This window comes from Tropicibacter sp. S64 (assembly GCF_049803835.1).
Classification (GTDB): Bacteria; Pseudomonadota; Alphaproteobacteria; order Rhodobacterales; family Rhodobacteraceae; genus Pacificoceanicola.
This window is the reverse complement of record NZ_JBNAGK010000010.1, coordinates 113,667-225,068: the sequence shown is the minus strand read 5'-3', so window position 1 is coordinate 225,068 and position 111,402 is coordinate 113,667. Positions and strand designations below refer to the sequence as shown.

General features: G+C 66.4%; 115 protein-coding genes (1 of these 115 cut by a window edge). 48 read left to right on the top strand and 67 right to left on the bottom strand.

The features are described from left to right. The 7 genes from ACP159_RS17030 to ACP159_RS17000 all read left to right on the top strand — a co-directional run. Positions 1-754, top strand: the 3' portion of a protein-coding gene (locus ACP159_RS17030; protein ID WP_425100935.1) for a DUF6502 family protein. 26 nt of this gene lie to the left of the window's left edge; 754 of the gene's 780 nt are visible here — the last part of the coding sequence; its start codon lies off the left edge, out of view; it ends in the stop codon at positions 752-754. After that, on the top strand, positions 751-924 hold the full coding sequence (locus ACP159_RS17025) for a hypothetical protein (RefSeq protein WP_425100934.1): 174 nt from the start codon (positions 751-753) through the stop codon (positions 922-924). Before ACP159_RS17030 ends, ACP159_RS17025 begins: the two co-directional genes overlap by 4 nt. Positions 925-1,057: 133 nt before the next feature. Continuing rightward, positions 1,058-1,528, top strand: a complete 471-nt coding sequence (gene greA, locus ACP159_RS17020) for a transcription elongation factor GreA (protein WP_425100933.1) — start codon at positions 1,058-1,060, stop codon at positions 1,526-1,528. A gap of 10 nt (positions 1,529-1,538) precedes the next feature. Then, the gene (locus ACP159_RS17015) at positions 1,539-2,540 is read left to right on the top strand and encodes a hypothetical protein (RefSeq protein ID WP_425100932.1); all 1,002 of its coding nucleotides are present in this window, start codon (positions 1,539-1,541) and stop codon (positions 2,538-2,540) included. Positions 2,541-2,549: 9 nt separating this feature from the next. Next, on the top strand, positions 2,550-2,999 hold the full coding sequence (locus tag ACP159_RS17010) for a DUF6173 family protein (RefSeq protein WP_425100931.1): 450 nt from the start codon (positions 2,550-2,552) through the stop codon (positions 2,997-2,999). Positions 3,000-3,087: 88 nt separating this feature from the next. Further along, on the top strand, positions 3,088-3,222 hold the full coding sequence (locus tag ACP159_RS17005; RefSeq protein ID WP_425100930.1) for an aa3-type cytochrome c oxidase subunit IV: 135 nt from the start codon (positions 3,088-3,090) through the stop codon (positions 3,220-3,222). A gap of 61 nt (positions 3,223-3,283) precedes the next feature. Then, positions 3,284-3,931: a hypothetical protein gene (locus ACP159_RS17000; protein WP_425100929.1), complete on the top strand. Its 648-nt coding sequence runs from the start codon at positions 3,284-3,286 to the stop codon at positions 3,929-3,931. On the opposite strand, the gene ACP159_RS16995 is transcribed toward ACP159_RS17000, so the two are convergent. Beyond that, entirely contained in the window at positions 3,916-4,242 is a 327-nt protein-coding gene (locus ACP159_RS16995) for an AzlD domain-containing protein (RefSeq protein WP_425100928.1), read from the bottom strand. The two genes, ACP159_RS17000 and ACP159_RS16995, sit on opposite strands and share 16 nt — an antisense overlap. Continuing rightward, positions 4,239-4,940, bottom strand: a complete 702-nt coding sequence (locus tag ACP159_RS16990) for an AzlC family ABC transporter permease (protein WP_425100927.1) — start codon at positions 4,938-4,940, stop codon at positions 4,239-4,241. Before ACP159_RS16990 ends, ACP159_RS16995 begins: the two co-directional genes overlap by 4 nt. Before the next feature lie 51 nt (positions 4,941-4,991). On the opposite strand from ACP159_RS16990, the gene ACP159_RS16985 reads away from it, so the two are divergent. The 5 genes from ACP159_RS16985 (at position 4,992) to glp (ending at position 9,552) form a co-directional block, all read left to right on the top strand. Next, positions 4,992-5,864 (top strand): formate dehydrogenase accessory sulfurtransferase FdhD, encoded by an 873-nt coding sequence (locus ACP159_RS16985; protein ID WP_425100926.1) that lies wholly within the window; start codon positions 4,992-4,994, stop codon positions 5,862-5,864. Positions 5,865-5,940: 76 nt separating this feature from the next. Continuing rightward, positions 5,941-6,357 (top strand): hypothetical protein, encoded by a 417-nt coding sequence (locus ACP159_RS16980; RefSeq protein ID WP_425100925.1) that lies wholly within the window; start codon positions 5,941-5,943, stop codon positions 6,355-6,357. Further along, on the top strand, positions 6,354-6,980 hold the full coding sequence (gene mobA / locus ACP159_RS16975) for a molybdenum cofactor guanylyltransferase MobA (RefSeq protein WP_425100924.1): 627 nt from the start codon (positions 6,354-6,356) through the stop codon (positions 6,978-6,980). Before ACP159_RS16980 ends, mobA begins: the two co-directional genes overlap by 4 nt. Next, positions 6,977-7,468 (top strand): molybdopterin-guanine dinucleotide biosynthesis protein B, encoded by a 492-nt coding sequence (gene mobB, locus ACP159_RS16970; protein ID WP_425100923.1) that lies wholly within the window; start codon positions 6,977-6,979, stop codon positions 7,466-7,468. Before mobA ends, mobB begins: the two co-directional genes overlap by 4 nt. Beyond that, positions 7,465-9,552, top strand: a complete 2,088-nt coding sequence (glp, locus tag ACP159_RS16965) for a gephyrin-like molybdotransferase Glp (protein WP_425100922.1) — start codon at positions 7,465-7,467, stop codon at positions 9,550-9,552. The genes mobB and glp overlap by 4 nt, the downstream gene beginning before the upstream one ends. Here the strand turns inward: glp and xylB are convergent. Further along, positions 9,549-11,000 (bottom strand): xylulokinase, encoded by a 1,452-nt coding sequence (xylB, locus tag ACP159_RS16960; protein ID WP_425100921.1) that lies wholly within the window; start codon positions 10,998-11,000, stop codon positions 9,549-9,551. The two genes, glp and xylB, sit on opposite strands and share 4 nt — an antisense overlap. 131 nt (positions 11,001-11,131) lie before the next feature. Beyond that, complete coding sequence (locus ACP159_RS16955) at positions 11,132-11,371, bottom strand: accessory factor UbiK family protein (protein ID WP_425100920.1); 240 nt, start codon at positions 11,369-11,371, stop codon at positions 11,132-11,134. Between the two features lie 94 nt (positions 11,372-11,465). On the opposite strand from ACP159_RS16955, the gene lgt reads away from it, so the two are divergent. The 5 genes from lgt (at position 11,466) to ACP159_RS16930 (ending at position 15,461) form a co-directional block, all read left to right on the top strand. Continuing rightward, complete coding sequence (gene lgt / locus ACP159_RS16950) at positions 11,466-12,365, top strand: prolipoprotein diacylglyceryl transferase (protein WP_425100919.1); 900 nt, start codon at positions 11,466-11,468, stop codon at positions 12,363-12,365. Then, positions 12,362-13,426 carry a class I SAM-dependent methyltransferase gene (locus ACP159_RS16945; RefSeq protein WP_425100918.1) on the top strand — a complete coding sequence of 355 codons (1,065 nt, stop codon included), beginning with the start codon at positions 12,362-12,364 and terminating at the stop codon, positions 13,424-13,426. The genes lgt and ACP159_RS16945 overlap by 4 nt, the downstream gene beginning before the upstream one ends. Beyond that, positions 13,423-14,178, top strand: a complete 756-nt coding sequence (gene pgeF, locus ACP159_RS16940; protein WP_425100917.1) for a peptidoglycan editing factor PgeF — start codon at positions 13,423-13,425, stop codon at positions 14,176-14,178. Before ACP159_RS16945 ends, pgeF begins: the two co-directional genes overlap by 4 nt. 123 nt (positions 14,179-14,301) lie before the next feature. Continuing rightward, positions 14,302-14,445: a hypothetical protein gene (locus tag ACP159_RS16935; RefSeq protein ID WP_425100916.1), complete on the top strand. Its 144-nt coding sequence runs from the start codon at positions 14,302-14,304 to the stop codon at positions 14,443-14,445. A 248-nt stretch (positions 14,446-14,693) separates the two neighbouring features. Continuing rightward, a complete protein-coding gene (locus tag ACP159_RS16930) occupies positions 14,694-15,461 on the top strand; it encodes a Hint domain-containing protein (RefSeq protein ID WP_425100915.1) in 768 nt (255 codons plus the stop codon). A gap of 101 nt (positions 15,462-15,562) precedes the next feature. Here ACP159_RS16930 and ACP159_RS16925 read toward each other — a convergent pair whose 3' ends face one another. Next, positions 15,563-16,063, bottom strand: a complete 501-nt coding sequence (locus ACP159_RS16925) for an Lrp/AsnC family transcriptional regulator (RefSeq protein WP_425100914.1) — start codon at positions 16,061-16,063, stop codon at positions 15,563-15,565. Beyond that, a complete protein-coding gene (locus ACP159_RS16920; protein ID WP_425100968.1) occupies positions 15,994-16,230 on the bottom strand; it encodes a hypothetical protein in 237 nt (78 codons plus the stop codon). Before ACP159_RS16920 ends, ACP159_RS16925 begins: the two co-directional genes overlap by 70 nt. Between ACP159_RS16920 and ACP159_RS16915 the strand changes: the two genes are divergently transcribed. Then, entirely contained in the window at positions 16,229-16,516 is a 288-nt protein-coding gene (locus ACP159_RS16915; protein ID WP_425100913.1) for a hypothetical protein, read from the top strand. The genes ACP159_RS16920 and ACP159_RS16915 overlap by 2 nt on opposite strands. A 91-nt stretch (positions 16,517-16,607) precedes the next feature. Next, positions 16,608-17,597, top strand: coding sequence for a thioredoxin-disulfide reductase (gene trxB / locus ACP159_RS16910; protein WP_425100912.1), 990 nt, complete (start codon positions 16,608-16,610; stop codon positions 17,595-17,597). Between the two features lie 33 nt (positions 17,598-17,630). Here the strand turns inward: trxB and ACP159_RS16905 are convergent, their stop codons facing one another. Further along, complete coding sequence (locus ACP159_RS16905; protein WP_425100911.1) at positions 17,631-18,197, bottom strand: hypothetical protein; 567 nt, start codon at positions 18,195-18,197, stop codon at positions 17,631-17,633. 199 nt (positions 18,198-18,396) lie between these two features. Here ACP159_RS16905 and ACP159_RS16900 point away from each other — a divergent pair, with 199 nt between their 5' ends. Next, a complete protein-coding gene (locus ACP159_RS16900) occupies positions 18,397-20,475 on the top strand; it encodes a bifunctional sulfate adenylyltransferase/adenylylsulfate kinase (protein WP_425100910.1) in 2,079 nt (692 codons plus the stop codon). A gap of 232 nt (positions 20,476-20,707) precedes the next feature. Next, a complete protein-coding gene (locus tag ACP159_RS16895) occupies positions 20,708-21,475 on the top strand; it encodes a class I SAM-dependent methyltransferase (protein WP_425100909.1) in 768 nt (255 codons plus the stop codon). 169 nt (positions 21,476-21,644) lie between these two features. On the opposite strand, the gene ACP159_RS16890 is transcribed toward ACP159_RS16895, so the two are convergent. The 11 genes from ACP159_RS16890 to ACP159_RS16840 form a co-directional block, all read right to left on the bottom strand. Continuing rightward, positions 21,645-22,124, bottom strand: coding sequence for a VOC family protein (locus tag ACP159_RS16890; RefSeq protein WP_425100908.1), 480 nt, complete (start codon positions 22,122-22,124; stop codon positions 21,645-21,647). A gap of 27 nt (positions 22,125-22,151) precedes the next feature. Then, positions 22,152-22,574: a VOC family protein gene (locus ACP159_RS16885; RefSeq protein WP_425100907.1), complete on the bottom strand. Its 423-nt coding sequence runs from the start codon at positions 22,572-22,574 to the stop codon at positions 22,152-22,154. A gap of 30 nt (positions 22,575-22,604) precedes the next feature. Beyond that, positions 22,605-23,027 carry a DoxX family protein gene (locus tag ACP159_RS16880; protein WP_425100906.1) on the bottom strand — a complete coding sequence of 141 codons (423 nt, stop codon included), beginning with the start codon at positions 23,025-23,027 and terminating at the stop codon, positions 22,605-22,607. 5 nt (positions 23,028-23,032) lie between these two features. Further along, on the bottom strand, positions 23,033-23,476 hold the full coding sequence (locus ACP159_RS16875) for an SRPBCC family protein (protein WP_425100905.1): 444 nt from the start codon (positions 23,474-23,476) through the stop codon (positions 23,033-23,035). Positions 23,477-23,500: 24 nt separating this feature from the next. Continuing rightward, positions 23,501-23,845, bottom strand: a complete 345-nt coding sequence (locus ACP159_RS16870) for a YciI family protein (RefSeq protein ID WP_425100904.1) — start codon at positions 23,843-23,845, stop codon at positions 23,501-23,503. Positions 23,846-23,955: 110 nt separating this feature from the next. Further along, complete coding sequence (locus tag ACP159_RS16865; RefSeq protein ID WP_425100903.1) at positions 23,956-25,188, bottom strand: RNA polymerase sigma factor; 1,233 nt, start codon at positions 25,186-25,188, stop codon at positions 23,956-23,958. A gap of 77 nt (positions 25,189-25,265) precedes the next feature. Then, complete coding sequence (locus tag ACP159_RS16860) at positions 25,266-26,327, bottom strand: Ldh family oxidoreductase (protein ID WP_425100902.1); 1,062 nt, start codon at positions 26,325-26,327, stop codon at positions 25,266-25,268. A 3-nt stretch (positions 26,328-26,330) separates the two neighbouring features. Further along, positions 26,331-27,608: a TRAP transporter large permease gene (locus ACP159_RS16855; protein WP_425100901.1), complete on the bottom strand. Its 1,278-nt coding sequence runs from the start codon at positions 27,606-27,608 to the stop codon at positions 26,331-26,333. Between the two features lie 3 nt (positions 27,609-27,611). Continuing rightward, positions 27,612-28,115 carry a TRAP transporter small permease gene (locus ACP159_RS16850; protein WP_425100900.1) on the bottom strand — a complete coding sequence of 168 codons (504 nt, stop codon included), beginning with the start codon at positions 28,113-28,115 and terminating at the stop codon, positions 27,612-27,614. 66 nt (positions 28,116-28,181) lie between these two features. Then, the gene (locus ACP159_RS16845) at positions 28,182-29,150 is read right to left on the bottom strand and encodes a TRAP transporter substrate-binding protein (RefSeq protein ID WP_425100899.1); all 969 of its coding nucleotides are present in this window, start codon (positions 29,148-29,150) and stop codon (positions 28,182-28,184) included. Between the two features lie 45 nt (positions 29,151-29,195). After that, positions 29,196-29,927 (bottom strand): GntR family transcriptional regulator, encoded by a 732-nt coding sequence (locus ACP159_RS16840; protein ID WP_425100898.1) that lies wholly within the window; start codon positions 29,925-29,927, stop codon positions 29,196-29,198. Positions 29,928-30,025: 98 nt separating this feature from the next. Between ACP159_RS16840 and uxuA the strand changes: the two genes are divergently transcribed. After that, on the top strand, positions 30,026-31,252 hold the full coding sequence (gene uxuA, locus ACP159_RS16835) for a mannonate dehydratase (RefSeq protein WP_425100897.1): 1,227 nt from the start codon (positions 30,026-30,028) through the stop codon (positions 31,250-31,252). Then, positions 31,249-32,739, top strand: a complete 1,491-nt coding sequence (locus ACP159_RS16830) for a mannitol dehydrogenase family protein (RefSeq protein ID WP_425100896.1) — start codon at positions 31,249-31,251, stop codon at positions 32,737-32,739. The genes uxuA and ACP159_RS16830 overlap by 4 nt, the downstream gene beginning before the upstream one ends. Here ACP159_RS16830 and ACP159_RS16825 read toward each other — a convergent pair. The 7 genes from ACP159_RS16825 to ACP159_RS16795 all read right to left on the bottom strand — a co-directional run bounded on the left by ACP159_RS16825 (position 32,709) and on the right by ACP159_RS16795 (position 43,293). Further along, entirely contained in the window at positions 32,709-33,698 is a 990-nt protein-coding gene (locus ACP159_RS16825; protein WP_425100895.1) for a C45 family autoproteolytic acyltransferase/hydolase, read from the bottom strand. The genes ACP159_RS16830 and ACP159_RS16825 overlap by 31 nt on opposite strands. A 6-nt stretch (positions 33,699-33,704) precedes the next feature. After that, entirely contained in the window at positions 33,705-35,156 is a 1,452-nt protein-coding gene (locus ACP159_RS16820; protein WP_425100893.1) for a biotin carboxylase, read from the bottom strand. 15 nt (positions 35,157-35,171) lie between these two features. Continuing rightward, positions 35,172-37,928, bottom strand: a complete 2,757-nt coding sequence (locus ACP159_RS16815; RefSeq protein ID WP_425100892.1) for an aminotransferase class I/II-fold pyridoxal phosphate-dependent enzyme — start codon at positions 37,926-37,928, stop codon at positions 35,172-35,174. A gap of 68 nt (positions 37,929-37,996) precedes the next feature. After that, a complete protein-coding gene (locus ACP159_RS16810; RefSeq protein WP_425100891.1) occupies positions 37,997-38,965 on the bottom strand; it encodes a carbon-nitrogen hydrolase family protein in 969 nt (322 codons plus the stop codon). A gap of 83 nt (positions 38,966-39,048) precedes the next feature. Further along, positions 39,049-39,477, bottom strand: coding sequence for a universal stress protein (locus ACP159_RS16805; RefSeq protein WP_425100890.1), 429 nt, complete (start codon positions 39,475-39,477; stop codon positions 39,049-39,051). A gap of 12 nt (positions 39,478-39,489) precedes the next feature. After that, positions 39,490-42,231: a TRAP transporter permease gene (locus ACP159_RS16800; RefSeq protein WP_425100889.1), complete on the bottom strand. Its 2,742-nt coding sequence runs from the start codon at positions 42,229-42,231 to the stop codon at positions 39,490-39,492. 108 nt (positions 42,232-42,339) lie between these two features. Next, entirely contained in the window at positions 42,340-43,293 is a 954-nt protein-coding gene (locus tag ACP159_RS16795; protein ID WP_425100888.1) for a TAXI family TRAP transporter solute-binding subunit, read from the bottom strand. Positions 43,294-43,711: 418 nt separating this feature from the next. Between ACP159_RS16795 and ACP159_RS16790 the strand changes: the two genes are divergently transcribed. The 6 genes from ACP159_RS16790 (at position 43,712) to ACP159_RS16765 (ending at position 49,570) form a co-directional block, all read left to right on the top strand. Next, complete coding sequence (locus tag ACP159_RS16790; RefSeq protein ID WP_425100887.1) at positions 43,712-45,031, top strand: aspartate aminotransferase family protein; 1,320 nt, start codon at positions 43,712-43,714, stop codon at positions 45,029-45,031. A gap of 121 nt (positions 45,032-45,152) precedes the next feature. Further along, positions 45,153-46,070 (top strand): acetyl-CoA carboxylase, carboxyltransferase subunit beta, encoded by a 918-nt coding sequence (gene accD / locus ACP159_RS16785; RefSeq protein ID WP_425100886.1) that lies wholly within the window; start codon positions 45,153-45,155, stop codon positions 46,068-46,070. A 37-nt stretch (positions 46,071-46,107) separates the two neighbouring features. Then, positions 46,108-47,385 (top strand): bifunctional folylpolyglutamate synthase/dihydrofolate synthase, encoded by a 1,278-nt coding sequence (locus tag ACP159_RS16780; protein ID WP_425100885.1) that lies wholly within the window; start codon positions 46,108-46,110, stop codon positions 47,383-47,385. Positions 47,386-47,519: 134 nt separating this feature from the next. Further along, a complete protein-coding gene (locus ACP159_RS16775) occupies positions 47,520-48,092 on the top strand; it encodes a rhodanese-like domain-containing protein (RefSeq protein WP_425100884.1) in 573 nt (190 codons plus the stop codon). Between the two features lie 15 nt (positions 48,093-48,107). Beyond that, positions 48,108-48,707, top strand: a complete 600-nt coding sequence (locus ACP159_RS16770) for a LysM peptidoglycan-binding domain-containing protein (protein WP_425100883.1) — start codon at positions 48,108-48,110, stop codon at positions 48,705-48,707. 206 nt (positions 48,708-48,913) lie between these two features. Continuing rightward, a complete protein-coding gene (locus ACP159_RS16765; protein WP_425100882.1) occupies positions 48,914-49,570 on the top strand; it encodes a LysM peptidoglycan-binding domain-containing protein in 657 nt (218 codons plus the stop codon). A 64-nt stretch (positions 49,571-49,634) separates the two neighbouring features. Here the strand turns inward: ACP159_RS16765 and zapE are convergent, their stop codons facing one another. Further along, on the bottom strand, positions 49,635-50,702 hold the full coding sequence (gene zapE, locus ACP159_RS16760; protein ID WP_425100881.1) for a cell division protein ZapE: 1,068 nt from the start codon (positions 50,700-50,702) through the stop codon (positions 49,635-49,637). A 140-nt stretch (positions 50,703-50,842) separates the two neighbouring features. Here zapE and ACP159_RS16755 point away from each other — a divergent pair, with 140 nt between their 5' ends. Continuing rightward, entirely contained in the window at positions 50,843-52,096 is a 1,254-nt protein-coding gene (locus ACP159_RS16755) for an MFS transporter (protein WP_425100880.1), read from the top strand. Positions 52,097-52,302: 206 nt separating this feature from the next. Here the strand turns inward: ACP159_RS16755 and ACP159_RS16750 are convergent, their stop codons facing one another. Genes ACP159_RS16750 through ACP159_RS16730 form a run of 5 tightly spaced genes read right to left on the bottom strand, consistent with a single transcriptional unit; the run spans position 52,303 to position 55,075 of the window. Then, the gene (locus tag ACP159_RS16750; RefSeq protein WP_425100879.1) at positions 52,303-52,923 is read right to left on the bottom strand and encodes an HAD family hydrolase; all 621 of its coding nucleotides are present in this window, start codon (positions 52,921-52,923) and stop codon (positions 52,303-52,305) included. Then, positions 52,924-53,376 carry a YaiI/YqxD family protein gene (locus ACP159_RS16745; RefSeq protein ID WP_425100878.1) on the bottom strand — a complete coding sequence of 151 codons (453 nt, stop codon included), beginning with the start codon at positions 53,374-53,376 and terminating at the stop codon, positions 52,924-52,926. After that, on the bottom strand, positions 53,373-54,203 hold the full coding sequence (fghA, locus tag ACP159_RS16740; RefSeq protein ID WP_425100877.1) for an S-formylglutathione hydrolase: 831 nt from the start codon (positions 54,201-54,203) through the stop codon (positions 53,373-53,375). The genes ACP159_RS16745 and fghA overlap by 4 nt, the downstream gene beginning before the upstream one ends. Before the next feature lie 36 nt (positions 54,204-54,239). Next, entirely contained in the window at positions 54,240-54,854 is a 615-nt protein-coding gene (locus ACP159_RS16735) for a TetR/AcrR family transcriptional regulator (RefSeq protein WP_425100876.1), read from the bottom strand. Between the two features lie 59 nt (positions 54,855-54,913). Continuing rightward, positions 54,914-55,075, bottom strand: coding sequence for a hypothetical protein (locus tag ACP159_RS16730; RefSeq protein WP_425100875.1), 162 nt, complete (start codon positions 55,073-55,075; stop codon positions 54,914-54,916). Between the two features lie 152 nt (positions 55,076-55,227). On the opposite strand from ACP159_RS16730, the gene mbfA reads away from it, so the two are divergent. The 3 genes from mbfA to aroE all read left to right on the top strand — a co-directional run bounded on the left by mbfA (position 55,228) and on the right by aroE (position 58,384). Then, positions 55,228-56,202: an iron exporter MbfA gene (mbfA, locus tag ACP159_RS16725; RefSeq protein WP_425100874.1), complete on the top strand. Its 975-nt coding sequence runs from the start codon at positions 55,228-55,230 to the stop codon at positions 56,200-56,202. Between the two features lie 408 nt (positions 56,203-56,610). Beyond that, positions 56,611-57,480 (top strand): phosphoserine phosphatase SerB, encoded by an 870-nt coding sequence (gene serB / locus ACP159_RS16720; protein WP_425100873.1) that lies wholly within the window; start codon positions 56,611-56,613, stop codon positions 57,478-57,480. Between the two features lie 88 nt (positions 57,481-57,568). After that, positions 57,569-58,384, top strand: coding sequence for a shikimate dehydrogenase (gene aroE, locus ACP159_RS16715; protein WP_425100872.1), 816 nt, complete (start codon positions 57,569-57,571; stop codon positions 58,382-58,384). A gap of 12 nt (positions 58,385-58,396) precedes the next feature. On the opposite strand, the gene ACP159_RS16710 is transcribed toward aroE, so the two are convergent. From ACP159_RS16710 to ACP159_RS16620, 19 genes are all read right to left on the bottom strand, one after another. Next, the gene (locus ACP159_RS16710) at positions 58,397-59,776 is read right to left on the bottom strand and encodes a TolC family outer membrane protein (RefSeq protein ID WP_425100871.1); all 1,380 of its coding nucleotides are present in this window, start codon (positions 59,774-59,776) and stop codon (positions 58,397-58,399) included. Between the two features lie 294 nt (positions 59,777-60,070). Then, on the bottom strand, positions 60,071-62,311 hold the full coding sequence (locus ACP159_RS16705; protein WP_425100870.1) for a malate synthase G: 2,241 nt from the start codon (positions 62,309-62,311) through the stop codon (positions 60,071-60,073). 194 nt (positions 62,312-62,505) lie between these two features. Beyond that, positions 62,506-63,069, bottom strand: coding sequence for a YybH family protein (locus ACP159_RS16700; RefSeq protein WP_425100869.1), 564 nt, complete (start codon positions 63,067-63,069; stop codon positions 62,506-62,508). Positions 63,070-63,260: 191 nt separating this feature from the next. Next, the gene (locus ACP159_RS16695) at positions 63,261-64,565 is read right to left on the bottom strand and encodes a M16 family metallopeptidase (protein ID WP_425100868.1); all 1,305 of its coding nucleotides are present in this window, start codon (positions 64,563-64,565) and stop codon (positions 63,261-63,263) included. After that, positions 64,562-65,917 carry a M16 family metallopeptidase gene (locus ACP159_RS16690; protein WP_425100867.1) on the bottom strand — a complete coding sequence of 452 codons (1,356 nt, stop codon included), beginning with the start codon at positions 65,915-65,917 and terminating at the stop codon, positions 64,562-64,564. The genes ACP159_RS16695 and ACP159_RS16690 overlap by 4 nt, the downstream gene beginning before the upstream one ends. Positions 65,918-65,920: 3 nt before the next feature. Then, positions 65,921-66,559 carry a glutathione S-transferase family protein gene (locus ACP159_RS16685; protein ID WP_425100866.1) on the bottom strand — a complete coding sequence of 213 codons (639 nt, stop codon included), beginning with the start codon at positions 66,557-66,559 and terminating at the stop codon, positions 65,921-65,923. Between the two features lie 22 nt (positions 66,560-66,581). Next, positions 66,582-68,423 (bottom strand): di-heme oxidoredictase family protein, encoded by a 1,842-nt coding sequence (locus ACP159_RS16680; RefSeq protein ID WP_425100865.1) that lies wholly within the window; start codon positions 68,421-68,423, stop codon positions 66,582-66,584. Further along, a complete protein-coding gene (locus ACP159_RS16675) occupies positions 68,420-70,297 on the bottom strand; it encodes a di-heme oxidoredictase family protein (RefSeq protein WP_425100864.1) in 1,878 nt (625 codons plus the stop codon). Before ACP159_RS16675 ends, ACP159_RS16680 begins: the two co-directional genes overlap by 4 nt. Beyond that, positions 70,294-71,115 carry an outer membrane lipoprotein-sorting protein gene (locus ACP159_RS16670; RefSeq protein WP_425100863.1) on the bottom strand — a complete coding sequence of 274 codons (822 nt, stop codon included), beginning with the start codon at positions 71,113-71,115 and terminating at the stop codon, positions 70,294-70,296. The genes ACP159_RS16675 and ACP159_RS16670 overlap by 4 nt, the downstream gene beginning before the upstream one ends. Continuing rightward, entirely contained in the window at positions 71,112-73,412 is a 2,301-nt protein-coding gene (locus tag ACP159_RS16665; RefSeq protein WP_425100862.1) for an efflux RND transporter permease subunit, read from the bottom strand. The genes ACP159_RS16670 and ACP159_RS16665 overlap by 4 nt, the downstream gene beginning before the upstream one ends. Positions 73,413-73,473: 61 nt before the next feature. Then, entirely contained in the window at positions 73,474-74,367 is an 894-nt protein-coding gene (locus tag ACP159_RS16660; protein ID WP_425100861.1) for a DUF6073 family protein, read from the bottom strand. Positions 74,368-74,434: 67 nt separating this feature from the next. Next, positions 74,435-74,977: a YybH family protein gene (locus ACP159_RS16655; RefSeq protein ID WP_425100860.1), complete on the bottom strand. Its 543-nt coding sequence runs from the start codon at positions 74,975-74,977 to the stop codon at positions 74,435-74,437. A 180-nt stretch (positions 74,978-75,157) separates the two neighbouring features. Further along, positions 75,158-75,964: a helix-turn-helix domain-containing protein gene (locus ACP159_RS16650; protein WP_425100859.1), complete on the bottom strand. Its 807-nt coding sequence runs from the start codon at positions 75,962-75,964 to the stop codon at positions 75,158-75,160. Continuing rightward, complete coding sequence (locus ACP159_RS16645) at positions 75,961-76,428, bottom strand: acyl-CoA thioesterase (protein WP_425100858.1); 468 nt, start codon at positions 76,426-76,428, stop codon at positions 75,961-75,963. The genes ACP159_RS16650 and ACP159_RS16645 overlap by 4 nt, the downstream gene beginning before the upstream one ends. Further along, the gene (locus ACP159_RS16640; RefSeq protein WP_425100857.1) at positions 76,425-81,941 is read right to left on the bottom strand and encodes an SDR family NAD(P)-dependent oxidoreductase; all 5,517 of its coding nucleotides are present in this window, start codon (positions 81,939-81,941) and stop codon (positions 76,425-76,427) included. Before ACP159_RS16640 ends, ACP159_RS16645 begins: the two co-directional genes overlap by 4 nt. A 4-nt stretch (positions 81,942-81,945) precedes the next feature. Then, positions 81,946-82,929, bottom strand: a complete 984-nt coding sequence (locus ACP159_RS16635) for an enediyne biosynthesis protein UnbU (RefSeq protein ID WP_425100856.1) — start codon at positions 82,927-82,929, stop codon at positions 81,946-81,948. Continuing rightward, positions 82,926-84,836, bottom strand: a complete 1,911-nt coding sequence (locus tag ACP159_RS16630) for an FG-GAP repeat domain-containing protein (RefSeq protein ID WP_425100855.1) — start codon at positions 84,834-84,836, stop codon at positions 82,926-82,928. The genes ACP159_RS16635 and ACP159_RS16630 overlap by 4 nt, the downstream gene beginning before the upstream one ends. Beyond that, entirely contained in the window at positions 84,837-85,847 is a 1,011-nt protein-coding gene (locus tag ACP159_RS16625; protein ID WP_425100854.1) for a DUF1702 family protein, read from the bottom strand. Positions 85,848-86,341: 494 nt separating this feature from the next. Continuing rightward, complete coding sequence (locus tag ACP159_RS16620) at positions 86,342-87,256, bottom strand: sulfite exporter TauE/SafE family protein (RefSeq protein ID WP_425100853.1); 915 nt, start codon at positions 87,254-87,256, stop codon at positions 86,342-86,344. Positions 87,257-87,493: 237 nt separating this feature from the next. Here ACP159_RS16620 and ACP159_RS16615 point away from each other — a divergent pair, with 237 nt between their 5' ends. Then, on the top strand, positions 87,494-88,327 hold the full coding sequence (locus ACP159_RS16615) for a M23 family metallopeptidase (protein WP_425100852.1): 834 nt from the start codon (positions 87,494-87,496) through the stop codon (positions 88,325-88,327). A gap of 8 nt (positions 88,328-88,335) precedes the next feature. Here ACP159_RS16615 and ACP159_RS16610 read toward each other — a convergent pair whose 3' ends face one another. From ACP159_RS16610 to ACP159_RS16600, 3 genes are all read right to left on the bottom strand, one after another. Beyond that, complete coding sequence (locus ACP159_RS16610) at positions 88,336-88,821, bottom strand: cytochrome b (protein ID WP_425100851.1); 486 nt, start codon at positions 88,819-88,821, stop codon at positions 88,336-88,338. A 111-nt stretch (positions 88,822-88,932) separates the two neighbouring features. Further along, complete coding sequence (locus ACP159_RS16605; RefSeq protein WP_425100850.1) at positions 88,933-89,160, bottom strand: DUF1150 family protein; 228 nt, start codon at positions 89,158-89,160, stop codon at positions 88,933-88,935. Between the two features lie 4 nt (positions 89,161-89,164). Beyond that, positions 89,165-89,575 (bottom strand): Hsp20 family protein, encoded by a 411-nt coding sequence (locus ACP159_RS16600; RefSeq protein ID WP_425100849.1) that lies wholly within the window; start codon positions 89,573-89,575, stop codon positions 89,165-89,167. 162 nt (positions 89,576-89,737) lie between these two features. Here ACP159_RS16600 and ACP159_RS16595 point away from each other — a divergent pair, with 162 nt between their 5' ends. The 3 genes from ACP159_RS16595 to ACP159_RS16585 all read left to right on the top strand — a co-directional run bounded on the left by ACP159_RS16595 (position 89,738) and on the right by ACP159_RS16585 (position 91,780). Further along, positions 89,738-89,962 carry a YdcH family protein gene (locus ACP159_RS16595; protein WP_425100848.1) on the top strand — a complete coding sequence of 75 codons (225 nt, stop codon included), beginning with the start codon at positions 89,738-89,740 and terminating at the stop codon, positions 89,960-89,962. Between the two features lie 108 nt (positions 89,963-90,070). Further along, positions 90,071-90,565, top strand: a complete 495-nt coding sequence (purE, locus tag ACP159_RS16590) for a 5-(carboxyamino)imidazole ribonucleotide mutase (RefSeq protein WP_425100846.1) — start codon at positions 90,071-90,073, stop codon at positions 90,563-90,565. A gap of 144 nt (positions 90,566-90,709) precedes the next feature. Then, entirely contained in the window at positions 90,710-91,780 is a 1,071-nt protein-coding gene (locus ACP159_RS16585) for a 5-(carboxyamino)imidazole ribonucleotide synthase (RefSeq protein WP_425100845.1), read from the top strand. Positions 91,781-91,818: 38 nt separating this feature from the next. On the opposite strand, the gene ACP159_RS16580 is transcribed toward ACP159_RS16585, so the two are convergent. Continuing rightward, positions 91,819-92,964 carry an alpha-D-ribose 1-methylphosphonate 5-triphosphate diphosphatase gene (locus ACP159_RS16580; RefSeq protein ID WP_425100843.1) on the bottom strand — a complete coding sequence of 382 codons (1,146 nt, stop codon included), beginning with the start codon at positions 92,962-92,964 and terminating at the stop codon, positions 91,819-91,821. Further along, entirely contained in the window at positions 92,954-93,709 is a 756-nt protein-coding gene (locus ACP159_RS16575) for an esterase/lipase family protein (RefSeq protein ID WP_425100842.1), read from the bottom strand. The genes ACP159_RS16580 and ACP159_RS16575 overlap by 11 nt, the downstream gene beginning before the upstream one ends. A gap of 54 nt (positions 93,710-93,763) precedes the next feature. Between ACP159_RS16575 and ACP159_RS16570 the strand changes: the two genes are divergently transcribed. Then, complete coding sequence (locus ACP159_RS16570) at positions 93,764-94,207, top strand: NUDIX domain-containing protein (RefSeq protein WP_425100841.1); 444 nt, start codon at positions 93,764-93,766, stop codon at positions 94,205-94,207. Here the strand turns inward: ACP159_RS16570 and ACP159_RS16565 are convergent. The 9 genes from ACP159_RS16565 to ACP159_RS16525 form a co-directional block, all read right to left on the bottom strand. After that, the gene (locus ACP159_RS16565; RefSeq protein WP_425100840.1) at positions 94,177-95,049 is read right to left on the bottom strand and encodes a DMT family transporter; all 873 of its coding nucleotides are present in this window, start codon (positions 95,047-95,049) and stop codon (positions 94,177-94,179) included. The genes ACP159_RS16570 and ACP159_RS16565 overlap by 31 nt on opposite strands. Before the next feature lie 109 nt (positions 95,050-95,158). Then, a complete protein-coding gene (smc, locus tag ACP159_RS16560) occupies positions 95,159-98,614 on the bottom strand; it encodes a chromosome segregation protein SMC (protein ID WP_425100838.1) in 3,456 nt (1,151 codons plus the stop codon). Positions 98,615-98,752: 138 nt separating this feature from the next. Further along, a complete protein-coding gene (locus ACP159_RS16555) occupies positions 98,753-99,151 on the bottom strand; it encodes a hypothetical protein (RefSeq protein ID WP_425100837.1) in 399 nt (132 codons plus the stop codon). A gap of 66 nt (positions 99,152-99,217) precedes the next feature. Continuing rightward, on the bottom strand, positions 99,218-100,027 hold the full coding sequence (locus ACP159_RS16550) for a division plane positioning ATPase MipZ (RefSeq protein WP_425100836.1): 810 nt from the start codon (positions 100,025-100,027) through the stop codon (positions 99,218-99,220). Positions 100,028-100,206: 179 nt separating this feature from the next. Then, positions 100,207-100,770 (bottom strand): F0F1 ATP synthase subunit B, encoded by a 564-nt coding sequence (locus ACP159_RS16545; RefSeq protein ID WP_425100835.1) that lies wholly within the window; start codon positions 100,768-100,770, stop codon positions 100,207-100,209. Positions 100,771-100,775: 5 nt separating this feature from the next. After that, the gene (locus ACP159_RS16540) at positions 100,776-101,339 is read right to left on the bottom strand and encodes a F0F1 ATP synthase subunit B' (protein WP_425100834.1); all 564 of its coding nucleotides are present in this window, start codon (positions 101,337-101,339) and stop codon (positions 100,776-100,778) included. 87 nt (positions 101,340-101,426) lie between these two features. Then, complete coding sequence (locus ACP159_RS16535; protein ID WP_011048925.1) at positions 101,427-101,651, bottom strand: F0F1 ATP synthase subunit C; 225 nt, start codon at positions 101,649-101,651, stop codon at positions 101,427-101,429. Between the two features lie 77 nt (positions 101,652-101,728). Continuing rightward, positions 101,729-102,511, bottom strand: a complete 783-nt coding sequence (locus tag ACP159_RS16530; protein ID WP_425100833.1) for a F0F1 ATP synthase subunit A — start codon at positions 102,509-102,511, stop codon at positions 101,729-101,731. Next, complete coding sequence (locus ACP159_RS16525; RefSeq protein WP_425100832.1) at positions 102,501-102,872, bottom strand: AtpZ/AtpI family protein; 372 nt, start codon at positions 102,870-102,872, stop codon at positions 102,501-102,503. The genes ACP159_RS16530 and ACP159_RS16525 overlap by 11 nt, the downstream gene beginning before the upstream one ends. A gap of 252 nt (positions 102,873-103,124) precedes the next feature. Here ACP159_RS16525 and ACP159_RS16520 point away from each other — a divergent pair, with 252 nt between their 5' ends. Continuing rightward, entirely contained in the window at positions 103,125-103,463 is a 339-nt protein-coding gene (locus tag ACP159_RS16520) for an ArsR/SmtB family transcription factor (RefSeq protein WP_425100831.1), read from the top strand. Between the two features lie 17 nt (positions 103,464-103,480). Here the strand turns inward: ACP159_RS16520 and ACP159_RS16515 are convergent, their stop codons facing one another. From ACP159_RS16515 to ACP159_RS16505, 3 genes are all read right to left on the bottom strand, one after another. Further along, the gene (locus ACP159_RS16515) at positions 103,481-104,356 is read right to left on the bottom strand and encodes a DMT family transporter (protein WP_425100830.1); all 876 of its coding nucleotides are present in this window, start codon (positions 104,354-104,356) and stop codon (positions 103,481-103,483) included. Next, on the bottom strand, positions 104,353-105,234 hold the full coding sequence (locus ACP159_RS16510) for a LysR family transcriptional regulator (RefSeq protein WP_425100829.1): 882 nt from the start codon (positions 105,232-105,234) through the stop codon (positions 104,353-104,355). Before ACP159_RS16510 ends, ACP159_RS16515 begins: the two co-directional genes overlap by 4 nt. A 200-nt stretch (positions 105,235-105,434) precedes the next feature. Then, the gene (locus ACP159_RS16505; RefSeq protein WP_425100828.1) at positions 105,435-105,686 is read right to left on the bottom strand and encodes a hypothetical protein; all 252 of its coding nucleotides are present in this window, start codon (positions 105,684-105,686) and stop codon (positions 105,435-105,437) included. A 438-nt stretch (positions 105,687-106,124) separates the two neighbouring features. On the opposite strand from ACP159_RS16505, the gene ffh reads away from it, so the two are divergent. The 9 genes from ffh to rimM all read left to right on the top strand — a co-directional run bounded on the left by ffh (position 106,125) and on the right by rimM (position 111,381). Next, a complete protein-coding gene (ffh, locus tag ACP159_RS16500) occupies positions 106,125-107,636 on the top strand; it encodes a signal recognition particle protein (protein ID WP_425100827.1) in 1,512 nt (503 codons plus the stop codon). Then, entirely contained in the window at positions 107,637-108,170 is a 534-nt protein-coding gene (locus tag ACP159_RS16495) for a GNAT family N-acetyltransferase (RefSeq protein ID WP_425100825.1), read from the top strand. Between the two features lie 23 nt (positions 108,171-108,193). Next, positions 108,194-108,754, top strand: a complete 561-nt coding sequence (locus ACP159_RS16490; protein WP_425100967.1) for a GNAT family N-acetyltransferase — start codon at positions 108,194-108,196, stop codon at positions 108,752-108,754. Continuing rightward, positions 108,751-109,332, top strand: coding sequence for a GNAT family N-acetyltransferase (locus ACP159_RS16485; RefSeq protein ID WP_425100824.1), 582 nt, complete (start codon positions 108,751-108,753; stop codon positions 109,330-109,332). The genes ACP159_RS16490 and ACP159_RS16485 overlap by 4 nt, the downstream gene beginning before the upstream one ends. After that, entirely contained in the window at positions 109,332-109,934 is a 603-nt protein-coding gene (locus ACP159_RS16480; RefSeq protein WP_425100823.1) for a GNAT family N-acetyltransferase, read from the top strand. The genes ACP159_RS16485 and ACP159_RS16480 overlap by 1 nt, the downstream gene beginning before the upstream one ends. Then, positions 109,927-110,226, top strand: a complete 300-nt coding sequence (locus ACP159_RS16475) for a chorismate mutase (protein ID WP_425100822.1) — start codon at positions 109,927-109,929, stop codon at positions 110,224-110,226. The genes ACP159_RS16480 and ACP159_RS16475 overlap by 8 nt, the downstream gene beginning before the upstream one ends. 44 nt (positions 110,227-110,270) lie before the next feature. Then, positions 110,271-110,636, top strand: a complete 366-nt coding sequence (gene rpsP / locus ACP159_RS16470) for a 30S ribosomal protein S16 (protein ID WP_425100821.1) — start codon at positions 110,271-110,273, stop codon at positions 110,634-110,636. A 76-nt stretch (positions 110,637-110,712) separates the two neighbouring features. Continuing rightward, the gene (locus ACP159_RS16465; RefSeq protein WP_425100820.1) at positions 110,713-110,871 is read left to right on the top strand and encodes a hypothetical protein; all 159 of its coding nucleotides are present in this window, start codon (positions 110,713-110,715) and stop codon (positions 110,869-110,871) included. 3 nt (positions 110,872-110,874) lie between these two features. Then, positions 110,875-111,381 (top strand): ribosome maturation factor RimM, encoded by a 507-nt coding sequence (rimM, locus tag ACP159_RS16460; RefSeq protein WP_425100819.1) that lies wholly within the window; start codon positions 110,875-110,877, stop codon positions 111,379-111,381. Positions 111,382-111,402 lie beyond the last annotated feature (21 nt).

The following is a 111,402-nucleotide window of genomic DNA, read 5'->3' as shown; positions in this document are numbered from 1 at the left end:
GCTGAGCCTGCTCGATCCCCTCCTCGCCGCCCTTGCCCGCCTGATGGTGGCCCGCAATGTCCCGTTCTCCGATCTGGCCGAACGTTTGAAGGGCCACTACGTCCGCGCAGCCACCGACCTTGCCGACGGGAAGATCACCGACAGCCGCCTGTCGGTGATGACCGGATTGCATAGGCGCGACGTGGCCCGGCTGCGCTCCTTCGAACCCAAACCCGGCAAGGTTCACCCGCTGACCCGCCTCGTCTCGCTCTGGCAAACCGATCCCGCCTATGCCGCGCAAGGGGAGGCAATCCCCCTGCCCCGCACCGGCGAGGCACCCTCCTTCGACTCGCTTGCGCGCGCCATCCGGCAGGACGTGCACCCGCGCGCCATGCTGGACACGCTTCTGGATGCCGGCACCGTGGCGCTTTCGGCCGATGAAAGCGAAGTCACCCTCTTGCAGACAGCCTACCTGCCCCCGGGCGGCAGCGACGATCAGCTGGGATACCTTGCCAACAACGTCGGCGATCACCTCGCCGCCGCCACCCGCAACGTCCTCGGCGGAGAGCCGCTGTTCGAACGGGCCCTGCACTATCGCGGTTTGACGCAAGAGCAGGTAGACTCGCTGGAAGCCGATTTCCGGGCAGGCCAGACCGACTTGCTCAAAACCTTGAACCAGAAGGCAAAAGCCATGAAGGACTTGAGCCCGACCGGCGGATCGCACCGCCTGCGTGCCGGCGCGTACCTGTTCCACACCGCGGAGCGGCACACATGAGGGCGCCGCTGGCCCTGCTTGCCGTTCTGACGATGCTCACCGCCTGCGCGGAACCGCAGGTCGAGCCGGTGGTTGTCATGGACGAGCCCGCCGCCGCGCCGGAGACATGCCCCGCGTCCGATGACGGCATCGGCGGAACAGGCTGCATGCCTGACGATCCGGTCAACTGACCCGGCCGTCACAAATACTGGACTTTTTCGCGGCGGTGTTGCACTGGACGGCTGCGATTGCCATTCTGAGACAGACACGCCAAAGGTGCACGGCTTGGTCGGCCGAAGCACGACAAGAGACTGGAACGACCCCATGGAAAAGATACTGATCACCCGCGCGGGCTTCACCGCGCTCGAAGTCGAATTGAAAAAGCTCAAGTCCGAAGAGCGCCCCGCCGTCATCCAGGCGATTGCCGAGGCGCGCGAACTGGGCGACCTGAAGGAAAACGCCGAGTACCATTCGGCACGGGAAAAGCAGGGCTTCATCGAAGGCCGCATCCAGGAGCTCGAAGGCATCCTCGGGCTGTGCGAAGTCATCGACCCGAAAAGCCTCTCCGGCTCGGTGAAGTTCGGCGCAACCGTGACGGTCGTCGACGAGGACACCGACGAGGAAAAGGTCTGGCAGATCGTCGGAGAACACGAGGCCAACATCGAGAAGGGCCTGCTCAACGTGAAATCGCCCATCGCCCGCGCCCTGATCGGCAAGGACGAGGGCGACAGCGTCGAAGTCCGCACACCCGGCGGCGAAAAGAGCTACGAGATCCTTTCCATCGAGTACAAGTGACCTCCGGCCCATGTCCGACGAGAAAAGCACAGCCAAACCGACCCCGCCGGGGCTCTATGACCGCAGCGATGCCGAGCCGGTGACCAGCGTGGAAATCGCCGCGCTGGCCGCGACGGTGATCTGGGTGCTGCTGTCCGGCGGCTATTTCCTGTTCGGATCGGTTTCGGACGGCGCGGGCCTGCGCTTTCTGCTGTCCTTCATGATCATCGTCATGCCCGTGGCCCTGATCTGGGTCGCGGCGCTGTCGGCCCGGTCCGCCCGCGTCATGCGAACCGAGAGTGCCCGCCTGCAGGCGGCCATCGACGCGATCCGCCAGGCCTATGTCAGCCAGGCCCAGAAAGGCCGGAACGATCCGCCCCATCCGACGCTGATCAAGCGACTCGACGAAATCGCCGCCGCACAGAAGAAACTCGAAGCCACGCTGGCGATGGTCGGATCCGCCCGGCTTGCAGACACCGGCCATGCCGCCCAGGTGACCGCGCAGGAACCGGACGACCAGCCCGCGCTGTCGCTCGGCACGCCCGCGGAGGCGCTGCAGCCGCCGCTGTCGAACGAGGATTTCATACGTGCGCTGAACTTCCCGGAGACTGCCGAGGACAAGGAGGGCTTCGCCGCCCTGCGCCGCGCCCTCAAGGACCGCAACGCGGCCCACCTGATCCAGGCTGCGCAGGACATCCTGACGCTGCTCAGCCAGGACGGCATCTACATGGACGACCTGCGCCCCGATCTCGCCCGCCCCGAAGTCTGGCGCACCTTTGCGCAGGGCACCCGAGGGCGCGCCATCGCGCCGCTGGGCGGCGTGCGCGACCGCTCCTCGCTGGCGCTGGCCGCCGGACGGATGAAACAGGACCCGATCTTCCGCGATGCCGCGCACCATTTCCTGCGCCGCTTCGACAAGAGCTTCGCCGCCTTCGAGCCGAACGCCTCCGACGCCGAGATCACCGAATTCGGCGGCACACGCTCCGCCCGCGCCTTCATGCTGCTGGGCCGGGTTGCCGGGACCTTCGACTGAGCCATGCCCATGGATGACCGCATCGCCACCACCGCCGAAGCGCATGAGGATTCGGTCCTGCCGCGCCGGATCGAGGTCCGCACGGAAGGCACCGCCAACGCGGAGCCGCTGCCCGAGGCGGTCACGCAAAAACCCGTCGAGCAGAAAAGCCCTGCCGAATGGGCCTATGAGCGGCTGGTGCTCTATATCCAGGCCTTCGAGAAACAGCTCGACGGCGATCAGGAGGTCGCCATGGGGTTCGTCGGCGCGGAGGCGGGTGTGCTGCGGATCGAGGGACTCGGCTACTTCGACCCGGACATCGTGACCTTCTACGGCTCAGACGCAGCCGGGGTGCGCACGCAGTTGATCCAGCACGTCAGCCAGCTGTCGGTGATCCTGCGGGCGATGCCCAAGGAGGTCGAGCAGGAGGCGCCGCGCCGCATCGGCTTCCTGCTGGCGAAGGAACTCGGCGCGTCCTGACCCGCGACATTTGCGCCCGATTGCCGCCGTGACAGGGCTGACGAAATACGATAAACGCGTTTGCGAACGCTAATACAGGACTGCAAAAATGGCTGAACACAAGCACGGTTCGATGGACATCACCGTTCAGGAAAAGACCTTCGAGGGCTTCATCACCTTCGTGATCCGTACGGTGATCGTGATTCTCTGCCTCGTCATCTTCATGGCAGTGTTCAACTCCTGAAGCCGCAGGCGGCCTGCCGGTCGCCTCGCCGTCCAATCCATCTGAACCGGAGGGGGTGCACATGGGTTTGCGCGCCATTATCCTGGCTGGGCTTGCCGCCCTGTCGCTGGCTGGCTGTGCCGAGAACACCTCCGGCGTCGATTCGACGCCGGAACAGGTGGCCGCGGCCGCCTATCGCCACGACGGCCCGCCGTCCCTGACGCTCTACACCATGATCAACAACCGCTCCGGCTCCGGCGCGCATACCAGCCTGATGATCAACGCTTCGCAGCGCGTGGTGTTCGATCCGGCGGGTTCGGTGCGCCTGAGCGCAGTGCCGGAGATCGGCGACGTACTCTACGGCATCACGCCACGGGTCAAGGACTTCTACGAGCGCGCCCACGCCCGCAAGACCTATCACGTCCGCATCCAGACCATCCAGGTCTCGCCCGAGGTCGCGGAAATGGCCCTGCGCCTCGCCCAGCAGTCCGGCCCGGTCGCGCAGGCCCGATGCGCTGCCTCGACGTCGGAGCTGCTGCAGAAGCTGCCCGGCTTCCAGTCGATCTCCACGACATGGTATCCCAACAAGCTGGCCGATCAGTTCGCCCGCTTCCCGGGTGTGACCGACCGTGCGCTCTACGAGAACGACGCGGACGACAAGGGCATCGCCATCGCGCAATTCGAAGCCGAGCAGGCGGCGCTCCGGGCCCAGGGTCAGGCCGGCCAGTAAGCGCCCGCCACCATCACCAGCGCCCCGGCGATCATCCCGGCATACACGCTCTTGCGGACATAGGCCGCCGCAAGGGCGATACCCGCCGCGGCAAGGCGCAGCGGATCGGGCTCGCCCCCGGTCGCCGCGGGCCAGAGCACCAGCGGCGCGACCAACGCCGGCATGATCGCAACAGCGGTATAACGCAGGTGCCGCAGCAGCCATTCCGGCATCGCGCGGTCGCCGACAATCCCGAGAAAGACAAACCGCAGGCCGAACGAGCCGAGGCCCATGACGAAAATCACGATCCACAGGTGCGACTTGTCGATCATTGTGCCGCCCTCCGCTCCGCTTCCGCTCCGACCATCATGCCGCCGATTCCGGCGAGGATGAGCCCGAGGTTGTAGGGCACCCAGACAAAGGCCAGCGCCAGCCCCGTCGCCGCAAACGCCGCGAGGATGTGCGCCCGGGTGCGCAGGGCCGGGCCGAGCATGGCGAGGAAAGCAATCGGCAGCACCATGTCGAGACCGAGGTTCGACGGGATGATGTTGCCCATGTACGCGCCGGCGAGTGTCGCGAAGTACCACGGGATGCAGACCGGCGTCGCGACGCCGAGGAAGTAGCCGAATTTCTCGACCAGGCTCATCTGCGGCTGCCGCTCGAACTCCAGCATGGACGCGGCATAGGTCTGGTCGACGAGGAAGTACCCGACGATCGCCCGCTTCCAGAACGGCAGCGGCCCGAGGTGCGGCGTGATGGAGGCCGAGTACATCGCCATGCGCAGGTTCACCGCCAGCGCCGAAACCAGCACGACGATGGTCGGCGCATTGTCGGTCATCAGCTGGATTGCGGTGAACTGCGCCGCGCCCGCAATGACCACGACGGAGAAGCTGAGCGTTTCGAACACCGTCAGCCCGGCCTCCGTGGCGATGACGCCGAAGAGGATGGCAAAGGGGATGACCACCAGCAGAAACGGGGTCGCATCGCGCAAACCGCGCCAATAGCTTGACATCACTTGGCTCTGCGCCATCACTGGACCTCCGGGGTGTTCCCTTCGCCCGTACACGACATCAAAGGCCGGATGCAATTGCCCGACGACTACATCATCGCCCCTGACCCGACGGCACCCCGCCTGACGCGCACCGTGTCCGGCATCGACCACACCGGCGCGCGGACGGACATTTCGGTGGTCGAGGAACGACCCCTGACGATCTACCTCAACGCGCAGGAAGTGGTTACGGCCATGACCATCGGGGATTACCCCGAGTTCCTCGCTGTCGGGTTCCTGCGCAACCAGGGGATGCTCGCGGACGGGGAGGAGATCACTGGCATCGACTATGACGAGGAACTGGAGGTTGTCGTCGTCCGCACCGCCTCGCAGACCACCTACGAGGAGAAGGTGAAGAAAAAGACCCGCACCAGCGGCTGTGCCGTGGGAACGGTCTTTGGCGACATGATGGAAGGGCTGGTGGGGCTGACGCTGCCTGCCGTTCCGGTGAAGACCTCCTGGCTTTACACGTTGGCACACCAGATCAACACGACGCCCTCGCTTTATCTCGAAGCCGGGGCGATCCATGGCACGGTGCTCTGCCAGGGCGACAAACCCTTGGTCTATATGGAAGACGTCGGACGGCACAACGCGGTGGACAAGATCGCCGGCTGGATGATGCTGAACGGCGTGCCCGCCGAGGACAAGATCCTCTACACCACCGGGCGGCTGACCTCGGAGATGGTCATCAAAACCGCGCTGATGGGCATCCCGGTGCTCGCCTCCCGCTCCGGTTTCACCGCTTGGGGCGTGGAAATCGCCCGGCAGGTCGGCCTCACCTGCATCGGGCGGATGCGCGGCAAACGCTTCGTCTGCCTCAGCGGGGCGGAGCGGCTGGACTGGGACGTGGACCCGGACAGCATCCCGGAGGAATCGAAACGCTCCGGACGGAAGGCTGCGGAATGACCCGGGCGCGAAAAAATCTTAAGAGATTTTTGCAAATTTCCCTGGGGAAATTTGGTCGCGACTCGAGGGCATCGGCATGAAGGACGAAATCACCATGGAAAACCGGATGCGCGAGGCCATCGCCGCCGCGCAGGACTTCATCAGGGACCGCCAACGTGGCGACTGGCATTCCGTCGCCTCCGTCGTGCTGACCGCCTCGGGCGCACAGTACATTGGCCTGAACCTCGACAGCACCCTGCCCCGCGCCTCCGTCTGCGCCGAACCTGTCGCCATCGGCATGGCCATGGCAACCGACCCGGACGATCCGGTGGTCTTCTGCGGCGCGGTGAACCGGCGCGGCGAGGTCATCCCGCCCTGCGGTCCCTGCCGCGAGCTGATGCTCGACTACGCGCCGCATGCGCTCGTGGCAGTGCCCGACGGCGACGGCATGGCCTTTCAGCCCATGGCCGCGCTGATGCCCACGGCCTACAAGCACGGAAGGCGCAAGACGTGAAGCAACCGCTCGGGGTGATCCTGGCCGGGGGCCTGGCCACGCGGATGGGTGGCGGAGACAAGGCGTTGCTGACGCTCGGCGGCCAGACCTTGCTGGACCGGGTGACGGATCGGCTCGGACCGCAGGTGGCCGGGATGGCGCTGAACGCCAATGGTGATGCCAGCCGGTTCGACACCGCGCTTCCCGTCATCCCCGACAGCATCGCGGGCTTCCCCGGCCCGCTCGCCGGTGTCCTGGCCGGTCTCGACTGGGCCGCCACCAAAGGCGCCGAGAGCATCGTCACGGTCGCCGCCGACACGCCTTTCTTCCCCTGCGACCTTGTCCCGCGGCTGCTTCTGGCGTCCGAAGGGCAGTCCTTCCCCCTCGTCCTCGCCGCCACGAAGGGTGAGGCGCAGACGAAATCAAAGTCGAAATCCGGCCTCATCCGCCACCCGACCTTCGGCCTCTGGCCTGTCGCCCTGCGGGACGACCTGCGCACCGCACTCACTTACGGCCTGAAAAAGGTCGTTCTCTGGACCGAGAAGCACGGCGGCCGCGAGTGTCTTTTTCCCGCGGATGGCTTCGATCCCTTCTTCAACGTGAACACGCCCGAGGACCTCGCCCGGGCAGAGGACCTCCTATGAGACTGTACGGCGTGACCGGCTGGAAAAACGCGGGCAAGACCGGCCTGATGGAACGTCTCGTGACCGAGATCACCGGGCGCGGCTTCACCGTCAGCACCGTCAAGCATGCGCACCACAGCTTCGACGTGGACCATCCGGGCAAGGATTCGCACCGGCACCGGGTCGCGGGCGCGTCGGAGGTGATCCTGTCCTCGCGCAACCGCGTGGCCCACATGATCGAGTTGCGGGGCGCGGAGGAGGCCACGCTGGAGAGCCTGCTCGCCCGCCTCGCCCCGGTCGATCTGGTTCTCGTGGAAGGGTACAAACGGGACACGCATCCCAAGGTGGAGGCCTTCCGCGCCGAAACCGGCAATCCTTTGATCGCCACGGATGATCCGACCGTCCGCGCCGTCTGCGCCGACGTGCCGCTCGACCTCGACCGGCCGGTCTTCGACCTGAATGATACGCAGGCGATTGCCGATTTCATCCTCGCGGACGTGGGTCTTTGACCGGCTGGGACCGGGTCGTCATGGTCGACTGGTCCGGTGGAAACGATGCCGGGCCGACACCGAAGAAGGATGCGATCTGGATCGGTGAGACCGGGCAAGAGCCGGTGTATTGCCGCAATCGCACGGTCGCCGAGGGCTGGCTCGCCGAGCGCATGGATGCCGCCTTGCAGGCTGGCGAGCGCCTGCTGATCGGCTTCGATTTCCCATTCGCCTACCCCGCCGGTTTTGCACAGGCGATGACCGGCAGCGACGATCCGCTTGCCCTCTGGTCATGGCTGGAGCCACAGGTTCAGGACGCCCCGAAAGCCAACAATCGCTTTGATCTCGCCGCGTCCTTCAATGCCCGCTTCCCCGGCAACGGCCCTTTCTGGGGCAACGGCCTGAAACGGGACATCCCCCACCTGCCACGAACCAAACAGGGTTATGCCAACCCCTTCCCGGATCACCGCCTTTGCGAGACAAAAGCGAAGGGCAGCTTTCCCTGCTGGCAACTGTCCGGCGCCGGGGCGGTCGGCTCGCAGGTGCTCATGGGCCTGCCGGTTCTCGAACGCCTGCGCCGGCGGTTCGCCGGACATATCTCCGTCTGGCCTTTCGAGGCCCTCACCACTCCGATTGCCTTCGTCGAAATCTGGCCCGGCCTCATCAACCCGGTCGTCCGCGCCGCCACCGGCCGAGGTGACATCCGCGACGCGGTGCAGGTCTCGCTGCTGGCGAATGCTCTTTCCGCCCTTGCACCCGCCCGCCTCGCTGCCATGTTGGAGGTGACAGCGCCCGTCGAGGGATGGATCCTCGGGCTGGGCTTCGAAAAGGACTTGCTGGACGCCGTGAGCCTCAAACCGCCGCCCCTGCGCAACGACTGCTTCGCCCTGCCGCCCGGTGTCGACTGGACCCCGGTGGACGAAGCCCTGGCCATGCTCGAGGAGCGCCTGACCTGCGTCACCGGCAGCGAGACCGTGCCGCTTCGGGACGCCATGGGCCGGGTGCTGGCGGAGGATGCGATTGCACAGCGCGCCAACCCGCCGCTGCCAAACACCGCCGTGGATGGCTACGGCTTTGCCTTTGCCAGTATCGCAGAGGGCGACGTCATCCTCCCCCTGACCGAAGGCCGCTCCGCCGCTGGCGTCCCTTTCGACGGCTCCGTGCCGCCCGGACAAGCCCTGCGCGTGCTCACCGGTGCGGCCCTCCCCGAAGGCGTCGATACCGTTGTGCTCGACGAGGATTGCACCGTTTCAGGGGGTCAAGTCGCCTTTCGCGGCGGCCTCAAGCCCGGTGCAAACACCCGCAAGGCTGGCGAGGACATGGCGCAGGGCGCGGTTGCCCTGCAAGCCGGGCGTCTCCTGACCCCGGCAGACCTTGCTTTGGCCGCCTCTGTTGGCCTCTCGACCCTGACCGTCCGGGAAAAACTCAAGGTCGCTGTGCTGTCCACCGGCGACGAGGTGATCGAGCCGGGCACCCAAGCCGCCCCCGGCCAGATCTTCGACGCGAACCGCCCCATGCTGCTGGCCATGATGGCCCGCTTCGGCTTCGAGGCCATCGACATGGGCCGCGTGCCGGACGACCGGGCGACGTTGGCCCGAACTCTCGACGCGGCATCTCAAAAGGCCGACCTCATCCTCACCTCCGGCGGCGCTTCCGCAGGCGACGAGGATCACGTCTCGGCCTTGCTCCGCCAAGCCGGCGCCATGCAGGAATGGCGCATTGCCTTGAAACCCGGACGTCCGCTTGCGCTCGGTCTCTGGCAAGGCAAGCCGGTCTTCGGCCTGCCCGGAAACCCCGTCGCCGCCTTCGTCTGCACGCTCATCTTCGCCCGCCCCGCCATGGGCTTGTTGGCCGGAACCGGCTGGAGCCAGCCGCAGGGCTTCGACGTCCCCGCCGCCTTTTCCAAGCGCAAAAAGCCGGGACGGCGCGAGTATCTGCGGGCAAGGGTCAGGGACGGCAAGGCGGAAGTCTTCAAGTCCGAAGGCTCCGGCCGCATCTCCGGGTTGAGCTGGGGCGACGGTCTCGTCGAACTGGACGATGGCGCACGGGAGATCGGACCGGGCGACCCGGTCCGCTTCATCCCATATGGCAGTTTCGGGCTTTAGCCCAAGGACTTGAGCGCCGGATAGCTGGCCTTGTAGGCCTGATAAGCGTCTTCGTAGGCCGCCACCAGCGCAGTCTTCGGCTCCACCGTCCCCGCCACGCTCGGCCTTGTCATGATCTCTTCGACGGAGCCTCCGCCCGCGCCAACCATGGCGAGCCGCGCCGCGCCCAGCGCTGCGCCGAAATCCCCGGCTTCAGGCAGGTCCAGCGGCAGGTTCAGCACCGTGGCAATCGTCTCCAGCCAGAAGCGCGACGCCGCGCCGCCGCCGATAGCCAAGAGACCGCCAAGCGTCGCTCCGGTCTGGCCGATGGCCTCGGCACAGTCGCGCAGCGCAAAACTCACCCCCTCCATCACCGCCTGCGTCATCGCCTTGCGGTCATGTTCGACGCTCAGATTGAGGAAAGCGCCCCGGATATGGCTGTCGTTGTGCGGCGTGCGCTCGCCCGAGAGATAGGGCAGGAAGCGCAGCCGCTCCGGGCCTTGAATGCTGCTGCCAAGCTCCTTCGACAGCTCCGCAGGCTTCGACCCGGTGACGCGCGAGAGCCAGTTCAGGCTGTCCGTCGCAGCGAGGATCACCCCCATCTGATACCACTGCCCCGGCACAGCGTGGCAGAAGGTATGCACCGCGGAGGCGGGTAAGGGAGCATATCCGTCGCGCCCGGTCAGCAGCACGCCGGAGGTGCCGAGCGAGACAAAACCCTGCCCGTCCTTCATCGCGCCAACACCACAGGCGGCCGCCGCGTTGTCGCCCGCGCCGCCCACGACGATGACCTCGCCCTTTATGCCCCAAGCTTCGGCAAGCGCCTTCTTCAGCGTCCCGCCAACCTCGCAGCCCTCCACGAGCCGCGGCATCTGCGCCTCGGTCATCGCCCCGCCTTGCAGCAGATCGTCCGACCACGCCCGGCGCCCGGCATCGAGCCAGGCCGTTCCGGCACTGTCGCTCATGTCGGCAAAGGTCTCGCCGGTCAGGTGGAAGTTCATGTACGCGGCAGGCAGCAGAACCTTCGCCACCTTGGCAAAAATCTCAGGCTCGTGCTTTTGCACCCAGAGCAGTTTCGGCGCGGTGAAGCCGGGGAAGACGATGTTGCCGGACAGGTCGCGCACGCCCGGCGTGTCGTCGAGCAGGGCGGCTTCCTCAAAGCTGCGCGTGTCGTTCCAGAGGATGCAGGGACGCAGGACCGTGCCTCCCGCATCGAGCAGCGTCGCGCCATGCATGTGGCCGGAGACACCGATGCCCTTCACCTGCGCAAGTTGCGCGCCGTGCGAGGCCTTGATCCGCGCCATCGCCAGGTCGAGCGCCTTCGTCCATTCCGCAGGGTCCTGTTCGCTCCAGCCCGCCTTCGGATGCTTCGCCTCGTAGCTTTCCGCTTCGGAGACAACCGGCGTACCGGAAGCATCCACGAGCAGGACCCGCAGTCCAGAGGTTCCAAGGTCCAGTCCGAGATACATCGCCGTCGCCTCCCAATCGCCGTCTCATCCCTTTTCAAACAGCAATGATGGCGCTAACGCAAGAGGCAGCCGCCCACGGGCCGGTGGGCGGGGCGAGGGGCGCAGCCACGAGCGGCGCCCTGCCGGCTTCCTTACTTCTTCTCGAACGCGTCGAGCCGGGCCTTCAGTGCCTCGTTCTCCTCGCGGGCCTTCTGTGCCATCGCGCGCACCGCGTCGAACTCCTCGCGGGTTACGAAGTCGCGATCGGCGAGCCAGCGGTCCAGCATCCCCTTCATCGCGTTCTCCGCCTCGGTCCGTGCGCCCTGCGCCACGCCCATGGCGTTGGTCATCAGCTGCGAGATGTCTTCGAAAACCTTGTTGCGCGTCTGCATGGGAAACTCCGGCGTTGCATGTCGCTTCTATATGGTCTCCAAAGGCGTCGGTCACAAGGTTGACTTCCCGCCCCGCCCGGAGACATCAGGACGCATGACGGATTACATCCCCTTCCCGAACCTCTCGCCCGAACTGTTCAGCGTCACGCTCTTCGGCATGACCTTCGCCCTGCGCTGGTACGCGCTGGCCTATATCGCGGGCATCCTGATCGGCTGGCGGCTGGCGCTGGCCGCCGTGCGCCGCCCGAAGCTCTGGGCCGGGGACGTCGCCCCGATGACGGAAAATCAGGTCGAGGACCTGCTGACCGCCGTCATCCTCGGCATCATCCTCGGCGGGCGTCTGGGCTATGTCCTGTTTTATCAACCCGCCTATTACCTCTCCCATCCGCTGGAAATCCCGATGGTCTGGACCGGCGGTATGTCCTTCCATGGCGGGCTTCTCGGCGTGATGACCGCTGTCCTTTGGTTCTGCCGCAAGCAGCGGGTGCCGCTGGCCTCCACCGCCGACATCGCCGCGATCGGCACGCCGGTCGGGCTGCTGCTGGGGCGTCTGGCCAACTTCGTCAACGCCGAACTCTGGGGCCGCCCAACCGATCTTCCCTGGGGCGTTGCGTTCCCCGGCGAGGCGGCGCAGGCCTGCGGACAGCTGGCCGGAGAAATCTGTGCCCGCCACCCGTCGCAGCTCTACGAAGCAACGCTCGAAGGGCTTGTCCTCGGCCTCGTCCTTCTCGTCCTTGTCCTGCGCGGCTCGCTCAAGACACCGGGCCTGACTGCCGCCGTCTTCTTCACAGGCTATGGTCTCTCCCGCTTCCTCGTGGAATTCGTGCGGCAACCGGATGCGCAGTTCGTCTCCGAGGGCAACCCGCTCGGCCTCGCCTTCCATGCCGGCGGCTATGGCCTGACCATGGGTCAGATCCTGACGCTGCCGATGATCCTCGGCGGGATGGCCTTCATTGCCACCGTGCGCAAGCGCCGTTCGGCGGCCTTTCCATGACGGCGCTCGCCGAAGTCCTGAAACGCCAGATCGCCGCCACCGGCCCATTGACGCTGGCGGATTACATGACCGCTTGCCTGATGCACCCGGATCATGGCTACTACACCACCCGCGACCCCCTCGGCGCGGCCGGGGATTTCACCACCGCGCCGGAAATCTCCCAGATGTTCGGCGAACTGCTCGGCCTCTGCCTCGCGCAAGGCTGGCTCGATCAGGGTGCGCCTGACCCCTTCACCCTCGCCGAGCTGGGCCCCGGGCGCGGCACGCTCATGGCCGACGTCCTCCGGGCAACCCGCGCCGTGCCCGGCTTCCAGGATGCGGCGGAGATCCACCTGGTCGAAGCCTCCCCGACCCTGCGCAAGGAACAGGCAAAGCGCCTGTCCGATCATCATGCGCACTGGCACGATACGGTGGACACCCTGCCCGACGCGCCGCTTTTCCTCATCGCCAACGAGTTCTTCGACGCCCTGCCGATCCGCCAGTTCACCCGGCACGGAAATGGCTGGCGCGAGTGCGTTGTCGGGCTTGCGGAAGGCCGCCTTGCCCCCGGCCTGACCGATACCGCCCCGCAAGACGTTGTGCGACACCGGCTCGAAGACACGCGGGACGGCGACATCGTCGAAACCTGCGCCCCGGCGCAGGGCATTGCCGCCACCCTCGGCGCCCGGATCGCGCGTTTCGGCGGGGCCGCGCTGCTCATCGACTACGGCGACTGGCGCTCCAAGGGCGACACGCTGCAGGCGCTGGAAAACCACGCTCCCGCCGACCCTTTCGCCCACCCCGGGCAGGCCGACCTGACCGCCCATGTCGATTTCGAGGCCATCGCCTGCGCCGCCGCGCCCGCGCGTCACAGCCGGTTGACACCGCAGGGCGTCTTCCTCGAACGGCTCGGCATCGTCCGGCGTGCCCAGGCACTTGCGGGAAACCTCAGCGGCGCGGCGCTGCAATCCCACATCACTGCACATCGGCGGTTGACGCACCCTTCCGAAATGGGTTCGCTGTTCAAGATTCTCGCGCTCTTCCCGGAGGGCGCTTCACCGCCGCCCGGACTGGACACATGACGCTCGAAATCATCACCGCCGACGGGCTCGCGCCCTTCCGTCACGGCTTCTTCACCCGCCGGGGCGGCGCGTCTTCGGGCATCTTCTCGGGGCTGAACTGCGGTCCCGGGTCCTCGGACCAGTCGGAGATCGTCGCGATCAACCGCGCCCGCGTCGCGCAGGCCATGGAGGTCGAGCCGGAGGCCCTGCTGACGGTGCACCAGGTGCATTCCCCGGACGTGGTGACCGTCGCCGGCGACCTGCCCGACCCGCGCCCCAAGGCCGACGCACTGGTCACCGACCAGCCCGGTCTGGCCCTCGCGATCCTTACCGCCGATTGCCAACCCGTGCTGTTCGCCGACAGCGAGAACAGCGTGATCGGCGCGGCTCATGCGGGCTGGCGCGGCGCACGGGACGGGGTTCTGGAAGCGACCGTCGACGCCATGGTCGATCTCGGCGCGGCACGCGCAAGCATTCATGCCGTCATCGGCCCCTGCATTTCGCAGCGTGCCTACGAGGTCGGTCCGGAGTTCCTCGACACCTTCCTCGCCGAGGACCCGGCCAATGCCCGCTTCTTTGCCGGAGGCGAGAGCGGCCGGGCGCATTTCGACCTACCCGCCTACGGGCTGCACAAGCTGCGCGAGGCCGGGGTGCAGGCCGAATGGACGCGGCACTGCACTTACTACGACGCCGAGCGTTTCTACAGCTACCGTCGCGCCACCCACGCCAAGGAAGCGGACTACGGGCGTCTGATCTCTGTGATCCGGCTCTGACCGGCGCGGGCCACCGGAAACAATACACCCCAAAGCCCTGCAATTATCCCGGCTTCGTCAAAGCTGCGCCCCAATGTCCGGTCAAGTTTGGCTCAAATCAGAACCAACCCGAGGACGCGCAGCATGAGAAAACAGAGCCGGTTCATCAAGGCGATCATCGCAACCGCAAGCGAGGACCACCCGCCTTTGCCGTTTCAGCGTGGCGCACCGCGCAAGGCGATGATCGCCCGGCGCGAGGCTCCGAAGACGCTGCTCAAACGGGCCTGACCGCCACAAATTCGCCACGACGATTCGCCGCCCGACCGGGGAAATGTGGCAGAACCGTTCCCGCCCGACCAACAATCCCGCCCTTCGTGGCGGGATTATGCGTTGGACCATTCCCAACTTTGCTTCAATTTTGACGAAGCGGACGGATTGCCACAAAATCTGAACAAGATTTAACGATCGCAAGTCCGTCCATTTGTCGTTGTTGGTGGGGGCCAGCACGAATGTGACCAACCTTTCGAGGGGATCACATGACACAGCTTCGCCACGACCTGACCGTCGCTCAACCCGTTGCCAAGGCGCAGGCCCTCTCTCAGCCCCGCCGTTCGCTCGCGCTCATGCGCAAATACGAGGCCGCGGCGCTGCTCCCCGATCTCACCGTCTCCTTCAAGTCTCACGTCGCTCCCGCCACACCGCTGTTCGAGGAAACCGCAACCGCCTTTGCCCGGGGCACCCTCTTTCCCACCGTCCGCGGCGCTGTCGCCATCGAAGACCTGCTGCCCGGGGACTACATCGAGACCGCGAATGGCTCTGAGGCAGTCATGTGGATCGGCTCGACCTCCTACATCCCCGGCCGCGACGAGGTCGACACCACGTTGACCTCGCTGACCCGGGTGACCTCGGGCGCTTACGGGCCGAACCGCCCGGACATGGACCTCCTGGTCGGCCCCGCCGCCCGCATGGTCATCCGACACCCCAGACTCGGCACGCTGCTTGGGCAGGATTCGGTTCTGGCCCCGATCCGGGATTACGCCGACGGAGACCGCCTGCTGCAGATCACGCCCGCTGGCCCTGTGCAGATGTATCACGTCATGACCGCGCGCCATACGACGGTCATGATCGGCGGGATCGAGATGGAAACCTACCATCCCGGCAAGTCCGCCGGTCAGGCGCTCGGGCCGAACCTGCGCTCGCTCTTTTTGTCGATGTTCCCGAACATCAGCCAGTTGGACGACTTCGGACAGGTCAGCCTGACCCGGACCAGCCGCGAAGTGATCGACAGCCTGATCGACACCTGACCCCTCTCCCGTTTCTCTCTGCTCTCTCGCTCACGCAAGTCACGAGTAAGCCGCGCTCCCTCCGGATGCGCGGCTTTTTCCTTTTGCGTCCGGGGCGATCGTCAGGCCGACTTGCTCAGCCGCTCCTCGAGCACGTCGAACGGCACGCCCGGTTCATCCTTGGCGCCGCGGATCACCAGCGAGGTCTTGACGCTGGCCACGTTGGGCGCGGTCAGCAGATCGCCGGTCAGGAAACTCTGGAAGGTCGACAGGTCGGGCGCGGCGCATTTCAGGATGAAATCCACCTCGCCGTTCAGCATGTGGCACTCGCGCACCAGAGGCCACGCGCGGCAGCGTTCCTCGAAGGCGCGCAGGTCCGCTTCAGCCTGGCTGACGAGGCCGACCATGACAAAGACCTGCACCTCGAACCCCAGTTCCCGCGCGTCCACGTCGGCATGGTAGCCCCTGATGAACCCCATTTCCTCCAGCGCCCGAACCCGCCGCAGACAGGGCGGCGCGGAGATGCCCACCCGCTTCGCCAGTTCGACGTTGGTCATCCGGCCGTCCGCTTGCAGTTCCGCAAGAATCTTCCGATCAATCGGATCAAGCCGATGTCCTGCCATAACACTCTCCCATTTTCGCGAATGTTATACCACGCCGCCCGGTGCGCGCAATTATATTTCACGGCGGCGCAACTTTCTTTTCCGGCTTTCGCCAGGGCCTGATTTTGGGGAATCGCATGACGTATGGTAAACTTCTCGGAATTGCCGCCAGAAAAGGATTTTTCCATGTCCCGTTTTCCAGTCGTTGCCCTTCTCGCCACCCTGACCGCCGCCTGCCAGGGCGAAGACGTGCCGCCCGGCCCGGTCTATACCACGCTGCACTCGGAGAGGGTCGGCGGACATGAGGTGACCTTCTACCGCCGCTACGCCGACAACCAGATCTTCGTACGCGGTGCAAACGGGCTCTACTACCCCTGTGCCGGCACCAGCGCCGACGCCGAATCCTGCAAGAACGCCATCGCCAGGGCCAACCGCCAAGGTGGTGGCGGGCATGACGATGGCGGGCATCGCTGAGGCAAGACGTCCGCAGACTTCCGCCGCCCTTTCCCCGGGCAGCCGGACCCCCTATATGGGTCGGGACCCGAATGCACGGAAGGAATCCGCCATGTCCGCCACCCGCCACACAAAGGTTCTCATCATCGGCTCCGGCCCGGCCGGCTACACCGCCGGGGTCTATGCCTCCCGCGCAATGCTGGAACCGATCCTCGTGCAGGGTCTCGAGCCGGGTGGCCAGCTGACGACCACGACGGAAGTCGAGAACTGGCCGGGCGACACCGAGGTGCAGGGGCCGGACCTGATGGTCCGTATGGAGGCCCACGCCCGCGCCATGGGCACGGAGATCATCGGCGACATCATTTCGAAGGTCGAGTTCGACAAGCGCCCCTTCGTCGCCCATGGCGATTCAGGCACCACCTACACCGCCGACGCGATCATCCTCGCCACCGGCGCGCGGGCGAAATGGCTCGGCCTTCCCTCGGAGGAGGCCTTCAAGGGGTTCGGCGTCAGCGCCTGCGCCACCTGTGACGGCTTCTTCTATCGCGGCAAGGAGATCGTGGTGATCGGCGGCGGCAACACCGCCGTGGAAGAGGCGCTCTTCCTGACCAACTTCGCCTCCAAGGTCACGCTGATCCACCGCCGCGACGAGCTGCGCGCGGAGAAGATCCTGCAGAACCGCCTGCTCAAGCATCCGAAGATCGAACCGCTCTGGTTCCATCAGCTTGAAGAGGTCATCGGGGATGACACGCCGAAGGGCGTGACCGGCGTGAAGGTCAGGAACGTGAACACCGGCGAGATCACCGAAATCCCCTGCGCGGGCGTCTTCGTCGCCATCGGCCATGCACCGGCGAACGAGTTGGTCAAGGACGTGCTCGAAACGCACAACGGCGGCTACGTGAAGACCGAGCCGGACTCGACCGCCACCTCCATTCCCGGCGTCTTTGCCGCGGGCGACCTGACCGACCACAAGTACCGTCAGGCCGTAACCTCCGCCGGCATGGGCTGCATGGCAGCGCTGGAAGCGGAACGCTGGCTGGCCGAACAGGGCGACGCCGCAGAGCCTGCCCCGGAAGCGGCCAACGAACCGGCCAGCGCGTGATTTGGGGAAAGCCCGGGGAAACCCGGGCTTTTGTCATATACGGCGATCCGGGACCGTCCGCGATTGCCGCCTGCGACGACGCGGCCAGCCCAACACCGCCAACGCCATGGCCAGAAGGCCCGCCCCGGCAGGCAGCGGCACCGCCGCGATTTCCAGCGCTTCAAAGACCGAGTGGGCGAAGACCTGAGTACCGCCGCCCTCCAGCGTCCCCTTGGCGATCACATCGAGAACCGCAAGGTCGAAACTTCCGACGGCGGTAATCCGGATGAGGCCCGTCGTTTCGGTGTAAGGCGCGACGACAGAGGTTTGGGGACCGCCCAGAAACCCGCCAGCGGTGCCGTCGAACGTATACTGGACGCTCAATCCCGACCCGTAGAAGACGTCGACAATGGCCTGTTCGCCGGTGTCGAGCGCATCGCTCGCGGAGAACCCGACCCCAGCCCCGATCCGGGTATAATCCGGCAGCACCTGCGCACCGCCGCCCGCGTCAAAGTCCAGCAAGTCGAAGCTGGCGCTGTAGACATCTCCGTTTCCGAAAACCAGGGCTTGCGCGGGCGCTGCGGCCAGTGTCGCAACGGCGATCAAAGAAAGCCATTTCATGCCAAATCCTCTTGAAAACATATCGCATCATCGCCGGAAAACGCTTTTTCGGCAACCCTCCCGCCCCTTTTGCCATGCGGCCACTGCAAAGCAGCAATTCGGCAACAAGCCGCCAAAGGGTGATTTCCGGGGTTTCGCCCGAAGACAAAGGATGGCATGCGTTCAGCGTTGAACACACTTTGAGTCGCCTGTTACCGCCATGAACGCGCATTCGGCAAAACCCACGCCTCTCGACGAGGACCAGCTGTTCGTGCTGCTGCGTCAGCTCGAACGGACGCCGGAGGCGAGCCAGCGCAGCATTGCCGAAGCTCTCAAGGTCTCCCTTGGCAAACTCAACACCCAGCTTCGCACCGCCACCGCCGCCGGTCTCGTGAAGATCGACGAGCGCACCGGTCCCGACCGCCGCCAGCGCTTTGCCTATGCGCTGACGCCCGCAGGCAGGGCCGAGAAGGACCGTCTGATCGACGCCTTCCTCGCCCGCAAATTCGCCGAATACACCGCTCTCTTTACCGAACTCACGGGCTCGGTGAGCGACCTTACACCTCTGAAGTACAGGAGCAGCCTGATGCAGAACAACCTCGCCCCGATTCCGGAGCTGTACGTCTCGTACGATTCCGCCCAGAAACTCAAGGTCGAAGCCGGTGAGCTTACCTCGCACGACCTGACCCCGCGCCAGATCTGCGATCTCGAACTGCTGATGAACGGCGGCTTCAACCCGCTCAAGGGATTCCTCTCCGAAGAGGATTACAACGGCGTCGTCGAGAACATGCGCCTTGCCGATGGCACCCTCTGGCCGATGCCGATCACCCTCGACGTCTCGGAGAAATTCGCCGAGTCCATCGAAGTCGGTCAGGACATCGCCCTGCGCGACCAGGAAGGCGTGATCCTGGCGACCATGACCGTCACCGACAAGTGGGAACCGAACAAGGCGAACGAGGCCGCGAAGGTCTTTGGCGCGGACGACAGCGCCCACCCGGCGGTGAACTACCTGCACAACCAGGCTGGCAAGATCTACCTCGGTGGTCCCGTCACCGGCATCCAGCAGCCGGTGCACTATGACTTCCGCGGCCGCCGCGACACGCCTAACGAGCTGCGCGCCTACTTCCGCAAGCTCGGCTGGCGCAAGGTCGTCGCCTTCCAGACCCGCAACCCGCTGCACCGCGCGCACCAGGAACTGACCTTCCGCGCCGCCAAGGAAGCGCAGGCGAACCTGCTCATCCACCCGGTCGTCGGCATGACCAAGCCGGGCGACGTCGATCATTTCACCCGCGTGCGCTGCTACGAGGCGGTTCTCGACAAGTACCCGCAGTCCACCACGACCATGTCGCTGCTGAACCTCGCCATGCGCATGGCAGGCCCGCGCGAGGCGGTCTGGCACGGCCTGATCCGCGCGAACCACGGCTGCACCCACTTCATCGTTGGCCGCGACCACGCCGGCCCCGGCAAGAACTCCGCCGGCGAGGATTTCTACGGCCCCTATGACGCGCAGGATCTCTACCGCGAGTACCAGTCGGAAATCGGCTGCGAAATGGTGGACTTCAAGCACATGGTCTACGTCCAGGAGCGCGCCCAGTACGAGCCCGCCGACGAGATCGCCGACAAGGACAACGTCACCATCCTGAACATCTCCGGCACCGAACTGCGCCGCCGTCTTCAGGAAGGTCTCGAGATCCCCGAGTGGTTCTCCTTCCCCGAGGTGGTCCGCGAACTCCGCCGCACCAAGCCGCCGCGCTCGCAGCAGGGCTTCACCGTGTTCTTCACCGGCTTCTCCGGCTCCGGCAAGTCGACCATCGCCAACGCGCTCATGGTCAAGCTGATGGAGATGGGCGGCCGCCCGGTGACGCTGCTCGATGGCGACATCGTCCGCAAGAACTTGTCCTCCGAGCTGGGCTTCTCCAAGGAGCACCGTGACCTCAACATCCGCCGCATCGGCTACGTGGCCTCTGAGATCACCAAGAACGGCGGCATCGCCATCTGTGCGCCCATCGCGCCCTATGCGACCACCCGCCGGGCGGTGCGTGAAGACATCGAAGCCTTCGGCGCCTTCATCGAGGTGCACGTCGCGACCTCCATCGAGGAATGCGAGCGCCGCGACCGCAAAGGCCTGTACAAGCTGGCCCGGGAAGGCAAGATCAAGGAATTCACCGGTATCTCCGACCCCTACGACGTCCCGGCCAACCCGGAACTGCGCGTCGAGACGGAGAACGTGGACGTCGACAACTGCGCCCACCAGGTAATCCTCAAGCTCGAAAGCCTCGGCCTGATCGCCGCGCAATAAGCGGTCACCCACCAAAATTGCAAAGCCCCGCTTCGGCGGGGCTTTTTGCATTGGAGCCAGATCACGGAAATGGCGCGTCTTGGCCATCCACGACGGGCATATCCGCGGGAAAAGCGTTCCATAACAAAAGTTTCAATTCAATTTTTCTGGTGACGTCGGACATGGTCCGTTAGCGTCAGGACAGGTGCCGAGGAGAGAGTGCCAGGTTATCAAGGAAGGGAGATCCGCAACAATGACCACAGACATACGAAAAGACGCTTTGAACGCCTATCTCAGCAAGGGTATTCACGACGTCAAGGGGTGGTGTGTTCCGCAGCTGTGGCAGACCATCTGGCCGGTTTACAAGGCCATCGGCGACGGTCCGGTCGCGGAAATCGGTGTGTTCGAAGGCAAGTTCCTCATTGGCCTGTGCAAGACCTTCGGCACCGGGCCGGACAACAAGGCCGCAGCCATCGACCTGTTCGACATGCAGGAGTTCAATCTGGACGGCGCTGGGGTCGGCAAGCTGGAAGTCGTGCGCAACAATCTCGACGGACACGGCATCGGGCGCGACAACGTCACCTATGTGAAAGCCGATTCCCTGACGCTCCGCACCCGCGAAGCAGACCAGTTCGTTGCGGAAAACGGTCTGTGCAAGTTCTTCAGCGTCGATGGCTGTCACGAGGTCGTTCATACGGTGAACGACATCGAATTCGCGATGAAGGTGACCGCCAATGACGGGCTGATCGCAGTGGACGACTACGCCAATCCCAACTGGCCCGGCGTCCAGGAAGCCGTGGCGCGCATGTACATCTTGCGGGACTTCCCGTTCATCCCGCTGGCCGTCACCTGCAACAAGTTGCTGCTGTGCTCCTATTCCTATCACGCAAAATATCTTGAGCTGATTCACAGCTACATTCGCACCAACCATCCCTCGACGCATATGAAATTCGTCACCCGCTTCGGATATCGGACGCTGACCGTTCAGCCGGATTTCCGGACCTGGTCCGACCTGCAATAAACCGCGTCTCCGCCGGAGTTCCTGAATACGCGCTTGCCGGGCCCGCTCCGTCGGAGCTTGCAAGGTGAGCGCGGGATTCGACGTGCCCAGCGGTCCGCCTGCGATTGCGCGGATCGGAGGGCTTTCGGCCAGGGAAGGCGCCAGGCCCTTGTCGCACTGGCGCCTGAAATCACCCCCGGACCGCGGCCTCGATCGCGGCGACGTCGATCTTGCCCATCTCCATCATCGCGTCGAAGGCGCGTTTGGCCGGGTTGCCCCCGGCGGCGATGGCATCGGTCAGGACGCGTGGCGTGATCTGCCACGACACGCCCCAGCGGTCCTTGCACCATCCGCAGGCGCTCTCCGCGCCGCCATTGCCGACGATGGCGTTCCAATAGCGGTCGGTTTCCTCTTGATCGTCCGTGGCGATCTGGAAGGAGAAAGACTCGCTTTGCGGAAACGCGGGCCCGCCGTTCAGGCCGATGCAGGGGATGCCGCATACTGTGAACAGGACGGTCACCACATCGCCTGCCTTGTGTCCGGGGTAATCGCTGGGCGCCTTGTTGACCGCCGTAACGGCGCTGTCGGGGAAAACCGTGGCATAGAACCGCGCGGCGGCCTCTGCGTCCTTTTCGAACCAGAGGCAGATGGTGTTTTTCGGGGCTGACATGATCGTGCCTTTCAGTGAATGTGGCGCTCAGGATTGCGCCCGGTTGCCTTCGTAGTTCAGCATGAAGGGCGTGCCGAACCGGTCCTTGAACATTGCGAAACGCTCGGCCCAGAAAGTCTCGCCCGGCGGCATGGTCACCGCCTGCGCGTTCTCGGCGAGCGCGTCGAACAGCCTGTCGAAGTCCTCGACGGATTTGGGCGCGAGCGAGATCGAGAAGCCCTGCGGCTTGGAATACCACGAATCCGGCGAGTCCGATGCCATGATCATCGTGTGCCCCAGCCGCATGGCCATGTTCATCACGAGGTGATCGCCACCGGGCATCCGGTCATCGGCGCTCGGTGCATCGGCGTTGCGAAAGACGCCCATGATCTCGCCGCCGAGGGTCTTTTCGTAAAAGCTCATCGCCTCGAAGCAATCGCCGTTGAAGTAGAGGTAAAGGGTCGGTTCCATGGATGATCTCCTTGGGTTTCTGGTGAGAATTCAAACAGCTGCCGCGACGCGGGGCAGCGGAAACAGCGACCAGTCCAGCGCGAGCCTTCGCCCCGGTCCGTGCACCGAGGCGACGAGAAGCCCGGCGAAGAAGGTGAAATGATCGACGAAGAAGCCGAACTCGGCCTCGCTCCCCTCCCAGTGCGACGGGCCATGGAAGGCGAAGGCGAGGAAGATCACGTAGACCCCCGCCGCAAGCGCCGCCTCGCGGAAGAAGGCGCCGGTCAGGAAGGCAAGGACCAGTCCGACCTCGAAGAACGCGGCAGCCCAGGCGAGCAGCAGCGGGACGGGAAAGCCCGCGCCGGCGATGTATTCCGCCGTCGTGCCCATGCCGAGGAACTTGAACGTCGCCGCCATGGCGAACATCGCGGCAAAGATCAGGCGGGCGAGGAGGATGGCGATTGTGCTGTACATGTGGGTTACTCCCTGATGTCCGGTTCGACGAGGCGGGCGAGGTTGGTCAGCGACTGCTGCCAGCCGAGATAACAGCCCTCCTCCGGGATCACGTCGGGCACGCCCTCCTGCACGATGCTGATGTCGGTGCCGCAGGACACTGGCCTGAGCGTCACCGTGACCGTCATTTCACCGGGCAGGTTCGGGTCGTCGAAGCTGTCGGTGTAGACGAGGCGCTGATCCGGGATCAGGTCCCGATAGGTGCCGCCAAAGGAATGGCTGTTTCCCGTGGTGAAATTGCGGAAACTCATCCTGAAGCCGCCTCCGACGGTGGCGTCAAGGCTGTGCACCGTGCAGGTGAACCCATCCGGTGGCAACCATTTGGCCAATGCGTCGGGTTCGAGAAAGGCGCGGTAGAGTTTCAGCGGTGTCGTTGCAAAGACGCGGTGCAAGCGGATGGTGCTGGGCATCGTGATATCCTCCCTTGATTGCGGTCAGGCGGGCAAGCCAAGGTCCAGTTGCCGCACGGGCCGGACCTCGATGCTGCCGTATTTCGCCGGGGGAATGCCCTCGGCGATGCGGATGGCCTCGTTCAGGTCGCGGGCCTCGACGAGGTAGAACCCGGCGAGCAGTTCCTTGGTTTCGGCGAACGGGCCGTCATAGAGCTGCGTCTGGCCGTTGCGGACGCGGACGGTGGTGGCGGTCTCGACCGGGTGCAACGGTTCGGCGGCGAGCATGACCTGCGAGTCCACCAGATGCTGCGCGTAATCCGCGCAGACCGGATCGGCGCAGGCGCTCCAGTTCTCGCGGTCGAGGTACACGAGGCAAAGGTATTTCATGGCGCGTCTCCTTGGCTCCTGACCGGCAGGATGGCCGGTCTTCATGGCTTGTCTGATGAGTAGTCGAACGGGATCGGCCGGAATCGACAGCGCGGCGAATTTTTTTTTCGTCAGCCGTCGATCTCTGCCAGGCGCGCCTGCAGGAACCGGCGTTCCGGCTCCTGCCGCGTCAGGGCAATCGCGGTTTCATAGGCGCTGCGTGCCTCCCCGAACCGCCCCGCCCGCCTGAGCAGGTCCGCCTGCGCCGCATGGGCGAGGTGATAGCCACCAAGCCGATCCGACGCGAGCAGCGGCTCCAACAGGGAGAGCCCGGCGTCCGGCCCGTCGCGCATCGCCACCGCAACCGCGCGGTTCAGCGCAATCACTGGCGAAGGCTCGATCCTCAACAGCACATCGTAGAGCCCGGCAATCTCCGCCCAGTCCGTGGCTTTCGCGCTCTCCGCCTCGCCATGCAACGCTGCAATCGCCGCCTGAACCGCGTAGGGGCCGACGCGCCCGGTTTGCAGAGACCGTCGCACCAGCGCCGCGCCCTCCGCGATGGCGGCATGATCCCAAAGGCTGCGGTCCTGATCCTCCAGCGGGATCAGATCGCCCGCCGCCGTCACCCGCGCCGCCCGGCGGGCGTTGTGCAGGAGGACGAGCGCCAGCAGGCCGAGCACCTCCGGTTCGGGCATCAGCTCCGCCAGAAGCCGCGCCAGACGGATCGCTTCGCAGGTCAGGTCGGAACGGAGCAGGTCCTCCCCCTGCGAGGCCAGATGGCCCTCGTTGAACACCAGATAGACCACCCGCAGCACCCGCCCGAGCCGTCCGGGCAGCTGGTCCTTCTCCGGCACCTCGTATGGAATGCCCGCATCGCGGATCTTCGCCTTGGCCCGGACGATGCGCTGCGCCAGCGTGGTCGGCGCGATCAGGAAGGCGCGGGCGATGGCTTCGGTCGACAGCCCGCAAATCTCTCGAAGCGTCAACGCGACGGCGGCCTCTTCGGACAGGCTCGGGTGGCAGCAGGTGAAGATCAGACGCAAGCGGTCGTCCTCGACCGTCTCGATGTTCTCGTCAGGCCCGGCATCGGGCATTTCGGCCGTCGCCTCTGCCTCGGCGGACCATGGCGCCATGCGCTTCTGTCGCCGCAGATGGTCGATGGCCCGGAACCGCCCGGCAGAGACCAGCCAGGCCACCGGATTGCCCGGGGTGCCCTCCCTCGGCCAGCGTTCCGCAGCGGCGAGGAAGGCGCTTTGCAGGGCTTCCTCGGCCAGGTCGAAATCACCGAGTAGCCGGACCAGCGTGGCAAAGACCCGGCGGTTCTCGCGGCGGAACACGTCCTGGATGGGGTCGGCTTGGGTCACGGGCGAAGCTGCGCAATCGGACAGGGAACAAGGCTGCCCCACCTTCGGTTGCGCGCCACCCGGACGCAACCCCTGGCTTATCCCGCAACAGGCTCCGGAAGGGATACGCCGAGTTCCGCAGCGCAGGCGGCAACCCGGGTCCAGACCTCACCCGGCATGCGCACGCCCGCCGAGCGGCTGCGCACCGCGGCCTCGAACGCCCGGTCTCCCGGGATGCGCACCGCGCCGCCGCCCGGGATCGGCCGGTTGGCCCGGCAGGCGGCATTCAGCGTGCCGACCTGCCGCAGGAAATCCTCCCGTCCGCCGAAAGCGTCCGGGTCCATGACCTGCACGAAGACGTTGCCGCCCCAGCGCGTCGGCGCATCCGCCCGGCCCTGCCCGGAGAGTGCCTGCGTCAGCATCTCCACCATCAGCCCCATGGCAAAGCCCTTGTGGCCGTGATCCACCCCGCCCACCGGCAGGATCGAGCCTTTCGGGGTGGCGTTCACCACGGTGGGATCGGTCGTCGCCTGCCCGTTCGCATCGAGCATCCACGGATGCGCGAACCGGGTCCCCGTGTTGATGTGCTCGCGCACCTTGGACACCGTCGTGATCGAGGCACAGGTGTCGATCAGCACCGGGTGCCCGTCGCCGGGATAGCCGATGGCCCAGGGGTTGGGCGTCAGCAACGGCTCGGTGCCGCCATATGGAGCAACCCACTGACCGGAGGGGTCGGAAGTGGCGATATAACAGACAAAGCCCTTGTCGGCGGCGCGGCGGGTCAGGGTCGACAGGCAGCCGATGTGGTGGCTCCTCCGGATCGCCAGCGCCGCCATGCCGAATTCGCCCGCCCGCTCCACGCATGTGTCTATGGCCTGCTTCATCAGCCAGTGTCCGGGCAGGTAATTGCCGTCCCAGACCATCGTGACCCTGTTGTCGCGGACGACCTCATGCGCGCCGGACGCGGTCATGTTTCGCGACTTCAACTCCGGCAGATAGTAGGGCACCATCGACAGCCCGTGCGTCGTCACCCCCAGCTCGTCGGTCTGGACGAGGAACTCGGCCACGACCTCCGCCATCTCCGGGGCAAGCCCGCCGCGGGACAGCAGGGAGGATGCGAGGCCCTTCAGCGCGTCGCGGTCAAAACGGTCGTCGGTCATGGCTCACTTCATCATCAGGGACGGCAGCCAGGTGGCCAGCGCCGGGACATAGGACACCGCGAACAGCACGGCGATGTTGGTCAGCAGGAACGGCAGGATCGCGATCACCACCGGCATCAGCGGCAGCCGGGCGATCCCGGCGCAGACGAACAAGCAGACGCCGACCGGCGGGGTGGTCAGGCCGATCATCAGGTTGAGCACCGCGAAGGTGGCGAAATGCAGCGGCTCGATCGCGACAGCCTGCGCCAGCGACAGCAGCGGCACGAAGAGGATGATCAGCGCCGCGATGGTCTCCATGAACATGCCGACGAAAAGCAGCAGCAGGTTGATCAGCAGGATCACGAGGAACTTGTTGTCAGTGATGCTGAGCACGCCATCCGCGATGGCCTGCGGGATGCGCTCGGAGACGAGGATCCAGCCGAAGACGTTGGCAAAGCCGACAAGGGCGAGGATGCCGGCCGCCGACGTGGCGCTTTCGACTAGGATGAGCGGGACCTTTCGGATCGGGAGTTCACGGTAGATGAACGCTCCGACGATGAAGGCATAGACGGAGGCAACCACGGCGGTTTCGGTCGGCGTGGCGAGGCCGGAGAGCAGGCCGTAGATGATGAGGAAGGTCATCGCCAGCGCCCAGAACGCGCCGGAGAAGCTGCGGGCGACTTCGCCCATGCCCTGCCACTCCTGACGCGGGAAATTGCGGCGGGCGGAGATGACATAGGCCGTGACCATCATGGCAAGGCCCATGAGGATGCCGGGGATCGCCCCTGCGAGGAACATCTGGCCGACGGAGATGCCCGAGAGTGCGCCGACGATGATCATGGGAACGGAAGGCGGGATGATCGGGCCGACGGTGGAAGAGGCGGCTGTCACGGCGGCGGAGAAATCCGCCGGATAGCCCGCCTTCTTCATGCCCGGGATCAGCACGCCCCCGATGGAGGCCGCATCCGCAACGGCGGTGCCGGTGATGCCCCCGAACAGCATGGAGGCGGCGATATTGGTCAGGCCAAGACCCCCGCGTATCCAGCCCACCAGCGCATTGGCAAAGCGGATGATGCGCCCGGTGATGCCGCCCTGGTTCATCAGGTTCCCGGCGAGGATGAAGCCGGGGATCGACAGCAGAACGAAGACGTCCATGCCCGCGTACATTTTCTGCGGCATGACGACGGGCGGCATCCCGGCGAGCAGCAGATAGGCGAGCGACGACAGCCCGAGCGTCACCGCCACCGGAATGCCGAGGACAAGCCCGCCGACGAAGACGGAGAACAGAACGACGACATCCATGGCTTATTCCTCGTCCGCCTTGACGGGCTTGCCGTCCTCGGTTCCGGTCAGCATGCCGAGCACGCGCAATCCGGCGAAGACCGCCAGCATCGCCAGCATCAGCCAGACAGTGAAGTGAATGAAATCCATCCGCACGCCGAGCGCCGGGGAAGTCTGCATCTTGCCGATGGCGACATAGCGCCAGGCGTGAAACAGCAGAAACAGGGCCAGGGCGCAGGTCGCGATGGCAGAGACGAGCCGCAATAGCCAGGGAAGCTTGCCCGGCAGGTATTCGCAGACCACGTCCACATTCACCAGATCGCCGGTGCGGAAGGCCAACCCGGCCCCGAAGGCGACGGAGTAGAGCAGCGCATAGCGCGTCAGTTCCTCGGTCCAGACCGGAGAGAACCCCGTGAGGCGTCCGGTCACCTGGATCAGAACAGCCCCGATCAGAACGGCAAAGGACAGCCCGGTACCCCATTGGGCAATCCGGGTGATGACGTGGATGATCGTGTCGGCGATGCGCATCGGTGCCTCGGCTTGGGAATAGGTCTCCGGCGCCGGGGAGTGAGCGGCGCCGGAGGGGAGCAAAGGTCAGTTCGAGAACAGACCTTCGACGATCGGCTTGATCTCGTCGTTGACGTTCGCCAGCACGGCGTCCTTCGCGGCGGCCTGGAAGGCAGCGGCGTCGACCTCCACAAACGTCATGCCCTTCTCTTCGAGGAAGGCACGGTCAGCGGCGAGGCTTTCGTTGAACAGTTCACGCTCATAGGCCTGTGCGCGGGCGGCGGCTTCCATGACGGCGGCCTTGTCCTCGTCCGACAGCTTCGCCCAGGTGGACTCGGCAATCGTCAGGTAGATCCACGACCGGACGTGATCGGTCAGGTTGACGTGGCTCTGCACCTCGTAGAAGGACGCGGAGCGGATCAGCGCCAGGGGGTTTTCCTGCGCTTCGATGGTTCCGTTCTGCAGCGAGGTGAAGACCTCGGAGAAGGCCATCGGGCCGGGGTTCGCACCCAGCGCCTTCCACACGTCCACAAACAGCGGGACGTTCGGCACGCGCATCTTCAGGCCGTTGAGGTCTGCGGGGGTGGTGATCGGACGGTTGGAGGTCAGGTCACGGGCACCGCGGGCGAAATAGGCGATCGGGCGGATCTGCACCTTCTCGACGATCTGCTGCTTGATGGCCTCGCCGGTCTCGCCGGAGGCGAAGGCGTCCATGTCCTCGATGGTCTTGAACGCATAGGGCACAGCCAGCAGCGCCGCCATTGGCGCCCAGTTCTGCAGGCTCTCGCCGGTGATCGTCATGTCGACGGTGCCGAGTTGCATGCCGTTGATCAGGTCGATCTCCTTGCCGAGGGATTCGTTCGGGAAGACTTCGACGGCAATGCGGCCATCGGTCAGCGCCGAGAGCTCCTCACCGAACTTCACCGAGGCGAGGTGCCAGGGGTTTTCCTCGTTGGCGAGGTGGCCGAGCTTCAACGTCATCTCCTGCGCGGAAACGCCGCCCGCCAGCAGGGCCAGCGCGGTCGCCGCGGCGGCGAGTTTGAATGTGAACGACATGGGTTTTCTCCTCCTTGATGGGTGCATTCTGTTCTCCCCGCCCTGCTACGACAGGGGGGCATTGACCGGCTCGGGGATCTCCCCGTCCGGCAATTCGAAAAAATCTGGGTTGGCGGCGCGGATCTGCGGCAGATCGGACAGGACCTCGCGCAGGTGGCCCCGGATGGCGGCATTCGCCCCCCGCGCATCACCCTGCTCGATCCGGTCGACGATGACCTCATGCTGGGTCACCAGCTTCTGCACCGGGAAATGTCCGAGCGAGAGGAACCGCACTCGGTCCATCTGGGATTTCAGCCCCTCGATCAGCTTCCACGCCCCGCGCTTGCCCGCCGCCCCGGCGAGCGTGCGGTGAAAACGCTCGTCCAGTTCGATGAACGCCTTGGGATCGGTGGCCGCCACGTTGCGTTGGGCCTGCAACTGACCGCGCAGGTCTGCGATCAGGGCCTCGTCCGGTGCGGACGCCAGAATAGCCACGATGTCCGCCTCGATCGCCTCGCGCAGGAAGCGGGCATCGAGCACGGCGGCATAGCCGATCCTGGTGATCACCGTGCCCCGCTGCGGGAGGATGGCGAGCAAGCCTTCGCCTGCCAGCTTGATGAACGCTTCACGCACCGGCTGGCGGCTGACATTGCAGGCGCGGGCAATCTCGCTCTCGGAAATGCGGTCGCCGGGGGCGAAACGGTTGCGGATGATGGCATCGCGCAGACGCACATAAATCTGTGGCGCGATGGCGGACGCCGGGTCCAGATCGCTGGAAATCGTTCCATACGCTGTCATGATTCGTCGTCCTCCCATCGGCGGGATACCATACTTCCATACTAGTCAGCAATCTTTCCGGATGATAGAAAGACCGGGACGACTCGGGAGGACATCAGATGAAACAGACGTGGCGGTGGTTCGGGCCGAAGGACCTCGTGTCCATTGACGACACCCTGCAAGCGGGCGTGGAGGGCATCGTCTCCGCGCTGCACCATGTGCCGACCGGCGCGGTCTGGACACCCGGGGAGATCGCGCAGCGCCAGCGCGAGATTGCCACGATGAAGGACGGCTCCCCTTCCGGCATCGCCTGGGACGTGGTCGAGAGCCTGCCCGTCTCCGAGGACATCAAGAAACAGAAAGGCGCGTGGCGCGAGCATATCGCCAACTACAAGATCAGCCTTAAGAACCTCGCCGCAGCGGGGATCGAGGTGATCTGCTACAACTTCATGCCTGTCCTTGACTGGACCCGCACCGATCTCGCCTGGCGCAGACCGAGCGGCGCGACCTGCATGCGCTTCGACCTGACCGACTTCGCCGCCTTCGACTTGCACATCCTCAAGCGTCCCGGCGCGGCGGACGATTTCGATGACGCCTTGCGCGACGCGGCCTTGCAGCGGTTCAACGAGATGACCGAGGCGCGGCGGGCAGAACTGGCCAAGAATGTCGTCTTCGGCCTGCCCGGCGCAGCGGAGAGCTTTTCGCTCGACGACGTGCGCCAGCACATCGCCGAATACGACAGCATCAGCGAGGAGCGCCTGCGCGGCCATCTGATCGACTTCCTTGCGGAGGTAACGCCGGTTGCCGAAGAACTCGGTCTGCGGCTCTGCTGCCACCCGGACGACCCGCCCGTGCCGCTGCTCGGCCTGCCGCGCATCATGTCCACCGAAGCGCACTACGCCGCCGTGATGAACGCCGTCGACCGCACCGCCAACGGCATCACGCTCTGCTCCGGCTCGCTGGGCGCACGGCCCGACAATGACCTGCCGGGAATGATGGAGCGCTGGGGCGCACGGGTGCATTTCCTGCACCTGCGCAACGTGAAGCGGGAAACGGCAGATGTTCGCGGCTCCTTCTTCGAGGACGAGCACCTGACGGGCGACACGGACATGGTCGCCCTCATCGCTGCCGCGCTGCGCGAGGAAGACCGGCGCAAGGCAGAGGGCCGCACCGACGTCTCCATCCCTTTCCGTCCCGACCACGGGCAGGACATTCTCGACGATCTCGGGCGCAAGGCGCAGCCCGGGTATCCGTCGATTGGCCGGCTCAAGGGCCTCGCGGAACTGCGCGGCGCGATTGCCGGATTGCGGCACGCGCGGCAGAGGCCGCACGGGATGGCGGGATGAGCCGTCTCGACAGCTTCGATGGTCTGCCGGACTCCGTCCAGCGTCCCGGCTATGAGCGCAACGCCCACGGTCCCGGGATCGTCCACATCGGTCTCGGTGCCTTCCACAAGGCGCATCAGGCGGTTTACACGGACGACGCCCTCGCGGCGGCGGGCGGCGACTGGCGGATCATCGGTGTCAGCCTGCGCAGCCTCGAACCCACGGCGGAACTGGCCCCGCAAAAGGGCCTCTACACGGTGATCGAACACAGCGCGGCGGGCAGCACGGCGCGGGTGATCGGCAGCCTTGCGGCGGCCTTGTGCCTCCGGACCGACCGGCAACAGGTGCTCGACGCCCTGACCGCGCCGACCACCCGCATCGTCACCATCACCGTGACCGAAAAGGGCTACGGCCTCGACCGCACCACCGGCGGCATCGACAAATCACATCCCGCCATCGCCGCCGACCTCGCCGCGCCGGACAACCCGCAGGGCCTCGCCGGGCTTCTCGTCTGGGCACTCGGACAACGCCGCGCCCGGGGCATCCCGCCCTTCACCGTCCTGTCCTGCGACAACCTGCCGGAAAACGGCGCCCTGACCCGCAGCCTGCTGGTGGACTTCGCCCGCCACGCCGCCCCGGACCTCGCGCCGTACATCGCGGCGGAAGTCGCCTTCCCCTCCGCCATGGTCGACCGCATCACCCCGGCGCGGGGGGAGGAGACCCTTGCCCTCGCCGAGGCGATGATCGGCAGGCGCGACGAAGCCGCCGTGGAGGCCGAAGCCTTCCGGCAATGGGTGATCGAGGACAATTTCCCCACCGGACGCCCGGCATGGGAAGCGGGCGGCGCGATCCTGACGTCGCAGGTGCGCCCTTATGAAGAGATGAAGCTGCGGATGCTGAACGGCAGCCATTCCATGCTTGCCTACACCGGCTTTCTCGCCGGGCACCGCTACGTGCGTGACGTGATGGCGGACCCGGCCCTCGCGGCTCTGGTCCAGCGCCACCTCCGCGCCGCCGCCGGGACGCTGGCCCCCCTGCCCGGCGTGGATTTCGCAGTCTATGCCGAGGATCTCGCCGAGCGGTTCCGCAACCCGCACCTTGGACACGAGGCCTACCAGATCGCCATGGACGGCAGCGAGAAGATGCCGCAACGCATCTTCGGGGCCGCCGTGGATGCGCTGGAACAGGGGCAGCCGCTGGCCCCCTTCGCCTTCGCGACAGCCGCCTGGATTCGCTACACGCTGGGACGCACTGACGCGGGCGAGGCCTATGCGCTGCGCGATCCGCGCGAGGCGCTGCTGCGCGGCCCGAAGGACGAGGCGCCGGGAGCCACCGTCGCCCGTGTGCTCGCCCTGCCCGGCCTGTGTCCGCAGCCGCTGCTGAACACGCCCGCCTGGAGGGAGGCGGTCACCCGCGACCTGCGGGTGATGCTGGAGGACGGCATGCGCGCGGCCATCGACAGCGCCGCGACCGGCCCTCAGAAACCCGTCCCGACCGCCTGCGGATAGGCGATATAGGTCTGTTCCTCCGCGAACTGCGAGAACCGCTGCACCCACTCGCGGCCGGGCCAGAACACCTCCATCCGCCCTTCCGCCGGGCGGTAGGTCGTCGTGTACAACGTGCCGAAGCCCCGGTCGAAGGCGAGCGAGTACAGCGGCGGACGCAGGAAAGCCCGGATGAACTTGTCCTCCGGCTCGGTGTGCAGCGTGAGGCGCTGCAGCAGGTAGCGCTCGCGCTCCACCGTCGCGGTCAGGCGGGCGTGGCTGCGCCATTCCACCCGCTCCTGATGGTTCGTCGCCACCGCCGCATGGGTGATCTGGGCAGGGCGATCCGGCGCAAGATAGGCCGTCGCAAACCGCCGCGCCGCATCGAGCACGGTGACATTGTAGCTCATGTGGCAGGGCACCCGGGCCAGAACCTTCACCGCCTCCGGCACGGTGCTGCAGGTCTGCAGCACGTAACGCAGGATCAGCGGCACGCCGAAACCGGCCCCGACCTCCTGGCGTCCGCCGAAGGTCAGCGACACCGCCAGCCCGTCGTCGTTCATCCCGTCGACCAGGCCGAACAGCCCGTCGGACATGCCCATGACGCCGCGCCCCTGCCAGCCGGTCTTCAGCAGCACCGCGTCGATGGCATAGGGATTGTAGTCGTAGTTGCGCACCAGCAGCGGCTTGTCTCCCGGCCAGATCGCCTGGCTGCATCCGGACAGGTAGCGCGGCGGGCAGTAGAAACTGAGGAACCGCGCCTCGCGGTCGCCGCCCCCGGCCAGCGAAACCAGCTGTTCATAGAGCGACACGAGTTCCGGCATGTGTTGACGGAGCGCCTGCAACCCCTCCATGTATGTCGGCCGCACGGCCACGCCTTCCCGTGCCCACCAGGTCAGGTAGGCATCCCGGTATTGCGAGAAGAGCCCGGACCATTTCGGTCCGGGCTCGTCCTCTTCGATGGCACGGAAAAGCAGGCCCATACCGGCCTACATAATCTTGAACGCCGGGTCTTCAAAGGCCTGTGCAGAGGGCAGCGCGCGCGCCTTGTAGGCGGTCTTGATGCCCTTGATCCAGTTCTTCGACTTGTCCGTCAGCTTGAAGCCCGATGTCATCGACCGCCCGCGCGTGACGAGAATGCCTAGGTCCGCGCCCTCGTAGCGGTAATCGCCGACGTTGGAGATGCGCAGGAAGAAGGCCTCGTCTTCGGTCTCCACCGCGCGGCGGTGATAATCGAAGCGGTCGAACACCACGGTGCCGTCCGCCAGCATCCTGTAGATGCCCGATTGCGGGGCCTCGGTGATGATGTCGACGCTGTCCTCCGTGTGCTTGATCACCATCTGCGACCAGCTGTCGATCATGTCCGGATCGGCCCAGCGCGCGTTCAGCTCGTCCACGTCGAGATCGAAGGGCTTTTTCGAGAACTCCAGCAGGTGGAACAGGAACAGCGGCGCATCCGCATGGGCGAAGGCCGCGTGGTTGGTCATCGACGAGGCCCCGGTGATGCGCGGGTTCAGCTCGCCCAGCCAGATGTCGTCATTCTTCTTGTCGATCAGGAAGTCGAGCTCGAAGTAGCCGCGATACCCTTCCTTGCGCAGCTGCTCGCCGAACTGGAAGGTCAGCTCCCGTGCCTTCTGGCGCTGCTTGGGGCTGAAGGCGGTCGAGAAGATCTCGTTGCCGCACCAGCCGCCGCGATAGGGCGTCAGCTCGTTGAACCCGACCAGCTCTGTCATCAGCGGACCGACGATGGTGCCCTGCGAGGTGGCGCAGGCCTCGATCGCCGAGCCGCGGCAGTCGATCCGCTTCATGATCTTGATCTCGCCCTCGCCGACGATCTCGTGCTCGTGCTTGCGGAAATCGGCCTCGGACTTGATGAAGAAGGTGGTGTGCCCGCTGTCGCCGAAGGCCGATTGCAGCACCAGGTCGTCCCCCAGCCCCGCCTTCTTGCAAAGCGCCTGAAGGTGGGCGTAATCCTTCACCTCGCTGAGCGTGTTCGGCACCGACGGCACGCCCGCCTTGTTGCCGACGCGCACGGTCTGGATCTTGTTGTCCATCGACTGGCGCAGCTTGGCCTTGGGGAACCAGACCTCGCCGCCGAGTTCCTTCGCCAGCTTCTCGGTCGTCTCGTCGAACATCAGGAACACGAACTTCGGCTTGCCGCCGCGCGACTTGACGAGGTCGACAACCTCCTTGTGCTGGAGCAGGTAGTTGTTGATGTCCTCGATGGACTGGAATTCGTCATGCGGCATCTCGGAGGGCACGAAGACGTTGGGGTGCCGCCCGTCGAAACAGTCCATGTAGCAGATATACTTGAAATTCTTCACCCATTCATCGAGCCCGAGCAGGTTGAAGTTCGTCGCGGACACGAAATAGATCGGGTCCTTGTTGGTATGGAAATACCGGCGGATCTCCGAAATGTTCTTGAGTGTCTTCTTCACCATGTCTGTTTTCTCCCCTCAGGCTGAAGTCTTGTTGACCAGCGCGTCGAGCGCCTCCTTGGTGAACACGCGCAATCCCAGGTCGGCCCGGTAGCCGTGGATCTCGGACACATCGAGCGCGCGCATGAATTTCAGGATTTCCGGGCTGATGACCTGCCCCGGCACGAGGATCGGAAACCCTGGCGGATATGGAATGATGAAACTCGTCGAAACCAGTTCCTCGCCCTTTTCGAGCCGCTCCGTGAGCCGGTCGTCCAGGTCGAGGTAGTCGCAATTGTCCTCGTCGTAGGCGAGGAAATAGGCGGTGCGGATGTCGCCCTCCGGCGTGTTCCCCTCGGCCCGGAAAGCCGGGTGAAAACAGCTGAAATCGGGCAGCGGCGGGACGTGCTCGACCAGCGCCGAAACGCGGTTCTGGAACGACCGCCGCTCCATCTTCGACGCATCGTCCAGCAGGTCGTCAAGTTCGTTGGCGATCTCCACCAGGACTTCGATCAGATAGGCGACCGACGAGCGCGTGGTGCCGATGTTGGTCATGAACAGCACGGTATTGCGCGAGGTCTTGTTGATCTGGATGCCGTATTTGTCCATCAGGATCTTGGTCTTGAAGGTATCGCCGTCCCATCCGGTGCCGCCCACGGCGAGGGTGATGCGGGTGGGATCGAGGACAAATTCGTCCTCCGCCCACATCGTGTGCTTGTCCGTCCAGCCCTGCTTGGGATTGTAGTATTCCTTCGACTCCGTGGCCCGGTAGGTTTCCGGGATCAGATCGGCCACGGTCAGAACCTTGAAGTACTTCTCCAGAAGCGGGTGGGTCGAGACCGCCCGGCGGATCGCCATGGCGCTTTCCACCTGACGCTGGACAAATTCGAAGCCTTCGAGCTCGACCTGCCGCCGCCCGACATCGAGCGAGGCGATGATCTGGTAATTGGGAGAGGTCGAGGTATGGGTCATGAAGGCCTCGTGGAAGGCCTGTTCGACCTCGCCCTTGAAGTCCTGGTCGTTGACGTGGATCATCGAGCCCTGCCGGAGCGAGGTCAGCGTCTTGTGCGTCGACTGCGTGGCATAGGCCCGCACCCGCGCATCCGGTGGCGGCACAAGCCGGGTGGTCAGCCAGACCTCCTCGCTCGCCCCGTCCAGTTCCGCCTGCTGCTTCTCCCAGGCCGCCGCCGTCGCTGGCTCCTTCAACTTCTCGCGCAGCGTGTTGGCGGTGCTCATGGCTGTGCGCTGGCGGTAGGTCGGCTCGAACCGGGCAAAGGCGAACCAGGCCTCATCCCAGAGGAACACGAGGTCCTTCTTGATGGCGAGGCATTCCTCCATGACCCGCTGCACGTTGTAGACCACGCCGTCGAAGGTACAGTTGGTCAGCAGAACCATGCGCACCCGGTCGAGCTTGCCCTCGGCCCGCAGCTTCAGCAGGTGATGCTTGATCTCGCTCAGCGGCACGGCGCCGTACATCGAGTATTGATGCAGCGGATAGCTGTCCATGTAGACGACATTCGCCCCGGCCAGCACCATGCCGTAATGGTGCGACTTGTGGCAGTCGCGGTCCACCAGCACGATGTCGCCGGGCCGGACCAGCGCCTGCACCACGATCTTGTTGCAGGTAGAGGTGCCGTTGGTGGCGAAATAGGTGTGTTTCGAGCCGAACGCCCGCGCCGCCATGTCCTGCGCTTCCTTGATCGGACCGCGCGGCTCCAGCAGGCTGTCGAGACCGCCGGAGGTGGCGGAGGTCTCCGCGAGGAAGATGTTTGGCCCGTAAAAAGCGCCCATGTCCTGGATCCAGTGCGAGCGCGAGATCGACTTGCCGCGGCTGATCGGCATGGCGTGAAAGACGCCGGTGGGCTGCTTGGAATACTCCTTGAGGGCGGTGAAGAACGGCGTCTTGTAGCGCCGCCCGACGCCGCGCAGGATGTTCAGGTGCAGTTCGAGGAAGTCTTCCTGATTGTAGAACACCCGGCGGCACCGCCCGAGGTCCAGCCCGGCGATGTCCTCGGCGGAGCGGTCGGTGATCAGGTAGGCGTCCAGCTCGGGCCGGATCTTGGCGATCAGGCGGCAGGCCTCGGGGCCGTATTCGTAGGGCTGGATCGAATCCACCTCCTCGTCGTCCCCGACCCACTTGAGATACTGGTTCAGGATAGGCAGGTCGTTGTCGGATTTCAGCGCAAGACCGGGGCGGACCACCACCGCCTGCACATTGTGGTTGAACAGGATCCCGATCAGCGCGTCCTCCAGCGACGGCACCACGACCGCCTCGTAGACGAACGGGTCCTCGGGGCGCGCCATCCGCTGCAGGCTGTGGCGCAGGAAGCGCTCCTGCTGCTCGTTGACCTCGTCGACGATCAGCACTTCGAAATACGGCCGCCCCAGCGCCCGCGCCTCCGGCGACAGCGACGCCTCGTCCTCGTAATCCTCGTTGTCGGCCTCGCCGGAGGTCAGCGGGATCGTCCGGCGCCGGTAGGCACCCGAAGTCAGCGCCCGCGAGACCCGACGGACGGAGGTCTGCAGGTCCTCGTAATTGCCGTTCTCCAGAAGCCGGCGCATGTGGGCAAAGCTAGCGCCCCCGGGAAACGCCCAGTAGGCCTCGATCGGCTGCAGGGAATCGAACAGGTCGGCAGCGGTCTTCAGCAGTTTCTTGCCCTGTCGGCTCTCAGCCCCGGTCCGCAACAGCCCTTCGGTGGCTTCGCGCAGGGCGCTCCAGCGGTCAGATCGCAGTTGGGTCGCGCTGTAGTAGTCGCGAATGGAGGGCAGCGCTCCGTCGCCTGTCTGGGAATTCATTGCAGTCTCCTCTCCAAATCAGTCGTCCGGGCCGTCCTCCCCGGCCCGGCGCACCTGCCCGCGCGGCGTCAGTCGGACCCCGTCTTTCCGCCGAAGATCGGCAGGTTGCCCGGCGGCAGGTCCGGGTGTTCGGTGTATCCCAGCGCGGTGCGCGGGTCCGAGGTGCGCAACCCGCGCGTCGTGCCCTGCCGCGGCGTCTCCAGCGGGCCGAGCGTGTGCAGGTAGGCATCCGCGCCGCTGGTGCGGTCATAGGCCGTGAACACGGCTTCGCGGTCGCGGAAGCTCTTGAGCACCTGCCCGAGGCCCTTCAGGCCGGTCTCGCGCTGGCGGCGCACCTGGTCGAGATCGACCTCGATCGGGAACATGTCCTCCTGCCCCGCCGACTGATGCAGCACCGTCGCCGCCGGATCGACCACCAGCGAACGCCCCACGCCGCCCGCCGCGAGCCCGTTCACGTCGAAGACGTAACACTGGAACTGCGCCGCCGTGGCCCGCGCGATGGCAAGCTCCGCGTCGCGGTCCGTGGTGCCGGTCAGAACCGGGTGCAGCAGCACCTCGACGCCCTGGCTGGTCAGCTGGCGCGTGGTTTCCGGGAACCAGATGTCATAGCAGATCGACAGCCCGAACCGGCCGACCTGCGGCACGTCGAAGACGCAGAACTCGGTCCCGGCGGAGATGCCCGCCTCGTAGGGCCGGAACGGGAACATCTTGGAGTATTTCGCCACGATGTCGCCGTCAGGGTTGATCACCACCGAGGTGTTGAAGATCCGGCCATCCTCCACCCGCTCGAACATGGAGCCGGGGATCAGCCAGATGCCATAGCGCCGGGCGTCGTCCTGGAACTGCTGCAGCGCGTCGTTGGGAAACGGCTGGGCGTAGCGGTCCAGCGGGCCGAACGGCGCAAGCTCCGAGAACAGCACCATCTGCGTCCAGGGAAAGCGGGCCATCAGGATGTCGATCCGGTGCCGCATGGCTTCGACGTTGGATTGCAGGGCAGCGACATGCATCTGCACGCCCGCGATGGCAAAGGGAGTCATTAAGACGGTTTCTCCATGGTTCATTGACGGCCGCGCCGGGGGCGCGACCGGACTGTCTTGTCCTGCGGTCACGGTGTCGCGCGTCAGCGCACCACGAGCACGGACTGCCGGGCGTGACGGACCACCCTGCCGGCATTGGACCCGACCAGCAAGGTCACCAGCTCGTCCGGCGGCTGCGAGGCCATGACGATCAGGCCGGCGCCGATCTCTTCGGCGGCGGAAAGGATGCGCTGCGGCACGTGACCATAGGCGACGTGCACCACCGCAGTCCGTCCCGCAGGCACGTTGGCGGCGACGAACGCATCCATGTCCGCCCCCATCTTCTGAAGCGCGCTCTTTTCGAAGTCCGCCGGGAGGAAGGACGCGACGGAGGCCGCAGCGCCGAGATCGTGCACGATCCCGAGCACATGCAGCGTGCCGCTGTCGCCGCAGAGGTGAAGCGCCACGGGCAGCGCCTTTTCCCAGGACTCGGCGTGGTGGGGGTCGATCGGCAGCAGGATGGTGTCGAACATGGCCGGTCTCCTTCAGGCGTGTGCCGGTTGCGGTTCGACCCGGCGCCGCTGCATCCAGACCACGAGGGCCAGGATCAACAGGGCGGGCAGGTACATCAGGTACTTCGTTGGCTGGGACTGCGGCGCCATCACGCTCACGATCTCCTGGTCCCAGTCGAGCCCGACCTTCTGCGCCGGGCTGTCGAAGGCGACGTTGTCGATGATCGTCTTGCCATCGCGGTCGATCGCCTCGATCCCCGTGGCCAACAGCCGGTCGGCGCCGGTCTCGCCCTCGGGCACGGTCAGCGGCGCGGTGAAGGTCACCGGATCGCCCACGGCGTTCAGCCCGTTCACCGTCAGCCGCATCTCGGCGCCCGGCATGGCATCGCCCATGGCCTGCTCGAACTGCGCCGGGGGCAGGTTCTTGAACGGCGGCGCGACCATGTCCATCCAGAAGCCCGGACGGAAGAAGGTGAAGGCGACGAGCAGCAGCAGCACGGTTTCCCAGATCCGGTTGCGGGTCAGGAACCAGCCCTGCGTCGCCGCCGCGAAGAGCAGCATGGCGATGGTCGCCGTTATGAACACGAATATCCCGTGTATCCAGTCCACGTCGATCAGCAGCAGATCGGTGTTGAAGATGAACAGGAACGGCAGCGCAGCGGTGCGCAGCGAGTAGAAGAACGCCACCACGCCGGTGCGGATCGGATCGCCGCCGGAGACCGCCGCGGCGGCAAAGGAGGCGAGGCCCACCGGCGGGGTCACATCCGCCATGATGCCGAAGTAGAACACGAACAGGTGCACCGCGATCAGCGGCACGATCAGCCCGTTCTGCTGGCCGAGGCTGACGATCACCGGCGCGAGCAGGGCCGAGACGACGATGTAGTTCGCCGTGGTCGGCAGGCCCATGCCGAGGATCAGCGAGAGCACCGCCGTCAGCGCGAGGATGGCGAGGATGTTGCCGCCCGAGAGCACCTCGACCACATCCGCCAGCGCCGAGCCGACACCGGTCTGGCTGACCGCGCCGACGATGATCCCGGCGGTTGCCGTGGCGATGCCGATGCCGATCATGTTGCGGGCGCCGGCTTCGAGACCTTCGATCAGTTCGCGAACGCCGTTGCGCATGGCCGCGCCATAATCGCCCTCACCCCGGAACATGGCTTCCAGCGGGCGCTGGGTGAGCAGGATGAACACCATGAAGGCCGCCGCCCAGAAGGCCGAGAGGCCGGGCGACAGGCGGTCCACCATGAGTGCCCAGACCAGCACGACCACCGGCAGCAGGAAATGCAGACCGGCACGGATCGTCGGCCCCGGCACCGGCAGTTTCGTCACCGGCGCGTTCGGGTCCTCCATCTTCAGCCGCGGCTCGCGGCAGGCAAAGCCAAGGAGGCCGACATAGGTTATGACCAGCAGGACAAAGACCACGTACCCGGCGGAGGCGCCGAAAGCGGGGCGGATCCAGCCCATGCCGTAATAGACCGCCAGCGACAGCGCACAGATCGCCGCGACGGTGAAGGCGAGGCTGATGAGCCAGGCCACCAGCGGTTTCGGTTCCACGGCGCGGGGCAAGCCCTGCATGTTGGCCTTCATCGCCTCGAGATGGACGATGTAGACCAGCGCGATATAGCTGATGACCGCCGGGACGAAGGCGTGCTTGACCACGTCGAAATAGGGAATGCCGACGTATTCCACCATGAGGAAGGCGGCGGCCCCCATGACCGGCGGCATGATCTGGCCGTTGACGGAACTGGCCACCTCGACCGCCCCGGCTTTCTCGGACGAGAAGCCCACGCGCTTCATCAGCGGAATGGTGAAGGTGCCGGTGGTGACCACGTTGGCGATGGAGGAGCCGGAGATCAGGCCGGTCATGGCGGAAGAGACCACCGCCGCCTTGGCCGGTCCGCCGCGCATATGGCCCATCAGGCTGAACGCCACCTGAATGAAGTAGTTGCCCGCGCCCGCCTTGTCGAGCAGGGAGCCGAACAGCACGAAGAGGAAGACGAAGGAGGTCGAGACCCCCAGCGCGATGCCGAAGACGCCTTCGGTGGTGATCCACTGGTGGTTCACCACTTCAGACAGGTTGTTGCCCTTGTGGGCGATGATCCCGGGCATCATCGGCCCGAGGAAGGTATAGGCGAGGAACACCGACGCCACGATCATCAGCGCCGGGCCAAGCGCGCGGCGGGTGGCTTCGAGCAGCACCATGATGCCGATGGCTGCCACGACGAAATCCGGCAGGATCGGCGCCCCGACCCGTGACGAGATGGCGTCATAGGCGAAGTACAGGTAGAGCGACGACGCCGCGCCCAGGATGGCCAGCGCCCATTCCCAGGGTGGCACCCGGTCCTTGGGCGAGCCCAGCAGCACGGCGGCGATCACACCGGCCCCGACGAGCGGGATCCACCAGATCGGCGTGCCTTCCTTGGCACCGTAGACGAACAGGACCGTCATCAGCGCCGGAACGCCGATCCCGAGCACAAGCTGCACCGGGCTGCGCGCGGCGGGGTAGGCGAGGAAGGCGAGAAACAGGGCGAAGGCGAGATGGAACGACCGCGCCTCGGTATCGTTGAAGACACCAAACCCGATCATGAAGGGCAACGGGCTGGCGATCCACAGCTGGAACAGCGACCAGACGATGGCCGTCCAGGTGATCAGCCGCGCAATCGGCAGGGAAGGCACCCGGCCCCCGGTATCCGAAGAGGCGACAAGTTCGTCGATCTCCGCCTGGCTCAGCCCCTTGCGCTCGGCGCTCTCCGCGCTGGTCGTGTTGTCCGTCATTGTCAGTGCCCCCCGGAATCAGGTTCGCATCCTGCCCTCGGCAGGCTGTCCCGCTTTCTGCAGCGGCCCCCTCGTGGGGGACCACCTTGGCTCAGTGCTGTCAGAGGATCACTGGATCCAGCCGCGCTCCTTGTAGTACTTCTCGGCGCCGGGATGCAGCGGCGCGGAGAGACCGTCCGAGATCATCTCGGCCTCGGTGAGGTTGGCAAAGGCCGGGTGCAGCCCCTTGAACCGGTCGAAGTTGTCGAAGACCGCCTTGACCACCTCGTAGACCACGTCATCCGGCACGTCGGCGGAGGTCACGAAGGTCGCCTTCACGCCGAAGGTCTCCACATCGTCCGGGTTGCCCGCGTACATGCCGCCGGGGATCACCGCCTTGGCGTAGTAGGGGTTGTCGGCCACGAGCTTGTCGATGGCCTCGCCGGTCACCGGCAGCAGCTTGGCGTCGACCGTCGAGGTCGCCTCCTGGATCGAACCGTTCGGGTGGCCCACAGTGTAGATGATCGCGTCGACCTTGTTGTCACCCAGCGCGGCGGACTGTTCCGCGGGCTTGAGCTCGGAGGCCAGCGCGAAATCCGCGTCGGACTTGCCCATCGCACCCAGCACCACGTCCATCGTCGCCCGCTGGCCGGAGCCCGGGTTGCCGACGTTCACGCGCTTGCCGAAGAGGTCGTCGAACTTGGCCGCGCCGCTGTCGGCCCGTGCCACCACGGTGAACGGCTCGCCGTGCACGGAGAACACCGCGCGTTCCTTCTCGAACGGCTTGCCCTCGAACTCCGAGGTGCCGTTGTAGGCGTGGTACTGCCAGTCGGACTGCGCCACGCCCATGTCCATGTCACCCGCCGCGATGGCGTTGATGTTGGCGATGGAGCCGCCGGTGGACGGCGCCGTGCACTTGATCCCGGTCTCCGCGGTGTTGCGGTTCACCAGACGGCAGATGGACTGCCCGACAACGTAGTACACGCCGGTCTGACCGCCGGTGCCGATGGTGATGAACCGCTCCTCGGCTGCGGCGAACGTGCCGAAAAGCGCGATTGCTGACGTAAAAGTTGCAAGTTTCATGAACTTCATCATGGTCTCCCTGTTCTATTTGGCCGCACCGCAATGGGTTACGCGACTCCTTGTGACCTGCCTCAAAGGCTAGCAGCGTTTTCCCGCCTGACAAACGAATTTTACAAAACGACATGTTATAGTCCAAAAACGACACTTTGGGCGTCAAAATGGACAATCGGGTGACGCTACGGGAAGCACGCCCGATGAAGCAAACCAACCCTCTGAAAGGCAATGACAATCCATCGCCAATCCCCCGGACCCACGCCGGGGCCGCGACCAGGGGCGACAGCGCAAGACAATCCGGGCGCGAGCCCGTTGCCGCTTTCCGATGCGGTCCGGGACCACGGCCACGGGGTTGCATTTTCCCCGGGTTGCGTCAGGCTGTAAGTCCTCCGGCCCACCGTCGAACAACCCCGAGGACGTCCCGATGACGCATATCTTTCCCCGTCACACCCGCCAGCTGCCTCCCGTCGCCGTGGGCGGCGATGGCTGCTACCTGATCGACGCGGCGGGGAAGCGGTATCTCGATGCCTCCGGCGGGGCGGCGGTCTCCTGTCTCGGGCATTCCGACGCCGCCGTGGTCGAGGCGATCAAGACCCAGATCGACACGCTGGCCTTCGCGCACACCGGCTTCTTCACCTCCGACCCCGCCGAACGCCTCGCCGACCTGCTGATCGCCCATGCGCCGGGCAATCTCGACCGGGTGTATCTCGTCTCCGGCGGCTCCGAGGCGACGGAGGCCGCGATCAAGCTGGCACGGCAATACTGGGTCGAGAAGGGCGAGCCGCAGCGCGGCAAGCTCATCGCCCGCAAGCAAAGCTACCACGGCAACACCATCGGCTCGCTCAGCGCGGGCGGCAATGCGTGGCGGCGGGCGCAGTTCGGGCCGTTGCTTCTCGATGTGAGCCATATCGACCCCTGCTACGAATACCGCCTGCGCCACGACGGCGAAAGCGCCGAAGACTACGGCCTGCGGGCGGCACAGGCGCTGGAGGACGAAATCCTGCGGCTTGGCCCCGACACGGTGATGGCCTTCATGGCGGAGCCGGTCGTCGGCGCGACGGCCGGTGCGCTGGCGCCGGTGCCGGGGTATTTCAAGCGCATCCGCGAGATCTGCGACCGCTACGGCGTGCTGCTGATCCTCGACGAGGTCATGTGCGGCATGGGCCGCACCGGATCGCTCTTCGCCTGCGAGCAGGACGACATCGCGCCGGACATCGTCTGCATCGCCAAGGGGCTCGGCGCGGGCTACCAGCCCATCGGGGCCATGCTCTGCACCGCCGAAATCTATGCAGCCATCGAATCCGGATCGGGGTTCTTCCAGCACGGGCATACCTACGTCGGCCATCCCACCGCCGCCGCCTGCGGCCTGGCCGTGGTCAGCGCCATCCTCGATCGCGGCCTGGTCCCGCGCGTCCGCGAACAGGGGGACAAGCTGATGGACCGGCTCAACGACCGCTTCGGCCAGCACCCCAATGTCGGCGACCTGCGCGGGCGCGGCCTGTTCCGGGGCATCGAACTGGTCGCCGACCGCGCGACCAAGGCGCCGTTCGACCCGTCCCTGGGCATCGCGGGCAAGATCAAGAAGGCCGCTTTCAACGAAGGGCTCATCTGCTATCCGATGTCCGGGACCATCGACGGCAAGACCGGCGATCACATCCTGCTCGCCCCGCCCTTCATCATCGAGGACAGCCAGCTGGACGAGTTGACCGACAAGCTCTCGACCGCCATCGACGCGGTGATCTGACCCCGGCCCTCGCCCCGGACCCGGCGGGAAGGCCGGAAACCTGCGGGCGCGGTGCGACATTATTGCAATCCGTGGCCAGCAGGCTTAAGTCACGGCGCAACCAACGTGGAACAGGCACCCTATGAACTGGATCACCAACTACGTCCGCCCGCGGATCAACTCGATCTTTTCGCGCCGCGAGATTCCGGAGAACCTCTGGACCAAGTGCGACGGCTGCGGGACCATGCTGTTCCACCGCGAGATCACCGACAACCTGAACGTCTGCTCCAACTGCGGCCATCACATGCACATCACGCCGCGCGACCGCTTCATCGCGCTGTTCGACGGCGGCGTGTTCAACGAGGTCGCGGTGCCGGAGCCCCTGGCCGACCCGCTGCAGTTCCGCGACCAGAAGCGCTATCCGGAACGCATGCGGGCCGCCCAGAAGGGCACCGGCGAGAAGGAGGCGATGCTCGTCGCCACGGGCGAGATCGGCCGCTCACCCATCGTCGCCGCCGCGCAGGACTTCTCCTTCATGGGGGGCTCGATGGGCATGTATGTCGGCAACGCCATCGTTGCCGCCGCCGAGGAGGCGGTGAAGCTGGGCCGCCCGCTCGTGCTTTTTTCCGCCGCTGGCGGGGCGCGGATGCAGGAGGGTATCCTGTCGCTCATGCAGATGCCCCGCACCACTGTCGCGGTGCAGATGCTCAAGGAAGCGAACCTGCCCTATATCGTCGTGCTCACACATCCGACGACCGGCGGCGTGACGGCCTCCTATGCCATGCTCGGTGACGTGCAGATCGCCGAGCCGAACGCGCTGATCTGCTTCGCCGGGCCGCGCGTCATCGAACAGACCATCCGCGAAAAGCTCCCCGAGGGCTTCCAGCGGGCGGAATACCTGCTCGACCATGGCATGCTCGACCGCGTCACCGACCGGCGCGAGCTGCGCAAGGAGCTGATCGTCATCACGCGGATGCTGATGCAGATGCCGCCCCCGACCTGGGGCGACCTGCCCGCGCCGGGGCCGGAAGACGCGAAGATGCCCCAGACCAAGGGCTGACCGGCCCTTCCCCGAGACCCCCAGGCGAGTTCCGGCAATGTCCAAGGACAAGACTTCCGACGTCATCCTCGACCGGATGATGGCGCTGCACCCGAAGGTGATCGACCTCGTGCTGGACCGCGTCTGGCGGCTGCTGGCGGCGCTCGACCATCCGGAGCAGAAGCTGCCCCCGGTGATCCACCTCGCCGGAACCAACGGCAAGGGCTCGACGCAGGCGATGATCCGCGCCGGGCTCGAAGGCGCGGGCAAGACCGTGCACGCCTACACCTCCCCCCATCTCGCGCGCTTCCACGAGCGTATTCGCCTTGCCGGCACGCTCATCACGGAGGAGCACCTGACCGCGGTGCTCGACGAGTGCTACGCTGCCAACAGTGGCGAGACGATCACCTATTTCGAGATCACCACCTGTGCCGCCCTGCTCGCCATGGCACGCACGCCGGCGGATTACACCCTGCTGGAAACCGGCCTCGGCGGCAGGCTCGACGCCACCAATGTCGTCGACAAACCGGCGCTCACCATCCTCACCCCGATCAGCATGGATCACGAGGCCTTCCTTGGCGACACGCTGGCCAAGATCGCCGGTGAAAAGGCCGGGATCCTCAAGCGCGGCGTGCCCTGCGTCGTCGGCCCGCAGCCGGACGAGGCGATGGAGGTCATCGAGGCACGGGCGCAGGCCCTCGGCGCACCGCTGATTGCCCATGGCCAGCACTGGCACGCCTTCGAAGAACGCGGGCGCATGGTCTATCAGGACGAAACCGGCCTTCTGGACCTGCCGCTGCCCAACCTGCCCGGCGGACACCAGATCGAGAACGCCGGGGCGGCGCTTGCGGCGCTGCGCCACCTGCAGGCCGGAGAGGCGGCCTGTGACGCCGCCGTGACGCAGGCCGTCTGGCCCGCCCGGATGCAGCGCCTCAAACACGGCCCGCTCTTCGACATCGCGCCCGAGGCCGAGCTCTGGCTCGACGGCGGCCACAACCCCGCCGCGGGAGAGGCGCTGGCCCGGCACCTCGCCCGCCTGCCGCAGCGCCCGACCCACCTGATCTGCGGGATGCTCAACACCAAGGACGCCCGCGGCTTCCTGCGCCCGCTCGCCGCGCAGGCGCAAAGCCTCACCGCCGTGTCGATCCCCGGCGAGGCCAATACCCTGCCCGCGTCCGAGACCGCACGCATGGCGCAGGAGACCGGCCACACCGCGCATCAGGCAGGCAGCCTCGCCGATGCGCTGCAGGCCATTGCCGCGCAGGACCCGCGGGCCCGCGTCCTGATCTGCGGCTCGCTCTACCTCGCGGGCAACGTCCTGCGCGAGAACGGCTGAGTCCCTGCGGCCACCGCAGGGACAAAACCCCTTGTGTTCCCCCTCTGCATATTGACTGATTCGCCCTGATCGCCCTATATTTTGCCTAATCAACGATAAAGGCGGCCCAAAACCGGGCACCAGAGGACGAGCAGATGATCAAGGGTCTTTGCCTCAGCGCGAGCGCCGCCATTGTCATGGCGACCTCACTCTGTGCGCAGAGCACGCGCATCTCCGAGGACCGCGACGCCTTCAGTTTCAGCCTGAACGGCACCTCCGTCCGCATCGAGCGCAGCGGCCCGGCCTGCCCGCCCGCCTGCCTGCAGCCGATGCTTGCCGCGCCCGGCGTCAGCACTATCGGCGAGTTGGAGATTCTCGATTTCCTCGACCTCTTCGTCTCCGCCGGGCAGGGCCTGCTGGTCGACGCCCGCCTGCCCGATGCCTATGGTGCCGAGACCATTCCCGGCGCGGTCAACGTGCCTGCCGCCACGCTGCGCCCGGGAAACCAGTACCGGGACGATCTGCTGAACGCGCTCGGCGTGCGGAACGGCGACTTCTCCGGGGCCTATGACCTTGTGATCTTCGACGGCGGCGCCGATGCACCGGATGCCGCCGAAGCAGTGCGTGATCTGGTCGGTGCCGGGTATCCGGCGACCAAACTTAAATATTACCGGGGCGGATTGACCGCCTGGACGACGGCGGGGCTCAGCACCGTGCGAAGTCAGTAACGGAGGGGTGGGTACATGATCCGGATGGTTCTCCTGGCCGTGGGGTTTGTCGCGATCACGATCGCGCTCGTGGTGTTCCAGCCCGGCTCGAACCGGGCCGCCCGCCTGCCCGACATGCCCTCGCCTGTGACCCGCGCGGAGCCGGCGCTCGATACCGCGCCGGTGCAGGACCCGCTGGCCAGCGCCGTGGCGAACGGCCTTGTCCAGACACCGGCCCCGCAGCCCGCCGCGCCCAAACCGCAGATCCAGCCGCAGACGCGCGTTGCCTCAGCGCCAGCCGCCGGACTCGACGACCAGACAATGCGCCGCATGACCTGGGACACCCTGTCGAACCTCAACCAGGCGACCGGCCACGAAAAGGCCCCGGGCCAGCCCGGAAGCCTGCTGCACACCATCGTCCGCCGCTCGCTCAACGAACCGGCGATGCCCGCACCGGCCGCCTCGGCCGCCGAAGGCGTCTACATCGTCCAGCCCGGAGACAGCCTCGTGTCCATCGCGGAGCGGGTCTATGGCGACGTCAACATGACCGGCCCGCTGTTCGCCGCGAACCAGTCCAAACTGACCCGTCCGGACGATCTGCGCCCCGGGCAGCAGCTGGTTCTGCCCGCGAAATAACCGCTATCTCTTGCGGATCATTGCCTTAGCGAAATCTAGGTGTTGACACTACTACTAGATGTTGACTGCCTGAACCCGATTCGCCTATAACCCTCGATAGAGTACACCGCACTGCCACTGACGGCGTACCACGGGGGACAGATCATGATGCTTGCCTGCGCGATCGTGCGTGACGGGATTGCTGTATCCGGACCGGGTGCAGGGGCATGATGAAACAGGCGCTCTACGGCACCGCGTTCATTGCAGCCACGCTTGGTCTGCTCTGGTTCGGACTCGGTCCGCTCCCCGATGAAACCAGCGATTACAACGAGGTCAGCCGCGGCGAGCCGAGCCTTCTCGGCCTGACGCCCGCCGTGCCGCAGCCCGCGCTGGCGCAACCCGTAACTGCAAAGCCGGTCAATGCAATGCCGGAACCGGCGCCAGAACCCGTCGTTGTCGCAACCCCGGCCCCGCAGCCCGAGCCAGCCCCCGCGCCGCAGCCCGTCGCCGTGGCCAAAAGCGAACCGGCGCCCCGGCCCGTGCCGAGCGGCGACGCGATGGAGCAGATGCGCGCCATGAGCTACGGCATCCTGCAGGAAATGAAGGCCGCCAAGCCGCGCACCGCCGCCGCCGCTGCGACGGAGCCACAGCAGCAGGAAGCCAACCTCGCACCCGCACCGGCAGCCGTCGAAGCCACCCCCGCACCGCAGAAGCCGGCGGGCCAGCAATACACCGTCAAGCCGGGCGACAGCCTGCCCGGCATCGCCTTCCGCTTCTACGGCACGACGGTCGCCTATTTCCAGATCATCGACGCCAATCCGGACCAGCTGTCCGAGCCGTCGGACCTCCGGGCCGGCATGGTGCTGACGATCCCGGGAACCTAGACAATCAGGCAGTAAGACCAATCCATAACGAGCAGCATGGGGGGCCTTCGGGCTCCCCTTTTTTTCACGCGGTGGCCCGGCCCCAATCCGCATCCTGCATTTCGCGCAGGCGGCTGGCGGTGCGTTCGAACTCGAAACTGCCGGGGCCCTCGACATAGAGCATCTCCGGCTCCGCCGCCGCGCTGGCGATCAGCCGCACTTTCGCTTCATACAAAGCGTCAATCAGCGTGACGAAACGCTTCGCTTCGTTGAAGTTCTGCCGCGACAGCAACGGGATGTCCTCCAGCACCAGCACCCGGACAGCCTCCGCGATGGCGAGGTAATCCCCCGGTCCGAGCATCTGGCCGCACAGTTGGTAGAATGTCGCCCGCGCCATGCCATTGCTGTACCGCTCCAGCACGAGGTCGCGCCCCTTGACGTGCAGCGTATGCGGCGCGTCCCTGCCGTGGCTCAATTCGTCCCAGATCAGGTCGATCGCCTTGCGCGACTCCGCCCCCGCCGGGGTGAAGAACACCGTCTCCCCGGACAGCCTGTCCTGCCGGTGGTCCCGCTCGGAGGCCAGCTCGTGCACCACCATCTTCTCCTTCAGGAGCGCGATGAACGGCAGGAAGAGTCCCCGGTTCAACCCGTCCTTGTAAAGGTCGTCCGGGACCCTGTTCGACGTGGTCACGATCACCGTGCCCGCCGCCATCATCTGCTCGAACAGACGCCCGACGATCATGGCGTCGGCGATGTCGGTGATCTGCATCTCGTCGAAGGCCAACACCCGTACGGCATCGCTGACCGCTTGCGCCACCGGCTTGATCGGGTCCTCCACGCCCTGCTTGCGCAGTTTGTGGATCTCGCCCTGCACCTCCTGCATGAAGGCGTGGAAATGCACGCGGCGGGCAGGCACCTCCAGCGTGTCGACGAACAGATCCATCAGCATGGACTTGCCCCGCCCGACCCCGCCCCAGATGTACAACCCCTTCGGCGGCTCCGGTGCCTTGCGGAAGAAGCCCTTCTTCGGCGCGGGCGCGGCCACCTCCGCCCGCACCCGTTCCAGTTCCGGCAGGACGCCGAGCTGCGCCTCGTCGCGCTTGAGGGTGCCTGCCGCCACGCGGCTGTCGTATGTGTCCTGAACGCTTGTCATGGAGTCGCATGTAGACCGTTGTATGCCGTTTGTGTAGCCACCAGTTGCCCTATCACGAAACGCAATGCGACTGTTCAAACACGCTGAATTGACGGGCTGTTCATTTCGCGCCATGCAGAAGCGTCGAAAGGTCATTTGCCATGCAAGAACGCGCCCCCCTCTTCACGCCCGTGCTCGTCACCGGCTGTCTCATCATCCTGATTTCCTTTGCCGTCCGCGCCAGCTTCGGCGTGTTCCAGATCCCGATTGCAGAGGAATATGGCTGGTTGAGGAGCGAGTTCAGCTTCGCCATCGCCATCCAGAACCTGTTCTGGGGCATCGGCCAGCCGCTCTTTGGTGCGCTGGCGGAGAAGATCGGTGACCGCAAGGCGATCTTCCTCGGGGCCATCGTCTATGCCGCCGGCCTCGTCTGGTCCGGTTTCGCGCTCAGCCCGGTTTCCATGCAATTGTCCGAAGTCCTGGTCGGCTTCGGCATTGCGGGCACCGGGTTTGGCGTGATCCTCGCCGTGGTGGGCCGCGCCGCCTCCGACGAGAACCGCTCCATGAGCCTCGCCATCACCACCGCCGCCGGCAGCGCCGGTCAGGTGCTCGGGGCGCCGCTGGCCGAAGGGCTGCTGAGCGTCATGCCCTGGCAGATGGTCTTCGTCACCTTCGCGGGCATCATCCTCTGCGCCATCCTGCTTCTGCCCTTCATGCGTGCCCCCGCGCGGCCCGAGAAGGCCGCCGAGCTGGTCGAGCAGACCATGGGCGAGGCGCTGCGCAAGGCTTTGAAAGACCCGAGCTTCGGCCTGATCTTCATCGGCTTCTTCAGCTGCGGCTACCAGCTTGCCTTCATCACCGCGCACTTCCCGGCCTTCGTGACGGAGCTGTGCTCGCCGATCATGGCGGGGGGCCTGCTGGCGAACATCGGCATCACCACGACCTCCGCCCTCGGCGCGGTCTCGATCTCGCTCATCGGCCTGTTCAACGTGGTCGGTACGCTGACCGCCGGTTGGCTCGGCAAGAAGTACACGAAGAAATACCTCCTCGCGGGCATCTACACTGGCCGCACCATCGCCGCCGCGCTCTTCATCCTTCTGCCGATCACACCGCTTTCGGTGATGATCTTCTCTGCCGTCATGGGGGCGCTCTGGCTGGCCACGGTGCCGCTCACCAGCGGGTTGATCGCGCATCTCTACGGGCTGCGGTACATGGGCACACTCTACGGCCTCGTCTTCCTGAGCCACCAGATCGGCGGCTTCATGGGCGTCTGGCTCGGCGGGCGATTCTATGACATGTACGGCAACTATACCGCCGTCTGGTGGATCGGCGTCGGCGTCGGGGCCTTGAGTGCGTTGGTGCATCTTCCCATCAAGGAGAAGAAACCCGCGCCGATTGTGGTCCCGGCGGAGTAAGGAATCGACATCCTGCCGTCACGCTGCCATTGGAGCTCCAGCGGGACGCGCAGCGTTCCGCCGCGTCATGCCGAAGGCATGCCTCCGGCATGATCCGCCCCCGTCGTGCCGGAGGCACGCCTTTGGCGTGACGCGGCGCGATTGCGCCACCCCTCGGATCGGCGCTTTCACACCGAGGTTGCGATGCAGGATATTCTGCCAGCGCCCTAGAGCGCCTCTTTTTCCGTCAGCAACCCGTGTCCGACAAGACACTCGGCCCAGCCCTGCGGGCCTTGGAACACATGCCCCTGCCAGCCCCGCGCCTTCGCCGCCGCGATATTCTCGGCGCGGTCGTCGGCGAAAAGCAGACTGTCGGGCGGAAAGCCGCAGCCTTCCTCCACCATGGCGTAAATCGCCGGATCGGGCTTGATCACGCCCATGTACCCGCTGACGAAGGCGATGTCGAACTCGGTCAGGAAATCATACCGCGGCGTCGCGATCTTCCAGGTCCCGATGCCGAAATTCGTCAGGGCAAAGACCGGGATGCCCTTGGCTTTCAACGCCCGGAGCAAACGCACCGAATGCGGGATCGCAGGCGTCGCGAGGTCCAGCCAATGGTCGTGCCAGTGCCGGATCATCTCCTCCCAATGCGGGTACTTCGCCGCCCAGCCATAGACCGTCTCGCGGAAATCATGCCCGGTGTCGATCAGGTCGTTCATGCCGTGCAGGTCGACCTCCGCGAACATCGCACGGCGGCGCTCCTCCCCGAACACCCGGTCGAAATACCGCTCCGGCTGCCACTCGATCAGCACGTTGCCGATGTCGAACACCACCGCTTCAACCGTCATTCAGACCCCCTTCGCCTTGCGGATCGCCCGCTCCAGCGCGTCGAGAAAGCGGCTCCGGTCCGCCTTGGAAAAGCTCTTGCCGCCCCCTTGCCGGAACGGATCGGCGGAGCGCAGGTCCGCCATCAAGTCGCGCATGGCAAGCTGCTGGCCGATGTTCTTCTCGTCCAGGACAGACCCGTCGTGGCGCAGCACCTGCGCGCCCGCAGCCACGCATTTCGCCGCCAAAGGCATGTCCGCCGTCACCACCACGTCACCGGCCTTGGCCCGCTCCGCGATCCACATGTCGGCCACGTCCGGGCCATCGGGCACGATGACCAGCTCCACGAACGGGTTGCGCGAGGGGCGCAGCCCGCCGTTCGCGACCAGCTTCATCGGCAGCCTGTGCCGCGTCGCCACCCGCTCGGCTTCCTCTTTCACCGGGCAGGCGTCCGCGTCGATGTAGAGCGTCGTCACGCGTAGAGCGCCTCGGCGTGGAAGGCGATATGCTCTTCCATGAAGCTCATCATGAAGAAGTAGGAATGGTCGAAGCCACCCTGCATCCGGAACGCGCCCTTCTGCCGCCGCGCCACCATCGCCTGCGCCAGCGCTTCGGGCTTCAGCAGATCGAGGAACTGGTCCTTCGTGCCCTGGTCAATGAGCACCGGCCCGTCGAAGCCCTTTTCGGCCATGAGCAGCGACGCATCATGCTTCGCCCAGGCGGCCTCATCCGAACCAAGGTAGGCGCTGAACTGCTTGCGGCCCCAGTCGCTTTTCGTCGGGTTGGCAATCGGCGCGAAGGCAGACAGCGACCGGAACCGCCCCGGCAAATTCATCGCCAGGGTCAAAGCGCCGTGACCACCCATGGAATGCCCGGTGATCGCCTGCCGCTCCATGTCGAGCGGGAAGTGCTCGGCCAGCAGGGCGGGCAATTCGTCGGCGATGTAATCCCACATCCGGAAATGCGGCTTCCACGGGTCCTGCGTGGCGTTGACATAGAACCCCGCGCCCTGCCCGAGGTCATAGGCCTCGTCATTGGCCACGCCCTCGCCGCGCGGCGAGGTGTCCGGGAAGACCACGGCGATGCCCGCCTCATCCGCCCAACCCTGCGCTGCCGCCTTGGTCATGGCGTTTTCATGGGTGCAGGTGAGGCCAGAGAGATACCACAGCACCGGCACCGGGCCGGTCTTCGCCGCCTCCGGCAGGAACAACCCGAAGGTCATGTCGCAGCCGCAGACGTCCGACGCATGGGTATAGACCCCCTGCGTGCCGCCGAAACAGGTGTTTTCCGATCTGGTTTCCATATCGTCCTCCATGGGGCCTGCGCCCCCGGGGAGACGTCAGGCGCCGTAGCGTGCCATGAAGGTGTCGATAGCACCCTCGACGATGCGGTCAACCTCGGCCTGTTCGAATTCGGTCTGCACGCCGAAGATCAGCCGGGTCCAGAGGTCAGCCTTGCACAGCTCCGCGAACTGGTCCGCGGCGAGGTCCATGTCCTCGATCTGCAACTCCCCCCGCGCGGTGGCCTGCGCGAGATAGGCCGTCAGGGCCCGGCGCATGGTCATCGGGCCACTCTGGTAGAACTGCCGCCCCAACTCCGGGAAGCGGTCCGCCTCCCCGACGCAGATGCGGAAGATGCGCTGGCCCATCTCCGAATAGATGAAGCCGAGAAAGCGCTGCGCCGCCTCGCGCAGGACGACGCGGGGCGGGCAGGTGAAGTCCATCGTGCCGAGCGCTTCATCCGCCTGGCGGCAGCATTGGGCCGAGGTCACTTCGAGGAACAGCAGCCGCTTGTCGGGAAAGTAGCTGTAGAGCGTGGCCTTGGACACGCCCGCCGCCTTGGCGATCTCGTCGACGGACGCGCCCTCGAAGCCGTCGCGCAGGAAGATTTCCCGCGCGCCTTCCAGCACCTGGTCGAACTTGCGCCCTTTTCGGACAACGGCTTCAGTGTTCATGAATACATCCCATTCCGGCAGTATAAACCGTTCGGTTCAGTACCGGCAAGCGATGGCGCTCACTTGCACTGGGTTTCGGCGGTCGTCGGGATACAGCCCTGTGTCGAAACGTCCGGATGCTTCGGCGGGAAGGTCAGGTCCGGCAGGGACATGGTCGGAACACCGGCCATCGCGGCAGAGGCACCAAGGGTCAGGACGAGAGCATAAGCGAAGGATTTCATGGGTTTCACTCCAAAACTGAACTGCTTCGTTCAGTTATCTAAACCGGATGGTTCAGATTCGCAAGTGCATTCTGAACTGATCGGTTCACTTTTCTGATCTTGCACCCAGAATGGATGCCATTAAATTAGAATTATTCTAAAAGAGGGCTTCCATGCGTTTCCTGACCTCCCGCCGACAATTCCGTGACCTAACCGAACAAGAGGTGCTGGCCCTGGCGATTTCCTCCGAGGAGGACGACGCCCGCATCTACCGCAGCTATGCCGAGCGCCTGCGCACCGACTTTCCGGACACCGCCGCCGTCTTCGACGGCATGGCCCACGAGGAAGACACGCACCGCAAGGCGCTGATCTCCCTGCACCGCAAGCGGTTCGGCGAGGTGATCCCGCTGATCCGGCGCGAGCATGTGGCGGGGTACTACGCCCGCCGCCCGGTCTGGCTGATGGAGAACCTCGGCATCGAACGCATCCGCGAGGAAGCGGCGAACATGGAAAAGGACGCGGAGCACTTCTACCTCGAAGCGGCCAAGCGCAGCACCGACGCCGACACCCGAAAGCTGCTCGGCGACCTCGCTGCCGCCGAAGCCGGACACCAGTATTCGGCCAACAGGCTGGAGCGCGAAAACCTCGACGACGACGCCCTCGAACGCGAGGGCATGACCGCCCACCGCCAGTTCGTGCTGACCTGGGTGCAGCCCGGACTTGCGGGCCTGATGGATGGCTCCGTCTCCACCCTCGCGCCGATCTTCGCCACCGCCTTTGCCACGCAGGACACCTGGACGACCTTCCTCGTCGGCCTCGCCGCCTCGGTCGGCGCAGGCATCTCCATGGGCTTCACCGAGGCGGCTTCGGACGACGGCCAGCTCTCCGGGCGCGGCTCCCCGATCAAGCGCGGCATCGCGGCGGGAGTGATGACGGCGCTCGGCGGTCTTGGCCACGCCCTGCCCTACCTGATCCCGCATTTCTGGACGGCGACGATCATCGCCTTTGTCGTGGTGTTCGTGGAACTCTGGGCGATTGCCTGGATCCAGAACAAATGGATGGAGACCCCCTTCCTCCGCGCCGCCTTCCAGGTGGTGCTGGGCGGGGCGCTGGTCTTCGCTGCCGGGGCGCTGATCGGCTCAGGGTGAGCGATGACCCGAAATCTTGAAAAGATTTCGGACCGATTTCTTTTCAAGAAATCGGCGCCAGACGCGCCGACGGGTCCGGACCGAAGCCGACCGGACTGCCGAAAGCGCTGCTTTCTCTACAAACCTGTGAAGTTTCGGAAAATGGCGGCCGCCAGATGCGGATCGGGTGCCGGGGTGTCAGTCCCGGCCTCCAAAGGGCGGCGTCACCCGCCCTGCCTGATGAGATCGCGATCCCGAAAGGCTTCGGGAGACTGATCCTGTTCTTCCGTGGTCAACCGCGAATGAAATTGCGCCACGGCGGTTAAGCGATCCCTACCCCACCGCACGGTCCCCCGCCCGGCATCCCATCTGGACGCCTCGCCCGCCGCATGGCAAAAGCCCCGCGCACCCCACGCGCGAGGACCGCCCATGTACATCGTCTCCCTGATCGCCAAACCCGGCACGCTGGACGCCGCCCTTGTGGACAGCCTGCGCAATGCCTTCGGCGGCGGCGATGCCCTCTGGCTCTCGCCGGACGAGGCCGCGGAATTCCCGGTGGAGACGACCCCGACGAACCTCGCCGAGGTCCGCGCCTCCATCGCCGATCAGGCCGACCTCAACATCCTGCCCGTCGCCAACCGCCGCAAGCGGATGGTCCTCGCCGACATGGACAGCACCATGATCCAGCAGGAATGCATCGACGAGCTGGCGGAGGTGGCCGGCGTCGGGGCGCATGTGAAGGCCATCACGGCGCGGGCGATGAATGGCGAGCTCGACTTCGAAGGCGCCCTGACCGAGCGCGTCGCCCTCCTCAAGGGCCTGCCGGAGTCGGTCATCGACACGGTCGTTGCCGAGCGCATCACCCTCATGCCCGGCGGACCGGAGCTGATTGCCACGATGAAGGCGAACGGCAGTCACGCCGCGCTGGTCTCCGGCGGGTTCACCGCCTTCACCACCCGCGTCTCCGCCATGCTCGGCTTCGACGAGAACCGGGCAAACACGCTGTTGATCGAGAATGGCACGCTGACCGGCGAGGTCGGCCGCCCGATCCTTGGCCGCGAGGCCAAGGTCGAGGCGCTGGAGCAGATCACCACCCGGCTGGGCATCTCCGAGGCCGACGTCATCGCCGTGGGCGACGGGGCCAACGACCTCGGGATGCTGGGCCGCGCGGGTCTGGGCGTGGCGCTCCATGCCAAGCCGATGGTGCAGGAGCAGAGCGATTGCCGGGTAAACCACGGCGACCTGACGGCGTTGCTCTTCCTGCAGGGCTACGCGCGGAGCGCATTCGTCTCGCCCTGAATCCGGCAGGGCAGGCGCGGCCTTCTCGATCCACCGCATTGACGCCCGCCGCCCAAAAGCGCAAACAGCGCCCGCGAGGAGGCCCGCCATGACCGATCATTACGCCGTTTTCGGCAACCCCGTTGCCCAGTCCAAATCCCCGATGATCCACGGCCGGTTTGCCGCGCTGTCGGGCCAGGACATGGCGTATGACAAGATCGAGGCCCCGCTCGGCGGGTTCGCCGACGCCGTGCAGAGGTTCCGCGACGCGGGCGGCAAGGGCTGCAACGTCACCGCGCCGTTCAAGATCGACGCCTTCGCGATCGCCGGCACCGCCACCGATGACGCCCGGCTCGCGGGCTCGGCCAACACGCTGCGGTTCTCCGACGGCGCGATCGAGGCGCACAACTCCGACGGCATCGGCCTGACCCGCGACATTCAGGACAACCTGCACACGCCGCTGGCGGGCAAGCGCATCCTGATGCTGGGGGCCGGAGGCGCGGTGCGCGGCGTGCTGCTGCCGTTCCTGCAGGCCCAGCCGGACGAGCTGTCGCTGCTCAACCGCACCCCGGACAAGGCCGCCGCTCTGGCCGAGATGATGGCCGATTACGGCATGGTCACGCTCTGCGATCCGGTGGAATGCGGCGGCTTCGACATCGTCATCAACGGCACCTCGTCGAGCCTGACCGGCAGCTGCCCTGCCCTGCCCCGGGGCGTCTTCGACGGCTGTGCGCTGGCCTATGACCTGACCTACGGCAAGGGGCTGACGCCGTTCCTCGCCGCCGCACGGGACGCCGGGGTGCCGCATGTCGCCGATGGCGTCGGGATGCTGGTCGAGCAGGCGGCGGAGAGCTTCCGCTGGTGGCGCGGCATCACGCCCGCGACGGGGGACCTCATCGCGGACATGACGGTGCCGCTGGTCTGAGCGGCGCCCGCCTTACTTGCTCAGGCTCTTAAGGACGCGGTCCAGCTGCTGGCCCTGCTTGCTGCGGGCGGTCGGCGCGGTCTTGACCAGGTTGTAATACTGCGCCGGATCGTATTGCACGACATCCAGCTGCAGCTGCTGCGCGGTCAGCAGGCCCAGCGCAGCGAGCACCTGGTAGGCCGCCACATGGCGGTCGATGGTCGCCGAGATCAGCCCGGCGCGGGCGTCGAGCAGGTCCTGCTCCGCCTGCAGCACGTCGAAGGTGGTCCGCGCCCCAAGCGAGGCTTCCTCGCGCACGCCGTTGAACGCCACCTGCGCCGCCCGCACCTGCCGCTCGCTCGCCTCGATGCCGGCGATGGCGACGGCGAGGGTGGCATAGGCGGTGGAGACATCCTGCGTGATGCCGTGACGCGTGGAATGCAGACGGCCCCGCGCCTGATCGCGCTGCGCCTTGACCTTGCGGACGAGGGAACTCAGCCGGCCGCCCTGATAGATCGGCCCCTCCGCGCCGAGCGTGATGCTGCCGGTGCGCGAATAGGTACCGTTGTTCAGCGAATCCGTCGCGCCAAGCCGCCCGGACAGGCTGATCACCGGCTTCATGGCCGCCTCGGCCTCCTTGATGGCGAGTTCGAAGGCAAGGATCTCGTGCTGGATCTGCCGCAGGTCCGGGTGGATCTGCAACGCCGTCGCCTGCCCGTTCTGCTCGGACGGCAAGCGCGGCAGCGAGCCCGGCGCCTGCAGGCGGCCCGGCTTGTGGCCGACCACGGAAGTGTAATTCGCCCGCGCAATCTCCAGATCACCCTGCGCCCCGGCCAGCGCGCTGCGCGCGGAGGCGAGGCTCGCCTCGGCCAGCGCCACGTCGGTGCGCGTGACCTCACCCACCTCGAAGCGGTCGCGGGCGGCGCGGAGTTCGGTGGTGATGACGCGGACGTTGTTTTCCCGCAGGTTGACGATGGCCTCGGCACGGCGCACGTTGAGGAAGGCGGACGCGGCGGCGAACAGCACCTGCTGCTCGACCGAGATCAGCGCCTCGCGGGTGGCGAGCACCGTCTCCTTGGCCCCTTCCAGCGCCAGCTTGCCCGCGCCGAAATCGAACAGCGTGTAACTGGCGACCAGCGCCAGCGTCGTTTCCGTGGTGTTCACCCGGCTCGCGCCTTGCACGGACTTGGAATAGCCGAAGCTGCGCTGCATCTGGGCCGACCAGCTCAGCGTCGGGCGCAGCGCCGCCATGGCAATCGCCACATCCTCGTCCGCCGCCCGCAGCACCGCGCGGTTCTGTTCCAGAAGGCCGCTGTGGTTGTAGGCGGAAGTCATGGCCGCCGCGAGCGTCTCCGCCATCGCGGTCCCGTGCATCAGCACCGTGACAAGCGCCGCTCCGGCAAGGCGGGTCATACCCCGGCGAAACCGTTCCTGTCCGAACTTGCCCAACATCCGCCCCACTCCGTGCCTCTGGTCACTCTCGTCTTGGTAGCGCCCCGGTCCGACCCTGTCAAAACACGTTGGCGCCGCCGGACTGAACCAATCGGTTCAGTCATGCTTGCCCTCTTTGTTTCCTCTCCGCGCGGCGTGGTCAAGGACAAGCAGAGCCTGCGGCGGGGTGCCGCGACGGGGGGTGACAAAATCGGCACGGCGGGCAGGCTTTCACCGCAAAACGAAAACGGCGGGCCTTCCGCCCGCCGTGTCCCCTTACTGCGCCTTCAGCTCCAGCCGCCGCCGGTGCAGCACCGGCTCCGTGTAGCCCGACGGCTGCTCGCGGCCCTCGAACACCAGATCGCAGGCGGCCTTGTAGGCGATGCCCTCGAAGGAGGGGGCCATCGGCACATAGGCCGGATCGCCGGCGTTCTGGCGATCCACCACTTCGGCCATCTGCTGCATGATCTGGCTGACTTCCTGCCGCGAGACCACGCCGTGATGCAGCCAGTTGGCGATGTGCTGGGCGCTGATGCGGCAGGTGGCGCGGTCTTCCATCAGGCCGACATCGTTGATGTCCGGCACCTTGGAACAGCCCACACCCTGGTCGATCCAGCGCACCACGTAGCCGAGGATACCCTGCGCGTTGTTCTCCACCTCGCGGCGGATCTGCTCCGGCGTCCACTTGCGATAGGCGGCGAGCGGAATGTCGAGCAGCGCCTCCACATAGGCCCGCCGTCCGCCCTTCGCCAGCTTCGCCTGAACCGCCTTCACATCCACCTTGTGGTAATGCGTGGCGTGCAGCGTCGCGGCGGTGGGCGACGGCACCCAGGCGCAGGTCGCCCCGGAGCGCGGATGCTCGATCTTCTGCTCCAGCATCGCCGCCATGCTGTCCGGCTGCGCCCACATGCCCTTGCCGATCTGCGCCTTGCCCATCAGGCCGCATTCGAGGCCGATGTCGACGTTCTGATTCTCGTAGGCGCCGATCCAGCTCTTGCGCTTGATGAAATCCTTGCGGGAGAAGGGCCCGGCCTCCATCGACGTGTGGATTTCGTCGCCAGTGCGGTCGAGGAAGCCGGTGTTGATGAAACACACCCGATGCTTCGCCGCCCGGATGCATTCCTTGAGGTTCACCGAAGTCCGCCGTTCCTCGTCCATGATGCCGAGCTTGACGGTGTACTGCGGCAGGCCGAGCACCTGTTCCACATGGGTGAAGATCGCATCGGCAAAGGCGACCTCCTCCGGCCCGTGCATCTTCGGCTTGACCACATAGACCGACCCGGCCACGGAGTTGCGCGGGCCTTGCGTCTTCTTCAGGTCATGCAGCGCGATCAGCACCGTGACCATGGCGTCCATCAGCCCCTCGTAGATCTCGCTGCCATCCTTTGTCAGGATCGCCGGGTTGGTCATCAGGTGGCCAACGTTGCGCACCAGCAGCAGCGCGCGCCCCTTGAGGGTCAGCTCCGAGCCATCCGGCGCGGTAAAGGCCCGGTCGCCGTTCAGCCGCCGGGTCATCTCCTTGCCGCCCTTGACGAAGGTATCCTCCAGATCGCCCTTCATCAGGCCGAGCCAGTTGCGGTAGGCTTGGGTTTTCTCTTCCGCATCCACACAGGCCACGGAATCCTCGCAGTCGATGATCGCCGACATGGCCGATTCGAGCCGCACATCCGCGAGTCCGGAGGCGTTTGTCTTGCCGATGGGGTGGCTCTTGTCGAACACCAGTTCCACGTGCAGCCCGTTGTTGCGCAGCAGAACGGAGGACGGGGACGCCGCGTCGCCGGTATAGCCCACGAAGGCCGCCGGCGTTTTGAGGGCGGAGCCGTCCACCGACAGGGCACCGTCCTTGACGGAATAGGCTTCCGCCTTGGCGTGGCTCGTGCCGGTCAGCGGGAAGATGTCGTCGAGGAACACAGCCGCCCGCGCCACCACACGCGCCCCGCGCCCGTCGTCGAACGGACCGGAGACAACCGGGCCCATGGCATCCGTGCCGTAAAGACCGTCATAGAAACTGCCCCACCGCGCATTTGCCGCGTTCAGCACGAAGCGGGCGTTGGTCACCGGCACCACCAGCTGCGGCCCCGGAACCTCGGCGATCTCCGGATCGACGTTGGACGTCTCGATGGAGAAATCGCCGCCTTCCGGCACGATATAGCCGATATCCTGCAGGAACGCCTTGTAGACCACACGGTCATGCGCATGGCCGCGCCGCGCCTTGTGCCAGGCGTCGATCTTGGCCTGGATGGTCTCGCGCTTGTCCAGAAGCGCCTTGTTCTTCGGTCCGAAGTCATGCGCCAGCGCCGAGAACCCGGCCCAGAACGCCCCGGCGTCCACCCCGGTCCCCGGCAGTACGTCCGTTTCGATAAACGCCGCAAGCTCCGCCGCAACCTGCAATCCATCGCGGTCAAGACGGTCGGTTTGCTGGATAGCTTCAGTCACGCTGTTCTCCTTGGCTGGGGCGCCCGGCCCGTCGCAGGGCGGTATGCCGATGTGCACAATCTCGATGTCCCGAAAGGACATAGCAGAGCAAGGCCCCCTTTGGCAGGAAAGATTTGCACGCAAACAGGGCGATAAGCAAAATGGACTTTCAAAATTTACATGACAATCCCGGCCCCCTCTCCGCATTGCCCAAAAAGAAACCGGGGCGCGCAGGTCACGCACCCCGGTCCCGTCACCCCTCTCGTTCCTCGGGAGTGGTTCCTTGGCCTTGCCGGTTACATCGGCTCGAAGGAGTAATGTTCGTGCGTCACGCGCCAGTCGCCGCCGCCCGCGTCGTGCATCACCAGCGACCAGCGCCAGGTCGAGCCGTCCTTCATGTTGTCCCGCGTCACCATCTCGTTGGTGCCGGTCAGCGTAGCGATGGCGACGTCGCCGAGATATTGCACCTGCATGTCGCGCGGCTGGATGTCGACGGTGAGCAGCGTCTCGCGGCACTGGTTCTGGGCCAGAACGAAATCCTTCGTGCCCCGGATCTTCCGCGCGACGGAGGCTCCGTAGAACATCGCGCCCTCGTTCTCGCCATAGACCCGGCTCATCTGTTCGACGTTGTTCTCCTCGATCCCCTCGATCAGCGCCATGACCACCTTGGTGACACTCTGCACTGCCTCCGCGCCGCGATCCTTGGACTCCTCCGCCATCAGCCGCGCACCGTCGATCTTGATCTCCACGGTCTCGCCGATCTCCACCGCCGCCGCGGGCAGGGCCGCCAGACCGGCCATCGCCGCTCCGGCAAACCACAGGGCCGCGCGAGCGTGAGCCTTCGAAAATGTCTTCGTCATACTGTCCTCCTGTCAAAGAGGCGCCGTGCTGCCTGCACCGCAGGACTCCCATGTCACGCCTGCACGCGCAGCGGGCGCCGGAAAAACCGCCGGACGACCGGGCTGCAAATCGGCCCCGGCGTATCGTCCAGACTACCGCGCCTGAGGTGCCCCCGCTTCTCGAAAATTGGGGCGGGCTGCGATGCACGGGCTCAGTTCGACGCCGCCTCCGGCCCGATCAGCAGGACGGCGGGCTTCATCGCCGCCAGCGTCGCGGCAAAGCGCCTGACGTCTTCGGCCGTCACCCCGTCGTACAGCGTCGCCCGGTCGGCGAGGTAGCGCGGCGCAAGTCCTGCCATCTGGAGCGAGAGCAGCGTTTCCGCCGCCGCCGCCGATCCGCCGAAGTTGCGCACGAAAAACACGCCGGACAGATAGGCCTTCGCCTCCGCCAGTTCCGCCGCGCCCGGCCCGTCCTCCGCCAGACGGGCCAGTTCCGCGTCGATCACCGACAGCGTTTCCTCCAGCCGGTCGGTGCGGGTCTGGGTCGAGATCAGGAACTGCGGCGTGATCGCCTCCGGGTCGAGCGCGGTGTTGACGCCGTAGACCAGCCCCCGCGCGTTGCGCAATTCGTCGAACAGGCGCGAGGACATCGGCGCGGCCCCGAAGATGTGGTTCATCACCGCCGCCACCGGGAAATCCGCGTCCCGCTGCGCCGGGGCGGGCCATGTCATCAGGATGGTCGTCGATGGCGTCGGCGCGGCGATGCGGACGGTCTGGCCGAAGGTGGGTTCGGGGACCGCGGCGGCCTGCGCCGGGGCCGTTTCGGGCAACGCGCCGAACACCCTGTCGAGCCACCCGGCGAGGTCCGCCTCCGAAACCGCTCCGACGACCGCCACATGCAACCGGTCCCTGGTGAACTGCGCGGCGTGGAAGGCGTGCAGGTCTGCCCGCGTCACCCGCGCCAGTTCCGCCATGTCACCCTTGCGGTTGCGGGCAAACGGGTGGTCGCCATAAAGCGCCCGGTCCCGGGCGAGGCTCGCCTGCGCCTGCGGGTCGGCCTGCTGCGCCGCGAGGCTGCTGAGGATCTGCCGCCGGATGCGCTCGACCGGGGCCTCGTCGAACCTCGGATCGGTGACCGCGAGGCTCAGCAGCGCCAGCGCCTCGGGCGCATCCTCGCGCAGCACCCGGAGCGATCCGCCGAAGTATCCGTCCCGGACGAAGAACGACAGCTCCGCCCCGGCGTCGTCCACCGCCGACAGGAAGGCTTCCGAAGCCATCTCCCCCGCGCCCTCGTCCATCAGCCCCGACATCAGGTAGGCGGTGCCGGACAAACCCTCCGGGTCCGCGCGGCTGCCGCCCTCGAAGGCGAAACGCAGGGTGACGAGCGGCAGGCTGTGATCCTCCAGCAACCAGGCGGTCACGCCGCTCTCGCTTGTGATCTCCTGCACGGCAATCTCCGCCCGCGCCATGCCCGCAAGCAGGACCAGCGCCATCAGGCTCCGTAGCAGCGCCCTCATTGTCCCACCTCCTGCGGGGCCAGCAGATAGCCCGTCACGGCCCGATCCGGTGGCAAGAGGTCCCGTGCCACGCGGGCTATGTCGTCCGGCGTGACCGCTGCCAGCCGCTCTGCCTCGCTGGCGATGCCGTCCAGAGTGCCGCCGGTGGCCAGCACCATGCCGAGATACCGCGCCATGACGAGCGGATCGTCGCGCTCGAACATCTGTCCGCGCAGGACGCGCCGCCGCGCCGCGTCGACTTCCGCCACGGTCACGCCCTGCGCCGCGATCCGGGCAAGCTCCGCGTCGAAGGCCGCCTCCAGCGGGATCAGGTCCGCCGGGTCCAGCGGCACGCCGTAGAAGGAGAAATAGCCGTAATCCATGGGGTTGCCGTCATAGCGCACGGTGACGCTTTTCGCGGTGCCGCTGCCCAGCACCTGCGCCGTGTAGAGACGGCTCCGCGCCCCGCCGCCAAGGATCTCCGCGAGGAGGGTCAGCGCCTCCGCCTCGCCCGGCGCGGCGGTGGTGTTGCTCGGCACCACCCATGACTTGCGGAACTTCGCGGCGCGGATGCGGGAATCGCTGAGCGAGACCGTGCGGCGGGTGCTCACGACGGGCTCCATGATCCGCGACCGCGCCACGGTGCCGGGGCCGCGTGGCAGCCTGCCGTAGCTGTTCTGCGCCAGCGCCAGCGCCGCGTCGAAGTCCACATCGCCAACCACCACCACGATGGCGTTGTCGGGGCGGTAGTACCGTTCGTAGAAGGCCAGGGCATCCGCCTGCGTCAGCCCCTCGATCTCGCGCATCCAGCCGACCACCGGATTGCGGTAGGGATGGCGCTGGAACAGCGTCGCGTCCATCTCCTCGACCATCATCGAGCCGGGATCGTTGTCCACCCGCACCCGGCGCTCTTCCTTGATGACCTCGTGTTCTATGGCCACCGCCTCGGCGTTCAGCATGAGCCCGGTCATCCGGTCCGCCTCGAAGGCCATCATCCGGCCCAGCGCCTCCGCCGGAACCTGCTGGAAATAGACGGTGAAATCGAAGGAGGTGAAGGCGTTCTGAATACCCCCCACGGCATTCACGGCACCGATGTAATCCCCCTTCGGATGCGCCTGCGTCCCGCTGAACATCAGGTGTTCGAGGAAATGCGCCAGCCCGGACTTGCCATAGGGATCGTCCGCGCTGCCGGTCCTGTACCAAACCATATGGGTGACGACGGGGGCGCGGTGGACGGGCAGGACCACCAGCCGCAGGCCGTTGTCCAGCACCGCCTCGCGGATCGGCGGGGCGGTCTCCTCCGCCCGCACACAGACCGCCGAGAGCATCAGCAACCCGGCCATCAGCAGACGAAGCAGACAACCCCCCGCCATGACTCAGGCCGCCTTCGCAGGAGGCACGGCGTTGATGCGCGCGTAACCCGCCGTTCCGGCCATCCGCTCGGTCCACGCCGCCACGCCCTCCAGCCCAGGCATCAGCTCTTCCCCCTCCGGCGTCACCGCGAGATAGGCGAGGATCGGGGCGAGGAAGTAATCGGCGAGGCTGACCGTCTCCCCGGAGAGATAAGGCGATGCGCTCAAGGCCTTGTCCAGAATGCCGAGGTGCTTCTCGATGGTCGGCTTCGCCGCCGCACAGACCGCCTCATCCGTCTGCATCCCGCGCATCGGCTTGACGAAGCGCTCGGACACGCAGTTCCGGACAAAGGAGGTGTACATGTAATCGTTGATCGCGCTGATCCATTGCAGCATCCGCGCCTTGCCCACCGCATCGCCGGGTTGCAGGGCCGGGCCGTCGAAGGCCTCGTCGACGTAGGTGCAGATCGCCAGCGTCTCGTAGAGCACCAGATCGCCGTGGCGCAGCGCCGGGATGCGGCCGAAGGGGTGCAACTCGGCATAGGCCCCGGAGCGGAAGTCCGGGAATTCGAGCGTGTAATCCGCGCCCTTGGCTTCCAGCGCCATGATGGCAGTGCGGACGTAGGTGCTGGGCGGCAGGCCGTAAAGCGTCACGTCGGTCATCGGATCTGTCCTTTCCAAAGGGTCATTGAGTGGGTTTCGGGGGAGCCATGCAGCCGTCCGCCCCGGCTCCCGATTGCAGCATATCAGACATCTGGTCGCCATTGGCATCCTTCAGCGCCGTCAATTGCAGGCCATAGGCCTCGTCCACGTTGGTCATGGCGAGGGAGAAGCGGCTGTGGTCCGCGTTCCAGCCGGCATAGGCGGGCGTATTGGCGAAGAGCAGTTCCGGGCGGAAGGTCTCGGGGCCAAGCGGTTGGCCGTCGCGCATCAGCATCCCCGAAACCGCCCCGTCGCCGTCGAGGTCCACCTGCACCTGATCGGGCTGGTAGAGAACGAGGCTGTTCAGGAAGGCGAGGATATCGGCCCGGTCCTGTTCCGCAAGACCCACATAGGCCGCTGCCATCCCCTCCGCCTCGCCGCCATGCCTGCGGATCACATGGTCCAGCGTCGGGCTGCGCCCGTCATGGCCATAGGGCGCGGAAGAGCCAACGCCCCAGAGCGGCGGCGTGCGGAAACGGCGCAGGGCGAAGGCCTTGTCGGCGCGGGCACCGTAGTAATACTCGGCAAAGCGCGGCCCCATCTCGTGATGGCGAAAGTCGCTGTAGACGCCCTGTACGGTGGTCTCACCGAACCGCCGTTGCCAGTGGCCCTGATCGTCCTTGTCCGCCAGCAAGGTCAGGTTCCCCAATGCCGTGCCATCCGCCGCCACCGTTACGTCGATGTCAAAGAACCGCCGGTCCCCGGCATAACCCGCCCCTTGCGGCTTGATCTGCCAATCCGCCACATGGCAGGTCGTACAGCCGATGTCGGCAAACAGCGCCTCGCCGCGCTCTGCCTCCGGCGTGCTTTCCATCCGGGCGGCGCGGGGGGTGTTCAGGAGATACCATTCCAGCAGGTCGATCTCCCCGGCGCTCACCGATTGCCGCTGTGCGGTGCAGTCTTCGGGATCAATCGCCGCGAAATCCGGCGCGGGCAGGATCAGCTGCGCCATGCCGGCATTGGACACCGGCCCCCAGCCATCGCCTGCCTTGAGATCGCCAAACGCGCCCTCATCCGCCTCACCCTTCCGCGCCTCGATCCGGAACCCCATGACCGAGCGCATGACCCCTTCGGAGAAGCGGCGCAGGCTCGGGAACTGGTGGTCGCTGATCGACGCCGCGAAAATCCCGGTGGAGATGTCGTATCCCGCCACGCCCGGCGCCCCGAGTTTTGCCCGGCTGCCGTCGGCGGCACGGGTGATCACCCGGCCTTCGGCATCGACGAAATTGACCGTCAGAACCATGTTCAGATCCGGCCCGCCGTCGCCGTCGCGGTCGTCCAGCCAGCCGTAGGACAAGGGCATTCCCGGCACCGGCTCCACCAATGCCTCCACGCCTTCGGTCTCCGCAGGCACATCGAGGAAGCCGTTCCCGTTCAGGTCGTACGTCGCATAGAGGTCCTGCCGGATCTGGATGCCGATCATCTCGATCAGGCCGACGCCGAACAGATGCGGGATATTTCGGCCATGTCCCACCGGCGCCGCCGCATTGCCGCCGAAGCCGCTGCTACGATACGGCATGTTGTGGCACATGGCGCAGGAATTGGCGTTGGCCTCCGCATAGCCATCGGCAGCCAGAGCAAACACCCCGTCCTCGATCCGCCATTCGCGCTGGAACAGGTCCGCGCCGCGCTTGAACGCCAGCCAGGGATCGCTGGCCTGCAGGTCCATGCTGGTCCCCGGCACGCCCGTCCTGTCATCGTGCAGAACCCGCACGCGCGGCTCCCGCAGGGCCATGCCAAGCGGATCGTCGGGCCGTTCGATGGCTTGCCCAAGCGCCGTGGTCCCGAGGCCCGCAAGGGTCAGGGCAAAAACCAGCCGTTTCATTGCGTTCCCTCCATCACCTTTGCTTCCCGGTCCAGAACATCCGGCACCCCGTCGCCATCCGCGTCCTTGCGGAACGGCAGGGTCAGGCCATAGAGCGGGTCGGGGTTTTGCAGGATCATCAGCGGCACCTCGCGCCCTTCGTGGTCCATCACGCGGGCGACCTCGTGGAACCGTGGCGGGGTCTTCGTCAGGAAACGCGGATCGAAGCGTTCATAGCCGACGCCCGCGCCGTTCACCTCGAAATCCCCGGCGATCACCCCGTCGCCGTCGAGATCGGTCGGCAGTTCGTCGCTGACGTAGAGCACCAGAGAGCGCAGGAAGTCCTGCACCTCGTCCTGCTCCCCGTCCGTCAGGGCCATATACCCATCCCGTGCCGCCGAAGCCGCGCCGCCATGCGCCGCGATCACCGCATGCAGGCTCAGGAACTGCCCCGAATGGCCGAACGGCGCGGTCGATCCCACGCCCCAGAGCGGCGCGGTGCGGTGGGTGGTCTGCACCGATCCGTCATAACGCACCTCGTCGAAGGCGGGGCCGAGGTCCCAGTGCTTGAAGTCGGAGTAGACGCCGGCGACATCCAGCGCCCCGCGCAACGGCTTGCCATCCGCCCCGCGCAGGTCGATGAGCCGGCCCTCCGGGCCGCCCGGACGGGACTTCAGCGCCAGATCGAACAGCCGCCGGTCGCCGCCCTCGCCGGTTTGCGGATCGCGCCCCGGCAGGTGCCAGCTCTCGACATGGCAGGAGGTGCAGCCGACCTCCGCGAACAGCGCCTTCCCGGCGTCAAACCCCGGCAGCGGCACCACCGCCGGCGGCGGGACGTGCAGCATGTAGAACTCGGCGGCATCCGCATCGCCCTCGCTCAACTCGGCAAGCCGCCCGTCGCCGTCGGGGTCGTCCGTGGACAGCCCGCGCGCGTCATGCCCCAAGCGCCGGTCCACCACGTCGCCGAAGTCCACCTGCATCGCGCCGGGCAGGGACACACCGGCAATCCGCTGGCCATCCGGCGCGATCAGGGACCCGTCCTGCGCCTCCATGCCCATGTGCAGGTCGGACGCGCCGACATAGAACTGCCGCACGCTGCCGGTCTCCGCGCCCTGCGCCATGCGCCGTCCATCGGGCAGGATGCGATCCCCGCGCCCCCAGCCGAAAGGCTGCATGACGAAGTCGAAGCCCGCGACCTGCGGATCGTCCAGCCCTGTCGCATCGTCCAGCACCCTGCCCGCGGCATCCAGATACCAGACGCGGAACACGCTGTTCAGCTGCGGCACGCCAAAGGCATCGGGTGCAAGGTCGCCGTAATCGACCGTCACGCCCTCGACGCCGACCCCGACAACCGCCGGTGACGGGCCCGCCACCTCGCTGCGGTCGATCCAGCCGTTGCCGTTCCCGTCATACCGCCGCATCAGGTCCCGCCGAACCTCCTCGCCGATCATCTCCACCAGCCCCGCGCCGTAGAAATGCGGCGTGTTGCGGCCCATGCCGCCGGTGGAGGCAATCGATTGCCCCGCCCCCGGCTCCGGGTGCGGCATGGAATGGCAGGCGCCGCAGCTATTCGCATGATCGCGGGCAAAGCGCGGTGCAAGGTCCCTGCCTGCGCCCCCGGCATAAAGCGGAATGGAGGCGTCGCCGGTCTGGCCGAAGGCACCGTTCTCGAAGGTGTATTGCCGCCGGATCAGATCACGCCCGAGGGTGTAGAGGAGGAAGGGGTCCTCCGCCATGAGCTGGCCGGTGGTGCCCTCCTGCGTGATGTCCCTCGAGTGGATCAGGTGCACCAGCGGATAGGGCAGCGCGAGGCCGTAAAGGTCATCCTGCCGCTCCGCCACCTGCGCCGCGAGCGGCGTCGCCATCAGGGACAGGACACCGACAAACCGTCTCATTCCGAGCCTCCTTCCGATACCGGGATCACCCCGGTTTCGCGCAAAGTGGTGCCGAGTGCGGGCAAGGCGGCGGGGGTGAACGCCTCCGGACCATAGCCCCGCGCGGTGAAACTGACGTCCTTGAGCGTGATCCGCGACCACCGCTCCGGCCCGACCCGCATTGTCATCAGCGTGGCGATCCAATGCCCGTCGATCTGCGCCAGATCCTCGACCCGCATCTGTTTGAGGGGCGCGTCCCCGGCAAGGTAATCAGCCCCCATCAGGAACAGCGGCTCCTGCGAGAGGTAGAAGCGGGCGCGATCCCAGAGGAACTGCCCCGCCACATCCTCCGACACCTCCGCGTCCAGCACCGTCACTGGCAGCCCGGCGATCACCTCCTCACCGGCCAGCGCATAGGACACCCCGACCTCCGGCAGCAACCAGCGGATGTCGCGGTAGGCGAAGTCCGACCCGAGCAGCCCCTCGTCCAGCTGCTCCGGCTCCAGCGCGATCACCTGCTTGAGGCCGACCGGCAGATTGAGGAACACGTCGAGCCGGTCGGGTTGCCCTTTCGGTTCCTGCAGCAGGTAATTCGTGCCGCGCAGCCCCTCCGGCGCATCCAGCAGGAACAGCGTATCGACCATGTCGCCCCCGGCGGACCAGGCGTTGATCACACCGAAATGCCGGGTGATCTCCTGCCCGGTGAGCAGGTCCAGATCGACGCTCTGCCAGCCGTGCGCGGCAATGGGGCGGGCGTTGTAGCGGGTGACGAGGTCCAGCGCCGGCTCGGCGAGGGCGGGACCGGCGAGGAACAGCAGGGCGGCGACGGCAGATTTCATGCGTCTCTCCGTTTCATGGACCCGTCGAGGAAGGCGGGGATCAGGGTGAGCGAGAGCGCCGCCGAGAGGATCAGGCTGGCGCAGATCAGCAGGCCGAGGTCGAGGTTCGGCGGCACCTTCGACAGCAGCAGCACCGAGATGCCGCCCACCACCGCCAGCGCCGCCGAGACTGTCGCGGGGGCGGTCAGGGCCAGCGCCGCGTCGAGGGCTTGTGCAGGCGGCAGGACCTTCAGCGCATTCCGGTAGGCCACCAGCAGGTGGATCGCGTAGTCGATGCTCGCGCCGATGGCGATGGCGGCGAACATGGCTGTCGCGATGCCGAGGCTGGTGCCGGTGACGACGAGGAAGCCGTGCAGCAGCAGGATCGTGCAGAGCGTTGGCAGGAAGACGAGGAAGGCGGCGGTCAGCGATCGGAACAGCAGCGCCGCCAGAAGGAAGGTGATCGCCAGCGCGGCAATCAGGGTGCGCGGGAAGCCTTCGGTCACGAGGTCGATGGCGCGGAACCCGTCCCAGGCCTCGCCGTAGGGGGTCAGGCGCAGACCGAGGTCCGAGCCGTTCACCGCCGCCACCGGCCCGTCCAGCAACGCCTTGACAGAGGCATAATCGGCGCCGGTCAGGTAGAGCGTGGCCAGCCCCATGCGGCCGTCCGCTGTGAGGCGAGGGGCCAGCGGATAGCGGCGGAAAGTGCGCACGACGATATCGCCCTGCACAAGCTCGCCGGGGAGGAGGCCCTGCGCCCGCCGGGCATCCGCATACGGCCCGAAATCCTGCCCCGACAGCGCCGCATTGGTGCGCAGGATGTCGTCGAAGACCCCCTGCACCGCGCCGACGCCTTTGGCCTCCGAGAGAACCCGCTCCGCCGCGAAGACCCGCGCCGCCACCGCGTCATCGAGCAGTGAGCCGCCCGCCAGGTCCTCGACCAGCAAGGCCATCTGAACCGTACCCGCAACATGCCGCGACAGCACGCCATCCGCCTGCCGCACGGCACTATCCACCGGCAGGTTCGCCAGCCAGCTGTCGTTGATCGTCAGCCGGGGCACCGCGACGAGGCCAAGCGCCAGCAGCACGGCGGAGAGCGCCATCGCCAGCCGCCGCCCGCGCGGCCTGCGCCGCCAGAGCCCGGCCATGCCCCCCTGCACCCGCGCCCGCCGCGCCTGCGCCGCCAGGGCCAGAGGGCGGCGGACCAGCGACAGGCAGGCAGGCAGGAGCGTCAGGGTCAACACATAGGACAGGCCGATGCCGATGGCCCCGGCGAGGGCGAAATCCGAATAGGCAGTGAGCGCCGTCAGCATCAGCGCCAGCAGCCCGCCGCTTGTGGTCAGGGCCGAGAAGGTCACCGCAGGGACCGCCCGGCGCATGGCCGCCGCGATGGCGTCCTGCCACGGCAGCGCCGGATCTTCGCGCAGCTTCGCGAGGCAATGGTCGATGACATAGATGTCGTCGGAGACGGCGATCACGAGGATCACCACCGGCAGGATCAGTGTCGGCACATAGACCGCGATGTCCAGTCCGGCCATGACCCCGGCGGTAAGCAGCGTCGTCACCATCAGTTTCCCGAGGATCACCAGAACCGGCAGCGGATGCCGGTACAGCGCCAGGAGCAAGGCCCCGAGGATCAGCGCCATCGCGGGCAGGAACAGCGCCAGATCGCGGATCAGCGCCCGCCCCAGCTCCGCCTGCGCCAGCCGCGCCCCGGTCAGCACCATGTCGGGGCGGCCGCCGAGCATCGCCTGAACGGACGCGATCACCGCCTCCGCATCGGCGCCGGGGGCAAGCTGCATCTGGAGCATCGTCGCGGCGTGGTCCCGGGACACCAGCAGGCCGTTGTCCTGCCCCGCCGCGCCGATCTCTGCCGCAAGACGGGTGCCAAGGGCACCGTCCACATCGGCTTCGGCCAGCAGGGGGGCGACCTTCAGCACGCCGCCGTCGATAGCCACCTGCGGCACGGTCGCAAGGCTGGTCAGATGCGCGACACCGGGGATCGCCGCCAACCGCGCGGACAGGTCCCGGACCACCGTCAGGGCCTCCGGTGCGAATACGTTGCCACTCTCCGGCACGAAGCCCACGGTCATCGTGTCGCTCAGGCCAAAGACCGCCTCCGCCGCTTGCACCCGCTCCGGCACGCCGCCCGCCGGGATCAGCTCCCGCGCGTTCAACCGCCAGTCGAGGGACGGCAGGGCCAGCAGGGAGAGCACCGACGCCAGCGCCAGAGCCGCGAACAGCAGAACGCGCAGGCGGAAAATCCCCTGCACGCTCACGTCCCGGCCTGTGGTAATCTGCGCGTCGATGTTCGCCATGATGCCCCCGAAACGGTGATGCGGCGCCGGACCCCCGGCGCCGCATGCTGTCGTCAAAGGATCAGTTGGACGCCACGAAGACGTCGAACCGGCCATCCAGAAGCTGGCCGTCGAGCGGCATGTGGTGCACGATCTCGCGGAAGGTCACGGCAGCGGACTGCAGCGTGCCCACGGCGCGGCCATCGGCCACCAGCGGACGCGGAGCCAGCGAGGTGGAGGCGACATAGCCCACCGGCGGGATGGTCTCGACGTAGGAGTACATCAGGACCGGACGCTCGGAGATCATGTCGAGACCGAGGTCCGTCATCGACACCTTGACCGCCAGCGGCGCGTAGCAGCAGCCGCCATTGGTGGTCTGCTCGCCCGAGGTGGCATCCGGGATCGGCGCGCACTCGCCCGGCGGGCGGGTCAGGTCGTCGATGTCCTGCTCGGTCAGGCCGACCTGCTGGAGGAACTCCCGCGGCACGGCGCTGTCCGGCCACATGCCGACGCGGCCGATGGACATGGCATCGGGGTTCAGCGTGACCTGGATCGGGCCGAAGACGTCGCTTTCGGCGCGCAGGTCAAGACCGACGAACTCGGTGCCAACCTGGAAGTTCGACCACTTCACGGCCTCGCCGTCGATGATCGACTCCGGATCGCCATGCAGAACGGCAATCCAGCCGGTCAGCTCGACGGTATCGGTGCCCACGCCCTCGATGGTGTAGGTCTCGGTCACCTTGGCGCGCAGCACGTCCACGCCAGCCTCCGGAAGGGTGAACTTCTGGATCGGCAGCGCCGGCAGATTCTCGATATCCATCGACGGGATCTGCGCCAGCAGCTCGTGGATCGCCAGATCCGCCGCCTCGTCGTACTGCGGGCCGGGGCCCTCGGCGAATGCCGCGCCGGCCAGCGCCAGCGTCATGCCCGCGCCGAGCAGCGCCGCGCGGCCGGTCTTCATGGTCTTGAACATCATGGTCTCGTTCCTCTTGGTTGCTATGTCAGGGTGGTGTGGAGAGGTGAAGGGAATGAAATCCACGGGCTCATTCCTCCTTGAAGGAGAAATGTTCGTGGGCGATCAGCCAGTCGGAGTCACCGCTTCTCCGAAACACCAGCGACCACCGCCAACTGGTTCTGGCAATCCTGTCGCCGCCGAGCGGCAGGTGGTTCTGCCCGGTGAGCGTGGTGATCATCACGTCATCGAGAAACTGCATCTGCATGTCGTAGGGCAGCACTTCCATCTCGCCGACCGCGCCGAGACAGGCGACCTGCGTGCGCAGGAACCGCTCCGTGCCGCGGGTCTTCCAGTTCTCGCCGCCGGAGAAATACATGGCATCGGGGCTGTTGACGTAGAGCGGGGCCATGGCGTCGACGTCCTTCGCCGCCATGGCCGCCATCAGCAGCGCCACCCGCTCCGCCACCGCCTGCACCGCCCGCTCCGAGGCATCGGCATTCGGCGGCAGGGCAAGGCTCTGGTTCACCGGCACGTCGATGGTCTGGCCGTAGGTCAGCGCCGTGGCACCCGCCTGCATGGCCAGAACCGAGAGGCTGGCCGCCAGCGCGCATCGTGTCAGGGCAAATCGCATGGATGGCATCCTTTCGGGCACGGCTTCGGGACGGTGGACACACCTCTTCCGGGGGCGCGGATGCGCCCTGCCCTTGCGGGCTTCCGGACGCTTCGGCCCGGCCTTCGAAATCGGAGTATCACCCTGTGTCGAGACTGACCTTACGCAGAATCAGCGGATGTGACTTCTCGAAAATTGGGCTTAGCCGGCCTTAGCCAACCCATTGCTTTCCCGACAAAACAATGCGGGCACGGCAAGCGTCACCGGCGGGTCGAAGACCGTCGGTTCGACCATCGCGATCCGCGTCTCCGCCACGCCGGGGCGCAGCTCCGCCCGCCCGATCAGCGCGGGCTTGAGGTTGATGAGATCCGCCATCGCGGGCCGCAGCGGCAGGCTCGCGGCAAGGCAGTAACCCTTGGTCTGGAGCGGCACCGACGTCCCGGTCCCGAGCGCGTGGATGAAGCGCCAGACGGTCGGCATGCCACTCGGGATCGGCTTTCGGAAGATCGCGGCGATCACCCCCGGTGCGCCGCTCCAGACCGGCCGCTCGAACCGCAGCCGCGCCTGCGCCGCGCCCTCCGCGCCATCCTTCAGCCCATGCGCCAGCGCCAGCACGAAGAGCTCGGCAAAGCCGGTCTCCTTCATGGTCCTGGCGTATTTGCCCGGCGGAATCCCGACCTGCGTGGTGAACTTGGAAATGAACGACCCGAGGCTCTCGAAGCCGATGTCGAAACAGGTGTCGGTGACGCTCATCTCCTCGAACACCAGAAGGCGCTTCGCCAGCTCCAGCTTCTCGGCGTTGTGGAAGGTCATCGGCGGGATGCCGGTCAGGGTTCGGAAGGCGTCGGTCAGCCGGTACTTGCCCAACCCCGCGTACTCCGCCCATTCATCCAGCGTCACGGTGCCGTTCTGTGGCAGCTTCATCTGCCGGATGACCGAGGCCACGGCTTCGGCATCCGCCGCGCGGTCCGCGACCACGCCGTCATTCTGGCGGGACAGGCCTGTCATTTCGCCTTGAACTTCTCCAACGCCAGCCGAAGCTCCTCCGGCGGCGGCACCGGCACCATGCCGCCCTCCACCGCCCGCATGCAGCCGATGGACTGCTTGCCCATGGCCATCAGCCGCGCCTGCGGGCCCTCGCCAAGGTAGTAGTCGAAGGTCATCGCAACCTTGTGCTGTTGAATGCCCTCCAGCCGCATATGGACTTCGACCTCGTCGAAGGCGTGGAATTCGTCGAAGTAGTCGCAGGAGAGGTTCAGCGTGACGAGGCGCAAATCGGCATAGATCTCTTGCAATATCCCCGGCGCATGCGCCTTGAGGAACATCTCCCGGCAGCGGCCCATCCAGCTGATGTGCTTGGCGTAATAGACGTTGCCGACGACGTTGGTTTCCTCGAAGCCGATGGGATGGCGGTAGACGAAGGCCGGAGCGACGGCGGTTGCCTGTCCGGGTGTGGCTCTTGCGATGGTCATTCTGCGGCCTCCGTGTGTGCGTGTCTCTCCTCGGGTACGGTTTCGGCGGGCAGTCCGCCGAAACAGGCGGTCAGCGGCAGCGGGGCAAGCGGGCAAGGCACAAGCGTCAACCCGTCATGCGCCCGCCCGTCGGCGAAAGGCTCCGGCAAGCCGAGCTTGCGGCGCACCTCCGCGCGGGCAAAGCTGGCGGCGTCCATGCCCTCCGGGTAGGTCTCGCCCGGATCGGTCAGGTCGCAGGCCACCGGAAAGTCCGACAGGATCGCCAGCGTCACGCCCGCGCCATGGCTCAGGCTCAGGTGACCGCCCGGCAGCATCGGCCGCCCGTCCGCCCGGCGCAGCACCTGTGCCGCGTCCAGCCCGAGCCGCGTAAGGGCCTCTGCCCTGCGGTCGCCCTCCCCATGGACAAGCGCCACCCGCACGGTATCGTCCAGCGCCTCCCGCGCCTTGCGCTCCAGCAACGCCTCCGCCAGCACCGGCGCGGCGTCCAGCACTGCTTTGGTGTCGATCGCCGCCAGCGCCACGAACCGCGCATCGCGCCAGACGAAGGTGCACGCCCCGTCCGCATCGAACCCGGCCATGTCGAAGCTGTATTCGCCGTCCTTCGCCCAGTTCTCCGTGCCTTCGATCCGCACGGTCGCGCCGATCTCGCCGAACCGCGATATCCGCGCCACGGTCAGCGGCAGCACACGCCGATGCGGCACCGCCATCTGCAGCATGTGCATGGCCGCGTCGGAGATCGCCGGATCGCCGAGCAACAGCGTCTGCGCCTCGTAGCCGCCGAACCACCGCGCCGGCCCACGGGTCACGTCGACAACCACCCGGCGCGAGGTCACGGCCCGCACCGACCGCACACAGGCAAAGCTTGGACCGTGGAAGAACACCGGCCCGTAGAGCGCCGCCGCGTCCGTGATCAAAGGCTCGCCGGTCTCATCCATGACCGCCGGAACGTCATCGGACGAATCGTCTTGCGTGTCGAACACCGCCCGCAGGCAGGGCGAGACAAAGCCGTCCTCCTCGCTGAACACCGCCGCCGAAACGCTGCCATCCGCCTCCGCCAGCGCCGCCACGCGGATGCGCAGCCCGGCGTGCGGCACCACGATGGCACGCTCGAAGGCAACGTCGCGGACCACCGGGACGCGCTCACCCAGCAACCCCGAAGCCGTCTGCGCCATGGCCTCCAGCGCCATGACCCCCGGAAAGATCTCGTGGCCCATCACCCTGTGATCGGCAAGATAGGGATCGCGCCCGGCGCCCAGCGTCGTCTCGACCACGCATTCGCTGCCGGGATAGTCGATCAGCACGTCTTCGGTGAACCGCAAAGGCATTCGCTCCTGCGGCACGATCAGGTCGGCCCGTGCACCGTAGCGCCCGGTGATGCAGACCGTGCCCGTGGCCCCGCGGTCCAGCATGTCGGTGTAGATCGCCAGAGCCTCGTCGAAGGGCAGCGCGTCGACCCCCATGGCGCCGAGCCGCTCGACGATGCCGAGCCGCTCGCCCATGCCCGCGCCGGACCAGACGGTCCATTCGAGCGAAAGCGCAGCGCAGTCCGGATGCGCCCTGCCGAAGTCTTCGACCAGGGCGCTCTGCATGGCGTTGGCCAGCGCGTAATGGCATTCCCCCTCCAGCCCGATTCGCCCGATGATCGAACCGAAGGCGATGAGCCGCGTCAGCCCGCCCCCGAAGGTGTCCAGCACGTTGGAGAGGCCCGCTGTCTTCGGCGCGAGGGTCTTCGCCACGGACTCGGCGCTCAGGTCCAGCAAGGTTTGCGGCACGTTCAGTGCGGGCGCGTAAAGGAGCATGTCGGGGGTGACATCCAGCGTCTCCGCCAAGGCCTTGACCGCCGCCGGATCGGCCACGTCGCATTGCAGATACCGCGCCGCGATGCCACGCGCCGCCGCGCTGTTCAGCGTCTCGGCAATCTCCCTGTCCTTCGCTCGGCTGCGCCCGACGAAGATCACCTCGCTTCCCGGCCCCGCCGCCGCGAAAGCGCATTCCGTGCCGATACCCCGGTGACAGCCAACGGCGAGGATGATTCTTGGCTCGGCCTCGACGGGGGCTTGCTCGGGCGTCACCCGCCCGAACACCGGGCGCGACAGGCCGCCCTCCGCGTCGAGCCGCATCTCCCGGAATTGTCCCGCACGCGCCGCCTTGCACAGCGCGTCGATGCGGGGATCGTCCTCCGCCGCCGCGCCGAGGTCGACCAGAGTGACCGCCGTGAACGCGCCTTCGACAAAGGCCGAACGCAGGAAGGCGCTGACCGGCGCACCCCGGTGCAGGACTTCCAGCCGGTCGGTCTTCCGCGCCGCCTCCTGCACGTCGGCAAACAGCCGCTCCGCCGCCGGTTGGTCGAAGACCTCCGGCACGGTGAGCCGCGCCGGCTGCCCCGCCTCGCCGTAGGGTTTCGGCATCTCTGCCGCTTCCCAGACCGTCCCGTAGGCATGGAACCAGGGCCGCACGCCATGGATGCGCCCACCGCCGGTGTCGCCACCCGTTGCGACCAGATCGGCGAGGGCATCCGCGAGGTCCTGTGCGCTGCCATCGGCGAAATCCGTGGGCGAGCCGAGGAAATTCACCCCCATCGCCCGTGCCGCTGCCGTGGCGATACGCACCACGGCGAGCGAGTTCATGTGCAGGTCGGACTGGAATTTCTTAGCGGGATCGAGGGTTTCGACGGGGAGGCCCGTCTCGGCGCAGATCGCCTGAAGGACGGTGCCCAGCGCGTCGGAGGTATCGGCGGGGGCCGAAGTCGCGGCCACCGCCACCACGGCCTCCGGGACTGTTTCCGCCACGGTGTCGGCGATGACGGGTGTTGCCGCCACGGGCGACGCCGCGTCCCGCAGCACCGACCGCGCCCCGCAGGGGTTGCTCAGCAACTCCGGCAGACGCGTGCGCATCCCCGGCCAGGTGCCGCGCCCGGCAAAGAGCGCCTCGGTGTCGATGTCCTGTCCGGCGGTGAAAAGCGCCGCGCAAACCTCCCAGAGAGGCTCCAGGCTGACCCCTTGCGAGTCGATCGCCAGCGCCTCGCGTCCGCAGGCTTCCGCCAGCCGCGCAAGCCCGGACCCGGGTCCGCATTCGATGAACAGCGTATCCGCGCCGTGGCCGGTCACGGCCGGGGCGAAAGTCACCGGCTCCACCAGTTGCGCCACCAGCCGTGCACGGAGGTCGTCGCCCGTGACCGGCACCGTCGAGGTATAGGCCCGGGGCTGCGCAATGGTCACATCGTCCAGCACCTTGGCAAACGGAGCCTGCGCCGGGACCATGTCGGCGCTGTGGAAGGCATGGGAGGTCTTCAGCGGGAAAACCTCCAGCCCGATCCCCTTGGCCCGCGCCGTGACCCGCTCCAGGGCGGCCTTCGGCCCGGCGACGACGGTTTCCGTGGGCGTGTTCAGGCAGGCGACGGAGCAGCCACCCGCGACGAGCGCGGCGCAATCGTCCGCCCCGGCGCTGATGCGCAGCATCGCCCCCTGGTCCGCGCCATGCTCGGCCATCACCGCGCCCCGCAAGGCAGCGAGCCGCAGCCCGTCTTCCGGCGTCAAGGCCCCGGCCCAGACAAGGCTGGCGAGTTCGCCGAGGCTATGGCCGATGGCATCGCTGGCCGTGACGCCAAGGCTTTCCAGAACCTTGAGACCGGCAAGGTTGGCGAAGGTGATTGCCGGTTGCGCGTTGGCGGTGTCCGCATCGCCCGGACGCACCCGCGCGGGAAGGGCCTGCGCCAGCGCCTGCAACTCCGGGAACCGCCGGAGCCAGAGCGGGGACGGCGCACGCACCGGGGCCGCCTGACCGGAGAACAGCAGGCAGATGTCCCGCCCCTGCCCGGACAGATCGGCGTGCACCCCCTCGGGGGCCTTTCCCTCAGCGCCGCTTTCAAGCCAGTCCAACGCGGACCGCGCCTTCGCCGCCAACCCCTCGGGCCGTGCCGCGACAAAGGCCAGACGGCAGAGGCCGAACTGCGCCCGCCGCGCCAGTTCCCGCGCCATGTCGGCCATTTCCGCGAGGGACAGGGTTTCCAGCACCGGCAGAACTTCGGTGAGCGCGGTGGCCAGCCCGGTCGCATCGTCGGCCTTGAACAGGAACAGCTCCGCCCCCGGATCGACCGCGTTCAGGCCCTTCGGCGCGTCGCGCAGCACGGGGCGCGGTCCGGCGGGTTTCTCCAGCACGGCGTGCACGTTGATCCCGCCGAAACCGAAACTCGACAGGCCCGCGATCAGCGGCCCCTCGCCCACCGGCATCGCTTGCGCCAGTGGCGCGACAATGCCGTCAACTTCGGCAAACGCCCGGCTCGGCAGCTCTGCCGTCACGTGCGGCGGGATGGCCCCGGCGGTGAAGCCCTGCACCAGCTTGACCAGCCCGGCAAAGCCCGCCGCAGCCTTGGTATGGCCGATGTTCGCCTTGACCGAGCCGATGCGCACCGGCTCCCGCCTGCCCGCGTTCAGAGCCGCCAGGGCACGGATTTCCGTGGGATCGCCCACCGGCGTGCCGGTGCCATGCGCCTCCACATAGGCCACGTCTTCGGGTGCGACGCCCGCCTTCGCCAATGCCCGCTCGCAGGCGAGGCGTTGTCCGTCCGCGTCGGGCCGGGTCAACCCGCCCGCGCCATCGGTGGACATGGCCCAGCCACGCAGCCGGGCGAGGACCGGCAAGCCCTGTGCCAGAGCGTCGGACTCGCGCTTGAACACCGCCACCGCCGCGCCCTCGCCGGGCCAGAAACCGTCGGAGCGTTCGTCGAACACTCGCATCCTTGTGGCGGACAAAGCCCCGTTGCGGGAGAAGCCGACCAGTTCGAACGGGTCGAGCGACAGGTCCACCGCCCCGGCGATGACCGTATCCGCCGAGCCGTCCGACAGCATCGACGCCGCGTTGTGCACCGCCAGCAGCGAGGAGGAACAGGCGCCGTCCACCGTATAGGCGCCGCCGTGGAAGTCGAAGTAGTTGGCGATCCGCCCGGCAATGGTGTTGGCGAGCCCCCCGGCGAGCGTGTCCTCCGTCGGGGCCGGAAAGCGATCCGTCAGGTGCTTGGCAAAGAGCGCCCGGAGGGTTTCCGCCTGTGCGCCATCGACGCCCGCGTCGTCCAGCGCCCCGCCCAGCACCTCGTCGAGAAACGGCAGCCGTCCCCGGGTCAACCCGGCGCGGCTGAACTCCCCGGTCAGCGTGTTCGCCACGATCACCGCCGTGTTCTGCCGACCCAGAGCCTCCGCCCCGCCGATGCCCGCCAGCACCTCCGCCGTCAGGTCCAGCGCCAGCCAGTGCGTCAGGTCCGTCGCCTCATAGCTGCCCTTCGGCACGTGGAACCGCGCCCGGTCGAAGGCCCAGTCCGAGATCAGACCAGCCAGCACCGGCGTGATCGAATCCGCCTGACCGATGCGCTCCGGCGCGTAGGCCGCGAGGGGCAGCCGGGTGGCGGGCAAGGGCCGGAAGGACCGCCGCCCGTGCATCAGGTTGCGCCAGAACTGGCGCGGGGTCGCCGCGTCGGGGTAGCGGCAGGCAAGGGCGCAGATGACGACGGCGTCGGACATGGTCTTATTCTCCAGGGGTCCGCAGGACGGCGAGATCGGCCTCCGCCCGGGCCGGATCGGACGCGGGCACGATGGCCTGCACCGCCAGCCAGGCACCGCGCAGGGCGGTCACGAGCGTCAGCGCGTAGAACAGGCCGAAGACGATGTGCAGCTGCATGAAGAGCGCATAGAAACCCGCCACCGCCGCGGCGAACAGAACCTGATTGCGCGGCTTGCCGGGAGTCGTGGCCGGGTCCGTCACCATGTAGAAGGTGAACAGGATGAAGGCGAAGCCGCTCATCGGCATCAGCGACGCACCCAGCGGCGTGCCGTTGATCGTGCTGCGGATCAGCGCCTGCAGGGCAAAACAGCCGAGCCAGGCGAAGATCAGAGTCATGCGCCCGGTCAGCTTGGTGTTGAGCAGGCTGCCGGTGCCGATGACGACCAGAGGCAGGAGGAAATCGAAGATGCCGCTGACGTTTTCGGCGAACATGTAAGGCGGCGCGATGCCGACCGAGGGGAAGAGCAGCAGCGTCGCGGTGATGCCGAAGTTCGACGGGTTGAGCACATGGCGCTGCACCGTCTTCGCCCCCATGCGCACCGGCACCCGTACAATCCATTTCGACGCGACGGCGAGCGAAGCGGCGAAGGCGACGACCCAGATCTGTTCGTTGGCAAAGAGCAGCATGCCCACCGCCAGCGCGGAGATATGCGCCGAAAGGAAGAAGGCGATGACCGTGCCGGGCGTGCCCTTGTACTTCGGCGCACGGCCGTCCACGCGGGCCTGCACCGTCTCGGCAAGGAACTCCGTGCCATAGGCCGCCGCCAGAGCCACGAAGGGCGTCATCCAGGATTGCTCGAAGCCGAGAAACAGGTGCCCCAGGATGTTCAGCACGGTGATCGCCAGCGCGAAGCGCGTCAGCCCTTTCAGCCGCTTGTCGATGTACCACCGTTCGCCAAGGCTCAGGCGCGGGGCGGGGGTCGTGTCGGCAAAGGTCGCGTCGGTCATAGCTTGGACTCCGTCATCGGCATTGTCAGATCAGCGTTTTCTGCGTTCCTGGTCTCGTCGAGCACGAGGCTGTGCCGCCCCGGCGCAAGCTGGTAGGTCTGGCTGCGCAGCCCACCCCGGTCGCGCCAGGTCGCCTCGATTTCAAGCGTTTCGGGCGGCGTTTGCCCCAGCCCGACATGCACCTGCGGCGCACGGGAGCCGGAATGGCCGTTGCTGCCGTCCACAAGCCCGACGGCCACATGCCCATCGGGAAAGCGCACCCGCACCACCGCGCCAATCGCGGGGCGCGTGGTGCCGTTGGCATTGGTCAGCCGCAGGTCCAGATCAAGCGCCTGCCCTGACTGCGTCCCGGCGTTTTCGTAGACCGCCGACCCGTCCCATTGCCGCGCCAGCGCAAAATCGAGATCGCCGTCGCCGTCGATATCCGCCAGCGCGATCCCGCGTGTCACCTTCGGCGTGCCGAGGCCAACCACCGAAGCCATGTCGTGGAACACGCCGTCCGCGTCCTGCACGAAGAAGGCATCGGAGCGGTCGCCGGAGAGCCCGTCGCCTTTGAGCAGCTGCGGCCAGACGCCGGTGAACTTCAGCAGCTCGTCATTGCCCATGGCCAGCTCGTGCAGCTCGGGCCAGCGGTCGATCGCCCCGGCGACGAAGCCGGTCGCCTGCAACGCCTCCAGCGTGCCGTCATTGTCCAGATCGGCCAGCTTCGCGTCCCAGCTCCAACCGGATCGCGCAAGGCCAAGCCGCCCGCTTTCGTTGTGGAACGGCGCGGACCGGGACCAGTCGCCGCCCGGCTCCTGCACGAAGAGGAAATGGCTTTCGTGCAGCGCGTATTCCTCCGCAATGTTGCTGACGTAGATGTCGAACAGCCCGTCGCCGTTGAGGTCGGCGAAATCGACGCCCATGCCCTTGAAGCTGTCATGCCCGAGCACCGACGAACGCGGATCGGTCAGCCCGCGCCGCGCCTCGACCACGGTAAACCGTGCCTTGCCCGGCTCCGACTGGTTCAGCAGCATCCGGTCCGGGCCGAAATCGTTGCCGACATAGAGCTCCGGTAGCCCGTCGCCGGTCAGGTCCGCCGCTGCCAGCGCCAGCGTCCAGCCGTTGGCCATCTGCTCGGTGAAGGCCTCCGAGGCATCGCCCAGCGCCAGCACGCCCCGCGCCGCGCCGCTGTTCAGGAACAGCCGGTTGGTCCCGGCATTCCACGCCCGCGACATGGAGTGCTGCATCTCCACCGGGCGCGACCCCGAGGGGTCGAGCACGCCACTCTCGTCGGGGAAGTAATTGCCGAAGGCCAGATCGCCGAAGCCGTCGCCGTCGATGTCGGTGAACACCCCGGCGTTGGAGTACCAGACCTCGCCTTTCGCGAGTTCAAAGGGCTTGAAACCCGCCGCCGTCAGGGCCCCGTCCTGACGGAAGATCACTGGCGTCCGGCCCCAGTAGTAGACCACCACATCCTGCGCCCCGTCCGCGTCCACATCCGCGAGAATGCAGCCCATGGGGGCAATCGGCGGGCCGTCCACCGCCCGCTCCGCCACCAGTTCGAAGGCACGATAGCGTTGCCCGGCATCGGCAGTCACGGGCCGCAGCGTCACGCTGTCATTGCGCGGATCGACGAGGCAGACGTCATTCGACAACCCGTCACCATCCAGATCGCCCAGCGCCACGGAGGCCCCGACGGAGGAGATCCAGCCGGCCATATGGGCGTAATCCGGATGCACCTCGCGCAGGATGCGGGTGCCCGGGTCCCGTGCCGGGTCCAGCGGGTGTTCGACGAAATGGAACCGCTCCGCGATTCCCGTCTGATCGACGGCCTTGAGGTGCGGCGCATAGGCGATCCCGAACAGGGTCAGCGCGAGGCCTCCCGCCACGAAGCGACCGGCGTAGGTCTTTGGAAATTGCTGCATCTACTTGGCCTTCCTGTGATCGGTCAAAGCGGTGGAGAGGCGCTCGCGCCAGCCTTCGTGCAGGGCGCAGGCCTCGGCGAGGGGCAAGGGCGCGGGCGCGGAGGGCATTGCCTGCCGCACCAGCCGCAGGCCGGTTTCGGGGTCCACGCCGGAGAGCGCGGCAAAGGTCGTCTGCACCGGCGGCGTATCGGTCCCGGCCCGCACATGCGCCTCCAGCGCGAAGGCGGAGCCCTGCGCCAGCCAGCGCCGCAAATCGCCGGTCTCCGCCGCGAAGGCCGCGGCCTCATCTTCCGGCAGACCGCCGGCGTAGGTCATGGCAAGGCCGAGGCCCGCCGCCACGTCGCTCCGCCGCGCCGGGGCGAACGTCGTCAATGTCTCCCAAGCCTTCGCCGCGTCGCCGCCGGAGGCAAACCACAGCGCCCGCCCCGCGCCCCGGTCCCAGGACTGCGCCGCCAGCGGGCCAAGCCGTTTCGGCGCACCCCGGGCAAAGCGCTCCGGGTGAAAGAAGCAGTCGTGGAACCCCAGCCCGTCGAAGGCCAGCGAGACCAGAACCGGGTCCAGCGCCCGCAGGATCGCCCGGGTCCGCCACGGCGTCTTGGCCATGGCCCAACCGGCGCCGACCGCCGCGAGATAGGGGTTGTTCGCGGCCGCTGCAGCAAGGAAAGCCTCCAGCCGCGCCCCGCGAATCAGCCGGAACGGAAACGCGTCGGTAATCGCCAGCGCCATGGCCGAACCTTCGACGGAGAACCCCCGAAGCGCGCGCGGCAGATCCCGGTTGTCCAACAGATCATTCATCCCACGCGGGTAGAGCGCCCGGTTGTATCCGGCGACAAAGGCCCCGGCCGACCGCTCCAGCCGGGCCTGCCGCTCACCATCGCGGGCAGCAAACCCGCGTGTCTCGAACAGAGCCTCGCGCAGGTCGATCCGCAGCACCGACAGCAGACCGAGACCGCCTTGGTCGTGCTGTTGGCCCGCGTCCAATGCTGCCGTTCCGGCCCGCGTTTCGCTCATCACATCACCACTTTTCCGGGAATTTGGCACACTTACAGGGACATCGAGCATGACACGCCACTCCCGATCCATTCGGTTAATCACCGAAATACAAAGACATTTTAGGTTTTGGTTTCTTTTCCCACTCGCCCTAGACGATAGGCACAAGACGTTTTTGACGTCAAAGAAAATTCTCGCAATTGCGTGAACCTAGCGTGATTGGACCCGCCTTCAAGGCTCTGTTCCAAGAATTTTCGCGGTGGGGTAATCCGGACTTTTCGGCACCTCGACCCAAGACCTCAGGGCCATGCGGGGCAAGGGAAAGGCCGGTTTTACAGGGGTCTGCGCCGGGCGCTGAGTCGCGGGTGATGGACGGCTCTTTCGGGCGCGGGCGGCCCGGATCCCGACCCGGGCAATCGCCTAAAAAGTGCGCGGAAACCCGCGCGAATCAGCGGTATGAAAATCCGGACGGAGCGAATCGCGGGCCGTGAGGCGGTCGCGATTCGCCCTGGCGCTCACGCCACGAGAATCGACAGCACGATCCAGAAGGCACAGAACGCCTTCACCCGGTGCGCCCCGACCTTCTGCAACAGCATCGGCGCAAGGAATGCCCCCGGCAATGCGCCCAACGTCACCATCAGGCCGAAGGACACGTCGGCGCGAACCCCGGGAAAATGCGTGGCCTGCAACCCCAGCACGGTCAACGCCGTGATCAGCACCGCAAGCCCGATGGCCTCCGATGTGCGAAAGCCGCGCAGCAGCAGATAGACTCCGACAAGCTCGCCGACGCCGATGGAAATCCACCCGACGAACAGCCCGCCGAGCAGGCCGAGGCCCAGCAGCATCGGCCCGTCGAGCATCGGGGAAAACCGCCCGTCGCCCCGAAACCGGGTCAAGGAGGAGCCGATGATCAGCACCACGAGGAGAAGGGAAATGGCCTTGTAGATCATCTTGATCGGCAAGTCCGGGCGCACGCCGCCATGGGTCGCCGCCACCGCGCCGAGCACGCCAGGCACCACCGCCAGCAGCGCGATCATCCGGTAGTCGCGCGACGAGAGCGAACCCGGGACCGGCCCCTCTGCCCGGCGCCGGGCGAGGAACGTCAGGGCGCCCATGGACATGCCGAAGGACTGGATCAGAAGGCTGGTGCCGACGATCTCCGGCTGTGGCAGGCCGAGCCGGTCGAAAGCCGGGACGAACACCACACCGCCGCCAATTCCCGTGGAGTTGGCGACCAGCGCCCCCGCAACCCCGACCAGCGGCAGGAACCACATGCGGACGATCTCGCCCAGATCGGTCAGTAGCAACAGAAGCACCGGAACCGACACCACGAGCGCCATCCGCAAGAGCCGGTACGGATCGCGCAGCCGCTCCGGCAAGCCGCCTGGCAGGCGGTCAATCTCGATGCTCGGATCGGGTTCGGTGGTCATGGCGCATCTCCTTGGGGATCCGGGGGACCGGGCACGGGGCCGGTCAGACAATCTGGGGGTGTCCGGAAAATCACCATCCGCGAAGTCACCCTGACGTGTAAACAAAAATCACCCGCACGGATAAGCTGTGGTGCCGCTTTGGCAAAGGATCGCCCGTCCCTGCCCGAAAACCCGGCACGCCCTTGCCCGCCGGGTCCGCACCGCTATCCTGCCGGCGCAACCAGCCCACGGACCCCCATGTTCAGACTCCTCGCGATGGCCGCCCTCTGCCTCCTCCCGACCCTTGGCGCGGCCAAGATCACCTGCGACGCCGCAAAACAGAGCATTTGCGTCGAAGAGGTGCAGCGCGGCAACGAGATCGACCTCTACCTGCTCAACCGCTTTCCGCTGCTGCCGGTGACCGTCACGATCCGCGTTCAGATGGAGAACCTCCGGGCCGACACCAACAGCACCCGCACCCTTGTCCTGAACGGCAGCGACCGGCGCAGGCTGATGACCCTGAGCAAACGGGACCCCTCCCGGGCGTGGCGGTATGACTATACCTTCGACTGGAGTCGTGGTGATGTCACCGCCCGCGAGAGCGGGCACCGCTACCGCCCGCCCTTCGCATCCGGTGCGGCCTTCGCCGTCACGCAAGGCTGCAACAGCCGCCGCACCCACACGCCGGACGAGCGCAACGCGCTCGACTTCGACATGCCCACCGGCACGCCGGTCCACGCTGCCCGTGCCGGGCGGGTGGTGGATGTGAAGGCCGGCTCAAACCGGGGCGGCCGCAGCAAGTCCTTTGGGGAGGACGCGAATTACGTCATCCTCCAGCATTCCGACCGGACCCTCGGCATCTATTACCACCTGAGGAAGAACGGCGTCGCCGTCGCGCTCGGCAGCCAGATCGCCGAAGGCCAGTTGATCGGGTACTCCGGCAACACCGGCTATTCCACCGGCCCGCATCTGCACTTCGCTGTGACCAAAGGCACCACGCGCGACGGCGAGGAAAGCCTGCGCATCGCCTTCCGCACGCCGCGCGGGGCGGTCGCCTGTCCGCGCGAGGGCAGCATCCTGCGGGCGCCCTGACGTCCCGCTCAGCGCCCGGGCCGCATCCGGTTCAGCAGACCGTCCTTCAGCACGAACTGGTGAAACAGCGCCGCCGCCGAATGGGCGATGATCAGGATCAGCGCGAGGTTCACCGTGATCTCGTGCACCTCCCCGGCCTCGCGAATGCCGAACTGCCAGGCGGCAATGCCCGAGGCCGGGATGAGCACCAGCAGCGCGTAGAGCGCGATATGCGTCCATGCGGCGGCCTTGTCCAACAGGGGCTTGCCGGTGTCGACCGGCTCCGGTGCGCCCAGAAACAGCCGCGCGATGATCCTCAGCACCATCAGCACAAGGAGCGTGATCCCGATCGGCGGATGGATCAGCGCCACGAAATTGTCCGGCGTGCCGCCCTCCAGCTTGGTCCGCAGCGCACGGCCCATGTCGTCCGAAACGATATAGTTGAAAACAAACAGCAAAAAGATGGCCCAGTGCAGAACGATCTGGATACGGGCATAACGGTCTTGGACGCTCATCGCGGCCTCCCTGGCAACGGTTCGCCCGATCATAGGCGAGTCCGGGCGCCGGCAGCCACAAAAAAGCCCGCGAAAATCGCGGGCTTACCGGGTCTTTGCGCCAATTTCAGCTCAATGTACGGCGACCGGCGCCAAATCGTTCTGCCGGGCCAGGATGAAGGCCATCTTGCGGTCCTTCACCAGCGCCAGCCGCTCGCCGTCGGCGTTGTGCACCGCGTAGATCTCGTCGAGCCCGGCCATCTCCGCCCGAACCTCGCGCGGCAGCTCGTCGATCTTCACGGGCCGCACGTAGACGATCCGCCCCTGGTCGAATTGTGCCATGTCATGCTTGGAATACATGTGCTTACCCCTTCCTGATCTGGATCGTCTGCACGATCGTCTCCGGCCGCTGGATCGTCAGGTCGACGTGCAGCAGGCCGTTCTCCATCACCGCCTCGCCGACTTCGACACCGTCGGCGAGCACGAAACTGCGCTGGAACTGTCGCGCCGCGATGCCGCGGTGCAGGAACACCCGCTCCGCGCCGTCATCGCGCTGCCGACCCCGGATCACCAGCTGGCGGTCCTCGACGGTGATCGACAGGTCGCCCTCGGCAAAGCCCGCCACGGCGAGCGTGATGCGGTAGGAATCCTGCGCGGTCTGTTCAATGTTGAAAGGCGGATAGCCCTCGGCGCTCTTGGCTGTGCGTTCCAGCAGGCGCTCCAGTTGCTCGAATCCGAGCATATGCGGGTAAGACCCCAACGTCATCTTGGTCATCGACACGTCCTTTGGTTCAAGCGACCGTCATGTGGCGGAAGGCCCCGTTCCGGCGACCCCCGTGCAGAAAATATGGGTAGGCGGAATGCCTAAAGCAAGGGCTTTGCGGATTCGTAAAGAATCGTTATGTTACAGGTCTGTCCAGTGAAACCGGGGTCCACCATGAACGCGCCTTCCGACATCTCGATGAAGACGGACGATGTGCTGCGCGTCGAGCTCGAGGTGTTCAAGCGCGAACACCGCGATCTTGATGACGCCATCCGCGCCCTTCAGGCGACCGGAACCGCCGATCAGATCACCCTGCAACGGCTGAAGAAAAAGAAGCTGCTGCTCAAGGACAAGATCGCGATCATCGAGGACCGCCTGACTCCGGACATCATCGCCTGACCGGGTGACTGTAGCTAAAAATTCACAAATCCTGCGGGTTTTTTCGGCCCCGCTTGCCCGCCTGACCTTCGCCTGTATAGTCCACAGTTCCCACTGCTGGAGGTATGAATGGCAGAGATCAAGGTCGGAATCATCATGGGCAGCCAGTCGGACTGGCCGACCATGAAGGAAGCGGCGGACGTGCTCGATGAGCTTGGCGTGCCCTACGAGACCAAGATCGTCTCCGCCCACCGCACCCCCGACCGGCTCTGGACCTATGGCAAGAGTGCCGTCGAGCGCGGCTTGCAGGTCATCATCGCGGGCGCGGGCGGTGCGGCGCATCTGCCGGGCATGATGGCGTCGAAGACCCGCGTGCCGGTGATCGGCATTCCGGTTCAGACGAAGGCGCTGTCCGGCGTCGACAGCCTCTATTCCATCCTCCAGATGCCTCGCGGTTTCCCGGTTGCCACCATGGCCATCGGCGCTGCGGGGGCGAAGAACGGCGGGCTGATGGCGGCGGGCATCCTCGCACTGCACGACGAGGCGTTGGCGGCACGGCTGGACCAGTGGCGGGCCGATCTGTCCGCCTCCATCGCGGACGAGCCGGATCGGGACGCGGTCTGAGCCCTTCCGGGGGCAATCTGTACGAAACTCGAGACATTTTGTACCAAACCGCCTGAGGCGCCCGGAATTGGCGCTTGAGGCCGGGGGGCAATCTGTACGAAACAAGCCTCGATTTGTACCGAATCCAAGCCATCGGAGCCTCCCATGACCACGCCCCTCCCCACCGGATCGACCATCGGCATCCTCGGCGGAGGCCAGCTTGGCCGGATGCTCTCCGTCGCGGCGAGCCGTCTGGGCTTCAGGACGCATATCTTCGAGCCGGGCGCGAACCCGCCCGCGGGGGACGTCGCGCATCGGGTGACAACGGCATCCTACGAGGACGAAGCGGCGCTTCGGGCTTTCGCCGCCAGCGTCGATGTCATCACCTATGAGTTTGAAAACATTCCGACGTCCGCGCTCGACATCCTCGAGTCCCTGAAGCCGATCCATCCGAACCGCGAGGCGCTCCGCGTCTCGCAGGACCGGCTGACGGAGAAGACGTTCCTGCAGGATCTCGGCCTTTCGACCGCGCCCTTCGCCGACATCACCGACGCAGCCAGCCTGAAGCAAGCGCTTGAAACCATTGGCACGCCCTCGATCCTCAAGACCCGCCGCTTCGGCTATGACGGCAAGGGACAGGCCAGGTTGAAATCCCCGGACGACGCCGAACAGGCGCTGGCCGACATGAACGGCGCGCCGTCGATCCTCGAAGGCTTCGTCGATTTCTCCCTGGAAGTCAGCGTCATAGCCGCCCGCAGCCAGGACGGTCAGGTCTCCGCCTACGACCCCGGCGAGAACGTCCACAAGGACGGCATCCTCTCGACCACGACGGTTCCGGCCAAGCTGCCCGCGCGGCTGCAAACCGACGCGGTGCTGCTCGCAGGACGCATCCTCAACGCGCTCGACTATGTCGGCGTCATGGGTGTCGAACTTTTCGTGACTCCTCAGCAGCTTATCGTCAACGAAATCGCTCCGCGCGTGCACAATTCCGGGCACTGGACCCAGAACGGCTGCGCCATCTGCCAGTTCGAGCAGCACATCCGCGCGGTTGCAGGCTGGCCGCTGGGTGACGGGTCCCGGCACAGCGACGTGGTCATGGAGAACCTGATCGGCGACGACATGGACCGCGTGCCGGAACTGGCACAGGACGGCAGCTGCGCCCTGCACCTTTACGGCAAGGCGGAGACCAAGCCGGGGCGCAAGATGGGTCACGTCAATCGGATCATAAAGGCCTGAAATTGCAGGAGAAGGCCCGGGCACAGCCCCGGCCTACGTCAGCGCGCGAAGAACCTCTCGGCCACAGCGCCGCTCATATGGGCCACCTGCCCGCCCGCGATCGTCGCGACGATCCGGCGGGTCTCCCGGTCCATGACGATCAGATCGGCGCGCTTGCCCGGCTCCAGCGTGCCGCGGTCATCGAGGCCAAGCAGCTTTGCCGGGCCACTGGATACCAACTCCCAAGCCTTTGACTCATCAAGCAAACCCAGCTCGACACAACGCCACGCCGCGCGGGCTGGCGAGGGGTAGTGATAGTCGGAGGCCAGAGCATCGCAGAGCCCCTCCGCGATCATCTCCTGTGCCGAGGCGTTGCCCGCGTGGGACGCGCCCCGGACCACGTTCGGCGCTCCGAGAATCACCGCCTCGCCTTCCGCCCTTGCCGCCCGCGCGGCTTCGAATGTCTCGGGAAATTCCGAGACGTGCACCCCCCGCGCCCGCCAGGCCGCCCGGTCAGCCGGGCTGTGATCGTCGTGGCTGCCCATCAGCACGCCCTGCGCCGCCAGCCTGGCGCAAAGCCCGTCCAGCGCCGCGGGCACCTGAGGACCCCTGGCGTGCAGGTCCAGCAAGAGCCGAAAGTAATCCTCCGGATTCCGCTGCGATTTCAACGCCTGCCCGGTGAGGCGTGGAGGCTTCTTCCCCTCTGCCAGCCGGTCGTGCGGCAGATGGTCATTGAAGACGACATATCCGATGCCAAATGCCTCGATCGCCGCCTCGGCTTCGGCGAACCGATCCAGGCAATGCGTCTCCAGCCGCAGTTGCAGGCGCAGGTCCACCGGCACCGTCGGCGCGGTCAAGGCAACGCTTTCAAAGACTTCACGGGCAAATTCCGGCCCCCGCAACCCGCCTTCCCAAGACCAGAACTGCGCCAGAACCGCAGTCGTGATCCCGCAGGCCGCCAGTTCCCCCGCCACGGCCACCATCCCGGCATCGCGCTCCCGGAGCGCTCCGCGACGCGGTGCCATGTGCCGCTCGAACCCGTCGCCGTGCGCGTCCACGATCCCCGGCAGGATGTCATAACCGGACAGGTCCACATCTCGCGTGCCGTCCGCAACGATCTGCCCTTCGGCAAGGCATAGCGGCCCGTCCTCGAAACCGGATGGCAAGAGCACCCGTCCGCCAACCAGACGCGCCTCAATCGCCATCGCAGCCTCCGATCAGGCACTCCAGTTGCGCCGCGTCCAGCAAGTCCGTCCAGTCCAGCCCCGGCTCGAACCGCCCCTCTTCTAGGAACAGCGCCACCTGCGCCATGACCTCGGGCGCCTGCATCATCCAGGTGTGTGTCACCGGCAACGTGATGTGCCAGGCCATGCCGTCCACCTTGGTCGCCTCGACGGACACCTTGCCGTCGTCAAGCCCCGGGATGAGCGCGGAAAACACCGGGTTGAGAGAGCTCGACCCGGCTATCACGCCAAGCTCGAAGTCCACGGGCGGCAGCAGCTTCGGCAGATCCTGCGGACCCGTGCCCAGTTGCAGGCCCGCCGGCCCGTTGACCCATTGGAACAGCTCCAGCCCGCCGAGGTCGTCCACCAGTTCGCTGCCCTGGTTCGGCGGCGCGAGCATGACGACACGGCCAAGACGCGTCGGCCGATGATCCGCGAGCCAGACACGCAGCAGGATACCCCCCATCGAGTGCGTCACGAAATGCACGCGCCGCGTCCCGCAGGCCGCAACCGCCTGCGGCAGAGTCTCGTCCGCGAGGGTCTGCACCCGGTCCTGCGTCGACGGATAGCCCGGCAGCACGGTGTGGAACCCGCGTGCCTGCAGCACCTTCTCCATCAGGAGCAAAGAGTACTCCGTGCGCGCCAGCCCGTGCAACAGAACCACACAGTCGTCGGCCCGCGCCATGGGGGCACTCAACAGCAGGACGATCAGGGACAGGATACGCATGATGCTGGCATAGCCCGGCATCGCCGCCTAAGAAAGAGGGGAAAGGACTCCGCCATGCCCTGCCCCCGCCTCGCCTGCCGCGCCGTGATCCTCTCCGAGGCACGGCTCCTTCTGGTCAACGCCTGGCCCGGCAACGAGAGCGACCTGTGGTGTGCGCCGGGCGGCGGGGTCGAGCGCGGGGCAAGCCTTCCGGAGAACCTCGCCCGGGAGGTGATGGAGGAGACGGGACTGACCGTCGCGGTCGGATTGCCCTGCCTCGTCAACGAGTACCATGACCCGGCGGGCACGTTTCACCAGGTCGAGATCTTCTTTCGCTGCACGGTGACCGCCGGGACGCTGACCGACGATTGGCAGGACCCGGAGGGCATCGTGCACAAGCGGCGCTGGTTCGACCGGCAGGCGCTTGCCGGACTGCATCTGAAACCGGACAGCCTTCGCGACATCCCCTGGCAGGATGAAGGGCTGCTCTATGACCCGCTCGAGGCGCTCGCCAGGTAGCGCGGTCCAAGCACGGAAAGCGCCACGCCGCCGAGGATCACGAGGGAGGCGAGCAGGAACTTCAGCGTCAGCGCTTCCCCGAGGAACACCATGCCCCCGGCCATGGCGAGGGGCGGCACGGTCAACTGCGCCACCGCCGCCACCGCCGCCGGGAGCCGGGGCAGGACGCTGTACCAGAGGGCGTAGCCGAGGCCGGAGGTGATGGCCCCGCTGGCGAGGGCGAGCAGCAGCCCGGTTGCGTTGACCTCCAGCGCCTCGGGCCGAATGCCGCCGTCGAGGACAAGGAAAACAAGGACATAAATCCCGGCGGTCAAAAGAAAGTTCACCGCCGTATCGGCCAGCGCGTCGCGACTGCCCCGACCCGCGAGGGAGTAGAGACCCCAGCCGACCCCGGCAACGATCATGGCAAACTCACCGCCTGCAAAGCGGACCAAGAGGGACACGGGCCAGACGAGGTAGACCAGCCCGCCAAACGCGACCAGACCTCCGAGGAGGCGCAGCGGAGGCATCGGCTCGCGCAGGATCAGCGCCCCGACGAGCATGGTCACCTGCACGGTCCCGAACAGCAGCAGCGCGCCGAGCCCGGCGTCCATATTGAGGTAAGCCTCGGTAAAGCCGACGATGTAGAGCAAGAGCCCCGGCACGGAGAGGAGCCGCGCCCAGGACAAGAAGCGCAGCCGGCGCCGCGTCCGGAGACAGAGCAGAAGCAGCATCAACGCTCCGGACCAGAGCCGGATCGCGCCGAAGCTGGCCACGTCGAGATGCGCCACCCCGGCCCGCGTGAGCACCGAGTTCGCCGCGAAGGCCAGCATGACAAGGGCCACGAGGCCGAGTAGTCTCACGCCGCCCCCTGCTTCTTCTTGGCCCAAATACCCAAATCCCGCCGCAGGCGGCAAACGGGACGGTGGGCGGGGCGATGTTGGCCCGCAGGGCCAACGAGCGCCGGACCCGTCACGCCACCAGCTTCTCGGCGACCTTGAGGTCGACCGAGACCAACTGCGAGACACCCTGCTCCTGCATGGTCACGCCAAACAGCCGGTCCATGCGCGCCATGGTCACCGCATGGTGCGTGATGCACAAAAAGCGCGTGTCGGTCCGGCGGCACATCTCGTCCAGCATGTCGCAGAAACGCGTGACGTTGGCGTCGTCCAGAGGCGCGTCGACCTCGTCGAGCACGCAGATCGGCGCGGGGTTGGCGAGGAAGACGGCAAAGATCAGCGCCAGCGCGGTCAGCGTCTGCTCGCCCCCGGACAGCAGTGTCAGGGACGAGAGCTTCTTGCCCGGCGGCTGGCACATGATCTCGAGGCCAGCTTCAAGCGGGTCGTCGCTTTCGACCATCACGAGGTTGGCCTCTCCACCGCCGAAGAGATGCGTGAAAAGCATCGAGAAGTTGCTGTTGACCTGCTCGAACGCGGTCAGAAGCCGTTCGCGGCCTTCCCGGTTCAGGCTGGCAATGCCGCTGCGCAGGGTCTTGATCGCTTCTTCGAGGTCGGACTTCTCCGCCACCAGATCGTCATGCTCGGTCTGGACCTCCTTCGCATCTTCCTCGGCCCGCAGGTTCACCGCCCCCAACGCATCGCGTTGGCGCTTGAGCCTGCCCACCTCCGCTTCGAGGTGGTCCGCGCCCGGCATGCTGTCCGGATCGACGGCGAGCCGCTCCAGCAGCTTTGCCGGCGTGGTCTCCTGGTCCTCGGAAATCCGTTCCGCCGCGGCTTCGACGGTTTCCTGTGCGGCCTCGGCCCGCGCCTCGGACGCCGCCCGCGCCTCCCGGGCCTCACCGGCCAGCCGCTCCGCCTCACGCTCGTGTGCCATCGCCTCGCGCAGGGCGGTTTCGGCGGCGGTCAGGGCGTCTGTGGCCTCGGCCTTGCGCGCCTCCGCCGTGTCGATCTGCTCCGACAGGTCCTCACGCTTCATTGCCAGCTCCGCTGGCACATCCATCGCCAGTGCGAGGTCATCCTCGGTTTGCGCCTTGCGCTCCGCCAGTTCCCCGGCCCGCTTCTCCGCGGTCTCCAGCCGGTGCCGCCAGCCCGACAATTCCTTCGTCACCTGCTGGGACCGGCCCTTGCGGGCCTCACCCTCCCGGCGCAGCTCGTCATGGGCGGAGCGGCGGGACATCATCGTCATCCGCGCCGCCTCGACCGTCATCCGCACGTCCTCGACCTGCGCCCGTGCCTCTTCGAGGTCGTCGAGATCGGCTACGGCGCGCTCTGCCTCGATCAACTGGGCACGCGCGGTGCTCATCTCGTCCTCATAGCGGCGCACGGAGAGCGACGCGCTTTCCAGCTTGCTTTCCGCCATGTCCCGGTCCGCCTCGGCGCGGTTGAAGGTGCGGGTCGCCTGGGTCAGCGCCTGATCCGCTTCCCGCCGCGCGTCACGCGCCTCGCGGTCCGCGCGGGTGAGTTCCGCCAGCCGGGCCGAGAGCGCCTCATGCGCCGCCTGCGTACCTTCCAGCCGCGCCGTCGCTGCGGCCATCTCCTGTTTCAGGGACTCCAGCCGGTTCAGCTGTTCGAGCCGCAGCGCGGCGGCGGACGGCTGATCCTCCGCCCAGGACCGGAAGCCGTCCCAGCGCCACAGATCGCCTTCGAGGCTGACGAGCCGCTGTCCCGGAAGCAGCAAGGGTTGCAGCCGGTTGCCCTCGTCGGCGCTGACGAGGCCGATCTGCGCCATCCGCCGGGCCAGCACATCCGGGACGGACACATGCTGCGCCAGCGAGGTCACGCCATGCGGCAGAGGCTGATCCGCGTCGTAGGCCGGCAGCACGGCCCAGCCGGTCGGTCCGTCCTCGTCCACTTCCGGCGCACGCAGGTCATCGGCCAGCGCCGCGCCAAGCGCCTTTTCGAAACCCTGCTGCACCTGGAGTCGGTCAAGGATCTGGCCGCCCTCCGCCGTATCCCGGTCGAGCAGCCTTGCCAGCGCCGTCACCTCGGCCCTGAGCGCGTTGGTCTCGCCCTCCGCCTCCGATCGCTCGGCCCGCGCTTCGGCTTCCCGCGCCTGCGTCTCCGCGCGGTTCAGCTCCGCCTCGGCCAGCACAGCCTCGGCGCGGTCGACCATCTCGTGGGCGTGCTCCTGCCGCTCGCGGGCGTCCTCGGTTGCCTCGACGCTGCGGGCGAGGGTTTCCTTCGCGTCCGCAACACTCTGGCGGGCGCGGGTTGCCTCCGTCTCGCTGCGCTCCAGCGTCTTGCGGCAGTCCGCAAGAAAGCGCTGTGCCGATTGGTGGCGGGCGGCGAGGCGGGCGACATCCTCGGTCTGCTGGCTGAGCGCAGCCTCGCGTTCCTGCAGGACCGTGCCGGCCTCACGGGCCGCCTCCGCCGCTTCGGACAGGCGATCATCATGGCCTTCGGACGCCTTGGCCAGTTCCCGCGCTTCCCATTCCAGCCGCTCGATGGTCTCGCCCGCGTCCCGGTTCAGCCCGGCCTCGCGCTCCATGTCGCGCACCAGTTGCTCGACCCGTGACGACAGGGTTGTAATCCGGTCGCGGGCCTGCGTTTCCTGATCCGTCAGCGCATCGCGTTGAACGAGCAGGCGTTGCAGCACAGCCCCGGCGATGGCCTCCTCCTCGCGCAGCGGCGGCAGCACATCCTCGCGCGATTGCCGGATCGTGGTGGCCTCCCGGGCAAGCGCCTCGGCCTTCGCCGCCTGCGTCAACCGGGTGCGCAGCAGATCCAGGGCCGCCTGCCGGGCGTCATCCGCCTCTCGCCAGCGGCGATACAACAGCATGCCCTCGGCCTGCCGCAGCTCCTCGCCAATGGCGCGATACCGCTGCGCCTGCCGCGCCTGCCGCGCCAGCTGGCCCAGTTGCCCGGCCAGCTGTTCGATCACGTCGTCGACCCTGAGCAGGTTCGCCTCGGTGTTCTTCAGCTTGAGTTCCGCCTCGTGACGGCGCTGGTAGAGGCCCCCGATGCCGGCGGCGTCTTCCAGCACCTTGCGGCGGTTCTTCGGCTTGGCGTTGATGAGTTCGCTGATCTGCCCCTGTCGGACGAGCGCCGGGGAGGTCGCGCCGGTGGAGGCATCGGCGAAGAGCATCTGGATGTCGCGGGCGCGGGTGTCCTTGGAATTCACCTTGTACGCCGAACCGACGTCCCGGGTGATCCGGCGGGTGATCTCCAGCACATCGCTGTCGTTGAATCCGGCGGGCGCGAGGCGGTCGGCGTTGTCGATGGTCAGGCAGACCTCGGCGAAGTTCCGGGCCGGTCGCGACGCCGCTCCCGCAAAGATCACGTCTTCCATGCCGTCGCCGCGCATCGCCTTGGCCCGGGTTTCGCCCATGACCCAGCGCAGCGCCTCGAGCAGGTTCGACTTGCCACAGCCGTTCGGGCCAACAACTCCGGTCAACCCTTCGGCGATGACGAGATCCGTCGGATCGACGAAACTCTTGAAGCCGGTCAGTCTGAGTCTGTTGAAACGCACGCGCCCTGCCCCGATTCCACCATGGATGCCGATTTTGGCGGTCCGTGGGGCCGCGAGTCAACAAGCGTGGCAGCTATATCGGGCGAATCCGGCGATTATCCACAATATATTGGGTGAGTAGCGGCTATATAGACGCGATCAGCTTTTTCCGCACTGCAGCGAGCCGCTGTAAACGCCCTCCCGCCCTTGCAGGTCGAGGATGTCGCAGTAGAGCATGTTCTGCCGCTTCGGTTTCTTCGGCGCAGGTTCGCCGTTGCAGGACATCCCGATCAGCATCATCGCCGCATCCCCTTCGATCCAGGCCGCCTTGCACCCGGTCTGGCGCTGCGCGGCGAGGCCGGCCTTTTTGGCGACGGTCTCGAATCGCGGCAGCATTTCCGGATTGGTGCGGGTGGCCTCCACGATGTTCCCCTGAACGCGCAGCAGAAACGTGGAGCCGCCGTATTCGGTCCGGATCGGCTCGACACCCCGGAATCCGGGCCCGCCCATGCCGCAGGCACCGAAAAAGAGAAGAAGCACAAGCCATTCATGTCGCATGGCTTACGGTAGCGTCGGCCTGGTTAGCGAAAGGTTAACGCTACCGCCATGCAGCGTGGCGTCCTGTCAGAACCGGACTTCGACACCGGGCAGATGCAGCGCCTTGATGAGGTCGCGAAGCTCCTGCCGTGCGGCGACGTTGGAGATGTTGAGCTGCTTCACCCCCACATCCTTCAGATCCAGCAGGGTCAGGCCGCGCGGGAACAACTCGCGAAAGATGACCCGCTCCGAGAACCCCGGCGCAACACGGAAGCCGATGCGCTTGGAAAGCCGCTCCAGAGCCCGTTCCATCTTCATCTTGTTGACCATCTGCTGCGCGCCAAGGCGGTTGCGCACGACGATCCAGTCGATCGGCCGCAGCCCCGCCTGCGCCCGGAGTTGCCGGGCACCCCAGACCATCTCGGAATAGACGGAGGGGCCGAGGATCTTCTCGCTGTCGTTGTCGATGTGAGCGAGCAGGTCGAAGTCGACAAAGCTGTCGTTCATCGGCGTGAGCAGCGTATCCGCCATCGAATGCGCCACCTGGCTCAACCGCGTGTGGGAGCCGGGACAGTCGATCAGAATGAAGTCGGACGAGGCCTGCAGGTCGGTCACGGCGCGGCTCAGCCGCAGGTCGTGGATGTTCTCGCCGGGCGCCAGGGTCGCCGCGTCGATCTCCGGCAGTTCCGCATGATTCGGACCCGGCAGGTCGATCCCGATCTCGGTCAGGTGCTTGCGCCGGTTCTCGGCATAGCGCCCCATGGTCCGCTGCCGCAGGTCGAGGTCAAGCGTGCCAACCCGAAAGCCGAGCCGAGCCAGGGCCGTGGCCACGTGCATGGACACCGTGGACTTTCCGGCCCCGCCCTTTTCGTTTCCCACGACGATGATATGTGCCATGCCTCGCCCCTCGGTTGCCCCAGATGTTCGCGCTCAGAGCATTGGACAAACAGTATCTTGTGGCCAACGTCAAGAAAAGCGGCCAGCCCACCGTGCAAAACAGATATCCCGCATATGGGTGATGAAAAAGGCCCGCCACAGCAGTGACGGGCCTTGATCGGTCGGTTGGCGCCGTTGGTTTAGTGCAGTTTCGCACCCACCTGGGCAATCGAATCGTCGATCAGGCGGTTGGCTTCGGCGTCGTTCATCTGCTGGGCCACCACGTCGCGGGCGGCAGCCACGGCCACGGTGGCCGCACGGTCGCGCACTTCCTTGATGGCACTCGCCTCTGCGGAGGCGATCTGCGACTCGGCCCCGGCGAGGCGCCGCTGGATCGAGTCGGCGATCTCGGCCTTGGCCTGCTCCGCCGCGATCTTTGCCTCCTCGCGGGCATGGGCGACGATGCGCTCCGCCTGTTCGGACACTTCACGCGACTTGCGCTCGTAGCTTGCCAGAAGCGCCTGGGCTTCTTCGCGCAGGGCCCGGGCTTCGTCCAGCTCGGTGCGGATGTCGTCCGCCCGCTTGTCCAGCTGCTTGGCCAACAGGCTCGGCACCTTGAAGTACACCAGCACCGCAAGGAACAGCAGGAAGCCCAGCAGCACGATGAAGTTCGTGTTGCCCAGCGAGAAGAACGGACCGGAGGCCGCCAGCGCGGGGGTTGCCATGGTGCCGGCGAGGGCAGCGGGAATGATCAGCTTGCGCATGTGTCTTACCCCTTTACCCGGCTGGACACAGCCGCCGCGATGGCCGCGTCGTCCGCCTGACCGCCGAGAGCGGCGACGATGGCGGCTGCGGTATCCTTGGCCACATCCTCGACCGCCTGCACGGCAGAGGCGCGGATTTCTTCGATGGCCTTCGCAGATTCGGCTGCCTTGGCAGCAATTTCTTCGTCGGCCTTGGCGAGGGCAGCGTCGAGCTCGCCCTTGATCTCATCCCGCGTTTTCTGCGCGATGGCCTGTGCCTCGGCCTTGGCATCGGCCAGCGCCTTCTCATATGCGGCTTCGGCCTCTTCGGCCTTGCGCTTGAGCTGTTCGGCGGCAGCGATGTCATTGGTGATCGTTCCCTGACGTTCCGCCAGAACCGAGGCAATCCTCGGCAGCGCGATGCGCGAGAGAACAAAGAAGATCACCACAAGCGTGATGACCAGCCAGATGACCTGGTTGGGAATCCATTCGCCGCAAAGTTGCGGCATCCCGATGGCGGAGCCATGGGAATCCACGCAGGCGCTGACAGCCTGGGCTGCGGCTTCTGCTCCGTGGGTTTCGGTCGCCATAGTGTCCTCCGTCGGAACGTTGTCGTTACATCGGGCGGCTCAGAGGAGCCCGGGCCGCCCGCGCGTAAGGATCTTGAGTTCCGTGGATCAGACGGCGAACATCAGCAGCAGCGCGACGAGGAAGGCGAAGATGCCCAGCGCTTCTGCGAATGCGATACCGATGAAGAGGGTTGCCGTCTGCGAAGCAGCGGCGGAGGGGTTGCGCAGGGCGCCGGCGAGGAAGTTGCCAGCCACGTTGCCCACACCGATTGCGGCTGCGCCGGAACCGATTGCTGCGAGGCCTGCGCCGATGTGTGCGAGATCGCCTTCCATGAGAATTCTCCTTACGATTGGAAGTTTGGATAGGGGGTGTTTCGGGGGGTAGGGTGGGTTTGCAACCCACCCATTCCTTAGTGATGCGGGTGCAGCGCGTCCTTGAGGTACACGCAGGTCAGGATCGTGAACACGTAGGCCTGGATGAAAGCCACGAGGATTTCGAGACCGTACATGGCGGTGATCGCCACCACGGACAGCGGGGAGATCGCGGCGATGGCGGCGAAGCCCGCGAAGACCTTGATCACCGCGTGACCTGCCATGACGTTGCCGGCGAGACGAATGGAGTGGCTGACCGGGCGCACGAAGTAGGAGATCAGTTCGATGATCGCCAGCACCGGACGCAGCGCCAGCGGTGCCGAGGACACCCAGAACAGACCGAGGAAGCTCGCGCCGTTCTTGACGAAGCCAAGCACGGTCACGGTCAGGAAGACGGCCAGTGCGAGGACCACGGTCACGGCGAAATGCGAGGTGGTGGTGAAGGACATCGGAAGCAGGCCGAGGAAGTTCGCCGTCACGATGAACAGGAACAGGGTCATGATGTAGGGGAAGTACTTCAGACCGTCCTTGCCGGTGACGTCCTCGACCATCTTGTGGACGAAGCCGTAGGCGAGTTCCGCGATGGACTGGCTGCGGGTCGGCACGATGGCGCGGCGCGAGGTGCCGAGCACCATGAGGCCGATGATCGCCAGAACGGCGAGGAACAGCCACAGCGTCACGTTGGTGATGGTGAAGGCACCCACCGGGCCGTCACCGAAGAGCGGCTTGACGATGAACTGGTCCATCGGGTGGAAAACAAGGCTGCTGCCCTCGGCTGCGCCGTGAGCTGCTGCTTCTGCGCCGTGCGTCTCAGTCGCCATCTTTGTCCCCTTCGCTGGCCCCCGAACGGGTGGCCCCTGTCTCTTTCATGGTCGGATCGACCAGGTCCTTCGGCTGGAACTCCTTGGCGGTGCGCAACATGACGTTGATGCCCGCGGCAAGCCCCAGCAATGTGAACAGCACCATGAGGAACGGGATGGTGCCCAGCACCATGTCGAGCCCGTATCCGATGCCAAAGCCGATCCCGAGACCGGCCACCATTTCCGTCACCATCCGCCACGCCATGTTGGCCTGGCTGTAGTGCTCTTCCTGGTGTGCCTTCGCGCCGGCTTCCGACCGTTTGACCGCCTTGATGCGCTCTTCGAGCGCCTTCAGCTTGTCCTTCGGGTCGGTGTCACTCACGCGGGGCACCCCTTTCAGAGAGTTGCGGCTGTGCTAAGCTGTGAGGGGGCGTGAGTCAACAGGCTGTTAAGACTTGGCAACCAGGACATAACGCTCTGAATTATATATATTTTGACACCACGCGGACACCGGCGGAAAATGTGCCGCAGGCCGGTTGGCCGCGGCCTGCGCCGATTGGGCATATTCAACGATCTGGTTGAGTTTTCCGAGGCCACTCTTGACGGCTTGCCGCTGAGACGCCTTATGGAAGCCATGAGCGATCGCCTCGACACTGTCTTTGCCGCCCTCGCCGATGGCACCCGCCGCCGCATCCTCGCAATGCTGCTGGAGGATGACATGGCGGTGACGGATGTGGCCGAGCCGTTCGAGATGTCGCTCGCCGCGATTTCCAAACACCTGATGGTGCTGACCGCTGCCGGGCTCATCAGCCAGGAAAAACGCGGGCGGGTGAAATGGTGCAAGCTGGAGCCGGACGCGCTCCGCGATGCCTCGGTCTGGATGCAGGGGTTTGGCCAGTTTGAGCCGGTGCACCTCGACGCATTCGAGCGGTTCCTTGCACAGGAACTTCCCGAACGCGCCGACGATGTGTAGGGCGGGGCTGCGCCCCGCTATTCCCTCAGCAACATGAGCAGCGCCATCGCCGTCAGTGCCACACCCGGCAGGACGATGGCGTGCGGCACCCCCTGCCCCAAGGCCAACTCCCACAGGATCACCCAGGACGGTGTCAGGTAGGTGTAGGCCATCACCTTGGCCGAGGGCAGACGCAACGTGGCATACCGCAGGATCAGGAAGGTCACCGCCGTCGCGGCCAGCGCCACGTAAACCATCGTGACCCAGACCACGCCCGGCAGGGTGGCCCAGTCCGTGGCAAGGATGTCCCGCCCTGCCCAAAGCGACAGCAGCAGCGCCCCGGAGGTCACGATCATCGCCGTGAATCCCAGCGCCGGTTCACCCCGGTTCAGCTTGCGCAGCAGTGGCGAGTACAGGGCGTGCCCGATGCAGCCCCAGAAATAGATGGTTTCGCCCCGGCCAATTTCGAACAGCCGCAGCGCCGTCCAGCTGCCGTCGAAGATCACCCAGAGCGCCCCGGCCCCGCCGACGGCGATGGCCAGCGCCATCCAGGGTGTCGTGACCTGCCGGACCACCGCGTATCCGAACACAGCCGTCAGGGCCGGATTCAGGGTGAAGACGGCCGCCATGCTGACCGGCGCCGCCGTCTTGAGCCCCTCGAACATGGTGACGAAATAGAAGGCAAAGAGCCCCGCCAGCAGCAGATAACGCCAGGGCGCGGCGAACACCGGCCGCGTGACACCGCCGGAGACAAGCGCAAGGGTCCAGATCGCCGCTGCCGCGATGACGAACCGCAGGGCGGTCATGACGGTGGGGTCGATGAACGGCGCGGCCAGGCCACCCAGCGAGAAACTGCCTGCGACGAGCGCCGAGAAGCAGAGCATCGCCAGGTGCCCGCGGGCGGCTTCGCTCATCTGGCGGAGCCTTCTCCCGCGAACTCCTTGAGATGGTTCAGGAACGCCTGTACCTTGGCGGTGCGGTGCAGGTCTACATGGGTCACCAGCCACAGCGGCGAGGTCCAGTCCTCGCGCGGGGCCATCACCTGGACCAGCTCCGGATGCATCGCCGCCTCCCGGGCGCCCAAGAACCCGATTCCGGCACCCTCGAGCACCGCGCGTTCGGTCACGCGGCTGTCCGTGGTGCGGAAGACGACCCGTTCATGCGGCACCGCATTCCAGAGCCAGAGGTGGAACGGCGCCCGGTTCGCAATGTCATCGTGGCAGACGAAATAATGCTCGGCGAGGTCGGCCTCGCTTTTCAACATGCCGTGCTGCTGGATGTAGGTCTGGCTGGCATAGAGGCCGATTTCCTGCCGGGTGAACGGCTGGACCACGTTGTCCGGCTCCTGCGGCTGCCGACCGGCCCGCAACGCGACATGCGCCTCGCCGTATTCGAGCCGGAACACCCGGTCATCGGTGAGGTAGCGCACGATCACGTCGGGATACTTCACCCGGAAGCTGGAGAGCGCACCGACCATCAGCGGCGCAAAAGCCACGAGCGATGTGACCAGAAGCTCGCCGGACACATCGCTGCCCCGCCCCTTGATCCGGCCCTCGAGCTGGTGGAACTGCTCGTCGGTGGTCTTGGCGACCCGCAGCAGGTCCTGCCCGGCCTCCGTGGCGGTGTACCCCCGGGCATGGCGCTGGAAGAGTTTCACCCCGAGACGCTGCTCGAGCGCATCTATGTGGCGAATCACTGTGGCATGGTGCACGCCAAGCGCCTCGGCCGCGCCGCTGACCGTTCCCAGCCGCGCCACGTGAAAGGCTGTGCGGACCTCGTCCCAATTGTTCATGTGGCCTGTCCCGGATTGTCTGTCCTTGGGCACATTACCTTCATTTGCGGCCCGGAATGACAAGGGCCCTGACCCGATCCGGCTCCGCATCCGGGCAGAAAGGCAAAAAAAATGCCGACGATCACGAGGACCGTCGGCACAATCTGGCCTTCCGGCCCTGAAGAGCCGAAAGACTTTTATATCAAGTGGCTACGCCGACCTCAGTTGGTCGTGGTCGTGGTGCCCGGGGTGTTGCCGCTGCCCGAACCGCCGCCGTTGTTCGCCAGCGCGCCGACGACAACCACACCACCGAGAACGGCAGCTGCGGTTGCGAGGCCCGGTGCGGACGAGCTTGCCGCTGCGACCGGAACATAGGGGTCGTCGTCGTCAACAGCGGTGTTGCCGTAGGAGCCTGCGAAGGCGGCCGAGGCGGACAGAGCGACAGTTGCGGTCGCCAGGATGAACTTGTTCATGGTATACTCCATTAGAGACGTTTGGTCGCCAAGTTAGCAACTTCCACAGAAAAAGACAAAAGTAAAACTCTGATTGCGCGAAGACCGGCGATGTTCCGCACGATTGTTCTCATCCTGCATCACTTGCCGTTTCCCCTTGCGGTTTTTGCCGGATTTCCGCCGCCTTTGCCACCATTTATACATGAAACTTGACTCTTTGCGTCGCGGCGCGTACGCCCGCGGGCAATCTTCCGGGAGAGCCATGTTCTTCCGGTCCCATGGGCCTCGCCCGGGATCGCCCTCCGTCAGCGCGTTGCGCCCACGGGGGCGTTTGTTGTTTTGCGCAGAGCCGTGCAGGCTTGGCGCAAACGGCCCCGGTTGCGGTCTTCGGGGTTTGAGAAGCAGGCGGCGCAGACCTATCTGGGTTGCATCAGGATCACAGAAGGAGGGGTGTCCCTCATGTTCGAGACTCTATCCGATCGCCTTGGCGGCGTGTTCGACCGGCTCACCAAGCAGGGTGCGCTGTCCGCCGACGACGTGAAAATCGCCCTGCGCGAGGTGCGCGTCGCTCTGCTCGAAGCGGACGTGTCGCTGCCCGTTGCCCGAAATTTCGTCAAATCGGTGGAAAAAAAGGCGACCGGGCAAGCGGTGACGAAGTCGGTGACCCCGGGCCAGCAGGTCGTGAAGATCGTCCATGACGAGTTGATCGGCGTTCTGGCGGGCGAAGGCGAGCCCGGAACCCTGCGCATTGATTCGCCCCCGGCACCGATCCTGATGGTCGGCCTGCAGGGCGGCGGCAAGACCACCACGACGGCGAAACTCGCCAAGCGCCTGAAGGAGCGCGACGGCAAGAAGGTCCTGATGGCCTCGCTCGACGTCAATCGCCCGGCGGCCATGGAGCAGCTGGAGATCCTCGGCAAGCAGATCGGCGTCGACACCCTGCCCATCGTCAAGGGCGAGCAGCCCGTCGCGATTGCCAAGCGGGCAAAGACGCAGGCGGCACTCGGCGGCTATGACGTCTACATGCTCGACACTGCGGGCCGCCTCTCCATCGACGAGGAGCTGATGGCGCAGGTCGAGGCCGTGCGCGACGTGGCGAACCCGCGCGAGACGCTGCTGGTGGTCGACGGCCTGACGGGCCAGGACGCGGTGCACACGGCGGAGAACTTCGACAATCGCATCGGCATCACCGGCGTCGTGCTGACCCGGATGGACGGCGACGGCCGCGGCGGCGCCGCGCTCTCCATGCGGGCCGTCACCGGCAAGCCGATCAAGTTCGTCGGCCTTGGCGAGAAGATGGACGCGCTCGAGACCTTCGAGCCGGAGCGTATCGCGGGCCGCATCCTCGGCATGGGCGACATCGTCGCTCTGGTCGAGAAGGCACAGGCGACGCTGGAGGTCGAGCAGGCCGAGCGCATGATGAAGCGCTTCCAGAAGGGTCAGTTCAACATGAACGACCTGAAGATGCAGCTCGAACAGATGATCAAGATGGGCGGCATGGAGGGCATGATGCAGATGATGCCCGGCATGGGGAAGATGGCGAAGCAGGCCGGCGAGGCCGGGATCGACGACAAGATGTTGCGCCAGCAGATCGCCCTCATCAACTCCATGACCAAGCAGGAGCGGGCCAACCCGCAGATCCTGCAGGCCTCGCGCAAGAAACGCATCGCGGCGGGCTCGGGCATGGAGGTCGCGGACCTCAACAAGCTGCTGAAGATGCAGCGCCAGATGTCCGACATGATGAAGAAGATGGGCAAGATGGGCAAAGGCGGCATGCTGAAACAGGCCATGAAGGGCATGTTCGGCAAAGGCGGCATGCCCCCGGAACTGGCTGGCATGGACCCGTCGCAAATGGACCCGAAAGCGCTGGAAGCGGCGGCAAAACAGCTGGGCGTCAGCGGCAAGCTGCCCGGCCTTGGCGGGGGCATGGGCCTGCCGTCGGGCCTGTCGGGGTTCGGCAAGAAGAAGTAAATGCCCGCCCCCGTCCTGCATACCCCGCGCCTGACGCTGCGCCCGCATGTCCTCGCCGACATGCCCCCGCTCTGGGAGTTCTTCCGGAGCGACCGGGCGGCCTATGTCGGAACGCCGGGGAGCGAGACGCATCTGTGGTACGGCTTTGCAAGCGAGGTCGGCAGTTGGGACCTGATGGGTCACGGCGGCTGGGGCGTCGACACCAAGGGCGGAGAGTTCCTAGGACAGGTGGCCATCACCCGCCCGCCGCACTTCCCGGAGACGGAGATCGGCTGGACCTTCCTCGCAAAGGGCGAGGGCAAGGGCTACGCTTTCGAAGCGGCGCTGGCCGCGCTGCACTGGGCCTGGGCGCAGGGCTTTGCAACGCTGGTGTCGTACATTCATCCGTCAAATACGCGCTCCCTTGCGCTGGCGCAGCGGCTTGGCGCGGTCCATGATCCGAACGCCGCGCTGCCGAAAGGCGAGACCTCCGACGAGACCGTGGTCTACCGGCACATGCCGGACACCGACGGCAATCCGGAGGCCTACGCATGAGTCCCGCGCTGCAAAAGTCGTCGATGACCGTTGCAAGTTCCGTCGACGGAACTTGCCCTCCCCTCACGAGTGCCCCGCGTCTCGAGACGGAACGGCTCATCCTGCGCGGCCCGCGCCGCGAGGACGCGGAGGCGGTGATCGCCTTCCTTCAGGACAAGGACCGCAGCGAAGGCTTCGGCCATATCGCGAAGCGTGGCGACGCCTGGCGCTGGTTCGCGCTCAACGTCGGGCATTGGCACTGGCACGGCTACGGCTATTTCGTGATCGAGGACAAGACGAGCGGCCAGCCCGCCGGGATCAGCGGCATCTGGAACCCCGAGACCTGGCCAGAGCCGGAAGTCGGCTATGTCGTCTTCGACGGGTTCGAGGGCAAGGGCATCGCCTACGAGGCCGCGATGCGCGTGCGCCAGTGGGCCTACGACGACCTCGGGTTCACGACGCTGACCTCCAACATCGTGCCGTCGAATGCCCGCTCCAAGGCGCTCGCCGCCCGCATGGGCGCAGTCTACGAGCGCACCTACGAAAACGAGAACATGGGGACCGACGAACTCTGGCGGCACCCGGGGCCGGAGGCGCTGGCATGACGACGCTTGCCCCCATGCCCTGCGAGGAGCACCGCCCCGGTCCCGGTGCCCGCGCCGCCGCCCGGCTCTGCGGAAAGGTGCCCGTGCTCGACACCCGCCGACTGCAACTGCGCGGCCCGCGGATCTACGACTTCAAGGTCTACGCCAAGATCTACGAAAGCGAACGCGCGCGCTTCATGGGTGGGCCGTTCACCCGCGAGCAGGCCTGGCGAGAGTTTACGAATTACACCGCGCTCTGGCTGCTGCATGGCCACGGGCTCTGGACCATCGACGCGCTGACGACACCCTCCGCCGGTTTCGTGCTGCTGGGCTACGAGTGGGACGATCCCGAGGCGGAGCTTGGCGTCTTCCTCGCCGAGGAAGCCGAAGGCCAGGGCTACGCCGCCGAGGCGCTTGAAGCCGCCCGCGACCATGCCTTCACCCAGCTGAAGTGGGAGAGCGTGGTGAGCTACGTCGCGCCGGAGAATGCCCGCTGCATCGCCCTGATGGAGCGTGTCGGCGCGCGCCGCGACCCCACTGCCGAAGCGTTGCTCGACGACACGCTGGTCTATCGCCACCTCAACTCGGGAGGCGCGTGATGGGTCACAAGTCGATTCCCGTTCTGGAGACGAAGCGCCTCGTGCTGCGCGGGCCGAAGCCGGAGGATTACTCCGCCTTCAAGGCGACCTTCGCCTCCTACCGCTCCCGCTTCATGGGCGGCCCGCTCAATGCCTACGAGACCTGGATGCTGTATGCCTCCGAAATCGGCCATTGGGAGATCCGCGGCTACGGCATGTGGATGGTTCACCTCAAGGAAACCGAGGAGACCGTCGGCATGGCGGGCGGCTGGTTTCCGGCGAAATGGCCGGAGCGCGAGATCGCCTGGATCATCTGGCCGGACAAGGCCGGCAAGGGCTATGCGCTGGAGGCCACGGACCGGGTGCGGCGGTATTTCTACACCGAAGGCGGCTGGGAGACGGCGGTCAGCTACATCGACCCGAAAAACCTCGATTCGATCCGCCTCGCGGAGCGGCTCGGCTGCGCCAAGGACCACGCGGCTCCGTCCGTCGACGGCAATGACGCGGTCTACCGCCACCCGACCCTCGCGCAGCTTCAGGGGCAGACCGGCCATGGCATCGCCATGGAAATCGCCCACTACCAGGACCCGCTGTTCAAACCGAAAGGCTTTGCCATTGACTGACGACGTCGTCTCCCGCGCCGCCACGCTCCTCAAGGGACACCGCGACAGCATCGACAGGCTGGACGCGATTCTCGTCTTTACGCTGGCCGAGCGCTTCAAACACACGCAGGCCGTGGGTGTGCTCAAGGCACAGCACGACCTCCCGCCATCCGATCCCGCGCGCGAAGAGAAACAGATCGCGCGGCTCCAGGATCTGGCGCTCCAGGCCGATCTCGACCCGGAGTTTGCCAAGAAATTCCTGAATTTCGTCATTCAGGAAGTCATCAAGCACCACGAACAACACCAATCCTGACGGCGGACCTCCCGCCCGACCTGCCATTCCAAAGGAGAAACACAATGGCTATCAAAATCCGTCTCGCCCGTGGCGGCTCCAAGAAGCGCCCCTTCTACCGCATCGTGGCTGCCGACAGCCGCATGCCGCGCGATGGCCGCTTCATCGAGAAGCTCGGCACCTACAACCCGCTGCTCGCCAAGGACAGCGAAGAGCGCGTCCAGATGGACGTCGAGCGCATCCAGTACTGGCTCGGCCAGGGCGCGCAGACCACCGACCGTGTGGCCCGCTTCCTCGAAGCCGCTGGCGTGACCGCCAAGACCGAGCGCAACAACCCGAAGAAAGCCGTCCCGGGCAAGAAGGCCCAGGACCGCGCAGAGGAGAAGGCCGCCAAGGCCGCCGCTGCTGCAGAAGCGGCTTCCGAAGAGTAATCCTCCTTCGGAAACCCGCCCCGGCAGGTCGCCCACCGGCCTGCCGGGGTACCAGTTCCAAAGAGGCAGGATGCGCATGATCCGTCTGTTTGTCCTGTTGCTGATCGCTTTCGTTGCGGGCATGCTCTTCGAGCGCAACGCGCAGGCCGAGCGCTGCCTCGCCAAGGGCGGCGAATGGTTGCCCGGCAGCATCTGCTCCGCGCTGCCGCGGAGCGTTTCTACTATTGAAGGGTGAGCGATGAGTGAGCTGATCTGCGTCGGCGCTTTGGCCGGGGCCTTCGGGGTCCACGGCGAGGTGCGCCTCAAGAGCTTCACCGCCGATCCCCTTGCCATTGCCGACTACACGCCGCTGTGCCGCGAAGATGGCACCGGGACTTTCGACCTCCAGATCACCCGCGAGATCAACAACGGCTTTGCAGCCCGCGTCAGCGGCGTGCGCAGCAAGGAAGAGGCCGATGCCCTGAAGGGTCTGCGCCTCTTTGCACCCCGGGAGCGCCTGCCGCAGCTGCCCGATGACGAATACTATTACACGGACCTGATGGGCCTCACGGTGTATGACGCTGGAGGGGTCGAGCTGGGAAAGGTCAAGGCAGTGCTGAACCACGGCGCGGCGGATCTTCTGGAGCTGATCGTTCCGGGCAAGAGCACCACCGTGTTGCTGCCGTTCACGCAAGCGGTCGTTCCAACCGTGGACCTGGCCGCCGGACGCATCGTCGCCGATCCGCCCGAGGGTCTCTTCGACTGAGGCTGGCGCCGAAATCCTGCA

Bases quoted from the DNA above. Each gene is read 5' to 3' on its own strand.
- ACP159_RS17025 (WP_425100934.1), top strand. From the start codon at position 751: ATGAGGGCGCCGCTGGCCCTGCTTGCCGTTCTGACGATGCTCACCGCC.
- greA (WP_425100933.1), top strand. From the start codon at position 1,058: ATGGAAAAGATACTGATCACCCGCGCGGGCTTCACCGCGCTCGAAGTC.
- ACP159_RS17015 (WP_425100932.1), top strand. From the start codon at position 1,539: ATGTCCGACGAGAAAAGCACAGCCAAACCGACCCCGCCGGGGCTCTAT.
- ACP159_RS17010 (WP_425100931.1), top strand. From the start codon at position 2,550: ATGGATGACCGCATCGCCACCACCGCCGAAGCGCATGAGGATTCGGTC.
- ACP159_RS17005 (WP_425100930.1), top strand. From the start codon at position 3,088: ATGGCTGAACACAAGCACGGTTCGATGGACATCACCGTTCAGGAAAAG.
- ACP159_RS17000 (WP_425100929.1), top strand. From the start codon at position 3,284: ATGGGTTTGCGCGCCATTATCCTGGCTGGGCTTGCCGCCCTGTCGCTG.
- ACP159_RS16995 (WP_425100928.1), bottom strand. From the start codon at position 4,242: ATGATCGACAAGTCGCACCTGTGGATCGTGATTTTCGTCATGGGCCTC.
- ACP159_RS16990 (WP_425100927.1), bottom strand. From the start codon at position 4,940: ATGGCGCAGAGCCAAGTGATGTCAAGCTATTGGCGCGGTTTGCGCGAT.
- ACP159_RS16985 (WP_425100926.1), top strand. From the start codon at position 4,992: ATGCAATTGCCCGACGACTACATCATCGCCCCTGACCCGACGGCACCC.
- ACP159_RS16980 (WP_425100925.1), top strand. From the start codon at position 5,941: ATGAAGGACGAAATCACCATGGAAAACCGGATGCGCGAGGCCATCGCC.
- mobB (WP_425100923.1), top strand. From the start codon at position 6,977: ATGAGACTGTACGGCGTGACCGGCTGGAAAAACGCGGGCAAGACCGGC.
- xylB (WP_425100921.1), bottom strand. From the start codon at position 11,000: ATGTATCTCGGACTGGACCTTGGAACCTCTGGACTGCGGGTCCTGCTC.
- ACP159_RS16955 (WP_425100920.1), bottom strand. From the start codon at position 11,371: ATGCAGACGCGCAACAAGGTTTTCGAAGACATCTCGCAGCTGATGACC.
- lgt (WP_425100919.1), top strand. From the start codon at position 11,466: ATGACGGATTACATCCCCTTCCCGAACCTCTCGCCCGAACTGTTCAGC.
- ACP159_RS16945 (WP_425100918.1), top strand. From the start codon at position 12,362: ATGACGGCGCTCGCCGAAGTCCTGAAACGCCAGATCGCCGCCACCGGC.
- pgeF (WP_425100917.1), top strand. From the start codon at position 13,423: ATGACGCTCGAAATCATCACCGCCGACGGGCTCGCGCCCTTCCGTCAC.
- ACP159_RS16935 (WP_425100916.1), top strand. From the start codon at position 14,302: ATGAGAAAACAGAGCCGGTTCATCAAGGCGATCATCGCAACCGCAAGC.
- ACP159_RS16930 (WP_425100915.1), top strand. From the start codon at position 14,694: ATGACACAGCTTCGCCACGACCTGACCGTCGCTCAACCCGTTGCCAAG.
- ACP159_RS16925 (WP_425100914.1), bottom strand. From the start codon at position 16,063: ATGGCAGGACATCGGCTTGATCCGATTGATCGGAAGATTCTTGCGGAA.
- ACP159_RS16915 (WP_425100913.1), top strand. From the start codon at position 16,229: ATGTCCCGTTTTCCAGTCGTTGCCCTTCTCGCCACCCTGACCGCCGCC.
- ACP159_RS16920 (WP_425100968.1), bottom strand. From the start codon at position 16,230: ATGGAAAAATCCTTTTCTGGCGGCAATTCCGAGAAGTTTACCATACGT.
- trxB (WP_425100912.1), top strand. From the start codon at position 16,608: ATGTCCGCCACCCGCCACACAAAGGTTCTCATCATCGGCTCCGGCCCG.
- ACP159_RS16905 (WP_425100911.1), bottom strand. From the start codon at position 18,197: ATGAAATGGCTTTCTTTGATCGCCGTTGCGACACTGGCCGCAGCGCCC.
- ACP159_RS16900 (WP_425100910.1), top strand. From the start codon at position 18,397: ATGAACGCGCATTCGGCAAAACCCACGCCTCTCGACGAGGACCAGCTG.
- ACP159_RS16895 (WP_425100909.1), top strand. From the start codon at position 20,708: ATGACCACAGACATACGAAAAGACGCTTTGAACGCCTATCTCAGCAAG.
- ACP159_RS16890 (WP_425100908.1), bottom strand. From the start codon at position 22,124: ATGTCAGCCCCGAAAAACACCATCTGCCTCTGGTTCGAAAAGGACGCA.
- ACP159_RS16885 (WP_425100907.1), bottom strand. From the start codon at position 22,574: ATGGAACCGACCCTTTACCTCTACTTCAACGGCGATTGCTTCGAGGCG.
- ACP159_RS16880 (WP_425100906.1), bottom strand. From the start codon at position 23,027: ATGTACAGCACAATCGCCATCCTCCTCGCCCGCCTGATCTTTGCCGCG.
- ACP159_RS16875 (WP_425100905.1), bottom strand. From the start codon at position 23,476: ATGCCCAGCACCATCCGCTTGCACCGCGTCTTTGCAACGACACCGCTG.
- ACP159_RS16870 (WP_425100904.1), bottom strand. From the start codon at position 23,845: ATGAAATACCTTTGCCTCGTGTACCTCGACCGCGAGAACTGGAGCGCC.
- ACP159_RS16860 (WP_425100902.1), bottom strand. From the start codon at position 26,327: ATGACCGACGACCGTTTTGACCGCGACGCGCTGAAGGGCCTCGCATCC.
- ACP159_RS16855 (WP_425100901.1), bottom strand. From the start codon at position 27,608: ATGGATGTCGTCGTTCTGTTCTCCGTCTTCGTCGGCGGGCTTGTCCTC.
- ACP159_RS16850 (WP_425100900.1), bottom strand. From the start codon at position 28,115: ATGCGCATCGCCGACACGATCATCCACGTCATCACCCGGATTGCCCAA.
- ACP159_RS16845 (WP_425100899.1), bottom strand. From the start codon at position 29,150: ATGTCGTTCACATTCAAACTCGCCGCCGCGGCGACCGCGCTGGCCCTG.
- ACP159_RS16840 (WP_425100898.1), bottom strand. From the start codon at position 29,927: ATGACAGCGTATGGAACGATTTCCAGCGATCTGGACCCGGCGTCCGCC.
- uxuA (WP_425100897.1), top strand. From the start codon at position 30,026: ATGAAACAGACGTGGCGGTGGTTCGGGCCGAAGGACCTCGTGTCCATT.
- ACP159_RS16830 (WP_425100896.1), top strand. From the start codon at position 31,249: ATGAGCCGTCTCGACAGCTTCGATGGTCTGCCGGACTCCGTCCAGCGT.
- ACP159_RS16825 (WP_425100895.1), bottom strand. From the start codon at position 33,698: ATGGGCCTGCTTTTCCGTGCCATCGAAGAGGACGAGCCCGGACCGAAA.
- ACP159_RS16820 (WP_425100893.1), bottom strand. From the start codon at position 35,156: ATGGTGAAGAAGACACTCAAGAACATTTCGGAGATCCGCCGGTATTTC.
- ACP159_RS16815 (WP_425100892.1), bottom strand. From the start codon at position 37,928: ATGAATTCCCAGACAGGCGACGGAGCGCTGCCCTCCATTCGCGACTAC.
- ACP159_RS16810 (WP_425100891.1), bottom strand. From the start codon at position 38,965: ATGACTCCCTTTGCCATCGCGGGCGTGCAGATGCATGTCGCTGCCCTG.
- ACP159_RS16805 (WP_425100890.1), bottom strand. From the start codon at position 39,477: ATGTTCGACACCATCCTGCTGCCGATCGACCCCCACCACGCCGAGTCC.
- ACP159_RS16800 (WP_425100889.1), bottom strand. From the start codon at position 42,231: ATGACGGACAACACGACCAGCGCGGAGAGCGCCGAGCGCAAGGGGCTG.
- ACP159_RS16795 (WP_425100888.1), bottom strand. From the start codon at position 43,293: ATGAAACTTGCAACTTTTACGTCAGCAATCGCGCTTTTCGGCACGTTC.
- ACP159_RS16790 (WP_425100887.1), top strand. From the start codon at position 43,712: ATGACGCATATCTTTCCCCGTCACACCCGCCAGCTGCCTCCCGTCGCC.
- accD (WP_425100886.1), top strand. From the start codon at position 45,153: ATGAACTGGATCACCAACTACGTCCGCCCGCGGATCAACTCGATCTTT.
- ACP159_RS16780 (WP_425100885.1), top strand. From the start codon at position 46,108: ATGTCCAAGGACAAGACTTCCGACGTCATCCTCGACCGGATGATGGCG.
- ACP159_RS16775 (WP_425100884.1), top strand. From the start codon at position 47,520: ATGATCAAGGGTCTTTGCCTCAGCGCGAGCGCCGCCATTGTCATGGCG.
- ACP159_RS16770 (WP_425100883.1), top strand. From the start codon at position 48,108: ATGATCCGGATGGTTCTCCTGGCCGTGGGGTTTGTCGCGATCACGATC.
- ACP159_RS16765 (WP_425100882.1), top strand. From the start codon at position 48,914: ATGATGAAACAGGCGCTCTACGGCACCGCGTTCATTGCAGCCACGCTT.
- zapE (WP_425100881.1), bottom strand. From the start codon at position 50,702: ATGACAAGCGTTCAGGACACATACGACAGCCGCGTGGCGGCAGGCACC.
- ACP159_RS16755 (WP_425100880.1), top strand. From the start codon at position 50,843: ATGCAAGAACGCGCCCCCCTCTTCACGCCCGTGCTCGTCACCGGCTGT.
- ACP159_RS16750 (WP_425100879.1), bottom strand. From the start codon at position 52,923: ATGACGGTTGAAGCGGTGGTGTTCGACATCGGCAACGTGCTGATCGAG.
- fghA (WP_425100877.1), bottom strand. From the start codon at position 54,203: ATGGAAACCAGATCGGAAAACACCTGTTTCGGCGGCACGCAGGGGGTC.
- ACP159_RS16735 (WP_425100876.1), bottom strand. From the start codon at position 54,854: ATGAACACTGAAGCCGTTGTCCGAAAAGGGCGCAAGTTCGACCAGGTG.
- ACP159_RS16730 (WP_425100875.1), bottom strand. From the start codon at position 55,075: ATGAAATCCTTCGCTTATGCTCTCGTCCTGACCCTTGGTGCCTCTGCC.
- mbfA (WP_425100874.1), top strand. From the start codon at position 55,228: ATGCGTTTCCTGACCTCCCGCCGACAATTCCGTGACCTAACCGAACAA.
- serB (WP_425100873.1), top strand. From the start codon at position 56,611: ATGTACATCGTCTCCCTGATCGCCAAACCCGGCACGCTGGACGCCGCC.
- aroE (WP_425100872.1), top strand. From the start codon at position 57,569: ATGACCGATCATTACGCCGTTTTCGGCAACCCCGTTGCCCAGTCCAAA.
- ACP159_RS16710 (WP_425100871.1), bottom strand. From the start codon at position 59,776: ATGACCCGCCTTGCCGGAGCGGCGCTTGTCACGGTGCTGATGCACGGG.
- ACP159_RS16705 (WP_425100870.1), bottom strand. From the start codon at position 62,311: ATGTCCTTTCGGGACATCGAGATTGTGCACATCGGCATACCGCCCTGC.
- ACP159_RS16700 (WP_425100869.1), bottom strand. From the start codon at position 63,069: ATGACGAAGACATTTTCGAAGGCTCACGCTCGCGCGGCCCTGTGGTTT.
- ACP159_RS16695 (WP_425100868.1), bottom strand. From the start codon at position 64,565: ATGAGGGCGCTGCTACGGAGCCTGATGGCGCTGGTCCTGCTTGCGGGC.
- ACP159_RS16690 (WP_425100867.1), bottom strand. From the start codon at position 65,917: ATGGCGGGGGGTTGTCTGCTTCGTCTGCTGATGGCCGGGTTGCTGATG.
- ACP159_RS16685 (WP_425100866.1), bottom strand. From the start codon at position 66,559: ATGACCGACGTGACGCTTTACGGCCTGCCGCCCAGCACCTACGTCCGC.
- ACP159_RS16680 (WP_425100865.1), bottom strand. From the start codon at position 68,423: ATGAAACGGCTGGTTTTTGCCCTGACCCTTGCGGGCCTCGGGACCACG.
- ACP159_RS16675 (WP_425100864.1), bottom strand. From the start codon at position 70,297: ATGAGACGGTTTGTCGGTGTCCTGTCCCTGATGGCGACGCCGCTCGCG.
- ACP159_RS16670 (WP_425100863.1), bottom strand. From the start codon at position 71,115: ATGAAATCTGCCGTCGCCGCCCTGCTGTTCCTCGCCGGTCCCGCCCTC.
- ACP159_RS16665 (WP_425100862.1), bottom strand. From the start codon at position 73,412: ATGGCGAACATCGACGCGCAGATTACCACAGGCCGGGACGTGAGCGTG.
- ACP159_RS16660 (WP_425100861.1), bottom strand. From the start codon at position 74,367: ATGATGTTCAAGACCATGAAGACCGGCCGCGCGGCGCTGCTCGGCGCG.
- ACP159_RS16655 (WP_425100860.1), bottom strand. From the start codon at position 74,977: ATGCGATTTGCCCTGACACGATGCGCGCTGGCGGCCAGCCTCTCGGTT.
- ACP159_RS16650 (WP_425100859.1), bottom strand. From the start codon at position 75,964: ATGACAGGCCTGTCCCGCCAGAATGACGGCGTGGTCGCGGACCGCGCG.
- ACP159_RS16645 (WP_425100858.1), bottom strand. From the start codon at position 76,428: ATGACCATCGCAAGAGCCACACCCGGACAGGCAACCGCCGTCGCTCCG.
- ACP159_RS16640 (WP_425100857.1), bottom strand. From the start codon at position 81,941: ATGTCCGACGCCGTCGTCATCTGCGCCCTTGCCTGCCGCTACCCCGAC.
- ACP159_RS16635 (WP_425100856.1), bottom strand. From the start codon at position 82,929: ATGACCGACGCGACCTTTGCCGACACGACCCCCGCCCCGCGCCTGAGC.
- ACP159_RS16630 (WP_425100855.1), bottom strand. From the start codon at position 84,836: ATGCAGCAATTTCCAAAGACCTACGCCGGTCGCTTCGTGGCGGGAGGC.
- ACP159_RS16625 (WP_425100854.1), bottom strand. From the start codon at position 85,847: ATGAGCGAAACGCGGGCCGGAACGGCAGCATTGGACGCGGGCCAACAG.
- ACP159_RS16620 (WP_425100853.1), bottom strand. From the start codon at position 87,256: ATGACCACCGAACCCGATCCGAGCATCGAGATTGACCGCCTGCCAGGC.
- ACP159_RS16615 (WP_425100852.1), top strand. From the start codon at position 87,494: ATGTTCAGACTCCTCGCGATGGCCGCCCTCTGCCTCCTCCCGACCCTT.
- ACP159_RS16610 (WP_425100851.1), bottom strand. From the start codon at position 88,821: ATGAGCGTCCAAGACCGTTATGCCCGTATCCAGATCGTTCTGCACTGG.
- ACP159_RS16605 (WP_425100850.1), bottom strand. From the start codon at position 89,160: ATGTATTCCAAGCATGACATGGCACAATTCGACCAGGGGCGGATCGTC.
- ACP159_RS16600 (WP_425100849.1), bottom strand. From the start codon at position 89,575: ATGACCAAGATGACGTTGGGGTCTTACCCGCATATGCTCGGATTCGAG.
- ACP159_RS16595 (WP_425100848.1), top strand. From the start codon at position 89,738: ATGAACGCGCCTTCCGACATCTCGATGAAGACGGACGATGTGCTGCGC.
- purE (WP_425100846.1), top strand. From the start codon at position 90,071: ATGGCAGAGATCAAGGTCGGAATCATCATGGGCAGCCAGTCGGACTGG.
- ACP159_RS16585 (WP_425100845.1), top strand. From the start codon at position 90,710: ATGACCACGCCCCTCCCCACCGGATCGACCATCGGCATCCTCGGCGGA.
- ACP159_RS16580 (WP_425100843.1), bottom strand. From the start codon at position 92,964: ATGGCGATTGAGGCGCGTCTGGTTGGCGGACGGGTGCTCTTGCCATCC.
- ACP159_RS16575 (WP_425100842.1), bottom strand. From the start codon at position 93,709: ATGCGTATCCTGTCCCTGATCGTCCTGCTGTTGAGTGCCCCCATGGCG.
- ACP159_RS16570 (WP_425100841.1), top strand. From the start codon at position 93,764: ATGCCCTGCCCCCGCCTCGCCTGCCGCGCCGTGATCCTCTCCGAGGCA.
- ACP159_RS16555 (WP_425100837.1), bottom strand. From the start codon at position 99,151: ATGCGACATGAATGGCTTGTGCTTCTTCTCTTTTTCGGTGCCTGCGGC.
- ACP159_RS16550 (WP_425100836.1), bottom strand. From the start codon at position 100,027: ATGGCACATATCATCGTCGTGGGAAACGAAAAGGGCGGGGCCGGAAAG.
- ACP159_RS16545 (WP_425100835.1), bottom strand. From the start codon at position 100,770: ATGCGCAAGCTGATCATTCCCGCTGCCCTCGCCGGCACCATGGCAACC.
- ACP159_RS16540 (WP_425100834.1), bottom strand. From the start codon at position 101,339: ATGGCGACCGAAACCCACGGAGCAGAAGCCGCAGCCCAGGCTGTCAGC.
- ACP159_RS16535 (WP_011048925.1), bottom strand. From the start codon at position 101,651: ATGGAAGGCGATCTCGCACACATCGGCGCAGGCCTCGCAGCAATCGGT.
- ACP159_RS16530 (WP_425100833.1), bottom strand. From the start codon at position 102,511: ATGGCGACTGAGACGCACGGCGCAGAAGCAGCAGCTCACGGCGCAGCC.
- ACP159_RS16520 (WP_425100831.1), top strand. From the start codon at position 103,125: ATGAGCGATCGCCTCGACACTGTCTTTGCCGCCCTCGCCGATGGCACC.
- ACP159_RS16515 (WP_425100830.1), bottom strand. From the start codon at position 104,356: ATGAGCGAAGCCGCCCGCGGGCACCTGGCGATGCTCTGCTTCTCGGCG.
- ACP159_RS16510 (WP_425100829.1), bottom strand. From the start codon at position 105,234: ATGAACAATTGGGACGAGGTCCGCACAGCCTTTCACGTGGCGCGGCTG.
- ACP159_RS16505 (WP_425100828.1), bottom strand. From the start codon at position 105,686: ATGAACAAGTTCATCCTGGCGACCGCAACTGTCGCTCTGTCCGCCTCG.
- ffh (WP_425100827.1), top strand. From the start codon at position 106,125: ATGTTCGAGACTCTATCCGATCGCCTTGGCGGCGTGTTCGACCGGCTC.
- ACP159_RS16495 (WP_425100825.1), top strand. From the start codon at position 107,637: ATGCCCGCCCCCGTCCTGCATACCCCGCGCCTGACGCTGCGCCCGCAT.
- ACP159_RS16490 (WP_425100967.1), top strand. From the start codon at position 108,194: ATGACCGTTGCAAGTTCCGTCGACGGAACTTGCCCTCCCCTCACGAGT.
- ACP159_RS16485 (WP_425100824.1), top strand. From the start codon at position 108,751: ATGACGACGCTTGCCCCCATGCCCTGCGAGGAGCACCGCCCCGGTCCC.
- ACP159_RS16480 (WP_425100823.1), top strand. From the start codon at position 109,332: ATGGGTCACAAGTCGATTCCCGTTCTGGAGACGAAGCGCCTCGTGCTG.
- rpsP (WP_425100821.1), top strand. From the start codon at position 110,271: ATGGCTATCAAAATCCGTCTCGCCCGTGGCGGCTCCAAGAAGCGCCCC.
- ACP159_RS16465 (WP_425100820.1), top strand. From the start codon at position 110,713: ATGATCCGTCTGTTTGTCCTGTTGCTGATCGCTTTCGTTGCGGGCATG.
- rimM (WP_425100819.1), top strand. From the start codon at position 110,875: ATGAGTGAGCTGATCTGCGTCGGCGCTTTGGCCGGGGCCTTCGGGGTC.